The 115,343-nt window shown below is 69.3% G+C and carries 87 protein-coding genes and 5 pseudogenes (2 of these 92 only partly in view); 50 read left to right on the top strand and 42 right to left on the bottom strand.

Translation table 11 applies throughout. From position 1 onward, the window contains the following. The 4 genes from O7626_RS17865 to O7626_RS17850 all read left to right on the top strand — a co-directional run. On the top strand, positions 1–444 hold the 3' portion of the coding sequence (locus O7626_RS17865; protein ID WP_278062291.1) for a hypothetical protein. Its footprint begins 153 nt before the window's first position; 444 of the gene's 597 nt are visible here — the last part of the coding sequence; its start codon lies off the left edge, out of view; the stop codon is at positions 442–444. A gap of 88 nt (positions 445–532) precedes the next feature. Then, positions 533–1,477: an NAD(P)-dependent oxidoreductase gene (locus O7626_RS17860; RefSeq protein WP_278062290.1), complete on the top strand. Its 945-nt coding sequence runs from the start codon at positions 533–535 to the stop codon at positions 1,475–1,477. A 415-nt stretch (positions 1,478–1,892) separates the two neighbouring features. Further along, positions 1,893–3,323, top strand: a complete 1,431-nt coding sequence (locus tag O7626_RS17855; protein ID WP_278062289.1) for an extracellular solute-binding protein — start codon at positions 1,893–1,895, stop codon at positions 3,321–3,323. Beyond that, positions 3,320–5,338, top strand: a complete 2,019-nt coding sequence (locus O7626_RS17850) for an ABC transporter permease subunit (protein ID WP_278062288.1) — start codon at positions 3,320–3,322, stop codon at positions 5,336–5,338. The genes O7626_RS17855 and O7626_RS17850 overlap by 4 nt, the downstream gene beginning before the upstream one ends. 189 nt (positions 5,339–5,527) lie before the next feature. Here the strand turns inward: O7626_RS17850 and O7626_RS17845 are convergent, their stop codons facing one another. Next, positions 5,528–6,532, bottom strand: coding sequence for an ABC transporter substrate-binding protein (locus tag O7626_RS17845; protein ID WP_278062287.1), 1,005 nt, complete (start codon positions 6,530–6,532; stop codon positions 5,528–5,530). Positions 6,533–6,563: 31 nt separating this feature from the next. Beyond that, entirely contained in the window at positions 6,564–6,977 is a 414-nt protein-coding gene (locus O7626_RS17840) for an ABC transporter ATP-binding protein (RefSeq protein ID WP_278062286.1), read from the bottom strand. Positions 6,978–7,322: 345 nt separating this feature from the next. Here O7626_RS17840 and O7626_RS17835 point away from each other — a divergent pair. The 3 genes and pseudogenes from O7626_RS17835 to O7626_RS17825 all read left to right on the top strand — a co-directional run. Further along, positions 7,323–8,261: pseudogene (locus tag O7626_RS17835) on the top strand (permease); the annotation flags it as partial. Then, positions 8,250–9,038: a TIGR03943 family protein gene (locus O7626_RS17830; protein ID WP_347404866.1), complete on the top strand. Its 789-nt coding sequence runs from the start codon at positions 8,250–8,252 to the stop codon at positions 9,036–9,038. The pseudogene O7626_RS17835 and the gene O7626_RS17830, both read left to right, overlap by 12 nt. Positions 9,039–9,142: 104 nt before the next feature. Further along, complete coding sequence (locus O7626_RS17825) at positions 9,143–9,829, top strand: hypothetical protein (protein WP_278062285.1); 687 nt, start codon at positions 9,143–9,145, stop codon at positions 9,827–9,829. A gap of 27 nt (positions 9,830–9,856) precedes the next feature. On the opposite strand, the gene O7626_RS17820 is transcribed toward O7626_RS17825, so the two are convergent. The 4 genes from O7626_RS17820 to O7626_RS17805 form a co-directional block, all read right to left on the bottom strand. Beyond that, on the bottom strand, positions 9,857–10,447 hold the full coding sequence (locus tag O7626_RS17820) for a copper resistance CopC family protein (RefSeq protein WP_278062284.1): 591 nt from the start codon (positions 10,445–10,447) through the stop codon (positions 9,857–9,859). 216 nt (positions 10,448–10,663) lie between these two features. Further along, positions 10,664–14,131, bottom strand: coding sequence for a hypothetical protein (locus O7626_RS17815; RefSeq protein ID WP_278062283.1), 3,468 nt, complete (start codon positions 14,129–14,131; stop codon positions 10,664–10,666). 270 nt (positions 14,132–14,401) lie between these two features. Continuing rightward, the gene (locus O7626_RS17810) at positions 14,402–14,992 is read right to left on the bottom strand and encodes a maleylpyruvate isomerase N-terminal domain-containing protein (RefSeq protein WP_278062282.1); all 591 of its coding nucleotides are present in this window, start codon (positions 14,990–14,992) and stop codon (positions 14,402–14,404) included. A 325-nt stretch (positions 14,993–15,317) separates the two neighbouring features. Continuing rightward, entirely contained in the window at positions 15,318–15,974 is a 657-nt protein-coding gene (locus tag O7626_RS17805) for a helix-turn-helix domain-containing protein (protein WP_278062281.1), read from the bottom strand. Positions 15,975–16,117: 143 nt separating this feature from the next. On the opposite strand from O7626_RS17805, the gene O7626_RS17800 reads away from it, so the two are divergent. Both O7626_RS17800 and O7626_RS17795 read left to right on the top strand, forming a co-directional pair. Then, the gene (locus O7626_RS17800) at positions 16,118–16,642 is read left to right on the top strand and encodes a VOC family protein (protein ID WP_278062280.1); all 525 of its coding nucleotides are present in this window, start codon (positions 16,118–16,120) and stop codon (positions 16,640–16,642) included. A gap of 50 nt (positions 16,643–16,692) precedes the next feature. Next, entirely contained in the window at positions 16,693–19,623 is a 2,931-nt protein-coding gene (locus O7626_RS17795; protein WP_278062279.1) for an AfsR/SARP family transcriptional regulator, read from the top strand. Between the two features lie 99 nt (positions 19,624–19,722). On the opposite strand, the gene O7626_RS17790 is transcribed toward O7626_RS17795, so the two are convergent. Next, entirely contained in the window at positions 19,723–20,043 is a 321-nt protein-coding gene (locus O7626_RS17790; RefSeq protein WP_278062278.1) for a hypothetical protein, read from the bottom strand. Between the two features lie 232 nt (positions 20,044–20,275). On the opposite strand from O7626_RS17790, the pseudogene O7626_RS17785 reads away from it, so the two are divergent. After that, positions 20,276–20,710, top strand: a pseudogene (locus O7626_RS17785) (NAD(P)H-dependent oxidoreductase); the annotation flags it as partial. 236 nt (positions 20,711–20,946) lie between these two features. Here O7626_RS17785 and O7626_RS17780 read toward each other — a convergent pair. The 6 genes from O7626_RS17780 to O7626_RS17755 are packed head-to-tail and all read right to left on the bottom strand — an operon-like array spanning position 20,947 to position 26,076. Then, the gene (locus tag O7626_RS17780) at positions 20,947–21,483 is read right to left on the bottom strand and encodes a hypothetical protein (RefSeq protein ID WP_278062277.1); all 537 of its coding nucleotides are present in this window, start codon (positions 21,481–21,483) and stop codon (positions 20,947–20,949) included. Beyond that, the gene (locus O7626_RS17775) at positions 21,473–21,865 is read right to left on the bottom strand and encodes a carboxymuconolactone decarboxylase family protein (protein ID WP_278062276.1); all 393 of its coding nucleotides are present in this window, start codon (positions 21,863–21,865) and stop codon (positions 21,473–21,475) included. The genes O7626_RS17780 and O7626_RS17775 overlap by 11 nt, the downstream gene beginning before the upstream one ends. Positions 21,866–21,868: 3 nt before the next feature. Continuing rightward, positions 21,869–23,077, bottom strand: coding sequence for an MFS transporter (locus O7626_RS17770; RefSeq protein WP_278062275.1), 1,209 nt, complete (start codon positions 23,075–23,077; stop codon positions 21,869–21,871). Positions 23,078–23,084: 7 nt separating this feature from the next. Beyond that, positions 23,085–23,597: an aromatic-ring-hydroxylating dioxygenase subunit beta gene (locus O7626_RS17765; RefSeq protein ID WP_278062274.1), complete on the bottom strand. Its 513-nt coding sequence runs from the start codon at positions 23,595–23,597 to the stop codon at positions 23,085–23,087. Then, a complete protein-coding gene (locus O7626_RS17760; RefSeq protein ID WP_278062273.1) occupies positions 23,594–24,913 on the bottom strand; it encodes an aromatic ring-hydroxylating dioxygenase subunit alpha in 1,320 nt (439 codons plus the stop codon). Before O7626_RS17760 ends, O7626_RS17765 begins: the two co-directional genes overlap by 4 nt. Further along, positions 24,910–26,076 (bottom strand): glycosyltransferase, encoded by a 1,167-nt coding sequence (locus O7626_RS17755; RefSeq protein ID WP_278062272.1) that lies wholly within the window; start codon positions 26,074–26,076, stop codon positions 24,910–24,912. Before O7626_RS17755 ends, O7626_RS17760 begins: the two co-directional genes overlap by 4 nt. A 519-nt stretch (positions 26,077–26,595) precedes the next feature. Between O7626_RS17755 and O7626_RS17750 the strand changes: the two genes are divergently transcribed. From O7626_RS17750 to O7626_RS17735, 4 genes are all read left to right on the top strand, one after another. Next, the gene (locus tag O7626_RS17750; protein ID WP_278062271.1) at positions 26,596–27,696 is read left to right on the top strand and encodes a hypothetical protein; all 1,101 of its coding nucleotides are present in this window, start codon (positions 26,596–26,598) and stop codon (positions 27,694–27,696) included. Next, a complete protein-coding gene (locus O7626_RS17745; RefSeq protein WP_278062270.1) occupies positions 27,693–28,217 on the top strand; it encodes a hypothetical protein in 525 nt (174 codons plus the stop codon). Before O7626_RS17750 ends, O7626_RS17745 begins: the two co-directional genes overlap by 4 nt. Positions 28,218–28,364: 147 nt before the next feature. Continuing rightward, the gene (locus O7626_RS17740) at positions 28,365–29,558 is read left to right on the top strand and encodes an amidohydrolase family protein (protein ID WP_278062269.1); all 1,194 of its coding nucleotides are present in this window, start codon (positions 28,365–28,367) and stop codon (positions 29,556–29,558) included. A 104-nt stretch (positions 29,559–29,662) separates the two neighbouring features. Continuing rightward, positions 29,663–30,907 carry a PQQ-dependent sugar dehydrogenase gene (locus O7626_RS17735; RefSeq protein ID WP_278062268.1) on the top strand — a complete coding sequence of 415 codons (1,245 nt, stop codon included), beginning with the start codon at positions 29,663–29,665 and terminating at the stop codon, positions 30,905–30,907. Positions 30,908–31,071: 164 nt separating this feature from the next. Here O7626_RS17735 and O7626_RS17730 read toward each other — a convergent pair whose 3' ends face one another. From O7626_RS17730 to O7626_RS17715, 4 genes are all read right to left on the bottom strand, one after another. Then, positions 31,072–31,803, bottom strand: a complete 732-nt coding sequence (locus O7626_RS17730; protein ID WP_278062267.1) for a helical backbone metal receptor — start codon at positions 31,801–31,803, stop codon at positions 31,072–31,074. 216 nt (positions 31,804–32,019) lie between these two features. After that, entirely contained in the window at positions 32,020–33,627 is a 1,608-nt protein-coding gene (locus tag O7626_RS17725; protein ID WP_278062266.1) for a PQQ-dependent sugar dehydrogenase, read from the bottom strand. 158 nt (positions 33,628–33,785) lie between these two features. Continuing rightward, positions 33,786–34,559, bottom strand: coding sequence for an FAD-dependent oxidoreductase (locus O7626_RS17720; RefSeq protein ID WP_278062265.1), 774 nt, complete (start codon positions 34,557–34,559; stop codon positions 33,786–33,788). Positions 34,560–34,563: 4 nt separating this feature from the next. After that, a complete protein-coding gene (locus O7626_RS17715; RefSeq protein ID WP_278062264.1) occupies positions 34,564–35,118 on the bottom strand; it encodes a hypothetical protein in 555 nt (184 codons plus the stop codon). Positions 35,119–35,429: 311 nt separating this feature from the next. Between O7626_RS17715 and O7626_RS17710 the strand changes: the two genes are divergently transcribed. Beyond that, on the top strand, positions 35,430–36,026 hold the full coding sequence (locus O7626_RS17710) for a TetR/AcrR family transcriptional regulator (RefSeq protein WP_278062263.1): 597 nt from the start codon (positions 35,430–35,432) through the stop codon (positions 36,024–36,026). Positions 36,027–36,077: 51 nt separating this feature from the next. Here O7626_RS17710 and O7626_RS17705 read toward each other — a convergent pair whose 3' ends face one another. Further along, a complete protein-coding gene (locus O7626_RS17705) occupies positions 36,078–36,299 on the bottom strand; it encodes a hypothetical protein (protein WP_278062262.1) in 222 nt (73 codons plus the stop codon). A gap of 326 nt (positions 36,300–36,625) precedes the next feature. Between O7626_RS17705 and bla the strand changes: the two genes are divergently transcribed. After that, positions 36,626–37,564 carry a class A beta-lactamase gene (bla, locus tag O7626_RS17700; RefSeq protein WP_278062261.1) on the top strand — a complete coding sequence of 313 codons (939 nt, stop codon included), beginning with the start codon at positions 36,626–36,628 and terminating at the stop codon, positions 37,562–37,564. 184 nt (positions 37,565–37,748) lie between these two features. Here the strand turns inward: bla and O7626_RS17695 are convergent. Together O7626_RS17695 and O7626_RS17690 are read right to left on the bottom strand one after the other, a co-directional pair. Further along, positions 37,749–37,889 (bottom strand): annotated as a pseudogene (locus O7626_RS17695) (LysR family transcriptional regulator); the annotation flags it as partial. 92 nt (positions 37,890–37,981) lie between these two features. Further along, on the bottom strand, positions 37,982–38,350 hold the full coding sequence (locus tag O7626_RS17690; protein ID WP_278066203.1) for a MerR family transcriptional regulator: 369 nt from the start codon (positions 38,348–38,350) through the stop codon (positions 37,982–37,984). A 338-nt stretch (positions 38,351–38,688) separates the two neighbouring features. Here O7626_RS17690 and O7626_RS17685 point away from each other — a divergent pair, with 338 nt between their 5' ends. Then, a complete protein-coding gene (locus tag O7626_RS17685; RefSeq protein WP_278062260.1) occupies positions 38,689–40,077 on the top strand; it encodes a hypothetical protein in 1,389 nt (462 codons plus the stop codon). Continuing rightward, a complete protein-coding gene (locus O7626_RS17680) occupies positions 40,062–40,898 on the top strand; it encodes a hypothetical protein (protein WP_278062259.1) in 837 nt (278 codons plus the stop codon). Before O7626_RS17685 ends, O7626_RS17680 begins: the two co-directional genes overlap by 16 nt. 69 nt (positions 40,899–40,967) lie before the next feature. Here the strand turns inward: O7626_RS17680 and O7626_RS17675 are convergent, their stop codons facing one another. The 7 genes from O7626_RS17675 to O7626_RS17645 form a co-directional block, all read right to left on the bottom strand. Beyond that, positions 40,968–41,624, bottom strand: a complete 657-nt coding sequence (locus O7626_RS17675; RefSeq protein ID WP_278062258.1) for a response regulator transcription factor — start codon at positions 41,622–41,624, stop codon at positions 40,968–40,970. Continuing rightward, positions 41,621–42,775: a histidine kinase gene (locus O7626_RS17670; RefSeq protein ID WP_278062257.1), complete on the bottom strand. Its 1,155-nt coding sequence runs from the start codon at positions 42,773–42,775 to the stop codon at positions 41,621–41,623. Before O7626_RS17670 ends, O7626_RS17675 begins: the two co-directional genes overlap by 4 nt. Before the next feature lie 22 nt (positions 42,776–42,797). Next, positions 42,798–43,547 carry an ABC transporter permease gene (locus O7626_RS17665; RefSeq protein WP_278062256.1) on the bottom strand — a complete coding sequence of 250 codons (750 nt, stop codon included), beginning with the start codon at positions 43,545–43,547 and terminating at the stop codon, positions 42,798–42,800. Further along, a complete protein-coding gene (locus O7626_RS17660; RefSeq protein WP_278066202.1) occupies positions 43,544–44,440 on the bottom strand; it encodes an ABC transporter ATP-binding protein in 897 nt (298 codons plus the stop codon). The genes O7626_RS17665 and O7626_RS17660 overlap by 4 nt, the downstream gene beginning before the upstream one ends. 544 nt (positions 44,441–44,984) lie before the next feature. Next, positions 44,985–45,806 carry an alpha/beta hydrolase gene (locus O7626_RS17655; protein WP_278062255.1) on the bottom strand — a complete coding sequence of 274 codons (822 nt, stop codon included), beginning with the start codon at positions 45,804–45,806 and terminating at the stop codon, positions 44,985–44,987. 19 nt (positions 45,807–45,825) lie between these two features. Next, positions 45,826–46,395 (bottom strand): DJ-1/PfpI family protein, encoded by a 570-nt coding sequence (locus O7626_RS17650; RefSeq protein WP_278062254.1) that lies wholly within the window; start codon positions 46,393–46,395, stop codon positions 45,826–45,828. 88 nt (positions 46,396–46,483) lie between these two features. Further along, complete coding sequence (locus O7626_RS17645; protein WP_278062253.1) at positions 46,484–47,227, bottom strand: GntR family transcriptional regulator; 744 nt, start codon at positions 47,225–47,227, stop codon at positions 46,484–46,486. A gap of 300 nt (positions 47,228–47,527) precedes the next feature. Here O7626_RS17645 and O7626_RS17640 point away from each other — a divergent pair, with 300 nt between their 5' ends. From O7626_RS17640 to O7626_RS17605, 8 genes are all read left to right on the top strand, one after another. After that, on the top strand, positions 47,528–48,916 hold the full coding sequence (locus tag O7626_RS17640; RefSeq protein WP_278062252.1) for an extracellular solute-binding protein: 1,389 nt from the start codon (positions 47,528–47,530) through the stop codon (positions 48,914–48,916). Between the two features lie 101 nt (positions 48,917–49,017). After that, positions 49,018–49,863 carry a sugar ABC transporter permease gene (locus O7626_RS17635; protein WP_278062251.1) on the top strand — a complete coding sequence of 282 codons (846 nt, stop codon included), beginning with the start codon at positions 49,018–49,020 and terminating at the stop codon, positions 49,861–49,863. Then, entirely contained in the window at positions 49,863–50,774 is a 912-nt protein-coding gene (locus tag O7626_RS17630) for a carbohydrate ABC transporter permease (RefSeq protein ID WP_278062250.1), read from the top strand. Before O7626_RS17635 ends, O7626_RS17630 begins: the two co-directional genes overlap by 1 nt. Continuing rightward, positions 50,774–51,841, top strand: coding sequence for an ATP-binding cassette domain-containing protein (locus tag O7626_RS17625; RefSeq protein ID WP_278062249.1), 1,068 nt, complete (start codon positions 50,774–50,776; stop codon positions 51,839–51,841). The genes O7626_RS17630 and O7626_RS17625 overlap by 1 nt, the downstream gene beginning before the upstream one ends. Continuing rightward, positions 51,841–52,917 (top strand): ABC transporter ATP-binding protein, encoded by a 1,077-nt coding sequence (locus O7626_RS17620; RefSeq protein ID WP_278062248.1) that lies wholly within the window; start codon positions 51,841–51,843, stop codon positions 52,915–52,917. Before O7626_RS17625 ends, O7626_RS17620 begins: the two co-directional genes overlap by 1 nt. A gap of 277 nt (positions 52,918–53,194) precedes the next feature. Next, on the top strand, positions 53,195–54,655 hold the full coding sequence (locus O7626_RS17615) for an NAD-dependent succinate-semialdehyde dehydrogenase (RefSeq protein ID WP_278062247.1): 1,461 nt from the start codon (positions 53,195–53,197) through the stop codon (positions 54,653–54,655). After that, on the top strand, positions 54,652–54,801 hold the full coding sequence (locus tag O7626_RS17610) for a hypothetical protein (RefSeq protein WP_278062246.1): 150 nt from the start codon (positions 54,652–54,654) through the stop codon (positions 54,799–54,801). Before O7626_RS17615 ends, O7626_RS17610 begins: the two co-directional genes overlap by 4 nt. Further along, positions 54,794–56,044, top strand: a complete 1,251-nt coding sequence (locus O7626_RS17605) for an iron-containing alcohol dehydrogenase (RefSeq protein ID WP_278062245.1) — start codon at positions 54,794–54,796, stop codon at positions 56,042–56,044. The genes O7626_RS17610 and O7626_RS17605 overlap by 8 nt, the downstream gene beginning before the upstream one ends. A 53-nt stretch (positions 56,045–56,097) precedes the next feature. Here the strand turns inward: O7626_RS17605 and O7626_RS17600 are convergent, their stop codons facing one another. Continuing rightward, the gene (locus O7626_RS17600; protein WP_278062244.1) at positions 56,098–56,898 is read right to left on the bottom strand and encodes a helix-turn-helix transcriptional regulator; all 801 of its coding nucleotides are present in this window, start codon (positions 56,896–56,898) and stop codon (positions 56,098–56,100) included. A 102-nt stretch (positions 56,899–57,000) separates the two neighbouring features. On the opposite strand from O7626_RS17600, the gene O7626_RS17595 reads away from it, so the two are divergent. Both O7626_RS17595 and O7626_RS17590 read left to right on the top strand, forming a co-directional pair. Next, entirely contained in the window at positions 57,001–57,465 is a 465-nt protein-coding gene (locus tag O7626_RS17595) for a VOC family protein (protein ID WP_278062243.1), read from the top strand. 461 nt (positions 57,466–57,926) lie between these two features. After that, positions 57,927–60,623 (top strand): LuxR family transcriptional regulator, encoded by a 2,697-nt coding sequence (locus O7626_RS17590; RefSeq protein ID WP_278062242.1) that lies wholly within the window; start codon positions 57,927–57,929, stop codon positions 60,621–60,623. Positions 60,624–60,753: 130 nt separating this feature from the next. Here the strand turns inward: O7626_RS17590 and O7626_RS17585 are convergent, their stop codons facing one another. Continuing rightward, positions 60,754–61,866 carry an ISAs1 family transposase gene (locus O7626_RS17585; RefSeq protein WP_278060713.1) on the bottom strand — a complete coding sequence of 371 codons (1,113 nt, stop codon included), beginning with the start codon at positions 61,864–61,866 and terminating at the stop codon, positions 60,754–60,756. 299 nt (positions 61,867–62,165) lie between these two features. Beyond that, on the bottom strand, positions 62,166–62,651 hold the full coding sequence (locus O7626_RS17580; RefSeq protein ID WP_278062241.1) for an SRPBCC family protein: 486 nt from the start codon (positions 62,649–62,651) through the stop codon (positions 62,166–62,168). 784 nt (positions 62,652–63,435) lie between these two features. Between O7626_RS17580 and O7626_RS17575 the strand changes: the two genes are divergently transcribed. Continuing rightward, positions 63,436–64,677, top strand: coding sequence for a hypothetical protein (locus O7626_RS17575; protein ID WP_278062240.1), 1,242 nt, complete (start codon positions 63,436–63,438; stop codon positions 64,675–64,677). 1,318 nt (positions 64,678–65,995) lie between these two features. Here the strand turns inward: O7626_RS17575 and O7626_RS17570 are convergent. Together O7626_RS17570 and O7626_RS17565 are read right to left on the bottom strand one after the other, a co-directional pair. Beyond that, positions 65,996–66,640, bottom strand: a complete 645-nt coding sequence (locus O7626_RS17570) for an SRPBCC family protein (RefSeq protein ID WP_278062239.1) — start codon at positions 66,638–66,640, stop codon at positions 65,996–65,998. Between the two features lie 738 nt (positions 66,641–67,378). Beyond that, a complete protein-coding gene (locus O7626_RS17565) occupies positions 67,379–68,398 on the bottom strand; it encodes an aldo/keto reductase (RefSeq protein WP_278062238.1) in 1,020 nt (339 codons plus the stop codon). 332 nt (positions 68,399–68,730) lie between these two features. Here O7626_RS17565 and O7626_RS17560 point away from each other — a divergent pair, with 332 nt between their 5' ends. Then, on the top strand, positions 68,731–70,209 hold the full coding sequence (locus tag O7626_RS17560) for an alpha/beta hydrolase (protein ID WP_278062237.1): 1,479 nt from the start codon (positions 68,731–68,733) through the stop codon (positions 70,207–70,209). Between the two features lie 51 nt (positions 70,210–70,260). Here the strand turns inward: O7626_RS17560 and O7626_RS17555 are convergent. After that, a pseudogene (locus tag O7626_RS17555) lies at positions 70,261–70,968 on the bottom strand (MerR family transcriptional regulator); the annotation flags it as partial. 365 nt (positions 70,969–71,333) lie between these two features. On the opposite strand from O7626_RS17555, the gene O7626_RS17550 reads away from it, so the two are divergent. Further along, a complete protein-coding gene (locus O7626_RS17550) occupies positions 71,334–73,076 on the top strand; it encodes a glycoside hydrolase family 43 protein (RefSeq protein WP_278062236.1) in 1,743 nt (580 codons plus the stop codon). Positions 73,077–73,289: 213 nt separating this feature from the next. Next, the gene (locus O7626_RS17545) at positions 73,290–74,627 is read left to right on the top strand and encodes a cytochrome P450 (protein ID WP_278062235.1); all 1,338 of its coding nucleotides are present in this window, start codon (positions 73,290–73,292) and stop codon (positions 74,625–74,627) included. Positions 74,628–74,694: 67 nt separating this feature from the next. Here O7626_RS17545 and O7626_RS17540 read toward each other — a convergent pair whose 3' ends face one another. The 4 genes and pseudogenes from O7626_RS17540 to O7626_RS17525 all read right to left on the bottom strand — a co-directional run. Beyond that, positions 74,695–75,885: an acyltransferase gene (locus tag O7626_RS17540; protein ID WP_278062234.1), complete on the bottom strand. Its 1,191-nt coding sequence runs from the start codon at positions 75,883–75,885 to the stop codon at positions 74,695–74,697. Continuing rightward, positions 75,882–76,349 carry a nucleotide disphospho-sugar-binding domain-containing protein gene (locus O7626_RS17535; RefSeq protein WP_278062233.1) on the bottom strand — a complete coding sequence of 156 codons (468 nt, stop codon included), beginning with the start codon at positions 76,347–76,349 and terminating at the stop codon, positions 75,882–75,884. Before O7626_RS17535 ends, O7626_RS17540 begins: the two co-directional genes overlap by 4 nt. A 425-nt stretch (positions 76,350–76,774) precedes the next feature. After that, on the bottom strand, positions 76,775–77,173 hold the full coding sequence (locus O7626_RS17530) for a LysR substrate-binding domain-containing protein (RefSeq protein ID WP_278062232.1): 399 nt from the start codon (positions 77,171–77,173) through the stop codon (positions 76,775–76,777). Positions 77,174–77,270: 97 nt separating this feature from the next. Further along, positions 77,271–77,663 (bottom strand): annotated as a pseudogene (locus tag O7626_RS17525) (LysR family transcriptional regulator); the annotation flags it as partial. A gap of 84 nt (positions 77,664–77,747) precedes the next feature. Between O7626_RS17525 and O7626_RS17520 the strand changes: the two are divergent. The 6 genes from O7626_RS17520 to O7626_RS17495 all read left to right on the top strand — a co-directional run bounded on the left by O7626_RS17520 (position 77,748) and on the right by O7626_RS17495 (position 90,251). After that, positions 77,748–79,061 (top strand): aspartate aminotransferase family protein, encoded by a 1,314-nt coding sequence (locus O7626_RS17520; protein ID WP_278062231.1) that lies wholly within the window; start codon positions 77,748–77,750, stop codon positions 79,059–79,061. A gap of 133 nt (positions 79,062–79,194) precedes the next feature. Then, positions 79,195–79,506: a LysR family transcriptional regulator gene (locus O7626_RS17515; protein ID WP_278062230.1), complete on the top strand. Its 312-nt coding sequence runs from the start codon at positions 79,195–79,197 to the stop codon at positions 79,504–79,506. A gap of 470 nt (positions 79,507–79,976) precedes the next feature. Then, the gene (locus O7626_RS17510; RefSeq protein WP_347404796.1) at positions 79,977–82,319 is read left to right on the top strand and encodes a non-reducing end alpha-L-arabinofuranosidase family hydrolase; all 2,343 of its coding nucleotides are present in this window, start codon (positions 79,977–79,979) and stop codon (positions 82,317–82,319) included. 169 nt (positions 82,320–82,488) lie between these two features. Next, a complete protein-coding gene (locus O7626_RS17505; protein WP_278062229.1) occupies positions 82,489–83,865 on the top strand; it encodes a ricin-type beta-trefoil lectin domain protein in 1,377 nt (458 codons plus the stop codon). Positions 83,866–84,646: 781 nt separating this feature from the next. Beyond that, the gene (locus tag O7626_RS17500) at positions 84,647–87,139 is read left to right on the top strand and encodes a caspase family protein (protein WP_278062228.1); all 2,493 of its coding nucleotides are present in this window, start codon (positions 84,647–84,649) and stop codon (positions 87,137–87,139) included. Between the two features lie 1,870 nt (positions 87,140–89,009). Beyond that, positions 89,010–90,251 carry a hypothetical protein gene (locus O7626_RS17495; protein ID WP_278062227.1) on the top strand — a complete coding sequence of 414 codons (1,242 nt, stop codon included), beginning with the start codon at positions 89,010–89,012 and terminating at the stop codon, positions 90,249–90,251. Between the two features lie 90 nt (positions 90,252–90,341). Here the strand turns inward: O7626_RS17495 and O7626_RS17490 are convergent, their stop codons facing one another. Then, positions 90,342–91,547, bottom strand: a complete 1,206-nt coding sequence (locus O7626_RS17490) for an IS256 family transposase (RefSeq protein ID WP_278066200.1) — start codon at positions 91,545–91,547, stop codon at positions 90,342–90,344. A 71-nt stretch (positions 91,548–91,618) separates the two neighbouring features. Here O7626_RS17490 and O7626_RS17485 point away from each other — a divergent pair, with 71 nt between their 5' ends. Then, positions 91,619–92,647: a recombinase family protein gene (locus O7626_RS17485; protein ID WP_347404795.1), complete on the top strand. Its 1,029-nt coding sequence runs from the start codon at positions 91,619–91,621 to the stop codon at positions 92,645–92,647. A 364-nt stretch (positions 92,648–93,011) separates the two neighbouring features. Here the strand turns inward: O7626_RS17485 and O7626_RS17480 are convergent, their stop codons facing one another. After that, a complete protein-coding gene (locus O7626_RS17480; RefSeq protein WP_278062226.1) occupies positions 93,012–93,263 on the bottom strand; it encodes a hypothetical protein in 252 nt (83 codons plus the stop codon). Between the two features lie 552 nt (positions 93,264–93,815). Here O7626_RS17480 and O7626_RS17475 point away from each other — a divergent pair. From O7626_RS17475 to O7626_RS17455, 5 genes are all read left to right on the top strand, one after another. Further along, positions 93,816–95,090, top strand: a complete 1,275-nt coding sequence (locus tag O7626_RS17475) for a hypothetical protein (RefSeq protein WP_278062225.1) — start codon at positions 93,816–93,818, stop codon at positions 95,088–95,090. A 69-nt stretch (positions 95,091–95,159) separates the two neighbouring features. Next, positions 95,160–96,395 (top strand): hypothetical protein, encoded by a 1,236-nt coding sequence (locus O7626_RS17470; protein ID WP_278062224.1) that lies wholly within the window; start codon positions 95,160–95,162, stop codon positions 96,393–96,395. Beyond that, positions 96,386–98,992: a hypothetical protein gene (locus O7626_RS17465; protein ID WP_278062223.1), complete on the top strand. Its 2,607-nt coding sequence runs from the start codon at positions 96,386–96,388 to the stop codon at positions 98,990–98,992. The genes O7626_RS17470 and O7626_RS17465 overlap by 10 nt, the downstream gene beginning before the upstream one ends. After that, a complete protein-coding gene (locus tag O7626_RS17460; RefSeq protein WP_278062222.1) occupies positions 98,922–99,737 on the top strand; it encodes a hypothetical protein in 816 nt (271 codons plus the stop codon). The genes O7626_RS17465 and O7626_RS17460 overlap by 71 nt, the downstream gene beginning before the upstream one ends. Next, positions 99,734–101,956 carry a DUF3962 domain-containing protein gene (locus tag O7626_RS17455; protein WP_278062221.1) on the top strand — a complete coding sequence of 741 codons (2,223 nt, stop codon included), beginning with the start codon at positions 99,734–99,736 and terminating at the stop codon, positions 101,954–101,956. Before O7626_RS17460 ends, O7626_RS17455 begins: the two co-directional genes overlap by 4 nt. Here O7626_RS17455 and O7626_RS17450 read toward each other — a convergent pair. Continuing rightward, a complete protein-coding gene (locus O7626_RS17450) occupies positions 101,938–103,050 on the bottom strand; it encodes an ISAs1 family transposase (protein ID WP_278060713.1) in 1,113 nt (370 codons plus the stop codon). The two genes, O7626_RS17455 and O7626_RS17450, sit on opposite strands and share 19 nt — an antisense overlap. A gap of 145 nt (positions 103,051–103,195) precedes the next feature. Here O7626_RS17450 and O7626_RS17445 point away from each other — a divergent pair, with 145 nt between their 5' ends. The 6 genes from O7626_RS17445 (at position 103,196) to O7626_RS17420 (ending at position 113,725) form a co-directional block, all read left to right on the top strand. Beyond that, positions 103,196–103,915, top strand: a complete 720-nt coding sequence (locus O7626_RS17445) for an RNaseH domain-containing protein (RefSeq protein ID WP_278062220.1) — start codon at positions 103,196–103,198, stop codon at positions 103,913–103,915. A 571-nt stretch (positions 103,916–104,486) separates the two neighbouring features. Beyond that, the gene (locus O7626_RS17440) at positions 104,487–104,984 is read left to right on the top strand and encodes a hypothetical protein (protein WP_278062219.1); all 498 of its coding nucleotides are present in this window, start codon (positions 104,487–104,489) and stop codon (positions 104,982–104,984) included. Positions 104,985–105,418: 434 nt separating this feature from the next. Next, the gene (locus O7626_RS17435; RefSeq protein WP_278062218.1) at positions 105,419–106,990 is read left to right on the top strand and encodes a DUF2397 domain-containing protein; all 1,572 of its coding nucleotides are present in this window, start codon (positions 105,419–105,421) and stop codon (positions 106,988–106,990) included. Then, positions 106,987–108,150 (top strand): TIGR02678 family protein, encoded by a 1,164-nt coding sequence (locus O7626_RS17430; protein WP_278062217.1) that lies wholly within the window; start codon positions 106,987–106,989, stop codon positions 108,148–108,150. Before O7626_RS17435 ends, O7626_RS17430 begins: the two co-directional genes overlap by 4 nt. Beyond that, entirely contained in the window at positions 108,147–112,526 is a 4,380-nt protein-coding gene (locus O7626_RS17425; protein ID WP_278062216.1) for an SbcC/MukB-like Walker B domain-containing protein, read from the top strand. Before O7626_RS17430 ends, O7626_RS17425 begins: the two co-directional genes overlap by 4 nt. After that, positions 112,523–113,725, top strand: coding sequence for a TIGR02679 domain-containing protein (locus O7626_RS17420; RefSeq protein ID WP_278062215.1), 1,203 nt, complete (start codon positions 112,523–112,525; stop codon positions 113,723–113,725). Before O7626_RS17425 ends, O7626_RS17420 begins: the two co-directional genes overlap by 4 nt. Before the next feature lie 166 nt (positions 113,726–113,891). On the opposite strand, the gene O7626_RS17415 is transcribed toward O7626_RS17420, so the two are convergent. After that, complete coding sequence (locus tag O7626_RS17415) at positions 113,892–114,923, bottom strand: ThiF family adenylyltransferase (protein WP_278062214.1); 1,032 nt, start codon at positions 114,921–114,923, stop codon at positions 113,892–113,894. Next, positions 114,920–115,343: the 3' portion of a hypothetical protein gene (locus O7626_RS17410; protein ID WP_278062213.1), read on the bottom strand. The gene runs 107 nt beyond the window's last position; the window shows 424 of its 531 coding nt (coding positions 108–531); the start codon falls outside the window, past its right edge — the gene reads right to left on this strand; its stop codon occupies positions 114,920–114,922. The genes O7626_RS17415 and O7626_RS17410 overlap by 4 nt, the downstream gene beginning before the upstream one ends.

Genomic DNA, 115,343 nt, shown 5'->3' with positions numbered 1-115,343 from the left:
GCTGTCGCGGCGCCGACCGACCCGGCCGCAGTCGGCGCGGACCTGGCCCAGTTGGGGCGGCTCACCGGCGGCGCGACCGTCGTCGGTCTGGGCGAGGCGGCGCACGGCCTGGCGGAGGTGACCCGGGCGAAGAGCCGGGCGGTCCGATATCTCGTCGCCCAGCGCGGCTACCGCACGGTGGCCTGGGAGGACGACTGGACGCTCGGCATCCAGATAAACGACTACATCCGGGACAGCTACTTCGTCGACCTCACCGGGAACACCCCGCCAGCGGTGCGGAGCTGGCTGGACCGGCCCATGCTCACCCGCGGCGTTCCGGAGGCGGGCCCGGGGTCCACGATGTCCGGCGGCACGCCACGGCAGTGGTACGACGCACTGGTCCACGTCCAGCGCGTCACCGCCTCGGCGCCACTGACCGCGGCGCGTCCGCTACCGCCCGGCTGACCCCTGCGCGATTCGTTCAAGACCGGCCGCCGCGCAGCTCCTAGGTTCGTGGACTCGTAAAAGCCCCTTCGATCAGACAAGGAGATGCATGAGCAAGGTTTCCGGCGCCCGTACGGTCCTGGTCACCGGCGGACTGGGCATGATCGGTGCCCATACCGCCCGCGCGCTCGCCGATCTCGGTCACCAGGTGGTCGTGACCGCACACCACCGCACCGAGATTCCGTCCTTCCTCGCCGGCCGGGTCGGCGTGGAGTCTCTCGACGTGACCGACCGGGCCGCCTTCCTCGGCCTCGCCGACCGCCACGGCATCAGCGACATCGTCCACCTCGCCGGCAGCATTCCCGGCATCGATCCGCTGCCGTACCTCCGGACGGACACGGCCGGCCTGTTCACCGCGCTCGACGCGGCCCGTGCCTGGGGCGTACGCCGGTTCGCCGTCGCGAGCAGCCTCGGCGTGTACCTCGGCCGGCCGGAGATTCCGTGGCACGAGGAGCTGGCGTTGCCTCCGGCGGAGCTGCCCCATCTGATCGTCGCGTTCAAGAAGGCGGTCGAGCCACTGACCACGCACGCGCTGCGGGACAGCGGCGTCGAGCCGGTCGTGCTGCGCATCGGCAGCATCTGGGGTCCACTCATGGATCCGGAATCACCGTTCAACTACATCCCGCCCTACGTCAGCGCGGTGCTCCGCGGTGAACGGCCGCCGCCACTGCACGCCGACGACGGCGGCGACTGGTGTTACGCCCCCGATGCCGGCCGGGCAATCGCCCTGCTGACCACCGCGCAGACCCTGCGGCACACCACCTACAACGTGTCCGGCGGCCGACCGTTCACCAACCGGGAGTTCGCGGACGCGGTGCGGGCGGCCACGCCCGGCCAGCTGCTCGACCTGCTGCCCGGACGGCAGGCGGGCGCCGGCCGTAATCCGTATCTCGACATCGGCCGGCTCACCAGCGACACCGGATTCAGCCCGGCCTTCGACCTCGCCTCGGCAGTCGCCGACTACGTCGCCTGGCGAGCCGTCAACCCGCGCTGAACGGTGCGGGAGTGTGCCGGACCCGCTCACTCCCGCACCGCGGTGCTCGTCCGCACCGGAGCCCGTACGACTCCACAGGGTGGCTGGCAGGCCGGCAATCGATGATTACAAATGCCATGGATCCATAGATTTCCCTCCGCCTCTAGGCGCGACTTACCTTAATGGGTAAGGTGATCGCACCGCCGGGCAGGCCGACGTCCCGGGACCGGCGGTGCGCGTGTTCGGGAGAAGCCGGGGGAGAGGCCTGCCGCACGTCGGGGCAAGCTTCTGACGACTGCGCGCAGAGGCGGGCTGCGACCACCCGATCGGCGATCGTCCTCGTGTGGGCGGTTCGCAGGTGCCCCAGAGGAGGCAGCGGACCCCCGGCCTCGGTCGGCGGATAGCGGTGAGGCGAGACAGAGGAGGGGGAACGGCCATGGAGGACAACCTGTTCAGGTCCCGGCGCGGCTTTCTGGGGATGGGGGTGGGGCTGCTCGGCGCGGCCGGGCTGGCCGCGTGCGGCGACAGCTCGCCGTCGACCCCCCAGGTGCAGGCCGAGGTCCCGAAGGAGCTGATCGATGCCGCGGCGTCGTTGAAGGGCTCCACGATGGGGATGCTGTCGCAGAAGCTCTACTCGGAGGCGGCGAACGCGGCGCTCGACAGCTCGATCAAGAAGTTCGCCGACACCACCGGTACGAAGATCGACAACAGCCTGGTCCAGGCCGACGCCGGTGACGTGGTGGCCAAGATCCACGCGGAGGTCGAGGGCGGCGTCGCACGTGACCTGGCGTTCATGACCGACTCGCGCTTCGTCGCGCAGTTCCACGCGCTGGGCGACCTGGAGGACGTGACGGACGTCGTCCAGGCGCTGACGGCCAGATACGGCGAGCCCACCGCCGAGTCCAAGAACTTCTGCGTCTTCGACGGCAAGTGGTTCGCCATCCCTTACCACTTCATCGGGATCGGGTCGTTCCTGCGCAAGGACTGGATGCAGGACAAGGGCATCACCCCCAAGGACATCTACAGCTGGGAGGAGTTGCGCGACCTGTGCCTGGCCATCTCCGATCCGTCCAAGCGCCGGTTCGGCTGGGGCATGACCGTCAACCGGTCCGGTGACGCGAACGGCATGATCGAGGCGCTGATCAACTCCTACGGCGGGTCGATCGCCACCGACGACGGCCGGAAGGTCACGTTCAACTCGCCCGAGACGGTGCAGGCGGTGACCTTCCTCGCCGACATCTACACCAACCCCAAGTACAAGCCGATGCTGCCGCCGGGGGTGGCCGCCTGGACCGACTCCAGCAACAACGAGAACTGGCTCGCCGGGATCCTCGGCTACACCCGCAACCAGCTCAGCGTCTACGCGGACTCCAAGACCAAGAAGAACCCCGTCTACGACAAGACGCACGTCTTCGCCGACTGCATCGGACCGGCCACCGACAATCCTCTGCTGCTCGGCCAGTCCCAGGCCTTCGTCATCTTCAAGGGCGCCAAGAACGCCGCACTCGCCAAGCTCCTGGCGCAGTACCTGGTCACCGCGCCCGCGCTGCTCGGGGTGGCGAAGGAAGCGCCCGGCCTGGCGCTGCCCGCCTGGGAGAAGGTCTGGGACGCCGACCCGTTCTTCACCAGCGGCGACCCGGCGTTCCCCATCATGCGCAAGATCACCCAGCTGTCGCTGCCGCTGACCACCAAGAACGGGCTGAACTTCCCGCAGAAGGCGAGCGCCGGCCAGCAGGCCGCCGTCGGTGCCTACGTCCTCACCGACATGATGCAGCAGGTCATCCAGGGCACGCCCGCCGCGCAGGCCGTGCAGGCCGCCCACAACAAGATGGTGCAGATCTTCACCCAGCAGGGGCTGCCGCAGTGACGTCGGTCCGTCCAGCACCGCCCCCGGCGACGGGGACATCCCCGCCGCCGGGGGCCGGCTCCCTCACCCCGACCCAGCGGCGGCTCGGCCGTGACTGGCGGCTGGCGGCGCTGTTCCTGGCGCCCACCGCCCTGCTCGTCGGCGGGCTCGTGCTCCTGCCGATCGCCTGGTCGGTCGTCACCAGCACGACGGAACGGCACGGCCAGCAGAGCGTCTTCGTCGGCCTGGCCAACTACGCGGCCCTGTTCGGGGACGACCAGTTCCGCACGGGCGTGCTCAACTCGTTCGTCTTCACCGCGTACGCCGAGGTCTTCAAGGTGGTGCTGGGGCTGTCCGCGGCCCTGCTGCTGCACAACCTGCGCCGTGGCCGGGCGGTGCTGGCCGGGCTTCTCCTGCTGCCGTGGGTGGTGCCGACGGTGGTCACGGCGTTCAGCTGGCGCTCGCTGCTCGACCCGATCTTCGGCAGCGTCAACCTGCTGCTCACCGAGTCGGGGATCGGGCCGCTGCTGGCCAAGGCGCACCTGGTCGACACCTGGCCGGCCGGCTGGCTCTCCGAGGCGTCCCTGGCCATGCCGTCGGTGATCATGGTCAACGTCTGGAAGGGGGTGCCGTTCTTCACCGTCGCGTTCCTCGCGGGGCTGAAGGCCATCCCCGCAGACCTCTACGAGGCGGCGACCGTCGACGGCGCCTCGTCGTGGCAGCGGTTCGCCCACGTCACGCTGCCCGGACTGCGCCACGTGATCACCGTGACGGTGACCCTGTCGTCGATCTGGACGTTCAACAACTTCGACCTCATCTGGTTGCTGACCCAGGGCGGCCCGGGTGACGCGACAGCGCCGTACGTGCTGGTCGCCTACTCGAAGGCGATCCTGCAACTACAGTACGGCGCGGGCGCGGCGGTCACGCTGGTGATGATGCCGGTCGTCGGCGTACTGGTGTTCTTCCTGGTCCGGTTGCTGCGCCGGGACGTCGTCACCGCGTCGCCCCGACGGGCCCGCAGGGCCCAGCAGGCGCGGCAGGCGCGCAAGGCGTTGCCGTGGGCCGTCGCCCTGGTGCTCACCGGTCTGCTGGCCTGGGCGTCGCCACACATCGTCTGGAAGGCGGCGCTGGTCCTCGGGGTGATCCTGCTGGTCGCGGCGGCGGTCGGCCGGGTGGTCTCGGCGCTCCAGTCCTGGGGACGTCGCCGGGCGTCGTCGGTGACGTCGAAGCTGGCCTCCGGGATCGCGCTGGCCGCGCTGCTCGCCTTCGTCCTGGTTCCGCTGTACTGGATCGTCGTCACGGCGTTCAAGTCCGAGGGCCAGATCGTCATGCGGGACAACGACCTGTGGCCGACACCGTGGACCCTCCAGCAGTTCACCGACCTCTTCGCCACCAAGCCCTTCGGTCGCTGGTACCTCAACACCGTGCTGGTGTCCGCGGCCTCCACGGCGGTGGCACTGGTCTGCGCCGCCCTGGCCGGCTATGCGCTGGCCCGGCTGCGGTTCCGCGGGGCGCAGGGTTTCACCGTCACGGTGCTGGTCACCTACGTGATGCCGGGCGCGCTGCTGTTCATCCCGCTGTACCAGCTGCTCATCGGCGTACGGCTCACCGACTCGCTGTGGTCTCTGGTGGTCACGTACCCGACCTTCACGCTGCCGTTCGCCACCTGGCTGCTGGCGGGTTACTTCTCGTCGATCCCCATCGAGTTGGAGGAGGCCGCGCTGGTCGACGGCTGCACCCGCCTCCAGGCGTTCGGTCGGGTGGTGCTGCCCCTGGCCAAGCCGGGACTGCTGGCGGTCGCGCTGTTCACCCTGACGAACGCCTGGAACGAGTTCCTCTTCGCCTTCGTGTTCATCACCAAGGACGAGTACAAGACGCTCCCGGTGGGGATGCAGTCCATGATCGCCGGGGACGTCGTGCCGCAGGGACAGCTCGCCGCGGCCTCGCTGCTGGTCAGCATCCCCGTGGTGATCATGTACGCCTTCGGGCAGCGCTTCCTCACCGAGGGACTCACGGCGGGGGCGGTCAAGGGGTAGCCGTTCGGCGGGTACCCGACCGGCGCGGCTGCGGCCGGCGTCACGGCGGGGCGGGGCGGGGCGGGGCGGGGCGACCAGCGTCGGCGGAGTGGCCGATCGCCGCCCCGCCCGCCCGTGACCCCGGGCGCACGGCGGACGCGGTCACGGGCGGGCTCCTCCTGCGGTACCGGCTGCGATCGGTCGCCGGGCTCAGGGTCGGAGGCTCCGGAGGTATCCGGCGAACTTCTCCAGGCCGTCGACGTTGCGCGGTCCGCTGATTCCCTCGTTGTAGCCGAGGACGAAGAACCGGTTCTCGACCACGGCGGGCAGGTTGCGGGTGGTGGGGAAGGTCTTCAGGAAATCGATCTTCTCCTGGGCCGGCTTGTCCCCGTAGTCGAGGATGACGACGACCTCCGGCTGGCCCTGCACGACAGCCTCCCAGCTCACCTGGGTCCAGCGTGCGTCGAGCTGCTCGAAGATGTTCCGGGCGCCGGCGAACGAGATGATGTCGGTCGGCGGCACCTGGCGACCGGCGGTGAAGGGCTGGTCGGTGCCCGAGTCGTAGAGGAACACCGGGATCCGGTCCGGGCCGGTCGGCTGTGCCTGCACCGCCTCGACGCGCTGCCGCAGACCTTGGACCACCTCGGTCGCCCGTGCCTCGACCCCGAAGATCCGGCCGAGTCGTTCGAGGTCGGTGTAGAGGCCGTCGAACGGGGTCGTCCGCTGCGGGAAGCCCGGATAGTTGAAACAGGACTCGGTGTGCATGAAACTCTGGATGCCGAGGCCGTCGAGGATCTCCGGGGTGATGCCCCGCTTGTCGCTGAATCCGGAACCCCAGCCGGCGACCACGAAGTCGGCCTCGGCGTCCACCACCAGCTCCCGGTTGAGCAGGTCGTCGCTGAGGAACTCCACCTTCGCGTACTCCTGTGCCCAGGGCGACTCGCTCACCGGTGGATTGGCCGGTGGCATGACGTACCCGTGGACGTGGTCGGTGAGGCCGAGCGCGAACATCTTGTCCGCGCTGCCGCCCTCGTACACCACCGCCCGCCGGGGGGTGGTGTATTCGACCTCCTCGCCGCAGCGCTGTACGACCACCTGCGGGTCGGGGGTGGCGGACCCGTCGACGGTGGCTCCGCAGGCGGACAACAGCGCGACGACGACAAGGCCGGCGGCGGTGCCGCGGATCGTCGCGGTCCGGTGGTGCGGGATGGGCATCCCCGAATGCTCACTTTCCGATCGGTGTCGCTTAGGTGGTCTGGGCTGGCGTGAGGGCGTACAACAGTTGCGGGTCGCCGGTCAACGGGTGGGCGACGACGGTGGCGTCCACCCCGAAGACGTCCCGGACGAGTTCGGCGGTGAGCACCTCCGCGGGCGTGCCGGCGGCGACGAGTCGCCCGCCGGAGAGCACGCCGATCCGGTCACAGGTCGCGGCGGCGAGGTTCAGGTCGTGCAGGACCACCAGGACCGTCAGCGAGGCATCCCGGAGCAGGGAGAGCAGCTCGATCTGGTGTCGGATGTCCAGGTGGTTGGTCGGTTCGTCGAGGACCAGGACCTCCGGCTCCTGCACGAGTGCCCGAGCCACCAGCACCCGTTGCCGTTCGCCGCCGGAGAGGCTGAGCACGCCCCGGTCGGCGAGATGGACGATGTCGAGCCGCGCCATGGCCCCGGTCCTGGCGGGGCTGCGTCGGCACGGCGAACTCTCCTAGTCAAAATGAAATCGGTTATCGCTTTCGAATGGACGTTAGCACGAGAGTTCCGGGCGACCGTGGGCACCACCGCCGCCCTCGAACACCTCGTCGACCAACACCCCGGCGCTGCGCCTAGGATGGGTTGCCAGTTCGGCCTGCCGAAGGGACACCGGACCGTGCCAGACAGGGTGACCGCGACGAGTCCGTCAGGCGACGAGGTCGAGCCGGGGTCCAGCACCGCCGCCGAGCGGCCCGCCCGGTCGGCGGGTGACCCGGCACCGTCTGCCGCAACCGACGACGAGGGATCCCGGTGGCGCATCGGCTCACTCGAAGTGCTCGCCGCGCTGTTCCTGCTGCTGGTCGTCTTCCAGGGGCCGGTCGGGTCGTTCCTGTCGACGCCCCGGCTACAGACCTGGACGACGGTGTTCGTCTCGGTGATGGTCCAGTCGGTGCCGTTCCTGGTCTTCGGCGTGCTGCTCTCCGCCGCGATCGCGGTCTTCGTGCCCCGGTCGTTCTGGGCCCGGGCGCTGCCCCGCCATCCCGCGCTGGCCGTGCCGGTGGCCGGTGCGGCCGGTGTCGTCCTGCCCGGCTGTGAGTGCGGCTCGGTGCCGATCGCCGGGTCGCTGATCCGGCGCGGGGTGACCCCGGCCGCCGCGCTGGCGTTCCTGCTCGCCGCCCCGGCGATCAACCCGATCGTGCTGGCCGCAACGGCTGTCGCCTTTCCGGACAACCCGGAGATGGTGGTCGGCCGGGCGGCCGCCAGTCTGCTCGTGGCGGTGCTGATGGGCTGGCTCTGGCTGCGGCTCGGCCGGGCCGACTGGATCCGGTTGCCGCGCCGGCCCGAACTGGACGACCTGTCCCGGGGCCGGGCCTTCTGGGCGGCGGTACGGCACGACGTGGTGCACGCCGGCGGCTTCCTGGTGCTGGGCGCGATGGCTGCCGCCGCGATCAACGTACTGGTGCCGGAGCGCTGGCTGCGGACCCTGGCCGACAATCCGGTGCTGTCGGTCCTCGCGCTCGCGGTGCTGGCGGTGCTGCTGTCCATCTGCTCCGAGGCGGACGCGTTCGTGGCCGCGTCGCTGTCGCAGTTCTCGCTCTCGGCCCGGCTGACGTTCCTGGTCGTCGGTCCGATGGTCGACCTGAAACTGATCTCGATGCAGACCGGTGTCTTCGGGCGCCGGTTCATGGTCCGGTTCGCCCCGACGACCTTCGTCGTCGCCGTACTGGTGTCGTCCGTAGTGGGGATGGTGGTGCTGTGCAGCGGCCGGATCGCCCGTGCCGAGATGAACCGGCAGGCGCAGGCGGTGGTCCTGCTGCTGCTCGGCGGGTCGGTGCTCAGGGCCAGCGTCACCGACGTCTACCTGCGGTACGTCAAGGAGGGCCTCCGGCCGTTCCTGATCGCGGCGGGGGTGCTGCTGATCGTCGCGGCGGTGCTGACCCTCTGGTACGACCTGCGCGGGTCCGAGCACCGCTCCGGGACGCCGGCCGAGGACGGCCACGGGACGCCGGCCGAGGACGGCCACGACCACCACGGGCACGGCGGTCGGGTCGGCTGGCTGCTCATCCTGCCGGCGGTCGGGCTGCTGCTGGTCACGCCACCGGCGCTCGGCTCCTACGCGGTCAACCAGACCGGTACCGCGCTGACCGGTCAGGAGGTCGACCACTATCCGGCACTGCCGGCCGGAGACCCGGTGCGGCTGGGCATGCTCGACTACGCCGGACGGGCCATCGTCGACGACGGCCACACGCTCGGGGAGCGCAGGGTGCAGTTGGTCGGGTTCGTCGCGCCCGGCGCCGACGGAGAGCAGATCCTGGCCCGCATGGTCCTCTCCTGCTGTGCCGCCGACGGGCGCCCGATCAAGGTCGGGATGGCCGGCGACGTGCCGACCGGGCTGCCGCCAGACACCTGGGTCGAGGTGGTCGGCCGGTACACCGCCAAGCGCGGGACGGACCCGGTCAGCGAGGTGGACATCCCATACCTGGACATCGAGTCGTGGCAGCGGGTCGCCCCGCCGAAGCAGCCGTACGAGTAACCCGTCGGGCGGATCTTCCATCCAGGTCACCGTCTCGGCAGTATGGACAGAGTAGCCGGGGCGGTTGTGGCGGCGGCCCTCCCGGCAGGCCGCGAAGGAGACGGATGAGCAACCGTACGAAGCTGCGCCCGGGATCGCGGGTGTCCACACCGGCCACGACCAGGCCGGCCGGTCGTCGACTGGCAGCCCTTGCCCTGGCGTTCACGTTGGGGGCGCTGCTCGCCGGTCCGATCGGCGCGGTGACGGCCGGCGACGACCCGCCGATGGCCGACGAGGTGGCGCAGCTGCGCGCCGAGGAGGCGAAACGGGACGCCACCCAGATCGTCGACCTCACCAACCAGGCCCGACAGGTGCAGCAGAGTCTCGTACCCGTCCTGGACGGGCTGGCCGCGGCGGTGCCGGTGGGCTCGGGCTCCGGGCCGCTCGCCGCGCCCGCCGCCGTGACCGGTTGGCAGGCGAGCACCGACAAGGCGGTCGAGGGCTTCGCCGACCCACCGTCGGCGGGTACCGGCGTCAACATCGCCCGCTCGGGCCTGGCCGCCGCAGTACGGGCACTCGACGTCGCCGTCGACACGTACGCGGCCGCGCTGGCCGTACCGGCGGCCGACCGGCCGCAGTTGCTGGAACTGGTCGGCCGTCAACGGGACGTCGCCGTCGCCACCTGGTCGACCGCCGCCACCCAGCTCGACCTGCTCAACGTCGACGCGGGCAACGGACACACCCACGTCTTCCTGCCCGCCGTGCCGGGTCAGGGCGCACTCACCGCCGACGGCGCACCCGAGGGCAGGTGACACCTTCCGCGCCGGGGCGCGGCGACGTCAGGTGTCGGTCGGCCTCCTGCGACGCAGCAGCAGAGCCGCGCCGACAGCGACGGCGAGCACGGCGCCCAGGATCACCGCCCACCAGAGCGCGGGGGACGACCCGTCATCACCGGTACCGGCTGCTGCTGCGGGCGACGCGGCCGGCGGTGTCGTGGGATCCGCGGTCGGTGTCACCCCGACCGTCGGGGTGGGCTCGGCGGTCGGGGTGGGCGGCGCGAACCTGTTGGTGAAGGTGAAGGTGCCCTTGATCGTGTGGCCGTCGGCGGAGACGGTGCGCCAGGCGACGGTGATCGCGCCGACGGGCAGTGGCCTGACCTTCTGGGTGATGGTTTTGTCCAGGACCTGCGCGTCGGCGTCGCTGTAGGAGACCTTGTCCGGGCCGGTCACCACCACCGTGGTCCCAGGCTTCTTGATCAGCCCGCTGAAGGTCAGCGTCACTGCGGTCAGCGACTTGCTGACCGTGCTCTTCGCCGCCGGTGAGGTGCGGCTCAGCTCGGTGTGTGCGCTGGCCGGGCCCGCCGGCAGGACGACGACGAGGGCCCCGACGAGGAGAGCGGCGGCGGCGCAGAGCAGGCGGTTCCGGTTCACCGTGCCACGGTAGCGCCTCGGCTGACCCGGGGACGAGACCGCCCCGACCGGACCGGACGGGGGCGAGCCGGGCGGAGCGGCAGGGTGCCCGGCGCGGGTTGCACCGTCTCGGCGGCGTGGACCGGACTGGGATGGCCCACCGATGGTCGGATCTTGGGTTGGTGGGCTCGGTCGGCGGCGAACCGCGGCTCGGGGTGGCATGCCTCAGGACGACTGTCAGGGCAGGAGGAGCTCCTCGAAGTGTCGAACCCGGGTGCCGTGCCGGTTGTTGAAGCCCTCCAGGATGGCCGCCTTCAGGACCTCGGTCTGCACTGCGGCGACGGTGCGCGGGGAGGCTACCCCTCGGGTCCGCTCGTAGTTCCACACGATCACGTCCAGGCAGACCGGCGCCCTCAGCCGCCACCCTGACAACAGCAGCGCCTGAGAGATCGCCGGGTACGGCGTGTAGTGCGGATTGGCGAGCCAGTCGCGCAGGTCGGCCTCGGCGACGCTGAAGTCCACGCCGCGGTTGCCGAGCGCGCGGACGACGGCCGGTGCGAAGGGCGGCCCGTTCCGCGCCGGGTTCAGCCGGAGCATCTGGTCGTAGAGCCGTACCGCGTCGGCTAGGGCGAGCCGCGCGTCCCCGCGCCTCTCCTCCTGCTCGAACTTCTCCACGAGGGCGAAGAAGGACAGGCCGCGTTCGATCCACGGCAGCGGGATCGCGGCGCGGTTGTCCGACAACGCCGGCGTAGCCGCGTCGCGGAAGTCGAGCACCACCGGCGCCTGTTCGCCGCCCGGGTGCCGGATCTCGACCAGCCCGTCGTGGCCGCCCGGTGCCCGCAGGAACTCGCCGCTCACCAGCGGTAGCGTGCCGAGGTTGGTGAGCGGGTCGCTCCGGTCGACTATCCGGGCGTCGTACTTCTGCCCGACGAAGGAGAACCAGATCGTGAAGTCCCTGCCGTCCGGGGCGTGGAAGTCGTAGGTGCCGTCCAGGTCGAGCCTGGCCGGCAGGTGGGTGTTGCGGCTCTCGGTCAGAGCCTGGAAGGTGCCGAAGTCCATGCCGTCCGACTCCATGGCGTAGACCAGGGCGAGGTTGTCCGGTGGGACGTCGAGGTCGTCGGGCCGGGCGGGCGGCGTCCGGTAGACCGCGAGGTAGAGGCCGAGGCCGGTGGGCTGCTTGAACATCCAGGGGCCAACCGGCCCGAAGGTGCCGTCCATGGAGACCCGCAGGTTGAGGTTGTCGTCGCCCTCGCCCTTCCAGCCGAGGAAGAGCCGGCCGTCGTGGGTCGTCAGGGCCGGGGACCGGGTGCTGATCTCGCCGAGTACGACATTGCCCTCCAGCCCGTCGATGGCGAACCCGCCCGCGGTGTTGCCGACCAGCACCACCCTGGCCACGTTCAGCTGCTCGTCCCGGCCGGCCCAGCCGAAGCGCAGACGGCCCCCGTGCGACGCCAGGGTCGGGGCGTGCTGGCTGGTTTCCGGGAAGATGCGCGTGCCGTGGAAGGTCCTGCCGTCGTCGTCGGAGAAGTTCAGGTTCAGGTTGTCGTTGCCGGATCCCTTCCAGGCCAGGAACAGCCGTCCGCCGTGCGAGGCCAGCGCCGGGCCGTGGCTGCTGGTCTCGGCGAGTACGACCTTGTCCTCGATGCCGTCGATGCCGAACCCGCCCGCGGTGTTGCCGACCAGCACCACCCTGGCCACGTTCAGCTCCTCGCCACCCTGGCCGGTCCAGGCGAGGAAGAGCCGGCCCCCGTGGGACACCAGCGCCGGGCTGTGGTCGCTGGAGTCGCCGAGCGTCGTTGTTCCCACCAGGGTGTTCCCGCCGTCGTTCCAGCACGCGAGGTTGAGGTGGTCGTTCCCGGACCCGCGCCAGGCCAGGAAGAGCCGTCCCCCGTGCGACGCCAGCGCCGGTGACCTGTCGGTGGAGTCCCCGAGCGTGACCACGCCCTCGACACCCTCGACCCCGTCGATGTCGAACAGGGTCGTGTACTGCACCCTGCCGATGTTGAGCTGGTCGTTGCCCGACCCTTTCCAGGCCATCCACAGTCGACCGGCGTGCGAGGCCAGCGCGGGGTAGGTCGAGGTGGAGTGCTCGGCGATCGTCCGCTTCTCGGCGGGCCGGAGGTTCGCACCCGCGGCGATCCGCCGGTGTACGCCGATGTTCACCGCCTCGGCCCGGAACGCGTCGGGGTTCTCGGGATCGCCGCCGACGTACGGGTCGACGATCGGGTCCGGGTACGGCTCGAAGCGGACCAACTCGTGGAACCTGGTGTCCACCCGGGTGGGGATCAGGGTCGTCGCCTGGGCCCGCGAGGTCCCCCGCCAGGAGTTCTTGCCGAAGTCGTACTCGTCGTATCCGTAGCCACCGTTCTGGAACGCCCCACCGGCCGAGATCAGGAACGACGGGGACCGGAAGTAGATCTCGACACCGGCGTCGACGCTGTCGGTCGAGCCTCGTGGTCGCGGTCGTGTCCCGTGGTGGAAGCGGTGCAGATACTCCGGATGGTCGTGTTCCATCGCGAGGATGTAGGCGGCCGGCGGCGGACGGTACGCGGCCGTCGAGGAGATCAGCGCGGTCAGGGTCAGCGAGGCGGGGAACCTGACCGGATGGTCCTGGGCATCGAGCAGGCCGGTGTAGGACAGGAAGAAGCCGGCGACCTGGTCGCCGCTCTCGGCGTACAGGTCGTCGCGCTCGTTGGCGTGATGATTGATCCGGTCCTGGTGCCGTCGGTGTGGGCTCACCCGACGGCCGCGGACGCTCGACACGGCGAACTTGACCATGGTGTAGTCGAGCAGGATCTGCGCCGCGGTCCTGATCTTTTGCTCGCGGGCGAACTCGTGCAGGTTGTACAGCGCGTGCAGCGAGTACCGGGCGTACGGGCGGGCGTTGAACTCGTGGAAGTCGTGCCTGGCTATCGTCTGCAGGTATCCCAACAGCCAGCCGGTCAGCCCGTTCTTCTCGTTGTCGAACCTCGCGTCGCCGGTCCGGTCGTGCAGGAGCTGGTTCACCAGATATCGGGTGCTCTCGATCATCAGCAGATGGTTCTCCGACTCCGGAACATCGATCAGCGGGAAGACGTTGACGAGTTCGATCTCCCTGGGATGTCCGCCGGACATGTGGTCCGGCACCAGCTCGTCCAGGACGAAGTCGAAGATCTCGTCCGGCAGCAGGTGACGGTATCGGTAGAGGACGACGATCAGCCCCTTCAGGGCCGAGTCGTAGTCCTCGTTCGTACCCACCTTCCCGTCGTCCGCGGTGAGCCGTCGCAGCGCCAGCGGCAGCTCCGTGCGACTGGCCACACCGTCGACGGCGAAGTCCGGGTCGTCGGCGACGGCGTGCAGATGCGCGAGCAGCGCGAACGTCATGTCCTCGTCGGCCTGTACCGCACCGTGCACGGTGCTGAGTTTCCGGGTGCGCGCGACGTACCTGGCGATGCCGTTGGCCCTGGCCCGGTGGCTCGCGAACGCCTGGCCGGGCGAACCGTCGAGCGCCACCGGATCGAGGAACGCGGCGGGATCGGACGGGTCGGCCAGCAATCGTCGACGGACTGCGACGTCGTGGCGGGGTGGGCCGCCCACCGGGGCGACCGGGTCGGCGGCGGCCCCTGCCTCGCTGATCCCGGTGGGCAGGACGCCCCCGGCGCCCAGCAGTGCACCCAGGCGGAGAAACCACCGACGGCTGACCGGTATCTCCTCGGGCTGAGTCACGGCGGTCCCTCCTCGTCCCGTGCAGAGGATTGCGAACGATCCGAACGACGTCGGCGATGCGTCCGGGGCAAGGCCGTAGAACCAATTCGGAGATCGAGGCACTTCGATCAATCGTCCGGCACGCCGGCTCGGCTGTCGAGGATCATAAGTGACTTTGCGCCATCATTGTGTGACCATCCGCATGCGTGGAGCTCGGCAGCAAGCTCCGGAAACCGGGACACTTCCCGCCCCGGAACGCCCGTCCGGGGTCGGTGGACCGGACGGTGCCGGTCAGATGCCGTCGGCTGTCCAGTGCGGGTCGCGGCCGAGGTGTCGCAGCAGGGCGGCGACCGGGTCGTCGCCGGCCTGGGCGGCCAGTGCGGGGGCGTAGGCGAAGCCGCGCAACGGTTCGGCCGTCGCGTGTGCGGCCGGCGCCAGCCGCTCGGCCAGGGCGACGGTCAGTGGTGTCGGCTGGCCGGTCGACACCGCGACGTCCCAGGCGTGCACGGCGGCGTCGAGGGCGCATGCGGCGGCCGCGAGTGCCGGGGTCATCTCCGGTACGGGCGGCAGCGGTGTGTGCACCGACGGCGCCGTCGGGTCGACGCCGGCCCAGGCACCGCCGGCCGCCTCGATCGCCCTGGTTACCGCGTCCTGGACGCCGCCGTCGAGCTGGCGCGGCGGATCGAACGGGTCGTAGGACGGCGGCGGGCCGGCGCCGACCGTGGACGCCCAGACGTGCTGGTCGCCGGCGGCGTGGAGCAGCACCTGTGCCACCGTCCAGTCCGAGCACGGGGTCGGGCCGTCGAGCCGACCGGTGTGGACGGCCACGGCGGTGACCTGACGCAGGGCGTCGAGAGCGGTGCTGAGTACGGTGAAGGTCACGGATGGTTCCTTTCGACTGGTCGCGTTCGTGGCCGGACCTGCCGACGATCGCGTCGCCGGCATTCGTCGTGTTCGGACGGGGATACGGCGACGTCCGCGCGCGATACCGAGGCGGAGCGTACGTGCGCCCGCTTTCACCCCGCTGACGACTCACTGACGGCTAACTTCGATGTATTTCGATGAAATTCCGCCGGGATGCCGGACAGGTAGGTGGTGCCGGGCAGACCCGACCGGTTTCCACCCACCCGAAGGAGCTGCCTTGGCACGCGCATCCGACGGCACCCTTCCGGGCCGGCGTCACCGGTCGGGAATCGCTGACTCCCGATCAGGCGTCTCCGCCGGTTCGCCAGCGGGCGACCAGGTCGGCGTGGCGCGCGGGGCGGCCGGGCAGTGCTGCCTCGCTGGGGGCGTGCAGCGCCTGGAGGAGCAGGGCGAGGTAGCGACGACGCAGCGCGGCACCGCCGTCGGCGCCCGGAAGGTCGATGGAGGCGACCATCTCCAGCAGCAGCGTGACGTCGGCCTCGGAGACGTCGTCGCGGAGTTCGCCGGACCGGCGGACACGCTGGAAGAGGGTGTCGGCGAGCCCGCCGGCCTGCTTGGCGAGGGTCGAGAGTTCCGCTGTCGGGGTGAACGTTCCGGCCAGCCGCTGCGCCAGGGCCTGGCTCTGGCCGTCGACGACGCGCTCCAGGCAGCCGACGTAGGCGTCCCAGGGCGCGGCATCAGAGGCAAGTGCTGTCTCGAGATCGGCGATGTAACGGTTGAGACCGTCCTCTGCCAGGGCTCGCAGCAGGTGCTCCTTGCTGGGATAGCGCCGGTACAGGGCGCTGATCCCCACACCGGCGTGCACCGCGACCTTCGCGATCGGAGCTTCGGGGTCGGCGAGGAACACCACCCGCGCGGCGTCGAGGATTCGCGCGTTGTTGCGCTGTGCCTCCGCCCGGCGGCCGCTCAGCGAGCTGCGGTGTTGTTCTTCCTCGGCCATCAGCTGAGGCTAGCAGTGCGGCGAGTTGTACTTGTTGGCTAGCTTCGATAGAAGTAATGCGTTCCGTTCCGTTCCGATTCGCGCCCGGGTCGAGCCGGCGTGCGCGGCCCGCACCAGCAGGCTGCGGTCTGGAGGTTTTCGGCATGACGGTTCGCCAACTCCGCCTCGTGGTGCACGCGTCAGACTACGAACAGACGGTGGCGTTCTTCCGCGACGCGCTCGCGATGCCGGTCGCGGAGTCCTACTCCAGTGCGGGGGGCGCTGAAGTGACGATTCTCGACGCGGGCCGGGCGACACTGGAGCTGTCGAACACCGCGCAGATCGAGCTCATCGACCGCGTCGAAGTAGGGCGACGGGTCGCACCACGCTTCCGGCTGGCCCTCGAGGTCGAAGACTGCGAGCTGGCCAACCGGGACGCCCTCGCGGCCGGCGCCACGTCGGTCGCGCCACCCACGCGTACGCCATGGGACTCCCTCAACGCCAGGCTGGACGCACCCGGAACGATCCACCTGACCCTGTTCGAGGAACAGACAGCCCCAGGCCCGCCGGATGCCCCGGCCGGCGCCCCGGACCACGGCGGAGCGCCGCCGTCCCCGGATCCGCGACGTCCTGACGACCACCGCTCCGGGCAGCAGGACCGGACAGACCCGCCTCCCGCACCGCGGTGACGACCCGACGGGTGACCGCGTCGACAGTGCCCAGGGCAAGCCACCCGACCGTGCCTGCCGCACCCTCCGGGGAGCCGGCCCCGGCTGTCATCCACTTCCGCATCCTGGGAAATCTGGAGATACGCCGGAACGGCGCGCTCGTCGTGCTCTCCGCGGCGAAGCTCCGGATCATCCTGGCATCGCTGCTGCTCCGGGCCGGCCGTGTCGTGCCGGTAAGCGTCCTGGTCGACCGGTTGTGGGACCACGAACCACCGGCCGAGGCGCGAGCGGCCCTCCAGACGTACGTCGCGCGGCTGCGCCGGCTGCTGGGTGCCGACGCCGCCATCCACACGCGCAGCGGCGGGTACGTCATCGAACTGCCGACCGGCTGCTGCGATCTCCAGGAGTTCGACGAGCTCCTGGAGAGCGTGCGGATCGCCCTGGGCCGTGGCGACCGGGCGGCCGCGCTCGAGTCGTTGCGGGCGGCGACCGCGTTGTGGCGCGGCCCGATCCTGTTCGACGTGGACTCGGCGGCACTGCACCGCGAGGAGGTGCCGCAGGTGCAGGAGCGGTGCCTCGAAGCCGCCGCGCGCCGGTTCGCCCTGGAACTGGCGCTCGGGCACCACCGGGCGGTGGTCGAGGAGCTGGGCGCACTCGCCGCGGCGTACCCGTTCCAGGAGGAGCTGCGGGCACACCTGATGCGCGCCCTTTACCGGTCGGGGCGGCAGGCGGAGGCCCTGAAGGTCTACCGTGACGTCGCGGCGCTGCTGCGCACCGAGCTGGGCTTGGACCCGGGGCCCGAGTTGCGCGCGGTGCACCAGGCGATCCTGCTCGGTGAGGCGCTGGACGACGACGCCCGCGACGACCCGGCACCGGGCTCGACGGCGCTGTGCCAGCTGCCGCCGGCGATCGGTGACTTCGTCGGCCGGGCAGCGCAGGTGGCGGGGATCGCCAGCCTGCTGGCCACCGGGGGTGAGCCGGCCACGCCACCCATCGTGGTGGTGAGTGGGGTGGCCGGAGTGGGAAAGTCGGCGCTCGCCGTGCACGTCGCACACGGCCTGCGGGACCGTTTTCCGGACGGCCAGCTCTATGTCAACCTGGGCGGTGGCGGCCCGGCTCCGCGGGATGTCGCCGAAGTGCTCGGCGAGCTGTTGTACGCGCTGGGGCTGCTCCCCGACGCCCAGCCGCGCTCCGTGCAGGCGCGGGCGGCGACGTTCCGGGCGCGGGTGGCCGACCGCCGGATCCTGATCGTGCTCGACGACGCCGCCGACGCCAGACAGGTGGCACCGCTGCTGCCCGGTACGGCCAGCTGCGCGGTCCTCGTCACCAGCAGGCGGTCGCTCGACGAGATTCCCGCTGCCGATCGCCACCGCCTACAGCCGTTCTCGGTCACCGAGGGCGTGTCGCTGCTCGACCAGATCCTCGATCCGGACCGTGTCGCCGGGGAGCGGACGGCCGCGGAGAAACTGGTGGATCTGTGTGGCCGCCTCCCGCTCGCGGTGCGGATCATCGGCGCCCGGCTCCAGCCCCGGCCCACCCTGCAACTGCGCGTGTTGGCGGATCGGCTACAGGACGAGCACCGGCGGCTCGACGAGTTGGCCGTGGGCGACCTGGCGGTCCGCTCGGAGCTGGCGGTCGGCTACAGCGGGTTGGCCGGTCCGATCCAGCTGGCGCTGCGCCGGATGGGTCTGCTGCTCGCCGAATCCTTCGCCGCCTGGACTCTCGGCGCCATCACCGACGGTGGCGACGGGGAACGCGCCATCGAGCAGCTGATGGCCGCCGGCCTGCTGGAGCCGGTCGGCCTCGACCTGACCGGTCAGCTGCGTTACCGGCCGCACGACCTGGTCGCGCTGTACGCCCGTGAGCTGGCCGACGGCGAGGACGAGGAGGTGACCCGGGCCGCGTACGGACGACTGCTGGACACGTTCCTCGTCCTGGCGCACAGTGTGCACCTGCGGGTGGACCGCAAGGACGGGTTGCCGCCCGACCCGCTGCCGGACGGTATCGCCACCGGGCCGGTGGACATCGCCGGCCTCACCGCCGACCCGGGCGCGTGGCTGCAGACCGAGCGGAGCCAGCTGTTGTACGCCATCACGCAGGCGTGCCGGCTGGGCAGCTACGACAAGGCGGCGCTGCTGGCCGACATGATCATTCCGCCGCTCTCCATCCGTGGCGGGTACGAGCAGATCGCACGGGTCCGCGCGACCGTCCGGGACGCCGCCCGGGCGGCCGGGGACGAGCGGGTCGCCAGCCGGCAGGCGAGCAGCCGGGCGGACGTGCTGCTCTCCCTCTGCCTCGACGAGGCCGCCGGGGAGTTCGAGGGCTCGGTGGCCGTGTTCCGCCGCCTCGGACTGAGGCACGAACTCGTGCACAGCCTCACCGGTTTCGCGTTCGCCCGGATGTTCCAGGGTCGGCCGGCACTCCCGCACGCGGAGGAGGCGACCGCGATCGCGTACGGGACCGGCGATCCCGACGCCATCGTGCTGGCGCTGCGAACCCAGGCCGACACCCTGGTCCTGCAGGACCGACCGGCCGAGGCGCTGCCCCTGCTGGACCGGGCGCTGGCCCACGCACCGACGATCTGGAACACCGACAGCCACCGGGCCCTGCTGGTCCGCAAGTTGGACTGCGCGATCTCGCTCGGCGAGCTGGACCTGGCCGACTCGACGTACGCGCAGGCACGCGAGGTGACCGACGCGGTCAACAACGCCCACGGCCTCGGCTGGCTGCTCGTGCACCACAGCCGGTTGCGCCGTGCGCGCGGCGACTTCCCGGCCGCCATGACCGAGGCGCGGGAGGCGCTACGGCGAATGGTCGAGGTAGGCGACCCCCGGGGGGTGTTCATCGCGAACCTGCGCCTTGCCGAAGCGCTGCTGGCCGGCGGTGACTCCGCAGGCGCGGCGGCCCTGCTGCACACCCTGTTGTCCACCTCGGACGCCGCGTCCGTACCGCTGCTCAGGGCGAGGGCCGACGCCCTGCTCAAGCAGGCCGGCTCCGGTTGACCAGACCTACGTGCGGGTCAGGCCCGGTGCCACCCGGCCCCGGGCCTGACCTGGACTACCACGACTTCGAAAGGCCCTGCGCTGCTCAGGCCGGACCTGTCAGTTGTAGTAGTAGAAGTAGTAGACCAACTCAGGGCACCCGCCAGGGAGGGTGCAGCCCTCGTGGTACTGGTAGATCGGCGAGACCGCGTAGTACCGCGCGAAGTTGGACCGCGTGTGGACGCAGTCCCAGTAGGAGTAGCTGCACTGGACGTAGTTCTCGCCCGCGATGCTGACGTCGCCGTCCGAGGTCAGCACGGCACTCGCAACGGCCTCCGGCGCCTGGTACGCGGCGCTTGCCGGTGCTGCCGCGGCGGTGGCGATCCCCAACGTCGCCATGGCCGTGACAGCCACCCCTACCGCCACTCTCTTCAGGTGCATGAACATCCTCTCGATTCGCGGACAGGTCGTCCGGTTTCCCGAACCGACCCCTTACGGCATCGGGAAACCGGCCGGCCTGTCCCAGCCGGCTTGGCTGTTGGGAACACGGTAGAAGTCGACGCCCTCGTCGAACTGACACGATTCTTTCGCCCGCCTGTCGCCGGGTCGGCCGGACGGTTCCCGACCGGTCGCCGCGCTTTCGCGATTGTGGGTATGTTGTGGCTGCCCCGGTGTGCGGCCACTGACGGTTTTCGTCAGGTGGTCGGTCCTGGATGGTGCGGAGCGGACAGGGGAGGCCCGTCGGGTGAAGGTCGTTGCGTTGTCCTGCACACAGAAACGTCAACCGTCGCTTACGGACGCGCTGCTCGAGGCGGCGATCACCGGTGTCGTCCGGGAGGTCGCCGACGCGGAGATCCAGCGCATTCGGTTGATCGACCACCGCATCGAGATGTGCGAGGGGGAGGACACCTGCCTGGATCCCGAGGTGGGCCGGTGCACGCTCGACGACGACTTCGAGCATGTGGTCGACCTGGCCGAGGGCGCGCAGGCGATGCTGCTCGCCATGCCGGTGTACGCGGGAAACGTACCCGCGGTGTTGAAGATCTTTCAGGAACGTCTGAAAAGCTTCATGAACGCCCGGCAACGTCCGTTCGGCAACCTGCTGGTGGGGACGATCGTGCATTCCCGCACGATGCTGACCGAGCCCGCACTGGGCTCGTTGTTCCCGTGGTACCTGCGGTTACGGAACAAGAACGTGGCGTCGGCGTGTTTCAGCCAGAACGGTCACCAGGACCTGACCCGCACCGCGGCGATCGACCTGTGTGTGGCCGTGGGCCGGCAACTCGGCATGACGCTCGACAACAGCCGGTCACCGGCCGACGACCGCACGGCACTGCCGGTCGTTCAGTCTCCGGCCCGGCCGCGCTGCGGTGACCCGGCCGCCTCCTCTCCCGGGCCGTGTGGGGACTCCGCCCGCCAGGTGCACCCGTCGCCCGCCTGTTCGCACGACACCGCGACGTCCGGTTCCAGGTAGCGGGCGGCGATGGCGGTGTTGAGCTCCTGGCAGTACGGACACGGTGACGAGAACGTCAGCACCACGCCCGCGCGGGCGGCCCTTCTGCGGTAACGGAGGATTCCGCAGTCGGCGTTGCGCAGGACGGTGCCCGAGGGCTGGGGCTCACTGGTCACCGTCGAGTCGTACAGCAGCAGCTGACGTCGCAGCCGGGTCATGAAGTGATCGGTGGCGGACACCCCGGCGGGCCGTTGCGCCCGCAGCAGCGTCGCGGTGATCCGGGAGTTCGCCTGGATCCAGGCGGCCAGGCCCTCTTCGCCGTGCTCGCCCAGGATGAACTCCTCCGCCGCCGCCTGGGCCTCGAAGAACCGCTGGCGCCACAGGTCGACCTTCTCGGCGGGGTCGAGGGGAGGCGGTTCACCGGTCATGGTCCGCGTCCTTCCCGCTGGCGCCGTCCAGCTCGGCGAACACCTCCTGGGCGACCCGCAGCCCGTTGTTGGCGACCGGCCAGCCGCCGTAGTAGGCGAGCTGGATGATGACCTCGACGATCTTCTCCCGTGACATCCCGAGGTGCAGGGCGGCACCGATGTGGCCGCGCAACTCCCAGTCGGTCCGGGCCAGCGTGACAGCGGTCAGCGCGACCAGTTCGCGCTCCTCGACGCTCAGGTGCGGGCGGGTCCAGATCTCACCGAACAGGTGGTCGACGGTGATCCGCAGGAATTCCGGATAGGAGCCCGGGCGCGGTTCGCGGCCGAAGACCTGCTGGAACATGGCCGCACCCCGCTCGTGTCGGGCAGCCGGCTGGTTCATCGATCAACTCCTTGGTGTCGGTCGAACAGTTGGCAACGTCCACGACGCGACGAAGGCGACGGCCAGCAGCGCGGCGCCGCTGCCGAAGGCGGCCGGCACACCCACCCGCTCGGCGACGAGGCCGACGACCACCGGTCCGACCACGGCGCCGACGTCGGTGCACATCGAGAAGACGGCGACGCCGCTGCCGGCCCGGCCGGCGACGACGTCACCGACCAACGCCGCCGGTGCGGCGTTGAGCAGTGCCGATCCCGCCGCGTAGACGCCGAGCAGGACGACGAGCCAGACGTACCGGTCCACGAACATCAGGGCCGCGATCGCCGCCGCGGCCACACCGGTGCCGGCGATCATGGCCGGTCGGCGGCCGGCCCGGTCGACAACCCGACCGGCCGGCATGATCAGCAGCGCCTGGACGACGGCGGAGATCGTGAACGCCCAGCCGACCCACGTCACGTCGTGCCGCCACGCCACGACCACCGTGGGTACCAGCGCGCTGCGTAGCCCGAACAGGACCCATCCCTGCGCCAACGCCGCGAGACAGGCCACCAGGTAGCGGCGGTCCCGCAGCAGGACCGGCAGCCGGACCACGTCGCGGCCAGGCTCCGCGCCGGCAGTTCGGCCGGTGCGGAGCACCGCCAGGGTCAGCACCGCGGCGGCTAGCAACAGCACGGCGTACGCCACGAACGGCGCGGACAGGGCGAGTAGAGCGAGGAGCCCGCCGAGTGCTGGTCCGCAGATCCCGCCGAGCAGGAAGCCTGCTTCGAACACGGCGCTGGCCCGGCCCCGCTGTTCGGCCGGCGCGACCGCCAGCAGGGTGGCGAGTGCGGACACCGAGAACAGCACCGAGCCGACGCCGCCGAGGCCGCGGAAGACGAGCAGTTGCCCGTAGGACCCGGCGAACGCGGTGAGGGCCGAGGAGACCGCGCAGAGCAGCAGGCCGGCGACCAGGACCCGCCGCTCCCCGAACCGGACTCCGAGCCGCCCGCAGAACGGGCTGGTGGCCAGTCGCATCAACGCGAACAGGGCGACGAGTACGCCGATCTGGGTGGGCCCGGCCCCGAACGTCGCCGCGTAGACCGGGAGCACCGGGAGCACCAGTCCCAGGCCCAGCATGACGCAGCCACCGACGACACTGAGGACGTAGACCTCGGGCGGGAGACCCGGCTGGGCGGCGGCAACGGGCGCGGCGCTGCCAGGGCCGGCCGCCGTCACTGCCCGGTCACAGGATGATGCTGAGCTTGCCGTGTTCGTACAACGTCTCGTGGTCGAGCACCACGACCCGTCTCCGGATCCGCAACGACTCGCCCTCGGCGACGAGTTCGAGCCGGTACTTTCCCACGTAGGCGTCGGAGCGCCCGTGCCCGAACCGGTGCACGACGACATTCGCCGCCACCTCGAGGTCCGTGCCCCGATCGGTCAGGACCTCCACGTTGCTGATCATCCGATTCGTCCGCGACCGGGGGTTCTCACACCACACCTCGCCGCTCAGCAACTGCTCGATCCGCTGGCGTAGCCGGGCGGCATCGTCGTCGACGAGCCCGAGTGCGTCGGCCGGCCCGCCGCGCACGTCGGTGGCCGGTATCGAGTAGCGGACGTCGTCGGTGAGCATCTCGTCGTACCACTCGAGTAGCCGCCACTCGTCGAGCAGCCGCGCCTCCCGGAAGAGGAACTGGCTCACCCGGTGCCACAGCCGCACCTGGGCCGCTTCGTCGACCGTCAGCCCGGTGGTCATCGTGGTCCTGCCCCCTGCGTCTCGGCCAGGCGCGCGACCTCGAGGTGACCGTCGTCGCCGTGCATCAGCCGGTCCCACTGCCGCCAGAACTCGCGGGCGGGAAGCTCGTCGGTGGTCTCCGGGATCTCCTTGTGCATTCCGCGTGACAGGTCCGAGTAGCGGATGGTGCGGTTGAGATAGCCCCGCTGGCAGGACTCGATGATCTCGATGTCGTCGGGGGTGGCGAAGCCGGCGGGGCCGAGGAACGTCAGGTAGTGGCTCTTGCGGAGTTCCCGGATGTCCGGATCCTCGTCCCTGGGGGCCAGGGCGACCGAGGTGATGGCCATCTGGTCGGCGCCGACCGGGTCGATCTTGCGGATCGTGATCGCGATCGCGTCGATGATCATCAAGTTGGGGAAGATCAGCAACGCCCGGTTGGTGCCGGTGATCCGTTCGGCGCGTTCCGCACCGAACCGGTCGACGAACCGTGCCGCCGTCGCCTCGATCCGCGGCCGGACCTCGGCGCCGAACATCGGCGTCCAGTAGGCGAGCGGACGGGCCGCCGCCGGTGGCAGCTCGTTGGCTCCGTGCCCCAGTCCGAGAGCGCGACCGAAGCCGCCTCGTCGTCGTGGCGGCACCGACCCCAGCGACTCCATGTAGCCGACGTAACGCTTGTGCAGGGCCCGGAAGTGGTAGATGTCGACGCTGTTCTCCATCATGAGCTTCCAGTTGGCCCGAGCCCCGTGCAGCTGCGCACCCTGGATCACCTCCATCCCCACCTCGGACTGGTCGTCGATCAGGTCGAGGTACTCCGTCGCACCCGCGAGGTATTCGGGCAGGGTGCGCGGCTGCTCCGGATCGAAGGTGGCGAAGACGAAGCCGCGGTAACTGTCGCAACGGTGCTGCGCCAGGCCGAAGTCCGCCTTCCGGAAGCCCGGCCCGTAGCCGTCCGGGATCGGAACCCCGACCAGGTCGCCCCGGTTGGAGAACGTCCAGTCGTGGTAGGGGCACCGGAACGACCTGGCCTGCCCGGCCGGCTGCGAGCAGATCAGCGCCCCCCGGTGGGTGCAGCTGTTCGCGAACACCCGGATCACGCCGTCGGACCCGCGCGCCATCACCACCGGCCGCCCGCCGACGTCGCGTGCCACATAGGAGCCCGGCCCGGGGATCTCCGATTCGTGTCCGACGTACAGCCAGCAGCGATCGAAGATCCTGGCCAGCTCCAGTGCGGCCAAATCGTCGTCGGTGTAGGCACGGCGGTCGACCCGGAACGAGAGCCGTTCGAGATCGTCCAACACGATCCGGTCGCCCACCGGGCGCCGCAGTTCGACCGTCACAGCTCCCCCTTTCGCCGTAGCGTCTCGACGGTGCCGACGACCAGCTCGGCAGTGCGCGCGGCGGAATCGCCGCACTCCGGCTGCGCGGCCCGCAGCCGGGCCCGGTAGTCCCGGCTGGGATCGAGCAGCTCGGCGACGGCGTCGGCCACCGCCTGCCGGGTGACGCCGGCCGGCTCCAACGCCGTCCCGAAACCCGCCCTACCCACGAAGTACGCCTGGACCGGCTGATCCACCGCCAGCGGGATCACCAGCATCGGTGTCGCCGCCCGGATCGACTCCGCGACGGAGTTGTAGCCGCCGTGCGTGATGAACACGTCGGCGCGCTCGAGCACCTCACGCTGCGGCAGATACGGGGCGGTGAGCACCTCGTCGGGCAGCGCCAGCTCCCCGGCGAGATCTCCCACCGCCGCGACCACCTGTGCACCGGTCGCCGCCGCTCCGACGATCACGGTGCGCAGCAGGTCCGGCCGCCGGTAGAAGATCGTGCCGAAGGAGACGCACACCAGCGGGCGGTCGGGGTCGAGCCGATCCAGGGCCGCGAAGTCGACCTCGTCGCCGCGGGTCCCGGCCGCACCCGGCAACCCGACCAGCCGCACACCGTCGTCGGTGACCGCGTCCTCTCCGAGGAGAGCGGGAATCGTCGGCATCACATTGAGAATCGGCGAGCGTGCCGAATGCGTCCGCTTCGACCACAGCACCCCGTGTCCGGTCAGATAGTCGCCGACCTGCTCGTCGTACGGCCAGCGACCCCGGCGGTGCTCGCTCGGGCATACGCCACCCAGGTTGGCCCAGATCATCCCGTACGGCACGCCGGACGCCTCCGCGCCGACCATTGCCGAGGCGGTGACCGGCAGCGAGTCGACGAGCACGAAGTCCGGCGCCGTCGCGCGAATCGCGTCGGCCGTCTGGCCCGCCACCGGCGACGACCGGAGCATCGGGCCGATTCTCGCCGGGTCGCCGCTCCACGGCGCCATCTCGACCTGCCCGACCGGGTGGACCTGCGTCTTTCCCAGGGCCCGGCGACGTTGCTCGTCGAGCGTGCCACCGTCCGCGGACAACAGCAGCAGCGAAACCTCACTGCCGGCGGTTCTGAGTGCATTCACCACCGGGACATAGGGGTTCAGATGACCGTGCTGGGTCGTGGTGAGCAGGGCGACGTGCATCAAATCTCCGATTCATCGAGTGGGGACGACCAGGTCGACTCGGATCTGGCTGTGTGTGCACTCCCGGAGAGGCGAGAACGCCTGGCAGGCGAAAGGGATCGTCGACGTCCAGGTGTTGCCGGGAGGCGCTATGCAATCCCCGCCATACCGTACGGACACATCGGTCGATGCTACTCGGAACAATCTCGAAACAATCGGTTCATCACCTGCCCCGGACATTTCCGCAAAGCCTGCCGGGATGTGCGATCGATGTCAATGCCTTGCGAACCGCCAACCTTCCGGGTACGCCCAGTCGCAGACCGGCTCTGTCCACAATTGGAATGTGTCGGGCTGACCGGGCATACCAATGCCCGGCTGGCCCGACGGCAGTCCGGGACCGGGTCCGGAGAGCCGGCGGCTCCCCACCCAGCGGGAGGGCGTTCCCCTCCGCCGGGGATGAGGTGTTGTCGGTAGCCGCAGAGCATTGCCTCATGACGAGAGCCCGGTACGTCGGCGGGACACCCGCGGCAGGGAGTTGACATGTCGGATCGTTCCGTTCGTTCCGCCCGATCGGCTGCGGCTGCCGGGGCCTGGCCGTGGGCGGTGGCGTGCGTCGTGTTCGTCGTCGCCGAGGTGGCGCTGCGGGCGTACTGGATCGCGGGTGGCCGGTGGGGGTACACCGCCTGCGACCGCACCGATCTGGTCGACCCGGCGGATGGATGCGGCGCACACCGGGTCGAGGTGCTGCCGTTCTGGCCGGGATGGGGAGCGGTGGGAGCCGGTGTCGTCCTCGCGCTGGTGGTCGCGTACGCGGTCCGGTTCCCCGGTCGCTCCGCCGCTGCCGGGAGTTGGGCGGCGGCCGCGCTGCTCCTGGTCGTCGCGTTTCCGTTGCACCTGCTCTTCGAGATCCCGGCGGCATTGGCGGGGCGTCCCTCGGACTGGCGTGATCTCGGCGCCCGGCTGGCGCTGGTGACCGGGGGTGTCCTGTTCGCCGGGCTGGCGAACGCATGCGGTCCGCGGCGCGTACCGGTCACTGTCGACTACCAGCCGGTGCCGCGCTGGACGCGCCGGTGGGCGTACGCGGCGGTGGCTCTGCCGGTGATCGGTTGGGCGGTGCCGCACGGGTTCTGGGTGCTCGGTGTACCGCTCGGCATCTCCGCCCGGCAACTGGACGACATCCACCGGAGCCTCTCCACCTGGACCGGCGTGGCGATCACCCTCGTCCCACCGCTCGCTGGCCTGCTTGTTCTCGGGCTGGTGCAGCGCTGGGGGCAGCAGTTTCCGCGTTGGGTGCCGGGACTGCGCGGCCGACCGGTGCCCCGGCTCCTGGCGGTGATCCCGGCCGGAGTGGTGGCACTCGCACTGGTCAGCTACGGCGCGCTGAGCGTCGGGGTGGTCGTGCGGCAGTTGCTCGCGGGGGACACGCACCTGTCGGAGGTGCGGCAGGGGTGGGCGGTGACCGCCACGCTGCTGGTGTTCCTCGGTTGGGGTGTGTCGCTGGGCGCGACCGTCATCGGCTACGCGCTGGCCACCGGCCCCGTCCGGAACAGGCCACCGGCCCGCCGTCCTGAGCCGTCGGTCCGACCGGATCACGGCCCGAGCCCCATCGACGTCAACCTTCGAGGATCGGAGCACTCGTGACTTCCACCGACACTGCACCTACCTGGGCGGCGGCGCCGTCACGCTGGGCCGTCCGGGCCGCCTACGCCGTCCCGCTCTGCGTCCTGCCGTCCGCGGTCTGGCGGGTGTCCCTGGTGTTCACCGACGAGGCCGCCACCACCTGGTACATGATCTTCCTGTCCGTCCTGTCGATGGTGCTCGCCCTGTCGACACTCGGCCTGGTGCACCGGTGGGGAGAACGGGTCCCGCACCGGGTACCGCTGCTCGGCGGCCGGCCGATCCCGGCACGCCCGGTCGTGGTCCTCGCCGTGGCCGGCGGTGCACTGCTCGTCGCCATCACCGGGTACGTCGTGCTGAACCTGACCTTCCACTTCGTGCCGCGTGGATGGGTCGGAGTCGGTCGGGACGAACCCGCGCACCCGGCCCCCGGCTGGGATGTCCTCCGGTACTACGCCCCACTGATCGCCTGGGGTCCCCTGGTGATAGCCGTGGCCGCCGACTACCGTCGGCGCCTCACCCTGGCCCGGTCACCCGCGCGATAGCGTCTCGCCGGCCCGATCACCCGCGCGATAGCGTCTCGGGCTGCTGGTGGCTTCCGCGTCGGTCCCACTTGGACCGGAGCCCCGGGTTCGCAGCCGGGCCGTCGGCCGGAGTCCGACCGAAACAACGCAACAGACGGGGGAGGGGCGATGCCGAGGCATGCTGTCCGGGCGGCGCGGATGTTCGACGGCGAGCGGCTGGTGGACGGTGGGGTGTTGGTCCTGCTGGACGATGGCCGCATCACCGAGGTGCACCGGGGCCGGGCCGAGCCGCCGGGCGGCTGGCCGGTACGCGACGAGCCGGACGGCACCGTGCTGCCCGGCCTGATCGACGCGCACGTGCATCTGTGCGCGGATGCCGGGCCCGACGCGCTCGGTCGGCTCGCCGAGCGTCCCGAGCCCGACCTCGACGCGGTCGTCGAGGCGTCACTGCGCGCGCACCTGGCGGCCGGCGTCACGACGGTCCGGGACCTGGGCGACCGGCGGGGCGCCGTGCTCCGGTGGCGGGATCGGGGAGTGCACGACGAGCTGCCGACGGTGCTGGGATCGGGCGCGCCGGTCACCAGCGTCGGCGGGCACTGCTGGTCGTTGGGGGGCGAGGCGAGCGGCGTCGACGGGATCCGCGAGGCCGTGCGGCTGCGGGCGGAGGCCGGCGCCGACCTGGTGAAGGTGATGGCCAGCGGCGGAGTGTTCACGCCCGGCACCGACACCAGCCGGCCCCAGTTCACCGACCAGGAGCTGACCGCCGCGCTGACCCGGGCGCACGAGCTGGGCCTACCGGTGACCGCGCACGCGCACGCGCTCGGCGCGGTCGAGCAGGCGCTGCGCGTCGGTGTCGACGGCATCGAGCACTGCACCTGCGTGACCGCGACCGGCGCGCACGTCCCCGACGAACTCGCCGACCGGCTGGCCACCGCCGGGGTGGCGGTCTGTGCCACGCTCGGCACCGACCCGGCCGTGGTCACGCCGCCGGAGGTGGTGGCGATGGCGGCGCGGGCCGGGCTCAGCGAGGCCACGCTGCGCGGCGGCGTCACCACCCTGCACCGGGCCGGGGTCCGCCTGGTGCCCGGCTCGGACGCCGGCCTCGGTCCGGCGAAGCCGCACGGGATCCTGCCAGAGACGATCGTCGAGTACGTAGCGTGCGGCATCCCGGCCACCGCCGCCCTCGCCGCGGCCACCTCGGTCGGTGCCGAGGTGTGCGGCCTGGGGCGGAGCAAGGGCCGCCTCCGCCCCGGCTTCGACGCCGACCTGCTGCTCGTGGAGGGCGACCCGACGAGCGACGTCACGGTACTGCGCCGCCCGCTCGCCGTCTACCGGGCCGGAGCCCCGGCGAGACCGCGGTAGCGGCGGGGAGGCCGCGGTACGACGAGTTGGATATTGCCGGGAGTCGATGTATCGTCGGGGCGCTCCCAAGATTGCGTCCTCCACTCTGCTCGAGGAGCTCGACCATGTCGCGACGTCGTCGTCGGCCGGCCACCACCCTGGCCGCCCTGCTCGTGCTGGCCCTGTCCGCGCTCCTGTTGCCACCGGCGTCGGTGGCCGGCACCGCCACGGCCGGCACGACACCCAAGCGCGCGGTGCCACTCACCGAGCTGACCGTGGTGTCCGAACAGGTGGCTTTCGGCCTGCGGCGTCCGATCGCGCTCACCGGGCTGCCGGACGGCCGGATGCTGATCGCGGAGAAGGACGGCACCGTCCGCGCCTACCACCCCGACACCGGCCTGGCGGCCGAGCCGGCGCTCGACCTGACCGCCCGGATCGACACGTCGGGCAACGAGCGCGGCCTTCTCGGCATCACGCCGGCGCCGAACTTCGCGCGCACCGGGATCCTCTACGTGGCCTACACGAGCCTGCCGGCCGGCGCGCTGACCCTGGCGCGACTGCCCATCAGCGCCCCCGAGCGGCTGCAGGTGCTGCTCACCCAGGAGCACGCCGAGTACAACAACCACAACGGCGGCCAGGTGGCGTTCGGTCGCGACGGCTACCTCTACTGGTCCCTCGGCGACGGCGGCCACGCGAACGACCCGTTCAAGGCCGGTCAGGACCTCGGCACCCTGCTCGGCAAGATCCTGCGGATCGACGTCAACCGCAGCTGCGGCGCGAAGCCCTACTGCGTGCCCTCCGACAACCCGTTCGTCCGCACCCGCGGCGCGCGGCCGGAGATCTGGCTCTACGGGCTGCGCAACCCGTGGCGGTTCTCCGTCGACCCGGTCGACGGCTCGCTCTGGATCGGTGACGTCGGCCAGGGCCTGGTCGAGGAGATCAACCACATCCGCCCGTGGCAGGGAGGGGCGAACCTCGGCTGGTCGTGCCGGGAGGGCACTCCGGTCTTCGACGCCGAGCAGTGCCGGTCGGGCGTGCGGTACACCGACCCGGTCTTCGAGTACGAACACTTCATGACGGAGAGCTGCTCGGTGACCGGCGGCGTGGTGTACCGGGGATCCGCCACCCCGGAGGCGCGGGGCACCTACATCGCGAGCGACTACTGCTCGACCCTCGCCTTCGCCGTACGGCCCAAGCCCACGGGCGGCTACGAGACCGCGACGATCGGAAACTTCCCCATCCAGCCGACCGCGATCGACGCCGACGTGCACGGCGAGCTGTACGCGCTCAGTGACCTCCCGGGATGGCTGAGCCGGGTGCGGTTCGAGCGGGTCCAGCCCGCCGCCGACGGCACGGCGGCGAACCGCTGACTTCACCGGGGCCTTCGGCTTGATCCGGCCCACCGGCCGGATCAAGCCCCCGGACCAGCCGGCCGGCTACCCGGATGATCGGGCGCGACCGGAGGTGGCCTGGCCGTCACCGGACGGCAGTCAGCGGATCCGGCAGGCAGCCGATCCGGCAGGCAGCAAAGACGTCAGTCAGCGGATTCGGCTGCCGGCCGGGCGAGCTGGGCGGCCAGGAGCCGGGGTGCTTCCGCGAGTGAGGGACCGTACCAGGTCAGATGTCGGCCGGAGACCAGGGCGCAGGGAATGCCGGGGAATGCCTCGGGGCCGTCGGTGGGGGAGAACGGGTAGGGCTCGTCGGGTAGTACGACGAGGTCTGGCGCTGCGGCACGCAGGTCGTCGAGGGTGGGCCGGGGGTACCGGTCGGCGGCTTCGGTGTAGAGGTTGCGCAGGCCGAGCCGGCGGAGCACGTCGGAGGTGAAGGTGTCGCCGCCGGCCACGATCCACGGTCGCCGCCAGACGGGGACGACGACGCCGCGCGGCGGTGTGGTGGAACCGACGGCGGCCCAGGCGGTGCGGGCCTGGGCCAGCCATCCGGGTTCCCGGCTGCTGCCGAGCTCTCGTAGCAGGTCGGCGAGTTCGTCGAGGGCCTGGTCGACGGTGCGCGGATAGGTGAGCCGAACTCGTACCCCGGCCGCCTCGATCGCCTCGGCGTCGGAGCGCTGGTTCTCCTCGACGTTCATGAGTACGACGTCGGGGTGCAGGGCGAGTATCCGGTCGAGGTCCGGGTATTTGCTGCCGCCGACGCGCGGCACGTCCAGGTCGGCGGGGTGGGTGCAGTAGTCGGTGGCGCCGACGAGGAGTCCGGGCAGGGTTGCCGCGACGGCTTCGGTCAGCGACGGTACCAACGACACCACCCGCACAGCCGTTCCTCCTCCTCCGCGCTGGCCCGGGGTCCATTCTGGCTGGTGCCGCGCCCGTGTCTGGAGCGCGGCACGCCCGCGGCGTCGAGGGTCGGTGTCAGCCGTCATCGGTCTGCCCGGACATCGCCCGCCCCGGCCCGGCACCGGCCGCGCCGCGTGGGGCACCCGGCCATGGCCAGGTGTTCCCGCGCTGCCGGCACCGTACCGATCGGCCGTTCAGTCGCGCTGGTCGCCGAGGCTCACCTTGAGGATCTTCTCGTCGCTGTTGTTCGGGATGCTGTCCTTGTCCCCGCCGGTGCTCGTGGTCAACCACAGGTTTCCGTCGAGGGTCGGCTCGACCGTGCGCAGCCGGAGGTACGTGCCGACGAAGTACTGCTGGATGTCGGTGAGCGTGTCGCCGCTGATCACCGCGCGGTACATCCGGTTGCCACGCAGGCAGGCGGTGTACAGCACGTCCCGCACGATCGCGATGCCGCTGCACGACGCGTCGGCGACCGGGTACGTGTGGATCGGCGCCACGAAGTTCGGGTTCGCGCAGTCGCCGACCGTTCCCTCGCAGGCGGGCCAGCCGTAGTTGCCGCCCCGGACGATGATGTTCGTCTCGTCCAGGACGTTGTTGCCGAACTCCTGCTCGAAGAGCCGGCCCCGGGAGTCGAACGCCAGCCCCTGCGGGTTGCGGTGGCCGTAGCTCCACACGTGGTTGCCGAAGGGGTTGTCCGACGGGACGGCGCCGTCCGGACCGAGCCGCAGCACCTTGCCGGCCGGGTCGTCGACGTCCTGCGCCCGGTCCGGAGTCTGGCCGTCTCCGGTGGCGGCGTAGAGCATGCCGTCGGGGCCGAAGCGCAGCCGGCCGCCGTTGTGGTACTTGTTGCGCGGGATGCCGTTGACGAGCACCTGCACGGTGTCGGTGCGCAGTGTGGTGTCGTAGCGGATCCGGACGATCCGGTTGTCGGTCGTGGTGGTGTGGTAGACGTACAGCCACCGGTCGCTGGCGAAGTCGGGGGACACGGCCAGCCCGAGAACGCCACCCTCGCCGCTGGTGCCCGCGGTGCCCGGCACCGTGCCGATGCTGCGCTTCTCGGTGCCGTCCGGGTTCGTGGCGACGATGTCGAACAGGTCGCGCCGGCCGTAGAGCACGCTGCCGTCCGGCAGTTGCACCAGCCCCCAGGGCAGGTCCTCCTCGGTGGTGATCACGGCGGTGCCGCAGACCGCGCTCGTGCAGGCGGGTCCGGTGTGCACGGTGACCGCGCTGCTCGTCGCCGAGCTGTTGCCCTGGGCGTCGCGGGCGACGACGGTGTACCGGAAGTCCGTGTCGACGGCCAGCCCGGTGTCGGTGAACGAGGTGCCGGGTGGTTTGGCGGCCGTGCCCGCGATGGAACCGACCGCCGCGCCGTCGCGCAGGATGGTGTAGCCGGTGACCGCGACGTTGTCGCTCGACGCCGACCAGGTGAGGGTCACGTCCGTGCCGTTGACGCTGGCGGCGAGGTCGGTCGGCGTGCTGGGGCGCTCCCTGTCGCGCTCGCAGAACGGCGGCGTGATGGTGAGCGTGGCGCTGGCCTGGGACACGTTGCCGGCGGCGTCGCGGGCGTTGACGTACCAGCCCCAGGTGCTGCCCTGCACGGCGGTGAGGGTGGCGGTCAGGGTGGTGCCGTTGACCGCGGTGACGTGCTGACCGTCGTGGTAGATGTCGTAGAACGCGACGCCGACGTCGTCTCGGGAGGCGGACCAGGTAAGGGTGACGGATTGGCAGGTCGTCCGGGTACTGCGCAGGTTGCTCGGCGGGGTGGGCGGCGTGGTGTCGGCGGCGGCCCGGGCGGGCGGCACGGCCGTGGCGGCCGGCTCGTCGGCCGGGGCCGCCGCCGGCGGAACGGCAGCCTGCCCGGGCGCCCCGGCCAGGATGGTGCCGACGCAGGTCAGCAGGGCGAGCGAGGCAAGATCTCTGGGACGGCAGGGCCTGGTACCAGTACCTCGTCGGCCTCGACCTACCCGCCGTCGGCGAGCGTGAGGTGCACCTTGCCCTGGCCGTCCCGGGTCACCGACACCGCCTCGGCATCCGGTCGCACCGAGACACCGGACTCGCGCAGCGACCTGCTGACCAGTTCGCCGGCGAACGGCTCGGCCAGCGGCAGCACACCGTCCCGGGCCAGCACGGTGACCACGGATCCCAGACTCGCGTACGCCGTCGCCATCTCGGTGGCCACCACGCCTCCGCCGAGGATCGCCAGCCGGGCCGGCACCTCGGGTGCGGCGGCGGCCTCCCTGCTGGTCCAGGGCCGGGCCGCGGCCAGGCCGCTGATGTCGGGAACCAGCGCGCCGCTGCCGGTCGCGACGACCACCGCATGCCGCGCGGTCAGCGTCGTCGCGACACCGCCGGCACCGGTCACCTCGACGACCCGATCGGCATCGATCCGCCCCTGGCCACGGAACAGCGCGATTCCGGCCGAGTCGAGCCAGGACGACTGCGCGTCGTCCTTCCAATCCGAGGCGATCGCGTCCCGGCGCCGCAGCACGGCTGCCGGATCGAGGTCGCCGGTGACCGCCTCGCGGGCGCCGGGCAACCGGCGGGCGGCCCGCAACGCCGACGCGCTGCGCAGCAACGCCTTAATCGGCAAACACGCCCAGTACGAGCACTCACCACCGACCAGCTCCCGCTCCACGATCGCAACGGTCAGACCACCCCGGACGACCCGGTCGGCGACGTTCTCTCCGACCGGCCCGGCACCGATCACGACCACGTCGAACGTCGTGTCCGGCACGTCACTACCCCTTCGTCGCGCGGCCGAGCCGGATGGCCGAGACGAGGAAGAAGATCGCGCCGGGAATCGCGTAACCGACCGCGTTGGTCAGCGCCGGGTCGGTTGCCGAGGCGCTCGCGACGAACGACCCACCGGCCAGCACCGACAGGCCACCACTGAAGATCATCGGCCATTGACCACCCATCCTGCGCCGGGTGACTGCCACGATCAGCTGCACCGTTCCGGCCACCACCGCCCAGGCACCCCAGACCCGTAGGACCGCCGGAATGCCGGACGTGGCAGCCAGGGCCAGGCCGACCGCGGCCAGCGAACTGACCGCGATGTTCAGCTGGAGCAGGCGGTGCGCACCGGTGCTGCGGGACGCCCGGGCATCGACAACGGCGGCCGCCACGTCGAAGAGCGGATAGAGCACGAACAGGGCAGCAACCACGGGGTCGAGTTCGTCGGCGATCGCGAACATCACGGCCGCCCAGACGATGGCGAACGCGAAGCGTACGACGTACAGCCGCCGCAGGGCGGCCGCCGTCGTCGAGATGCCGGGGGCGGCAACGGTGGTCATGGTCATCCTCTCGTCGGTTCCCGGAGCCGCCGCGACGATGAGGCGCGGCGGCCGGAACGCCACTCGTGCAGAACGAACGTTCTGTCGCATCCAACGATGACAACTCCATTCCCCGTTGTCAACACCGAACGTTCTACCTCTCGGGCTGGCCCGGCGACTTGTGTCCCATTGCGGCCCAATGGCCGAATTTCGCCGTCCCTGATCGAGATATGATCATGGTTGCGCGGGCGTTGGCCCGAGAGGATCCTCCGTCTGGGACGGCGTGTGCTGGCTCGGTGCCGGACCGAACGTTCTATCGCTATACTGACCCCATGGCGCGTACCGAATCCGCACCCCGGCCCTCGGAGGCACGACGCCGGCTGCTCAGCACGGCGTCCAGGATCTTCTACGCGGAGGGTATCCACTCGGTCGGCGTCGACCGGATCATCGCCGAGGCGGAGGTCACCCGGGCCACCTTCTATCGGCACTTCCCCAGCAAGGAGGACCTCGTCCTCACCTACCTACAGGGCGTCGACGCGGCCATCCGCGCCCAGGTCAACGGGGCCGTGTCCGGCGACCTCCCGGCGGGTGACACCGTCCGGGCCGTCGCGGCGTCGATCGCCGAGGGCATCCGGTCGCCCGGCTTCCGCGGATGCGCCTTCCTGAACGCCGTGGCCGAATATCCGGACCCGGAAAGTCCCGTACGCCAACTGGTCCTCTCACACCGGCAGTGGTTCCACGACACGATGCACACCCTGCTGGCCCGCGTGCACAAGAGCGAGGCCGAGGCCGCCGCACAGCACTTCGTCATGCTGCGCGACGGGGCCATGGCGGCCGGCTGCCTGTTCGACCCGGTCCTGATCTGCGAAACCTTTCTCCGTGGTGTCGACGGGCTCGTCACGACGCACGACGCGCGCCGGCCCGCCTGACCGGCCATCCGCCAGCCGGGACGTCCGCCCGACGGGCACGGGTTCCGCCCGTCACCGAGAACCGGGGGTGAGCAACGCACTGGTCCCGGCCGGTGACGGGCGGAGTGCGACGGCTCGCAGGGCGACGTCCACGGAGGCTTGCAGTTCGGCACGGGTCGCGCCAGCCGCGGCGTGCACGGCGTGTCCCTCGCTGAGTGCCATCACGAACCGAGCCAGCGCCCGTGGGTCGACGCCGTCCGGAAGGTCGCCCTCCCGGGCCGCTGCCTTCGGCATAGGCGACCGGTGGCGGAAAGCGCCAGGACCGTGGTTCGGCTGGCCACGCTCGGCCCGGACGGCCCCACCGGAACCCTGACCGACAATTCGGCGAACTGCCCTGGTAGCCGCCTCGGGTTGGCCCGCAGTGCCGGAGACCGGATGTCAGGGGCAAAGCGTCTGTAGCCCGGCTCACACGCGTCGCGACCCACCCGCGTCAGGCGATGCCGGATCGGCATGAAGGCCGTCACTTCGGTCTTCGACCGCATAGCGGATTCCCGCCAGAGTCGAGTCCTGCCCGACCGGCGTCGTTCGCGCCGGGCTCACGGCATCGACAAGGAGCGATGATGGTTCTTACGACACACCGTCTGGTGGCCGCGGTGGCGGCGATGTCCCTGGCCGCGTGCGGCCCGGCTGACGCCGCCGAGCAGCCGACGCACGACCGCGGAATGACGCCCACGGCCACCGCGTCCACGCCCACGGCCACCGCGTCCACGTCCGCCGCCACCGACCGGGACCGCGAGTTCCGACGGCTGGAGCAGAGGTACGACGCGCGGCTGGGAATCTACGCGATCGACACCGGCACCGGCCGGACCGTGGGTCACCGGGCCGACGAGAGGTTCGGCTACGCCTCGACGTACAAGGCGTTGGCCGCCGCCGAGGTCCTCGACGAGACCACGGACGCCGAGCTGGACCGGGTGGTGCGGTACTCGGCAGACGACCTGGTGACCTACTCGCCGATCACCGAGCGGCATGTCGCGGAGGGCATGACGCTGCGGGCCATCGCCGACGCCGCGGTCCGACACAGCGACAACACCGCCGGCAACCTGCTGTTGCGCCATCTCGGCGGACCGCAACGGTTCGAGAGAAAGCTGCGCGGGATCGGCGACCGGGTCACGGACGCCGCACGCTACGAGACCGAACTCAACGAGGCCCGGCCCGGCGACCGGCGGGACACCAGCACACCCCGGGCGCTCGCCGAAGACCTGCGCCGGTACGCCGTCGGCGACGCCCTCGACCCGGCGGACCGCGACATCCTCAACAACTGGCTGCGGGGCAACACCACCGGCGCCGCGCTGATCCGCGCCGGCGTTCCCGAGGGCTGGGTCGTCGGTGACAAGACCGGGGCCGGCGGATACGGCACCCGCAACGACATCGCGGTGATCTGGCCACCGGACCGCGCGCCGATCGTCCTCGCGGTGCTGTCCAGCCGCGACGAACAGGACGCCAGCTACGACGACGCCCTCATCGCCCGGGCGGCGGAGATCGTGGTCTCCGGGTGGTGAGGGGCGACCGAGGACCGGGGGGTTCCGGATGCACGCACGTGCTGACAAGGTACTGACCGGAGCGGTGTCGCCGCTCGGCCGCCGCCGGTGGGACCTCGGCCGCCGCCGGTGGGACGGCGTGCCGGTCGGCTAACCCCACCAGGGCAGGGTGCCCGTCCGCAGGTGGTCGTGCAGGCTCCGGGCGCCGCGCCCCGAAGTGCTCCTCCAGGGCGGCGATGCGGCGGCTGGCGACCGACTGGGGAATTCCCGCCGCGGCGGCGCCGGAGGTGAAGCTGCCATGGCCGCTGACGGCGACGAACGCTCGACAGGCGGCGACCAGATCCATGCGGCGAACCTATACCCGGAGTGCATGGACGAGGCGGCACGGTACCTGATCGGCATAGTTGCGTCGGCCGCCGGAGACGAGTGCGGCGCGGGTCACGCGCTGGCGAGTTCGCTACGGTAGGCGCGGTTGGCGGCGATCAGTTCGTCGAGTACCGCACGGGTCTTGACCAGGTCTTCGATGTGCACGTCGAGCCGGTGCCGCTCCTGACGCATCCGCTCCAGCGCCGCCTCGGAGGCGTCCGCACTCGGGGCGTCGACGCAGGGCAGGAGATCGACGATTGTCCGGCTGCTCAGGCCGGCGGAGAACAGCCGCTGGATGAGGAGGATCCGCTCGACCTGGCCCTCGGAGTAGCGGCGGTGCCCGCTCGGGCTGCGCAGGCTGGTGAGCAGGCCCTGCTCCTCGTAGTAGCGCAGGGATCGCACGCTGACCCCGGTGCGGGCGGCGAGCTCACCGATCCGAATGGTGGTCATTCCTGCCTTCCGTCGAACCTCACACTTGTGTGAGGTCCAGGTTACCCAGGCGTCGAGACGCCGCGAAGGACACCACGGCACAGGGGCCCGTGACGTGGTGTCGTCGATGTCACCGGGCCGGCGAGGACAGCGGTGGCTTCGGTCTCCACGACGAAATCGGGAGCGAAGAGTGAGGTTGTTTCGCCCTTCGTGGGGTATGCCCACCTCGCCACACGGGCGGCGTCGGACGAAGCCGAGCGGGTCGGGGTGGCCAGCCGAGGCTGGGCCGGCCCTGCGTGTCGGCGGCCGCGAGCAGCAGGCTACGTAACACGCCGGGGGGCCGGTACCGGATGAATCACCGAGAGGCGGGCGGGCGCGCCGGGGACGACGGTGTGGTGGAGCTGCGGGTGCACGGGGTCTCCGGTACCGGCCCGGACGACCTGCTGGATCGCCCGCACGTGCAGCAGGTGGCGGGCGACCACAGGGGCGGCTTCTACCGACCGCGGCCGGACAACCACGAGGGCGGCAAGGCGGACGGAGTGACGCTGGAGGCCTACCGCTGGAACAATCTTCCTGCTGGCACCGCTGTGCGGACGTTGTCGATGGTGATCCTGCTGCCCTTCATGCTGATCAACCTGGCCATCTGGATGCGTCCGGCCGGCGCCGGCCCCGACCCAGTGATCAAGGCCCTGTGCCGGTTGTTGGCACTCACCCTGACCGGGATGTACGTGCTGAGCTTCGTCGGGGTCGCGCTGGACGTGATCGGGTGGAGGTGCATGTCCTCGCCGGTGTGCCTGGCCGGACGCAGTTGGCTCTCCTGGCTCGGGGGACGTCCGGCCGGGGTGCGCCTGGCGGTGCTCGCGCTGGCGCCGGCGGCGGCCATCGGCCTGGTGTGGGCGCTCAGCGCCCGCCCGGCACTCCCGTTCCACGTCTTCCGTGCGACCGACCAGCCCCTTCCGGCGCACCGGCGCACCGCGATCGGCCGGTGGGACACCGAGCCGCTGGTCGGTCGACTGCGCTCGATTCACGTCGCGGCGGCCTTTGCCACGCTGGACCTCAGTCTGCTCGGCGCCCGGACCGCACAGAATCTCGCGATCGGCACCGTCGTGCTGACGGTGGCTGCCGGGCTGCTGCTGATCGCGTGCGCGATCCTGCTCTGCACTCCACCCCTGACCGCGCCCACGGAACGGCAGCTCGACCGCTTGGTCGGCGTGCTGCGCACGACCGCCCTCGGCCTGACCGTGCTGGTCCTGATCCACCTCCTGACGAGTTCGGCCTCCTGGCCGGAGCGGAACGGGCTGCCCGGCTACAACCTGACGGTCGTCTGGCTGTTCATCGGCCAGGCGGTGCTGCTGGCCGTCCTCGGGGTGGTGCTGTTCTGGCACCGGGACCGACGGCCGGGTGTCGCACGCTCGCACGGGTTCGGCGCCATGGCAACCGCCGTCGCCGCGATCAGTCTGGCGCTCACGTTCTCCGCCGAACTCGCCTATCGGGTGTCCGACGTCCTGAACCGGGGCGCGCCGACCGCCGAGGCGCTGATCACCAGCCCTCCGCGTTCCTGCATCTGGGCCATCCTCGGCTTTTCGCTGGCGGTGCTGGTGACGCTGGCCGTCGCCGGCCTGGTGTCGCTGGCGTCCCGACCGGGACGGATCCGTGCCGCGTCGTCGATCGTCGCCCGTGACTTCCCGGACGCGCCGCCGATGCCACGCCCCGGCTGCGGCAGGTGGGCAGGACCATAGCCCGTGCCCGGTTCACCGAGACTCTGGTGCCGCTCGCGGTGCTCTATGCCTGCCTCGCCGGAGTCGGCATCGCGGCGGTCGCGCTCGGCCTGCTGCCGACGTCTCCCAGCGAACTGGTCCAGCGCTACGTGGGGCTGCCGGTCGGCTTCGTCAACTTCGCGATCGGCTTCGGCAGCTATCTGATCGCCGCCATCATCGTGGGTCTGATCGTCGGCGGGATCTTCGCCCACCGCACCCCTGGCTTCCGGCGGTACGTGGGCGTGCTGTGGGACCTGGGCACCTTCTGGCCCAGAGCCGCGCACCCGTTCGCGCCACCGTGCTACGCCGAACGGGCCGTTCCCGAACTGACCTGCCGGATCACCTACCTCGTCGACTCAGGAAACGCGGTGGTGCTCACCGGGCACAGCCACGGTTCCGTCCTGCTCGCCGCGAGCGTGCTGCAGCTGCCGCCGCGGATCACCGACCGGATCGCCCTGCTGACCCACGGCTCGCCACTTCGACGGATGTACGCCCGGCTCTTTCCCGCCTACGTCAACGACGACGTGATCCACGAGATCGCCGACCGGATCGGCTGGCGGTGGGTGAACCTGTGGCGGGACACCGACCCCCTCGGCGGCAGGGTCTTCCCGGCGCGGCGACCCGACGAGGCACCCGACGCGTCCGACCGGAAGCGGACGGTGGACCGGCGGATTCGCGACCCACGCGGCGTCACCGCTCCGGCCGGCGACATCTTCCCGCCACCGATCAGAGGACACAGCCCCTGCGAGGCCGAGGGGGCGTTCGACGAGGCGGTGCGCAACCTCGCCGGCCACCTCCGCTGAGCAGGCGGTCGCGGGCAGCCTCCTCCGCGTTGCCCGAAGCGGACGACGTGTAGTCGTGGCGGCAGCTGCTCAGGCGCGTGGTCGGACCAGGCCGTTGTCGTACGCGAAGATGACCGCCTGGATCCGGTCCCGCGCGCCGATCTTGGCCAGGACGCGTCCGACGTGCTTCTTCACCGTGGATTCGGTGAGGGTGAAACGTTCGGCGATCTCGGTGTTGGTGGCGCCCTGGCCGATCGCCTCCAGGACCTCTCGCTCTCGCTCGCTCAGGCTGCTCAGGCGGGGATCCGCACGTGCGGTCGGCGCCGGATCCTGGAGGTAGGCGTTCATCAGCTTGCGGGTCAGGCTGGGAGCCACCACCGAATCGCCGCTCGCGACGGCGCGGATGCCGGCGATCAGCTCCTCGGGGCGGGCGTCCTTGAGTAGGAAGCCGCTCGCGCCGGCTCGCAGTCCCGCGTAGACGTATTCGTCCAGGTCGAAGGTGGTCAGCATCAGTACGCGGGTGCGCGAGCCAGCCGAGGTGATCCGGCGGGTGGCCTCGATGCCGTCCATGCCGGGCATGCGGACGTCCATCAACACCACGTCAGGGCGGGTCTGTTCCGCCATCCGCACGGCGTCGGCGCCGCCCGAGGCTTCGCCGACCACTGTCATCTCGGGGGTGCCGTCGAGCAGCATCCTGAACCCCATGCGCTGCAACTGCTGGTCGTCGGCGATCAACACGGTGGTCATGAGGGCTCCTTGAGGACCACGTCGACGAGCCAGCCCCGCTCGGCCGGGCCGGTGACCGCCACCCCGTCGTACATGGCGGCGCGTTCCTGCATCCCGAGCAGGCCGTGGCTCGGGGCCGCCGGTACGCCGTGACCGTTGTCGCGGACCTGTACCCGTACCTCCCCGTCTGCGACAGCGAGGGTGACGTCCGCGGCCGCGCCGCGTCCCGCGTGTTTGAGGGTGTTGGTGAGCGCTTCCTGGACGATGCGGTAGACCGCGAGCTGCACGCCCTTGCCGAGGGTGTGTAGCTCGCCCGAGGTGGAGTAGGTGACCGGCAGCCCGGCCGCCCGGATGCTCGGCAGCAGCCGGTTGAGGTCGTCGATGCTGGGCTGTGGGCTGAGCTGCGGATCGGTGTCCCCCTCGCGCAGTACGCCCAGCACCCGGCGCAGTTCGGACAGCGCCTGCCGGCCGGTGTCACCGATCAACCGAAGCGGTTCGGCGGTCTGCTCGCCCCGCGTGGTCGCGAGCGCGGCGCCGCCGTCGGCCAGGCCCACGATCACCGACACGTGGTGGCCGACGATGTCGTGCATCTCGCGGGCCACCCGGGCCCGCTCCTCGGCGACGGCGAGGCGGGCCCGTTGATCCCGCTCGACTTCCAGGCGGGCGGCGCGGTCCTCGAGTGCGACGAGGTACGCCCGGCGGGTGCGCACCGCGACGCCGGACGCGACCGCGGCCGCCGACGTGCCGATCACCAGGAACAGCGTGACGATGCGGTTCTCCGTCACCGGGTTGAGCAGGTAGATCTCGGCGACCAGCAGCGCGACGGTGATCGTGGAGGACCAGGCCAGCGCCCGCCACGAAGCGCGGGAGGCCACCCCGAACAGCATCACGAGCAGGATCACCCCGGCGCCGACGCCGACGTCGAGCAATCCCTCGATCAACTCGATGGTCGCGGTGACCAGGAACGCCGGGAACGGGTACCGCCGCCGCCAGTACAGCGCTGGTAGCAGGACCAGGGTTGCGATGGTCGCCGACAGGGGATTTTCGATGATGTTGGGGATGCTGAAGAGCACGAGCGGAACGGCCACCAGGGTGTCCATGACCCACGGGCGGCGCCGGTCGAAGGCCCGCAGTCGTGCCTGCCGGTCCACCAGCCATCCCTGCCCGCTCATCTGCCGATTCTCCCTTACCCGCTCACGCGTCGGTCGCCCTGAGCCGGTACGCCGCCGCGCCGAGCGTCACGATCACGTACCCGGCGAAGACCGCGAGGCCGGCCCAGGGCGCCAGGGCGCCGTCCGCCTGGTTCAGCGCCATCACGGCGCTGCCGGCGTTGCTGGGCAGGTACGGGGTGATGGCCTCGGAGATCGAGCTCGGCAGTAGCGCGGCCAGACCGGGCACGATCAGCAGCAGACCGGCCAGGATCGCGATGGCGCCGGCGCTGGAGCGGACGAGCATGCCGAGCGCGACGCCGAGCACGGCGACCAGGCCGAGATAGAGGCCGGCACCGAGCAGGGCCCGCAGCACGCCGTCGTCGCCGAGGCCCACGCCGCCGACCTTGTCGTTGAGCACGGCCGACCCCGATGCGAAGGCGGCGAAGGCGCCGGCGGTCATCGTGACGAAGGCGGCAGACCCGGCCACGAGGATCTTCGACCACAGCACCGGCAACCGACGCGGCACCGCGGCGAGGGTCGCCCGGATCATGCCGGTGGTGTACTCGCCGGCGCCCAGCAGCGCGCCGAGCACGCCGACGGACAGCGCGGCCAGGCTGCTGCCGGACAGGGCCAGGTCGATCGAAGTCAGTTCGTCGCCCGAGAAGGAGGCCGAGGCGATCATGCCGAAGGCGATCAGGAGGAAGACGGAGATGCCGGTCGTGATCCAGGTGGAGCGCAGCGAGGAGAACTTGGTCCATTCGGCGGCGACAACGCCACCAGCGGTGATCTTCATCGGGCGGCCTCGTATTCGACAGCGTCGCGGGTCAGGTCCATGAATGCCTCTTCGAGCGAGGCGTTCTGCGGGGTGAGCTCGAACAGCGGGATGCCACGGGTAGCCGCGGCCAGCCCGATCTCGCGGGCGGAGGCGCCGGCGACGAGCAGTTCCTCGGCACCGGTCGAGGTGACCGTGACACCTGGGCGGGCGATCAACGTGCGCAGCGCGTCGGGGGCGGCGGTGACGACCCGCACACCCTCGGCGGCCACGAAGTCGGCCACGGTGGTGTCGGCCAGCAGTCTGCCTCGGCCGACGATGACCAGGTGGTCGGCGATCAGCGAGACCTCGCTCATCAGGTGCGAGGACAACATCACGGTACGGCCCTCGGCGGCCAGGCCGGTGAGCAGGTTGCGCACCCAGAGGACTCCCTCCGGATCGAGTCCGTTGACCGGCTCGTCGAGCATCACCACGGCCGGGTCGCCGAGCAGCGCGGCGGCGATGCCGAGCCGCTGGCCCATGCCGAGGGAGAAGGCGCCGACCCGCTTGTGGGCGACGGCCGAGAGGCCGGCCAGGTCGAGGACCTCGTCGACGCGGGAGCGCGGGATGCCGTGCGTGCGAGCCATCGCGAGAAGGTGGCTGACCGCCGTACGGCCGGGATGTACTGCCTTGGCCTCGAGCAGAACGCCGATCTCGCGCAGTGGTGCCTTCGACGACGCGTACGGCTTGCCGTTGACCAGCACATCGCCCGCGGTCGGCGCGTCGAGGCCGACGATCATCCGCATGGTCGTCGACTTGCCGGCGCCGTTGGGGCCCAGGAAACCGGTGACCTGTCCGGGCTGCGCGGTGAACGAGAGGCGGTCGACGACCGTCTTCGTACCGTACCGCTTGGTTACTTCGCGTACCTGAATCATGCTCACCACGCTAGGTTCGCGCAGCGCCACGACCCTGGTACCGCAGTCGACACTTCCCGGCCGTCCGTGGTACCCAGGTACCAATGGCGCCTCCTCCGCCCCGGAACGAGCGGCAACGTACCGACCACGACGACCGTCCCGTCGCCAGGACGCTCAGATCTGGTAGCTGTCGGAGCAGGGCACCTCTTCACGCGCGCGAGGATCGCTCAGGGACGAAGACGACGGACGGTACGGTGCCCGGGGGCGCGTCGGCATGACGAGCTCCTCTGAGGGGAAGCTGAACGTCCCCCTCAGAGAGGAGGAGAGATCGGGTTAGTTGGACCAGGTGAATCCGGCGACGTTCCAGAGAGTCTGGGCCTGGGTCACGATGGCGACGACTGCGATGGCGGCCAGGAGCACGGCGACGGTGACGATTCTGATTCGCAGGCTCATGAAATTCCCATCCGGTCAGGGGATTGGTGCGCCCATGATATCGAGACTCCATGGCAGCGAACGTCGGATGATCGGGCGGGTTCGGCAGCAAGCAGCGGACCTGCCGCAGCAATCAGTGACCGGGGTCCCGGCGGAGGAAGCACGACAGCAGTTGCCTGAACTCGTGCGGGTGCTCGATCGCCGGCACGTGCCCGCATCGGCCGAGCACGTGCAGACGGACATCGGCCAGCTGTTCGAGCAGGGGCTGGGCTGCCGTCCCGAGCGGGGTGACCCGGTCCTCGGCGCCGTGCACGAGCAGCACGGGCGCGCGGACCGCCGCCAGCGTCCGCGCCGAGAGGGTGAGCTCGTCGACCCATCGTGCCCTCGGTGGGGGGAACAACGACGCGAATGCGGCCGCCCCCGCTCGCATGGCAGCCGCCCGGGCATCGACGGCCGAGTCGGTCACGAGCGCCTGGTCGAGGACGAGGCGACTCAGCATGTCTCGTGCCCCGAGCGGGCCGGGTGGGGCGGCCCAGATCGCGTCGAGGTCGGCGGAGAGCGGCGCCCCGGGGGCGCCCATCGTCGAGACCGCCACGACCCGGGTGACCTGCTGCGGGCGCTCGGCCGCCAACGCCAGCGCCACGGCGCCGCCCATGGAGTGACCCACCACGGCGTAGTTCTCGACACCGAGCGCGTCCATCAGGCCGGCGGCCTGCTCCGTCCACAGCCGGAGGCCACCCCTGGAGCCCGCCGGGACAGGTGTACGGCCGAAACCTGCCTGGTCAGGAGCCACCAGGTGCCAGGACATGCCCAGCGCCCGCGCCGTCGTTGCCCAGGCGCCGGACCCGGTCGTGCCGGGTCCGGAGCCGTGCAGCATCAGCACCGCGGGCCCGGTGCCGCTCTCCAGAAAGTGGACGGGGGAGCCGTCGACCGTGACGGTCCGAAGTGTCGTCACCTGGGCAGGCCAGGTGTGCTCATGCCGATGCGGGGTTGACGGACTTCGAGAAGACCTCCATCATCGCCCGGCCGAATTGCGGCATGTCGGGCCACCCCCGGCAGGAGACGAGGTTGCCGTCCACGACGTCTGGAGCGTCGACGACCGTCGCGCCCGCGTTCTCCATGTCACCGGTGATGGGTGGGAAGCACGCCGTCTTCCGACCCTTCAGCAGCCCGTACACCGCTGGCACCTGCGCGCCGTGGCACACCAGGGCGATGGGGAGGTTGCGCGCGAAGAAGTGCTCGGTGATGCGCCTGACGTCGGCGTCGACCCGGATCCACTCGGGGGCACGCCCGCCGGGGATGATGAGGGCGTCATAGCGCTCGACGTCGACCTCGGCCCACGGCACGTCGACCGGCAGCTTCCGGCCGTTCTTCTCCACGTAGGCGTCCGAGTTGGGGTCGAACTCGTGGATGACCAGTTGCACGTCACGCATCGTCCGTGACGAGACGTCGACGTCCCAGCCGCCCTCCTGCACGCGATAGTAGGGATACATGGTGTCGAGCTCCTCGGCGGCATCGCCGGTCAGGAGCAGCGCTCTGGGCACCTGCTTCTCCTCGCATCTGGGGGCGGGTGAGCTAGATCCAATCCGATCCGATCCGGTTGAGTTAGCATTCCTCGGGCCAGTCCGCCCGTCAAGCCTGCACCGCCATTCCGTCCGCGCCCCTGGCCTCGTCGAACAATCGTCGGAAACGCTCGCCGGACCGCAAGATGTGCCGACGCATCGCGTAGGCGGCGGCCTCGGGGTCGCGCGCCGCGATTCCGGCCACGACATCCTCGTGCTCGGCCATGGCCAGGTGGGTGACCTGGGTGTCGTGGTGAAGCCGGAAGAGGTGCACGTGACTGTGCAGGCGAGCGAGCGCCTCGCGGATGACCTGGTTCTCCGCGCTCAGGGCGACGAGGTCGTGGAAAGCGGCGTCGCGTAGCCCGAAGGCGCCGTAGGCCATCGGCCCGTTGCCCCCCTCCAGTTCCGCCATCTCCGACAGCATCCGTCGCAGACCGGCCACCTGCGCCGGGGATGCGCGTTCGGCGGACCTGCGTGCCGCCGCCGGCTCGAGGAGCAGGCGGACCTCGAGCATGTCCTCGAATCGCTGACGGGTGATCTGCGGAGGGATGCGATAGCCGGCATGGGGCACACGCACGACCAGACCCTCCGCCTCCATGCGGTTCAGAGCGTCCCGGATCGGCGTCTGCGAGACCCCCAGCTCTCGGGCCAGGACGTCGATCGTGACGCGGGAGCCAGGCTCGATCCGGAGCGACATCAGCTGTCCGAGCAGCGTGTCGTACACCTCGTCGGCGAGCCGGCCGCCAGACCTTCCCGGCGGCGTTCCGCCCGGCACGGCCCTGCGGCCCCGCGCGGTCATCGCATCGTCGTCCATCGTGACGTGAGGGTCCTCTCTGGCGTCTTCGGGAACCTGTTGACATCAGTCACAACGCTGCGACATGCTGACGCCCCCACCAGATCGTATAGGAAAAGTGGCGGATGATCGCGATCTTGCATCGTCCCGGAACCGCAGCGATCGCAGTACGGCCCCTGTGACAGCCCGCAACACGCCTGAACAACCCGGCAACTGCTCGGCGAAGCACATAGCGAGGTTCTAGAAGTCCCCAGCCAGAAAGCAGGCAGGAAGATGCGGTATCAACAGCGAATAGGACGAATTTCCGGTACCGGGCGAAAGGTGCAACTGGCGACGGCGGCCATGCTGCTGGCGGCCGCCACGTCCGTGGCGGCCTGTGGTGACGGCCAGGACGACGGCGCGGAGGCGAGCGCCCCCAAGGCGCCGGCGACCGTCCCGGAGCTCACCAAGGACCCGCTGACACTCAGCTTCATCTGGTTCGAATGGCCTCCTGCCCAGGCACTGGAAGCCTTCGCGAACGCGGAGTACAAGAAGGAGCGGCCGAACGCGACCATCAAGGTCAACACGGTGCCGAACGCGAACTGGCACGACGCGATGTTCACCCAGTTCGCCGCGCGCAAGACCGACTTCGACATCGCGATCCTGGACTCGCAGCACATCGGCGAGGCCGTGACGAACGGCAACATCCTCGACATCACCGACTTCGTCAAGAACAACATCGACGTCACGGCCTACAACCCGTACCTCCTGGCGGCCTACGGCCAGTTCCCCCAGGCGGAGACCGGCAAGCGCGACGAAAACGCCAGCCTGTACGGACTCCCGCTGCTCGGCGACACCTGGACGATGATCTACCGCAAGGACCTGATCGGCGACAAGCCACCGCAGACCTGGGACGAGATGATTTCAGTCGCCGGGAAGTGCCAGGCGGACAACCCCGGCGTCAGCGGCCTGGCTTTCCACCAGGCCAACGGCTCCGACGCCGCGGCCGTAACCTACAACACGGTCAACGGCGTCTACGGCGGCAACCTCTGGGACCCCAAGACGCGCAAGATCGAGGGCGTCCTCAACGACGCCGCGGGCCAGGAGGCGATGGACGTCCTGGTCAACAAGATGAAGCCGCTGACCGCAAAGGGCTCCGGCAACTGGTTCATCGACGAGGTGAACGCGGCGGTCGCCCAGGGCAAGGCATGCATCGCGTTCAACTGGATCGCCGCGAGCGGCGGTCTGCTCGATCCGAAGCAGTCGACGCTCGGCACCACGCGGGAGCAGATTCTCGACAAGCTGGGTTTTGCCACCCTGCCGAGCCAGAAGACGAACCTGGTCCCGCTCGGCGGGATGGGGATGCACGTGTCGGCCTACGCCGCCGAGGCGAACCAGGCGGAGGCCCTGAACTTCATGAAGTGGTTCGAGCGGGCTGACATCCAGAAGAAGTGGGCGGCGGCTGGCGGTGTGCCATCGCGTACGGACGCCCTGTCCTCGCCCGAGTTCCTCAATGCCGGGCCGTTCAACCAGGTGTACGCCGACTCGGTTCCGCGGATGCGGGACATGTGGAACGTGCCCGAGTACGCGCGCCTCGTCGACATCGAGAACACCAACGTGAACGCGGCTCTCAACGGCGCGAAGAAGCCGAAGGACGCGCTCGACGACATCGCCAGGGAGCAGCAGGGCGTGCTCGACTCCGGCAGCCGCAAGGGCGGCGGCGGACTGTGAGTGACCCGGTACCTCCGACGACCGATCACCCCGGGCAGGTGGCGTCCGCGACGCCACCTGCACCGGGGCGGTCCCGCCGGCTGGGCGACCGCGGGATCGCCGTGGCCTTCATTTCCCCCGCGCTGCTGCTGTTGCTCGCGATGTCGGTGTTCCCGCTGCTCTGGGCGTTGTACCTGTCTTTCACCGACTACTCGGCCACCCGTGGCGGGCCGGCCCATTTCGTCGGGTTCGGGAACTACACCGCGATCCTGTCTTCGGCGCAGGTCCACCAGAGGGCCCTGACGACGTTGATCTACGTGGTCGGTGCGGTCGGCCTGCAGACCGTGCTCGGTTTCGCCATCGCCTACCTGATCTCACGGCGCACGCACGGGCGAGGACTGCTGACCACGCTGTTCCTGGTCCCGATGATGCTGTCGCCGGTCGTGGTCGGGCTGTTCTGGCGATTCATGCTCGACGCGCAGTTCGGCGTGGTCAACAGCATGCTCGGCTCGCTCGGCCTGGGGCAGGTGGAGTGGCTCACCCGGCAGCGAACGGCACTGGTCTCCCTGATCGTGGTCGACACCTGGCAGTGGACGCCGTTCATCATGCTCATCGCGCTTGCGGGCCTCACCGCGGTCCCCAAGTACCTGTACGAGGCCGCCTCGATCGACCGGGCGTCGGAGTGGTTCCGGTTCCGCCACATCACTCTTCCGCTGGTGTGGCCGCTGCTTCTCATCGCCGTGTTGTTCAGGTCCATCGAGGCCTTCCGGCTGTTCGACCTCGTCTACATCCTCACCAGCGGAGGTCCGGGTGTCTCCACCGAGACGTTGTCGTTCCACGTCTACAAGGTCGCGTTCCTGGGCTTCAACACCGGAACCGCCTCGGCGTACGGGATCCTCATGGTCCTCGTCGTCATCGTCCTCACGCAGTTCTACCTGCGCTACCTGAACAAGCTCAAGGAGGGCTGATGGCCGTCTCCGTCGACGAGGCCGTGTCCACAGGTCCTGCCCCGGATCACACTCCCCCCGCACGTCGTTTCGGTGGCCGCGGCCGGTCCGTGCTGGAGGTCGCGCTGCTGACCGTACTGGCCGTCGTGATGCTCTTCCCGGTGCTCTGGATGATCGAGACCTCCATCAAGGAGAACCGGGACGTCTACGCCATCCCGGCCGAGTTCTTCGGCTTCGAGGTCACTATGGACCACTTCAGGGACGTGTTCGTCGCCTCCGACGGCGGTCGCTCGACCCTGTCCGTCTCGTTCTTCAACTCGGTCGTGGTCGCCGGGGCCTCCACGGTGCTGGCCACCGTGCTGGGGGTCCCGGCAGCCTGGGCCTACTCACGCTTCGCCGTGAAGGCCAAGAAGGACCAACTGTTCTTCATCCTGTCCACCCGCTTCATGCCGCCCGTGGTGGTCGTGATCCCGATCTTCCTCATGTACCGCCAGGTCGGACTCATCGACAGCAAGCTCGGCCTGATCCTCATCTACGCCGCGTTCAACCTCCCGTTCACGATCTGGATGATGAAGGGATTCGTCGACGAGGTGCCCGCGGAGTACGAGGATGCCGCCATGCTCGACGGCTACACCCGTTTGCAGGCGTTCCGGCGGTTCACCCTTCCCCTGCTCGTGCCCGGCATCGCCGCGACGGCGGTCTTCGCACTCATCTTCTCGTGGAACGAGTTCGTGTTCGCCATCTTCCTCACCTCCAGCGACAGCGTGCGGACGGCGCCACCCGCCATCGCCGGCCTCATCGGCGGCACCACTGTCGACTGGGGTCTCGTGGCCGCCGCCTCCGTGGTCTTCGCGCTACCGGTGCTCGTCTTCGCCTACCTGGTGCGCAAGCACCTCGTCGCCGGTGTGACGCTCGGGGCGGTGCGACGCTGATGGCCGGCATCGAGGTGACCGGCCTGCACAAGCGCTACCCGGACGGGACGGTCGCAGTCGACCACGTGGACCTGTCCGTCGCCGACGGCGAGCTGTTCGTGATGCTCGGCCCCTCGGGTTGCGGCAAGACGACCACGCTGCGGGCCGTGGCCGGCCTGGAGAGGCAGACGGCGGGCGACATCCGCATCGGCAACACGCTCGTCAACGACCTGCCGCCCGCCGAGCGCGACATCGCCATGGTGTTCCAGTTCTACGCTCTCTACCCGCACCTGAGAACCCGCGACAACCTGGCGTTCCCACTGCGGGCCGAGGGACTGCCCAAGCCGGAGGTGCGCGAGCGGGTCGACGAGGCTGCCCGGCTGATGCGGCTCGGTCCGCTCCTGGACCGGCGACCGCGCCAGCTGTCCGGCGGGGAGCAGCAGCGCGTCGCGCTTGCCCGCGCCCTGGTGCGACGGCCGCGCGCATTCCTCATGGACGAGCCTCTCACCAACCTGGACGCGGAGCTGAGGGCGGACATGCGCACGGAAATCAAGCACCTGCAGGGGGAACTGGGGGCGACGATGGTCTACGTCACCCACGACCAGGTCGAGGCGATGTCGCTCGGTCACCGAATCGCCATCCTGAACAAGGGTCGCGTCGAGCAGATCGGCACGCCGCTGGAGGTCTACGACCGTCCGGCGAGTCTCTTCTGCGCTGCATTCATCGGCTCCCCGCCGATGAACCTGATCGAGGTGGAGGTGGCCGACGGGAAGCTGCGCGGTCGGGGCGGACTGGCCCTTACGCCCCCGTCAGGTCTGCCGCGCGACCGTGCCCTGGTCGCAGGCGTCCGGCCGGAGGCGCTGGAAGTCACAGCACCAGGGGCGGAAGGTTCGGTCCCGGCCCGGGTGGTTTCGGTGGAGTGGCTGGGCGACGAGATCATCTACGTGGTCGACCACGGCGGCCAGCCCGACGTACGGGTTCGGATGCCACCGACTGTCCGGTTCGCCGCCGACGCACCGGTCGGGCTGCGGCACACCGGCGGAACCCCGGCGGTCTACGACGTGCGTACGGAAGAGCTGGTGGCCTGATGGGAACCGTGGCAGCACACGGGCTGCGCAAGTCGTTCGGCAAGGTCCAGGCCCTGGACGGGGTGACGCTGGACGTGCCGGACGGCTCGTTCTTCGTCGTGCTCGGGCCCTCCGGGGCAGGTAAGACGACGACCCTGCGGGCGGTCGCCGGCCTCGAGAAGCTCGACGCCGGGTCGGTGCACCTGGACGGGAGGGACGCGACCGCTGACAGCCCGGCCGCACGTGACCTGGCCATGGTCTTCCAGAACTACGCCCTCTACCCGCGACACACGGCGTACGAGAACATCGCCTCGCCGCTGCGGGCACGCCGCTGTTCGTCGAGCGAGATCGCCGCTGCCGTCGAGCAGATGTCGAGCCTGCTGCACATCGAACGTCTGCTGCAGCGTCGTCCCGCGCAGTTGTCGGGCGGTGAGATGCAGCGGGTCGCCCTGGCCCGGGCGCTGGTCCGGCGCCCGCGCGCGTTTCTCATGGACGAGCCACTGACGAACCTCGACCTCAAACTCCGGGTCGAGATGCGCACCGAACTCACCCGCATCCACCGGAGCCTCGGAGCAACCTTCGTCTACGTGACAAACGACCAGGTCGAGGCCCTGTCCATGGCCGACCAGGTCGCGATCCTCAAGGAGGGGAGGGTGCAACAGGTCGGCACGCCGACCGAGGTGTACGAGCGTCCGGCCAACCGGTGGGTCGCGGGATTCGTCGGAAGCCCGCCGATCAGCCTGCTCGCCTGCCACGCCGAGGGAGACCGTCTGGTCGGTGCGGATGGCTGGACGCTGCCGCGGCCCCGCTGGACCACGGCTGAGGACGGTCGTGCGCTGCTGCTGGGCCTGCGCGCGGAGGACCTGTCCGTCGAGCGGCGTGGGGACGCGTCGCTCTCGGGGGAGCTGTACGGGCTTGAACCACTCGGTGACCGGACGGTGGTCGACGTCCGAGTGGGGGCGGAGATCCTCAAGGTCAAGGCACGACCCACCGTCACCGGTACGCCGGGCGAGCGGCTGCTTGTCACGGTCGACCTGGACCGTGCGCACCTGTTCGACGCGGGCACCGGACTGTCGCTTTCCGAGGCTGGGCGGTAACCGCGCCGGGCGGCGGTGGCACCCTGCGCCCGCACGTGGCAGTCGAGCATCGGCGGGCCGCCGCCAGTGGGCACGGCCTGACGACCTTGGCACGGCCGTGGCCCGCCGAGGCGATCGGTGGCGCGGGGCGTCGTCGTCGGACCGGGCCAGGGCCACATTCGACCCGCTCGGGAACCTCGCCCCCGACGAGGGCGAGTGACCCGTCCGTCCGGGCGCAGAGGGCGATCGCCGGGCAGGCACGCCGGACAGCACCGAGAAGATCACAGGAGGCGACGCGATGAGTGACCCGATGAACGTCCTGGCCCCCGAGCACCGGCGGCTCCGGGTCGGCGACGCCTGGCGCGACGCCGCAAGCGGAGCCACCTTCGCCGTCGAGGACCCGGCCACCGGCAAGAGCATCGCCGAGGTGGCGGACGCCGACGCCGTTGACGGGCTCGCCGCTCTGGACGCGGCGAGCGGGGCAATGGCGGAGTGGGCGGCGACCCCGCCGCGGAGACGGTCGGAGTTGTTGACCGCGACGTACCGGGCACTGACCGAGCGATCCGAGGAGGTCGCCCGGCTGATAACGCTCGAGATGGGCAAACCGCTCGCCGAGGCTCGGGCAGAGGTGGCCTACGGCGCCGAGTTCTTCCGTTGGTTCGCCGAGGAGGCGGTGCGCGTCGAGGGGCGCTACAGCACCGCTCCCGCAGGTGGATATCGCATCCTCACCGTGCCGAAGCCGGTCGGACCGTGCGTCTTCGTGACGCCGTGGAACTTTCCGTTGGCCATGGGTGCCCGCAAGATCGCTCCCGCGCTGGCTGCGGGCTGCACGACGATCACCAAGCCGGCGGCCCAGACGCCACTCACCATGCTGTTCCTGGCCCGCGTCATGGAGGAGGTCGGCGTCCCCCCGGGGGTCGTCAACGTGGTGACGACCAAGCGTGCCGGCGAGGTGGTCTCCGCACTGCTCGCCGACAGTCGGACCCGCAAGCTGTCGTTCACCGGGTCGACCGAGGTCGGGCGCGTGCTGCTCCGGCAGGCTGCGGACAACGTGCTGCGTACCTCCATGGAACTGGGCGGAAACGCGGCCCTGATCGTGTGTGCGGACGCTGACCTGGACGTCGCCGTCGACGGTGCAATGGTGGCCAAGATGCGCAACATCGGGGAGTCCTGCATCGCGGCCAACCGGATCTACGTCGAGGAGCCGGTGCGTGAGGAGTTCACGGCGCGCTTCGCCGAGCGGATGGCCGCACTTCCGGTGGGCCATGGTCTCGACGACGGCGTGCAGGTCGGGCCGTTGATCGACGAGGCCTCGGTCACCAGGATCGACGAGCTCGTCGCCGACGCGGTCGATCGCGGCGCCCGGGTCCTGGTGGGCGGCGGGCGTCCGGACGGGTCGGGCCACTTCTACCCGCCCACGGTCCTCGTCGACGTGCCCGAAGATGCGCGGATGCTGCGGGCGGAGATCTTCGGCCCGGTGGCGCCGATCATCCCGTTCACGTCCGACGACGAGGTGATGGCGAAGGCCAACGACACCGAGCACGGCCTGGTCGGATACGCCTTCACCCGTGACCTGCAGCGGGCGCTCCGGTTCGTCGAGGGGCTTCATACGGGAATGATCGGGATCAACCGTGGTCTGATCTCGGACCCGTCGGCCCCGTTCGGCGGCGTGAAGCAGTCCGGGATCGGCAGGGAGGGGTCGCACGAGGGCATCCTCGAGTACCTCGACCTCACCTACGCGGCGATCGACCTACCATGACCGGCCTGCTGCTCCGGGCGCCCGGAGCGCGCGCCCGCACCACCCGGGCGGCCAGCCCTGCCGACGCCGACCCGGTCTCGCAGGCGACCTGGACGTCCGCCCAGCACATCGCCGCCGACGTTCCGGAGAGGCACCGACATGCTTGAGACCGTCCGCGGACCACGTCAGCTGATAGTGGGCGAAGGGGTCGCGCAGAACATCCCACGAGTGGTGGCCGAAAGTGGCTCGCGGGTCCTCGTCGTGACCGACCAGGTTCTGCTGGGGCAGCCGGCCGTGGCGGAGATCGTGGCCGCCGTGCGGGAGAAGGTCGAGATCGTCGAGGTGTTCTCCGACGCGACTCCGGACGTGCCACTCGACGACGTCGCCCTGGCCGTCTCGGTCGCCGCCGAGGTGGACGCCGACGTGATCCTCGCCATCGGGGGCGGCACGGTGATCGACCTCGCCAAGATCGTCGGCGTCATCCGGCGCCACGGTGGGACGCCGCGCGACTTCTACGGCGAGTCGAAGGTGCCGGGGCCGACGATTCCGCTTGTCGCGGTGCCGACGACGTCAGGCACCGGCTCCGAACTCACCCCCGTCTCGGTGTTGACCGACCCGGACCGCGAGCTGAAGGTGGGGGTTTCCAGCGTCCACATCGTGCCCGACTTCGCCATCGTCGACCCCGAACTCACCTACTCCTGCCCGGCGACCGTCACCGCCCACTCCGGCATCGACGCGTTCTGTCACGCGGTGGAGAGCTACACCGCGCGACCCCGGGCCCACGGACCGCGCGACCCGGTGGAGCAGGTCTTCCTCGGCCGCAACCCGATCACCGACCACTACGCGCTGCTGGCCGCGGAACGGATCGCCCGCAGCCTGCGTCGTGCTGTCCGGGACGGAGGCGACACGGACGCGCGCGCGGACATGTCCTACGGAGCCATGCTCGCCGGGCTCGCATTTTCCCACGCGGGCAACGCGGCCCCGCACGCTCTCCAGTACCCCATCGGCGCAGCCACGCACACGCCGCACGGCCTGGGCGTCGGGCTGCTGCTGCCCTACGCGCTGGACGCGGCCAGGGATGCCGTCGCCGACCGGTTGGCCATCCTCGCCGGGGTGTGCGGGCTCGACGTGACCGACGCCTCGGATGCCGAGGCCGCAGACGCGTTCCTCAGCTGGCTCGACGGACTCCTCGCCGACATCGGCATCCCGCCCACCCTGGCGGACATCGGCGTGGCACGCGCCGACCTCCCGCGCTTCGCGGAGATGGCCGGTGGCGTCACCCGCCTGATCCAGAACCATCCCGGCCCGACCGACTCCGCCAGCCTGACCGCGATCCTCGAAGCCGCCTGGACCGGGGAGCGGATCCGGGCGAGCGGCCGGCGGCACGGGAAGGGCCGTACGCTGCCGTGATCCGTCCGGCGAACCGGACCACTGCCCGCGGTGCGTGCAACGATCCGGCCTCGTCAGCCCAGTCGATTCAGCTTCTCGCGAGCGGTGGTGTCAGCCCGGGGTGTAAGGACTACGACGCGGAGGTCGGTGTTCTGCGTGGTCAGGACGTTAGCGTCCAGTGGGATGGCGCCGACTTCCGGATGTACCGCGGTCTTGTGAGCGCTCTCGTGATTGGCCACCGCACGAAGGGCCCAGAGGCGGCAGAACCGGTCGTTCCCGGCCATGCGCGAGATCAACGCCGCCACCTCGGGGTCGTTCGGGTAGCGGGCGCTGGTGGCGCGCAGGTCGGCCACCAACGACTGCTCGAAGTAGGCACGCTCGATCTCGGTCTGGCGGACGCGGGGGTTTCGTGATTCGAATTGGACGATCAAGGCGTTGAGGTCGTCGGCGGTCGCGCCCACGGGATCGCCGAAGACGGCCGCGAACAGCCGGTTCCAGTGCAGAAGCCGCCACGCGGCGTTGTAGACGGCCACCGGGGTGTCGCCGAGATGGTCGATGACGCGGTGCAGGCTGCTGGGGATCACCCAAGGTATCCGGTCCGGGGCTGCGGCGAAGCCGGCGAGGTGCATCAGGTGCGCCTCCTCGTCGTCGGAGAGTCGTAACGCGCGGGCCAGGGAGGCGCATACCTGCACCGATGGCGTCGCGGCCCGGCCCTGCTCGAGGCGTGCCACGTATTCGGGGGAGATGCCGGCCAGTGTCGCCAGTTCGCTGCGCCGGAGCCCGACCACACGGCGAGGGGACGCGTTCGTGAGACCGACCGTGGCCGGGTCGGTACGATCCCGCCAGGCCCGCAGCGCAGCTCCGAGGTCACTCATAAGCACATGATCCGCCATCGGTCGTCGGAGCTGGGTAGTACCAGCGGTACGCGGAAGATCCGTGCCTTTCACCGTGCGACCCCGCCCGTCAGGATGGGGATCATGAGCAGAGTGACCAGGATGAACCACATCGGAGTGCCGGTCAGCGATCTGGCGCGGTCGGTGCGGTGGTACGAGGACGTCCTCGGCATCGCGCCGAACGGCGTGACGATCTCGGCCACCAACCCGGCGATCGGGGCCGTCGTCGAGGTCGAGAACGCGTCCATGCGGGCATCGTTCGCACTGGCCGGTGACAACGTCCTCCTGGAACTCATCCAGTACGACAGCCCGCCGCCGAGGCCCTTCACCGGGCGCAACTGCGACGTCGGGGTCATGCACCTGTGTTTCGAGGTCGATGACCTCGACGCTGCGCACCGCGACCTGGTGAAGCTCGGCGTGCACGTCAACGCGGATCCGGTCGTGCTCCAGGACGGCGACGGCGTCGAAGCCGGGGCGCTGGCCGGAACGAAAATCCTCTATCTGCGCGATCCCGACGGCATCCAGCTGGAACTGTTCGAGTTGCCCTGACAGGAGCGTCGACGCCCGGGCCCGCACGACGGGAGGGTCGACGGCCGGCCTCCACTTCAGAACCCGTCGCCGGTCGCGGCGACGCCGGAGAGGCCAGCGCCGCTCGCGACTGCCCGGTTGGCTGCACAGAAGTCCGCAGACAGGTGACCAGTAGACTGCCCTGGGCGGAGCCGCTGCCGCGGCACCGGCCGATCGCTGTCATCACGCTGTTCCTCGCGAACGCCTGACACAGCGGGCAACCAACTTGCCATCAGCGCCATGCCGTCGATCGACCTGATCGGTGAACTGCCATGGATGTCATCGGAGGGTCGAACACTGGAAGGGAGTCCTCCCTGTCACCCGCCATCTGCTCGACCTCGGTCACCGAACCGAACAGCCGGCACACGACCGGCACGAGACCCCGATCCGCGTGATGCTCACCGGCCCCCGACAACCGCTCGTCCGGCAACGAGCAAGAGCTGATGGCTGATATCAGGTCGGGGCGTTTTGTCGCTCGGGAGACCGAGCTGAGCAAGATAGCTTCGGTGACGGCAGCCGCGGCGCAAGGCCGTGGCGGCGCGATGCTCGTGCTCGGTGACGCGGGGATCGGCAAATCTGCGCTCGTCGACGAGGCCGCTTCGCTGCTCGATGGATGGCAGGTGCTACGCGCCGGCGGTATCGAGTTCGAGAGCGAGCTGCCCTACTCGGCCCTGCACCAGTTGTGCGCGCCCGTGCTCGACCAGCGCGCCGGGCTGCCCGCACCGCAGCGGCGCGCGCTCGACACGGTGTTCGGGCTCCACGCCGGGGTCACGCCGAACCCGATGCTTGTCGGCCTGTCCGTCCTGGGCCTGCTGAGTGCCGTAGGCCGAAACAGGCCGGTGTTCTGCATAGTCGACGACGTGCAGTGGATCGACGCCGGATCGCGGCAGGTACTGGCTTTCGTCGCGGCACGCGTGGCGGCGGAGCGGATCGCCATGGTGCTGGCCGCCCGCGACGCCGCCTCGGTGGCCGACCTCGGTCGGCTACCCGCCCTCACTCTTCCCGGGCTCACCGACTCGGAGGCGCTCACCCTGCTGCGCTCTCGGGCACCGTTCGGCCACGAGGTGCCGATCCTCCAACGGATCCTCGCCGAAGCGGCCGGCAACCCACTCGCCCTGGTGGAGTTCGCCGGCGACGCCGGACCGTTCGGACTTCCCGGCGACGCCGGGCACGGCGCTGTGGAGCACCGGTTCGTGGGGCGGTTCCTGCGGCTGCCGGCACCCGCGCGTTCGGTTCTGGCGCTTGCCGCAGCGGAGCCGACCGGCGACCTCGTCCTGCTGCGGCGTGCCATGGCGATCCAGGGGTTGAGCGCCGCGGATCTGGCCGCGGCCGAGGACAGCGGCCTGTTGGTGATCGAGTCCCGGGTGCACTTCCGGCATCCGTTGGCGCGATCCGCGGTGTACCGGTCGATTGGTGCCGGGGCGCGACGGCAGGCACACGCGACGTGTGCCGCCGCTACGGACGCCGACGTCGATCCCGACCGCCGCGCCTGGCACCGGGCGAACGCGATCACCGGCCCGGACGAGGAGACCGCAGCAGAACTGGAACGTTCGGCCGGACGGGCACAACGCCGGGGTGGATTCGCGGCCGTGGCCGCGTTTCTCGAGCGCGCGGCCCGACTGACACCGGACCGGTCGCGGCAGGCACGCCGGTTGTTGTCCGCGGCCCGCGCACGGTTGAGTTCGGGGGCACCCTCTACCGCCCGGGAATTGGTGTACGAGGCCGAGCGTCTCCAACTTGCCCCGGCCGACCGCTGCGCTGCGCGACTGCTGCGCGCGACCATCGACTATCACGTGGCGCGCAGCATCCCGGCGACGATCGCGCTCATCGACGCGGCCGACGGCATGGAGCCCGATCAAGTCCGCGAGACCTACCTGGAAGCCTTCGCGTCGCTCATGTTCAGCGTCGACGAGCCCGGACGGTTACGGCGGCTCGCCCTGCACATCCGGGACCGGGTACCCCAGCGTCAACCGCCACGTCCGGTCGATCTGCTGCTGCGGGCATTGGTCGAGCAGAACCTCAGTCCAGTGGACAGGGCGATGCCCATGATGCGCCACACGGTCGACGCCTTTCGGAGCTACGCCCGCATGCCCGACGCGGATCCGTGGTGGATGGAACGCGCCTGTGTGTTGAGTATCGACCTCGGCGACAGCGGCGCCATGGAGGAAATCGTCGATCGTCAGGTGGATCTCGCCCGGGCGCAGGGCGCCTACGCGATACTCCCTCATGCGCTGCGCTTCCAGGCGGTCGCCCGGACAATCGTGGGCCGCTTCGCCGACGCGCACGTCTGCATCACCGAGGCGCGCGCGGTCGACGAGGCCGCGGGGACGTCCAATCTCGTCGGGTCCGACCTGATGCTCGCCGCCTGGAGCGGAGACGTCGACCGGTTTCGCGATATCCGGAAGAAAATGGACGGCTGGGTCGGGGTGAACTTCACCGCGTTACATTACGCGAACGGCGTCCTGTGCAACGGGAGCGGCGACCACGAGGCCGCGCTCGACGCGTTGCTGCTCGTGCAGGACCAGCACCGACGTGGCTCGTACGCCGTCACCGCCTTCCACCACGAGCTGGTCGAATCCGCCGCGTACGTCGGACGTCCCGAAGAGGCCAAGGAATCGGCCGAATGGATCGAGAACGTAGCGCGGGTCAACCCGAACGCGTGGACGACGGGCGCGCATCTGTTGACGCGTGCGCTGCTCGACCCGGGGCTCGGCGCGCAGGACCACTACCGTGCGGCAATCAGCCGGTTCGCCGGAAGCACGATGCGGGTCCACTACGCGCGTGCCCGCCTACTCTACGGAGAGTGGCTGCGACGGGTCAGCCGCCGCACGGAGGCACGGGCGGAGCTGCGTGCCGCGCACCATCTGCTCTCCACCATCGGCGCGCGTGGGTTCGCCGCCCGCGCCGCCCGTGAACTGGATGCCATCGGTGCGCCGACCCTGGCCGATGACGCGGATCCGTTCGTGGCGCTGACCGCACGGGAGCTGCTCGTCGCCCGCAAGGTCGCCTCCGGCGCAGGCACCAAGGAGGTCGCCGCACTGCTGTTCGTCAGCCCGCGAACGATCGACGCCCACCTGCGCAACCTCTACCGCAAGCTGGGCATCACCTCACGCCGGCAGCTGCGCGAACTCTTCCGATGACGGAGTCGACCCGATCGAGCGACGAGCGGCCCCGCGGGTCGAAGACCAGCGGGGCCGCTGAGGCACGTCGATGCCAGGCGCCTGGCGCGCTTCACATTCCCGCGCAGCCCAGCGTCTCCGGACCCCAGGGTCATTGCGTTCTGGGGTAGCTGCTGGTCATTGCAGTGATGAGGTCGTGCGGGCGACGGTCGGCGCGTCTGGTGGCGCGGGCGATGTTGGTATCGCCGTTGGTGCGGTGGTAACTGGCCGCGGTGTTACGTAGCGTCGCCATGATTGCGGGGCCGGTGCCGGTTCTGGCTTGGTGGAGGTCTTCACGGAACGTGACGTCGCGGACATGATGGACCTGATTCTCGATCAGCCACTCGTTTCGGGCCCAGGACTGCAGGTCCGCGGGTTGGGCGTGCTCGGCGGGGAGGGAGATGGTGTAGTAGGCGGTTTCCCTGGTGGTCTTGCCCTTGAGGGTGCGGGTGCGGGTGATCCGGACGGCCTGCTCGGCGTGAGGGAACAGCAGACCGCCGGGGGTGGCTACGGTGAGCGCCTTGACCGTGCGGGTCTCCCGCCGGCCGTGACCGGTTTCGCGGCGTCGGTCACCCACCGGGACCTGGGCCCAGGGCAAGGCCTTGAGCTGGGCAAACACGGTCGGCTGGTTACCTTTGACCGGGATGAGCAGGTCGGCGCCGCGAGCGGCGACCTCGGTCGCGTGGCTGGTCTGTGTATGGAGGGCGTCGGCCACGAAGATGAGGCCGTCCAGGCTACCCAGAACCTGTTCGACCGCGTCCAGCAGTGGGGTGAACGCGGGGATTTCGTTGCTTTTCGCGGCCACGGTGACCTGAGCGAGCACGATGCCGGTGCTGGTGTCCAGCGCGGACAGCAGGTGGACCCGGCTGCCATCGGCGCGGCGGGCGCCGCGCATGGTCTTGCCGTCGATGGCGATGACGATCCGGTACCGCCGAGGTCGGGGCGTGACCGGAGGCGGGACGCGGGTACGCAGCCAGTCGGCGAGCACGGTGGCCAGCAGGTCAGCGTCCAACCTGGTCAGCAGCCGCCAGATCGTGGTCGCGGCCGGGACGGCGCGGATGAACCCGAGCCGGGCCCTGGCGAGGTCATCGAGGTCGTGCAGCCAGTCCGCGATGGCCGCGAACGATGATGCGCCGGCGGTCACGGCGCACACCGCGACGGTCAGTAGCCCGACGAGCGGGTAACGCGCCCCACGCGGGGACCGGGGGTCCGCGATGGTGGCCAACGAGTGCTGGAGCCCAGCTTCTTCACCCTCGGTGACAAGGCGCGGTGGCGAGTCGGTGGGGGTGCGAACTGCGGACAGTACCTGAATCGGGCATGCTGACATCGCGGGTGAGGTCCTCAAGGTGTCCGGGAGCGTCGAGAACTCCATGATCACCTACAGGCCTCACCCGCCTTCCTCAACCCCGCAAGGGTCCGCCCACCCCGGGAATCCCCAGTTCAACGGCCACTCGACCAAACACGCAATAGCCCTGCTCCGGACCCGCGCCGGAAGCTGCACCGCGACGGCAACCGCACTGCTCTTTATGAGGCGGTCGCCGCCTCGGCGGTGCGCTTGAGTCGTTCCAGCCACATGACGAGGGTCGCGTCGAGACCCTCCTGGAACGGCGCCGGGTCGGCATCGACAGGCGGGCCCGCAAAAGACTCCTCCGTGGCCACCACCACGCCATTGCCGGCCGGAGTGAGCGCCCAGGCGTGGACGCCGAGGACGCCCTCCGATCCGCCACCGTATCCCCGCCACACGAGGCGTTCCAGCGGCCGCACCTGGACAACTGTCGATTCGATTTCCATGCCCGCCGCGGACCAGCGGAACACGGAGCCCGGCGCGAGCGGACCGGTTGTCTCGACGTGTGCGTACGGAATCTCGGGAAGCCAGGTCGTCCATGCGTCGATGTCCGTGAGGATCCGCCACACGGTGCCCGCCGTCGCGTTCACCGTGGCGCTGTGACGGCTGACAACCGGGGCCGACACGTCGATGCCGGTTTCCCCAGCGTCCGTAACGTTCTCCATCGTGAAGCCCCTCCTGCGGTCGGTGACGGTTGGAGCGCCGGGCATGAGTGAACCGCCACATCCAGACTCGGCTGGTGCGATCGTTCCAGAACGGCACTTCCCGCACATCGGCAAGAATTACCTACCTTGCGGTACGTCGGCCGGGGCGCGGTGAGGTCGTCGGGTGAGCGCAGCCCAGTCCCTTCAGGCGAGCTCCTCCCACCTGCCGACCATAGTGGAGTGTTGGTAGGTACGTATGGTGGAGTCAGGGTCAGCGAACACGCACAATCGCTCGGTCGAACACCGAGCCACGTAGGAATTTCAGCTACGCGACACTAGGTAGTTACTACCGATGCGGGCACGGCGGCGCGTTGGCAGGATCGGCTCTGAAAGCGACGTGGCGAACGACAAGACGCAACGACTGTGCGCGTCGGTGCCTGTTGGCGCGGCGAAAGCGCAGATCGCGTAACGGTGGCTACGAGCGTGTGAACGATCGATTTCCAGAACGGTCTGGAAGCACCGAAGGGACGGATATGGCCGGCACCTCCGCGGCCGGTTCACGGACGATCTCGGCGCCTGCGGGCGGCACGTCGTGGCTGCCGACCGGCGCGCCTCGCCGACCGGCAAAGAGTGTGCCGCATCGACGGCATGGTTGGGGACGCCGCCAGTGGCGCGCCTCTGACGAGCATCGTCACCAGGCGATGCCTGACAGTTGGGAGTGAGTTTGAAAGTCAGCCAGAGAGACGTGACCCGGAGTTCGGCACCGGGCGCACCTCGGGCGTGGCGTCGGATACGCCGCCTGCTCGTGATTGTGCTCGCTGCGGCGTCGCTCGTGACGCCGCTGGTGGTGGCGCCGACGAGTCCCGCGCATGCGGCGCAGGCCGCCGACTGCGCGCTACCGGGACCGTCCGGCTGGGCCACAGCCGAGCACGAGGGAATGACCACGGACTACACAGGGCGCTGGCGCGACCCGATCGGGACGCATCGGGTGATCGCCCTGTTCGTCGACTTCGAGGATGCGGAGGGCGACGCCGGAGTGAGGGAAGCGCTGCGGAACAGTTTCGCGCCGGCCGTCGACTGGTTCGACACCTCGTCCCGAGGTCGTACCGCGCTCGACGTGACGTGGGGCCCCCAGTGGCACCGAATGCCACAGCCGAGCGGGTACTACCACGATTTCGACCCGGACAAGGCTGTCACCAGCACTTTCCCTCTGCACAAGAGGCTGATGCAGGACGCCGTCACCGCAGCCGATCCGCTCGTGGACTTCAGCGGATACGATTTCGTCCACGTCATCGTGCCGCCGCCGCTGTTGTACAGCCCCAACTACCGATCCGCCGCCTACATCGCCCTGGCTGGCAACCCCGCCGACCACCTGCGGTCGACGGAGGGTTCGATCCGGCTCGGTGCGACCCTGGGCTGGGGGATCGATCACGTACACCGGCTGTTCGTCCACGAGACCTCTCACCTGTTCGGCCTTCCTGATCTCTACAGCTACACCGTCGGGGGAGACGCCGGCCTCGCCTCGATCGGTGGTTGGGACCTGATGGGTGCCACTCGGGGAAGCGCTCCGGACCTTCTGGCCTGGCACAAGTGGAAGCTGGGCTGGCTCGACGACTCCCAGGTGTACTGTCTGCCCACCAACCTCCAGACGGCGACCAGGACGTTGACCCCGCTGCACACCACGGGCGGTGCGAAGATGGCGGTGCTGCGCACCGAGCCGAACCGGGCCGTCGTGGTGGAGTACCGCGCTGCCGGCGGACCTATCGACGGCGCCCCGGAGCAGGTGCAGTCTCCGGAATGCTTCCGGCCCGGGGTGCTCGTCTACACGGTCGATGCCGACAAGGTGGGCGGGCAGCAGCCGATCAGGGTGATCGACGCCCATCCCAATTCAGATACCGGGGCCGGATGTCATCCCGCGCTGCGACAACTCGACGACGCCACGTTGGTCAGCCTCAACCAGGAGGTCGTCGACCCGCAGAGCGGGACCAGAATCCGGTTGACCGGCACTGGTGACGGCACCCGGACTGTTCGGGTGACCCGGCCGTGACGTGAACGCCGACAGGTGCTCCCGGCACCCCCCGGTCCGCGCGGCTACGTTTCCCTGAAGCGGACCACGTCGTGCCCGACCCGGTAGCCGACTAGCGGTTCGGGCGACAGCTGGATCGTTCGGGCGGGGGCGGAAACCTGCCAGCACATGTCCCGGACCACCGTCGTCCGCTGTATTTTGCGGTGGCACCTCGCACCTCTGAGGTGCCACCGCAAAGTCATCTGGCGAACGGCGCTCCGTTACCGCGACGACTGGTCGACCACGTCCGGGACCGGCACCTCCAGCGCCGCCGGGAGCGATACCAGCGCCTCCTCGCTGAAACGCAGGAGTGGCCGGTCGCCGTGCTGGTCGAGTTACTGCTGGACCGACGTGGACAGCAAGGTGATGCCTGTCTCGGCGAGCAGCGCCGCCGTCATCGTGGGCACGCCTCTCGCGCGCAGGCGCCTCGGCCGGTCAGAAGCATCGGTGGACGGCCAGGTCGAATGGCGTGGACGGGCCAGCTGTGACAGCCCGAGAACGCCCACCGGTTCGAACAGAACCTCGGACAGCGGGCGGACGTAACAACTCCTGCCCTTGGCGGCAGGCTTGCGAGGTCAGGCGTTCGGGATGACGGAATCGCGAAGCCGCTCGGTGCGGTCGGGGTGAGCACCCCCTTCGTACGTCCGCGATCGGCTCGGACGCTGACCACCCCGGGGCGGCAGGGAGAATGCTTCCTTGCCAGAAGGGAGCCTGGCCGCGCCAACTCGACCGAGCGACGAGCGCTGCATCGGCAGAAGACGGCATCCGGGCGCACGAGATGACCTCAACCACCGGTCCGGTGGTGCGGCAGCGCCGAGCAGGTTGGTGTGACCGGACATGGACCCAACGATGCGGCTGTCCCGGATGCCGAGGTCGTTCACGGTATTGACCAGGTAACCGGCGACGCCTGCTCGGGATCGGCAGGAGTTACCTGGCAACCGTCCGACGCACCTGGTTGTCCGCCGCCGCACCGTCGTTGTCGTTGTCGTTGTCACGATCTTCCCGAACCGGCGGCGATCCTCAGCCTCGTCGGCGCCGTTCTGACCCCAACAGGTCGACGAATGGACCGGAGATCGCCGACGGCGGTACCCGGCGGGCGGGCACCGCCGTCCCCGAGCCGCCCGGCCCGGTCGTCGAGACCAGAGCCGGGCGGCCAGAGAACGGCGTCCGTCCGCACCATCACGCAGGCCGCGCGGTACGACACGGCGCGGATCCGGACCACCTCGGACCACCCCGCGCGAGGGACCCGGTGCGGCAGTCCGATCTGCCTCACCCGTCGGCAGGTGTCCGAAGGTTCAGGTCAGCCGTCGTGGCCGGCCCGGTGGCACGGCTCAGCGCCGGCCTCGGCGGTGGCCTTGAGGTCACGCAGCCACATCTCGAGACCGCCCGCGAGAGCAGCGGTGGCGAGCGCGACATCGGACTCGACCTGGTCGCCGGTCCAGGTCTCCTCGGTCTGGACCCGGATGCCGCCCGCGACCTTGCTGAACGTCCACACGTGGACGCCCTCGTCGATCCGCAGCCCGTCACCGCTGGCCGGGCCCCGCCAGCGGATGCACTTCTGGTTCTGGATCTGCTGCACCGTCGAGGTGACGGTGAGGGTGGTGGCGGGCGAGATCGGGGTTTCGATCACCGGGGTAGTCCAGCGGAACTGCGACCCCTTGCGCAGCGGACCGTGGTCGAGGCGGTCGTTGGTCAGCACGGGCGCGTGCCAGGACGGCCAACGCTCGACGTCGGTCTGCAGGCGCCAGACGGTGTGCAGCGGCGCGCCGATCACCGTCTCGGCCCGGTAGCGGATCTCGGCATCGGGGTCGACGCCCCGGCCCTGGCAGGTAACACCCCGAGGGCTGGCCGCCGCGGCGGGAGAGCCGACCGCACCGACCAGGGTGAAGCCGGTGGCGACGGCAGCCGCCAGAGCCAAAGGCCGGCGGATGCGGGAACGAATCACAGAGTCTGCTCCTTGTCGAAGGTGGGAACGAACGAGGTGCACGGACCGGCGGTGGAACTGGCGCGACGGGATCGGGTGACATCGCGAGCGGCACGCTGGCGGACATCGCGCGGCACCCCACCGGGTATCGCGCGCGGTACCCGGCGGGGTCGCCTGACTACGGCGACATCCGGAGCCCGGTGCCGGCTCCGATGGTCCCGGTTCCGGCCCATGGCGCAGCCTTCCCGGTCCGTTCGCCTCCAGGCTGGCATCCGTCGGTCGCTACCCGCCTCGGTGGAAATCGCCTATCTGCCGCCGTGAGGACAGGGTGGTACCGCTTACTCAACGACGAGCCAGCCGAGTGTGGTGATGAACGGCCGTCAGGTCAGCTTTCCGATCGATTCCGCCACGTACGGCACCGAGGAAGTCACCGGCGAGCAGGAGGATCGCACGTTGCAACGATGGCGCGACTTCCAGGTCAACGAGTCGGGCTACCAGCACGAGCAGATCCAGAGCCCTCAGACGATCGGGTACGCGCTCACCGACTCGCGATTCGTCCGTCGGCGCCGATGTCGACCACCGCGTCGCGCGACACCGTGCACGTGGCAGCGCACGGAATCACGATCAGGGCGCGGAGCCGCACCCGAAGACGTGTCGATTCCATCGGGCACGGCGGACCGTGTGCCCAGCACAAGATCAAGCTCGAGTTTGCCCGCCGGGGCCGCCAAGGCAGCCACGGCGGGATTGACCGGTCCGGCTTCAGCGGCGGCGCAGCGTCGCGTCGAGGAGGGCCGGTGGCGTGTCGTTCTTCTCGTGGGCGGCGAGGTCGACGCCGGGAGCGACGATGGTGTCGATGGCGTCGAGCACGTCGGCCGGCAGCACCGTGTCCGCCGCGGCGAGTTGCGCGTGCAGGTGGTCCATGGTGCGCGGGCCGATGAGCGCGGTCGTCACGGCGGGGTGCGCGTTGACGAAGCCCAGAGCGAGCTGGATCATCGTCAGACCGGCCTGATCGGCCACCTTCGCCAGCTGTTCGACGGCGTCGAGTTTGGCGCGGTTGGCGGGGATCGTGGTGTCGAAGCGCTGCTTCATGAACGCCGAGCGATTCGTGGCGACCTCCTGGCCCGCGCGGATCGCGCCGGAGAGCCAGCCCGAAGCCAGCGGGCTCCAGACCAGCACCCCCATGCCGTACTCCTCGGTCACGGGCAGCACGTGGCCTTCGACGCCGCGTTGCAGGATCGAGTAGTTCGGCTGCTCGGTGACGTAGCGGGCCAAGCCATGCTCGCGGGCGGCCCACTGGGCCTGGACGACCCGGTAGGCCGGGAAGGTCGACGAGCCGAAGTAGCGGATCCTGCCGGCCCGCTGCAAGTCGGTCAGGGCCGACAGGGTCTCGTCGTCGCTGGTGGCCGGATCCCACCTGTGGATCTGGTAGAGATCTACGTGGTCGACGCCCAGCCGGCGCAGACTGTCGTTCAGCGCGGTGAACAGCCAGCGCCGGGAGCCACCGCAGCGGTTGCGGTCCTCGCCCATGGGTAGGCCTGCTTTGGTGGCGAGCACGATGTCGTCACGGCGTCCGGCGACGGCCTTGCCGACCATCTCCTCGGACTGACCACCGCTGTAAACATCGGCCGTGTCGATGAGGTTGACTCCGGCGTCGAGAGCGGCCCCGACGATGGCGGTCGCCTCGTCCTGAGTGGTGTTGCCGATCTTGCCGAAGTTCATGGCGCCCAGCGCGAGGGTGCTGACCTGCACGCCGGTACGACCTAGGTTGCGGTACTGCATTTTCGTCTCCCGTGATGATCCACGCCCGTAAGCGGAACGGTGTTCCCCTCAGAGGATACGGAGCGATGTTCCGCTTGCGCACCTTGGTGACGGAGATTACCCCTGGGCATCGCGGATGAACGACTTCCGGTCGGGCGGGTGATCCGTGCCGACTGCTCCGCGCTGGGGAGATCATCGAGGCCGGCCTGCTCGGCCCGCCGACGGCGCTCTTCAAGCCCGGCGTGGCCCGGCGGGCGCTGTCCGGCGCGAGACGGCAAGTTCGGACACTCCCTTGACCGTGTGGCGGCGACAGGGTTTTCACTGGTGCGGCAAGTCTTGAGTAGGGGAGTCAGATGCGAAAAACCTTGTCGGTCGTACTCGTTTCCGCGGTCGCGGCGATGTCGCTGCTGTCGGTTCTGGGGGGCTCCCAGGCAACGGCGCAAAGCGGGTTGAAGTGGGGTCCGTGCCCCGCCGACAGTGCGCTGCCCGGACTGGAATGCACGACGGTCCAGGTCCCGCTGGACTATCGGAAGCCGCAGGGGCGGCAGCTCGACGTGGCGGTCTCCCGTCTGCCGAGCAAGGACCCGTCGCAGCGCCGGGGAGTGCTGGTGACCAACCCGGGCGGTCCCGGCGCCGGGGGACTGATCTACCCGGGCCTGCTCGCCGGGAATCTGTCGCCGCAGCCACTGCCGCGCAGCGTCCAGGACCAGTACGACGTGATCGGGTTCGACCCACGCGGTGTGGGTCACAGTTCGCCGGTTACCTGTGACGTGACGCCGGAGCAGATCGCGCGGCGCAACCTCTGGTACCCGGCTGACCCGGCCGGCGTACGGAAGGACGCCGAAATCGCGCAGGTGATCGCCCGGCAGTGTGCGACATCGGAGACGGCCGCGCTGCTGCCCCACATCACCACCGCGAACACCGCACGAGACATGGACCGCATCCGCGAAGCGCTGGGCGAGCCGAAGATCTCTTACCTCGGTACGTCGTACGGCACCTACCTCGGCGCGGTCTACACGACGATGTTCCCCCAGCGCAGTGACCGGTTCGTGCTCGACAGCAACCTCGGCCCCGGTGGTTACGACCTCACCGCCATGCGAAGGCTCGGCCGCGGCCTGGAGGACCGGTTCCCGGACTTCGCGAGGTTCGCCGCCGCCAATCCCCGGTACGGGCTGGGCACGACACCCAAGCAGGTGCGCGCGAAGTTCTTCGAACTCGCCACGCGGCTGGAGAAGTCACCGGTGCAGGGCGTGGACGGTTCGTTGTTCCGCGGGATCACGTTCGACCCCCTCTACAGCGACGTGAACATGCCCACCCTGGCCGCGGTGTGGCAGGCACTCGACAAGAACCAGCCGATGCCGCCCGAGCCACCGCCGGCGAACATCGACAACGCCGTCTCCGGCCGCCTGCATGTCATCTGCGGCGACTCGACGTGGCCGAGATCCGTCCGCGATTACCAGCGGGCCGTCGCGGTCCACCGGGTCAGGTACCCGTTGGTCGGTGCGGCCGCGGCCAATATCGGTCCGTGCGCGTTCTGGCCGTCCCCGGTCGAGCGGCCGGTGCGCATCGGTGACCGAGGGCCGTCGAACGTGCTCATGGTGCAGAACCTTCGCGACCCAGGGACCCCGCTGGTCGGCGCCCGCGAACTCAGGAACGCGTTCGGCGCCCGGGCGCGGATGGTGACCGTGGACCAGGGTGGTCACGGCGCCTACCTGCTCTTCGCCGAGAACATGTGCGCCAACAACACAGTGACGGCCTTCCTCGCCACCGGCCAGCGTCCGCGGCCACGACGTCACGTGTGCGGCGGAGGCCGGCTGAACGCTGACGCGTGACGAGTCAACCAGTCGTACGGGTTCGGGCGTGCGGTGGCGGACCGACGGCGGTCAGCCTTCCGTCCGCAACTGCTGGCGGGCCAGCTCTTTGGCGCGGTGGATGACGTCGACCTGGGCCTCGTTGTGGAGTTCCCGCAACGCGTCGACGAACGTCTGCCGCGTCACGGATTTCCCCGACGACACGTGCGCCATCGCGTCGTTGTCCATCCACGGATAGTCACGAAGGGTACGGACCAGCGACGGCGCGTACTTCTCGGCGAGGTTCTGCCGCGTCGCCTCGTCGGCGTCAGCGGGTAGCGCGTCGAAATCGGCGCTGACGGCGTCGTCGTTGTCGTTCTCCACCGCCTGCCGCACGTCGGCCAGGGCCTGGTCGTCGAAGAACTGCGTGTATATGTGGATAAGCGAGCGATCGGCCTCGGACAGGCGGGCAGCGACGGGCTCGAAGCCCGGCGGCGTGTCAGACGGCGCGTTCTCGCTCAGGATGGCCGCGATGCTCTGCCGGGCCTTCTCCAGCCGCTCGATGGCGGCCGCGTGGTCGACGTCGATCTGCCGCAGCGCATCGGGGGAGCCCGCGCTCGGCTCTTTGATCCGAGACAGCGGCACGCCCAGCTCGACCAGTCGGCGGATGCGCAACAAGCGTACGAGATCCAGTATTTCGTACTGCTTGTAACCGTTGTGTCGGCGATCGGGCTCCTCGAGCAGGCCCAGACGATGGTAATGCCGGATCGTGTTCACCGTGGTGCCCGCGAGTGTCGCGAGCTCGCTCGTGCTTCAAGCCACGTCGATCCCCTTCCCGGCCCACCGGGTGCAGACCTCGGCCGCAGCCGACAAGTACCGGGCGGTACTCGAGAGAGCTCGAGGTTAACAGCTAATCGCCGGCCGGCCTGGGCGTTCCCCGTCACTGTCGTGGGTCCTCGGCCGAGGCCGGTGCGTCGACCGCCTCCGTGGTCTCCGGGTCGGCGGTCTGCACCACGCGCGGGCGCTCGGGAGCGGCCGTACCGGATCCGGAGGTCAGGCCTCATTGCGGGGCAACCCAAGGGATTGTGAGGGAGAAGTATCGGAGAACTTCCGGAGACAAGGAGCGTTGAAAAGACGCGGCTGTACAGGACGCCGACATTGTCACTATGACGTTCCAACGGCTAATCTGTGCCGATCCGGCGAGCAAACTTCGCCGAAACTTTCGACGAGGCTACCGTTACGGGAGAACCGAAATGACGACCGCAACACAAAGCCCGGCAGCGGCCGGGCCGCACGGCGGCGAAGAGCCCGGCCGGCTGATCCGAAACCCGGTTCTTGCCGGCTTCAACCCCGACCCGTCGATCTTGCGCGTCGGCACCGATTACTACATCGCCACGTCGACCTTCGAGTGGTACCCCGGGGTCCGGCTGCACCACTCGACCGACCTGGTGCGCTGGCGTCCGCTCGGTGGCGTCCTCACCGAGCGGCGGCTTCTCGATCTCACCGGAGCGGGTGACTCCAATGGCGTGTGGGCGCCCGACCTGTCCTATGTGGATGGCGAGTTCCACCTCCTGTACACCGACGTGGCTAGCTTCGCCAGCGGGTACTGGGATCCGCAGAACTATCTGGTGACCGCCCGCGACATCGCCGGGCCCTGGTCGGACCCGGTGGTACTGCACGGGCGCGGGTTCGACCCGTCGCTGTTCCACGACGAGGACGGCACAACCTGGATGCTGTCGATGGCCGCGGACCCGCGGCCGGGCCGTGATCGGTTCGCGGGCATCGAGATTCAGCAGTACGACCGCGAGGCCCGTCTCCTCGTCGGCACCGGGCGGACAATCTTCCACGGAACCACCGCCGGCGCCACCGAGGCTCCGCATCTGTACCAGAAGGACGGCTGGTACTACCTGGTGACCGCGGAGGGCGGCACCTCCTGGACGCACCAGGTGACAGTGGCCCGCTCCCGTAGCCGGTTCGGGCCGTACGAGGTCCATCCGGCCGGCCCGATGCTCACCTCGGACGGCCGTCCCGAGCTGGAGCTGCAGAAGGCCGGTCACGGCAGCCTCGTGTCCACGCCGGACGGGCGTTGGTACCTCGCGCACCTGACGGCCCGGCCGTACACCCCCCTCGGCCGGTGCGTGCTCGGCCGGGAGACCGCAATCCAGGCGGTGCAATGGCCGGAGGGGGAGTGGCCGCGCATCGAGGACGGGATACCGGCGGTGCTCGTACCCGTGCCGGGCGAAGCCGAGCCGGCCGGGGATCTGGCGGAGGAGCGGGACGACTTCACCGATCCGGTGCTCGGCCCGGAGTGGTCGACGCTGCGCCGTCCCGCCGCCGCGGACTGGGTGGATCTCACTTCGCGGCCCTCGTTCCTGCGTATCCACGGCGGCCAGTCGCCGGTCGGCCGGCGGCGTCCGAGCCTGGTCGCGCGTCGCGTGACCTCGCAGCGGTGCGAGCTGACCGCCTACCTGCACTTCGAGCCGGCCAACTACCGCCAGCTCGCTGGCGTTACCGCCTACTACAACACCCGCAACTGGCACTACGCCTATGTGACCGCCGACGACGACGGCCAACCGGTACTCGAGGTGATGTCTTCCGACAACGGTCGGCGTGTCATGCACGACGCCTGCCGCGTCGATCTGCCGGGCGCGGACGACATCACGCTGCGGGTCACCTTCGACGGTCCGCGTGTCACGTTCGGCTATCAACTGGCCGGTGCGGCGGGCTGGGTCGACCTGCCGGCGGAGCTGGACGCCACCATCCTGTCCGACGAGTACGCCGCGACCCTCGTGGAGGGCGAGCCTGAGGGCTGGGGCTTCACCGGCGCGTTCGTCGGCCTGTGGGTTCAGGACCTGGGCGCCGAGGGCGGATATGCGGACTTCGACTGGGCCTCCTACCGCCACTGGTGAGCAGCCGCCGGGGGCGAGCGCAGCAGTCGCGCCTGCCCGCGCAGCCGGGCGTGCGCGCTGTCCAGCGATGCCACGCTCGGCTGCTGAACTCTTGACTGCTGGCAAAGCGACGGTGATGACCATCGCTGCGCACTGCCGGGCCAGGGACCGAGAAGGGGTACGGCGCGTGGAAATATAGTCGACGTAGGTCGATTAACTGAACGGGGGATCACCGTGACGACACAGTTGTCCAAGGCCATCGCCGTACCGGGTCCGGCTGGGCATCCGCTTCTCGGCATGCTGCCGGCGCTCCGCCACGACCTGCTGGGATCGATCCTGGACGGCTTCCACACGTACGGCGACGTGGTGGCCTACCACGTCGGACTGCCTCGGGGGCCACGTGCCGTCAGCGTCGACGTGGTGAACGTGCACCACCCCGACGGCATCCATCAGGTCCTCACCACGCCTCAGGTCTTCAGCCGCCGCGCGAGCGCGTACGAAATCCTTCGGGAGTTCATCGGTGAGGGCCTGCTTACCAGCGACGGAGACCGTTGGCTGCGACAGCGGCGGACGCTGCAACCGCTGTTCACACCGCGCCGGGTGGCCCGCTACACCGAGCTGATGGCCGACGAGGCGGCCCGCGTCGTCGACGACATGGCGGTCACCACCGGATCCGTCGTGGACCTGTACCAGGTCATGCAGCGCTACACGATGCGGGTGGTCGGCCGGGCACTGTTCGGCGACGACATCGACGAGGTCGTCCCCCGTCTGCAGGAGCTCATGCCCATTCTGGGCGACCTCGCGCTGGCGCGCGCCCTACAGGTTGTCAAGCTGCCGCTGAGCTGGCCGACGCCGCGGTCCCGCCGGATCATGCAGGTACGTGCGACCCAGTACGAGATCATCGACGGCATCATTGCCGTCCGCCAGCGATCGGGCGGCGAGGAGAACGAGGATATGCTCAGCCGGTTGTTCGCGGCCGAGGATCCGGAGACCGGGCAGGCGCTGTCCATGGAGGAGATCCGGGATCAGATGCTCGTGTTCCTGCTCGCCGGCCATGAGACGACCTCGGCCGGGCTGGCCTTCACCATGCACCTGCTGGGGAGGCATCCCGAGGTGCAGGAACGGGTCGTGGCCGGGATCGGCACAGGCGACGACGAACTGGTGCGCGCTGCGGCCATGGAGGGCATGCGGCTGTACCCGCCCGTGTACAGCATGGAGCGGATGACCGAAACTGACGTCGTCGTTTCCGGTCACCGAATTCCGGCCAATACCAAGGTGGTAGTTGCTCCCTGGGTCACGCACCGGCATCCGGAATTCTGGCCCGACCCGGAGCGCTTCGAGCCCGACCGGTTCCTCGGGCAGCAGGAGCGGCCGCGCTACGCCTACTTTCCATTCGGTGGTGGGCCGCGCAGTTGTATCGGGGAACACTTCGCGCTGCTGGAGATGACAGTACTGCTGAGCGCGTTGCTCGCCCGTTACCGGGTGGACACCAGCGACGAGCGGCTGGAGGTAGTACCGATGGTCACTCTGCGTCCGGCTGACGCGGTCCGGGTCACGCTGACCGTCCGGTGAACCGGTGCCCTGGCCGATCCGGACAGGATCAGCCAGGGCACCGGTTCGGCCCGGCGTGCGGCTGTCGCTACCTGACTGGCGTCCCGTCACCCGTCGCGACGGGCATCGGCTCGACGACAGGCGAAGCGGTGGCCACTGCGGCGGGCTGAGGGCCGGCGGCAGGTTTCCGGGATCTGGCGAACCGGCGCATCATCGGCCGTTCCACGCCGATGTGCAGCAACGATGCAAAGCCGAGCGTCACCAGGTAGGCGCCGACCATCACGCCCAGCGCAGCGGCGACACCGAAGCCGCTCGGCGACATGTTCCCGGCGCCATACAACACCAGGATGTGAATGAGGTAGAAGGCGAAGGACGTGTCGCCCAGCCAGCCGGCGACCCGCCCGCGCAGCGGTGAGCGGTGCCCCTCGACGTCCGCCCGCGCCGCGGCGGCCACCAGCAACGCGAGCGGGATGACCATCGCCGCGACCACCGAGTAGAGCAGCGGCACCACCTCGGAAACGCCGTAGAAGGCCAGCGTGACAAGTCCGGCGGCGGGCAGGCTCAGTCTGATCCACACCCCTCGCATGACGAGCTGGGCGATGACGATCCCGAGGACGAAGTCCAGCATCCGGATCAACGGGAACTGTTGTACGAACCAGAACTGCGGAAATGCCGCGTCCGCGTAGGTGTACGTCGGCTCGTCCGGAAGGAACGCCGTGGAGACGACGGGTGCGACAAGCGTCGCGGCGACGATGCCACCCGCGATCGACCAGAGCCAGGTAACGGAGAGCCTTCGGACGCCGGAGAGCAGCCACGGGAACGATGCGTAGAAGAAGATCTCACAGCTCAGCGACCAGCTCGGCGGATTGATCCCGTTGAAGATGAACTCGTCCGGAATCCAGCTCTGCACCAGCGTGACGTTCGCCAGCGTCGGCCACAGCGGCGCGCCCCCTCGTACCAGGATCAGAAGAACGATGAACACGGCACAGACGACCAGGTGGTTGGGCAGGATCCGGGCGGCCCGGCGGCGCCAGAACCGGCGATTCGGCTCGTGGTCGGGAGCCGACCAGGTCAGGACGAAACCGCTGAGGATGAAGAAGAAGCCGAGCGCAGCAGATCCGGTACGGCTGAGAGCGGTGTACCACCAGTCGTCGACCCGCTCGTCGGCGAAAAAGCCGAACAACGTCGTGTGGGAGAAGAAAACCGTTACCGCGGCGATCCCCCGCAAACCGTTAAGTGTCGGCAGCTGCCGGGCCATACGTCCCGCCTGCTGTGTCATCGGCGGCCACCCTCCGTTGTCTCGGACATTTCCTGTCTGCGTACCGGCCGGCGTGTCCGGAACGCCTCCTCCGCGATGTCGGCCACGCGCCGCACGCTGTCCAACTCCGCGATCCGGCGTTTGTAGTGCTGCGCTTTCGCGTGGTCGGTAGGGTCGTCGCTCACCTCGTCGATGGCCGCCCGCAGCCGCGCCGGACCCACCTTGTGCACCGGGATGAACTCGCCCGCGCCGAGGTAGCTGAGCGGGGCGGCCACGCCTGGTTGGTCGATCCCCACCGGCAGCGCGATCATCGGCACGCCATGGGCAAGCGCTTCCAGTGGTAGCCGGTTGGAGACACCGTTGCGGCCGGCATGCCGAGGAAGTCGGCCAGCTCGTCGTGTAGTGGCGTATTGCCGTTGAGCAGCCGCGAGCCCGTCCGCGACGTGCCGTACTCTTCGATCGTCGCCCGCGCCGTCGCTGGACATCAGGCCAATAAGCTCGCGAAGGCCGACGCTAGTCTTGCCGACTTGTTCTGTAACGCTCCTCGGGAACCAAGGTAAGAACCCAGGGATGCGGCGCTATAGGAGTGCAGGAAAAGTGGCGTTGCGGTGGCAGCGCATAGAACATTGATCCCCCGATCCGCTGTTCACATCCACCAGCGGCGATCGCTTGACGATCTCTCTGGAGCAGGATGCTACGCTGGATCCGCAGCGCGAGTCCAGTCCACTTTGTTACCGGATCCTCGCCGCCACTGCGCCCGTGCTGCCTTAACTTGCGCCAGCTGGCAAGCGAGAGCCGAAGATCCTCTACATTCGGGAGGACCACCTGCTGGACCGTTGCCCGGTCACCCGGCCGTGGTGATGCTCGACGAGCCGGTCAACGGCCCCGACCCGAAGGGGGTCCTCTGGGGTCAGTCGCCTGCTCTCAGGGCATTGAGCACGGCCGTCACCTCGGGGCGTGACGCGGCCGGTCGCCGGGTCCCCGCGGTGATGCGCCGGGTCAGCGGCGGGACCAGCGGTCGGGTCACCACCCGGTATCGCGGGTCCACCGCCAGTTTCGGCAGCATGGTGATCGATCGGCCGTTCTCCACGTGCTGGAGCGCCAGCATGTAGTTGTTGAACCGACAGATCACCACGGGCTCGAAGCCTGCCTCCCGGCACAGCCGGGTGGACAGGTCGGACATGTAGGAGCCGGCGACGTCGAACGTCCAGCGCTGCTGCGCGCACGCCTCCAGGGCGACCGACTCGGCGCTGGTCAGCGGATGCTCCGGGGGCAGCACGAGCACGATCGGGTCGGTGGCGAGCGGCACGAGGTGGATCTCCGGGGAGAGCTCGGCGCCCGGCGAAGTCGGCCGTCGTGATGATCAGGTCGACGTCGCCGCGGCGCAGCGCCGGCATGCTCTCGTGCGGCTCCAGCTCCAGCAACACCACGCTCACGTCCGGCTGCCGGGCCGCGAGACGGACAAGTGCCGGTTCGGCGAGGGCTTGCACCGCACTCTGGAACGCGGCCACTGTGACCGTGCCGGCCGGCTCGTCGGCGAGGCGGCGCAGCTCCGCCTCGGCCGTGTCCATGGCGGCGAGGATCTCCCGAGCGCGGCCGGCGAGCAACATTCCGGCCGCGGTGAGCCGCACCCGCCGCCCGGTGCGTTCCAGCAGCGCGGTCCGGGTCTCCCGTTCCAGCGTGGTCAGCTGCTGCGACACCGCCGACGGGCTCAGGTTGCCGCGCTGCGCAACGGCCCGGACGGTGCCGTAGGTCGCCAGGTCGGCGAGCAGGCGCAGCCGCCACGGATTCAGCGTCATGACTGCCTACTGTACGGCTTTGCTTAACAGCGACAGCGGAAATGTGCGCTGGACGTGCCTGTCCGGGCTGCCTAGCGTCGGTCCATGGTTGATTCGTTCTGGTCCGACGCCGATCGTCACCTGATCCGCTACATCGGCGCGGGCAGCTTCGTACGTGAGATCATCGACCGCGCCGAGGGCAGTTTCGTCTTCACCGCCGACGGCCGCCGCCTGCTCGACTTCACGTCGGGGCAGATGAGCGCGATCCTCGGCCACTCCCACCCGGCCGTCGTAGCCACCATCCAGCGGCAGGCAGCCACTCTCGACCACCTGTTCAGTGGCATGCTGAGCCGGCCCGTGGTCGAGCTGGCACGCCGCCTCGCCGGCTCGCTGCCCGCGCCGCTGGACAAGGTTCTGCTGCTCACCACCGGCGCGGAGTCCAACGAGGCGGCGATCCGGATGGCGAAGCTGGTCACCGGCCGGCACGAGATCATCTCGTTCGCCCGGTCCTGGCACGGGATGACGCAGGCTGCGGCGAGCGCCACCTACAGCGCGGGGCGCAAGGGGTACGGGCCCGCGGCGCCCGGCAACTTCGCGATCCCCACGCCGAACGCGTACCGGCCCGACTTCACCTTTCCCAGCGGCGAGCTGGACTGGCGGCATCAGTTGGAGTTCGCGTTCGAGCTGTTCGACGCCCAGTCGGTGGGCAGCCTGGCGGCGTGCCTCGTCGAACCGATCCTCAGCTCCGGAGGGGTGATCGACCTGCCGCCGGGATACCTCGTGGCGCTGCGCGACAAGGTGCACGAGCGGGGCGGGCTGTTGATCCTCGACGAGGCGCAGACCGGTCTGTGCCGCACCGGAGAGTGGTACGCGTTCCAGCGTGACGGCGTCGTGCCGGACATCCTGACCCTGTCCAAGACGCTCGGCGCCGGCCTGCCGCTGGCCGCTGTGGTGACCAGCCCGGAGATCGAGCAGACGGCGCACGAGCGCGGCTTCCTCTTCTTCACCACGCACGTCTCGGACCCGCTGGTGGCCGCGGTCGGCAACACGGTCCTGGACGTGCTGGAGGCCGACCGGCTCGACGAACAGGCGACGGAACTGGGCTCGTACCTGCGGAAAGGTCTTCAGGAGATCAGCCAACGGCACCCGGTGGTCGGCGACGTGCGCGGCCGCGGGATGCTGGTCGGGCTCGAGCTGGTCGGCGACCGGGAGTCGAAACGACCGGCCGACGCGCTGGGCGCCGCGGTGACAGGGCGTTGCCTGGAGCTGGGCCTGCACATGAACGTGGTGCAGCTTCCGGGCATGGGCGGCGTCTTCCGCATCGCGCCACCGCTCACCTCCAGCCACGCAGAGCTGGACCTGGGCCTGGAAATCCTCGACCGTGCACTCGCCGACGTGGTGCCCCGGTTCACACCTTGACACTCCAGCCGGGGATCGTGGTCCCGGTTGGATGAGGGCTTGTCGGGCGCAGTAGTTCAGAGCCGTATCTCCGCCGAGAGCCGCACGGGCCGCAGTCCGGGCGGCGTACGGCCCGCCATGTCATGCTTGTTCGGTGGATGTGGATCTACGGCAATTGCGTTACTTGGTGGCTGTCGCCGATCAGGGCAGATTCTCCACCGCCGCCGATTTGCTCACCATGAGCCAGCCCGCGCTGTCCCGCGCCGTCGTGGCGCTGGACCGTGCTGTGGGAGTTCGGCTGCTGGACCGGACGCAGCGAGGAGCGGTGCTTACCCCCCGCAGGAAGGTGCTGGTCGACCAGGCACGAGCAATCATCGGCCAGGTGGACAGCACGGTGAGCAGACGCGCATCGCGGGTCACGCGGCGCCGCCGCTGCGGATCACCTCACGCGGCTGCGACCTGGTGACTCTGCACGAGTTGGTCAGTGATGCCACCGAGTTGGCGCTCGCTCTGGCGCGGGGAGAGCGGACCGCACAGATCGGGCTCGAGCTGGCGACGGCTCTCACTGTCCGGGGAAGTACCGCACCACCAGCCGCCTGACCGGAAGCCGACGGGCAACCGCCGACCCCGCAGAGTCCCTGGCCGATGCGCTCGGCGAGGTCTGGTCGGCTGCTCTGTCTCCGAAAGTTCCAAGAAGGCGCTGAAACTACCGCTTGCCATGGCTGAAAGTTTTTGGAAATCTAGCTGCATCGATCAAGCCTGTTAGCGCTCACATCGATCGGTGACCGCCAGCTCACCCACCGATCGTCTCGTCCGCCGGTAGCAGGCGCCCCATCCATCGCAGGAGGACCAGTGATTCCCCGGACCCGTCCCGCCGGGCGTCGATTCAGAACGCTCGCCATATCCGGCGCGGCCGCGATCGTCGCGGCCCTCGTCGTGTCCCTGCTCCCCACCCTCGCCCAGGCCGCCGAAAGCACGCTCGGCGCCGCTGCCGCTCAGTCCGGCCGGTACTTCGGTACCGCCGTCGCCGTGGGCAGACTTGGCGACAGCGCTTACAGCACGATCCTGAACCGCGAGTTCAACCAGGTCACGGCCGAGAACGAGATGAAGCCCGACGCGCTTCAGCCGAACCGGGGTCAGTTCAACTACACCAACGGCGACCGGCTGGTCAGCCACGCCCAGTCGCGGGGTATGAAGGTCAAGGGGCACACCCTGGCCTGGCACGCCCAGCAGCCGGGCTGGATGCAGTCGATGTCCGGCAGCGCCCTGCGCCAGGCGATGATCGACCACATCACCAATGTGGTGACCCACTACCGGGGCAAGCTGGACTCCTGGGACGTGGTGAACGAGGCGTACGCCGACGGCAACAGTGGCGGCCGGCGTGACTCGAACCTGCAGCGCACCGGCAACGACTGGATCGAGGTGGCGTTCCGCACCGCCGACGCGGCCGACCCGAATGTCAAGCTCTGCTACAACGACTACAACATCGACAACTGGTCGGCGGCCAAGACCCAGGGCGTCTACAACATGGTCCGCGACTTCAAGCAGCGCGGCGTGCCGATCGACTGCGTGGGCTTGCAGACGCACTTCACCGGTGGCTCCAGCTACCCGAGCAACTACCGCACCACGCTGTCCAGCTTTGCCGCCCTCGGCGTGGACGTGCAGGTCACCGAGCTGGACGTCACCAACGCCGACGTGAACCAGTACCGCAACACCGTCAACGACTGCCTGGCGGTGGCCCGCTGCACCGGCATCACGGTGTGGGGTATCCGCGACTCGGACTCGTGGCGCTCCGGCGAGAGCCCGCTGCTCTTCAACGGCAGCGGCCAGAAAAAGCCGGCGTACGACGCGGTGCTCGCCGCGCTGAACAGCGCGACCCCGAACCCGACCACGCCGGGACCGAACCCGACCACGCCGGGACCCACCGCCCCACCCGGCTCCGCCGCTGAGATCGTCGGCGAGCAGTCGGGCCGGTGTATCGACGTGCCCAACTCGTCCACCAGCAATGGCACGCGGGTGACCTTGTACGACTGCAACCGGGGGTCGAACCAGTCCTGGACGTACACGTCGAACAAGCAGCTGCAGGTCTACGGCAACATGTGTCTGGACGCGGCGGGTTCCGGTAACGGTACCGCCGTGCAGATCTACAGCTGCCACGGTCAGACGAACCAGCAGTGGAACGTGAACTCCAACGGCACGATCAGTGGTGTGCAGTCCGGGCGGTGCCTGGACGTGTGGAGCACGGCCAACGGCGCTCAGGTGCAGTTGTACGACTGCCACGGGAACGCCAACCAGCGGTTCAGCCTCAGGTCGCTCGGCGGACCGACCGCCGCCCCGACGACTGGCGCGCCGACCACGCCGCCGGCCAGCAACTGCAACCTTCCGACGTCCTACCGGTGGTCGTCGACGGGTGCGCTGGCGCAGCCGAGGTCGGGCTGGGTCTCGTTGAAGGACTTCACCGTCGCGCCGTACAACGGCCAGCACCTGGTCTACGCCACCACCCACGACACCGGGACGAGCTGGGGTTCGATGAACTTCGGCCTCTTCTCGAACTTCAACCAGATGGGCTCGGCGAGCCAGAACGCGATGAACTCCGCCACCGTGGCGCCGACGCTGTTCTACTTCGCCCCGCGCAACATCTGGGTGCTGGCGTACCAGTGGGGCGGCACCGCCTTCTCCTACCGGACGTCGAGCGACCCGACCAACCCGAACGGCTGGTCGTCGGCGCAGACGCTCTCCACCGCCAGCATCTCCAACTCCAACACCGGCCCGATCGACCAGACCCTCATCGCCGACGACCAGAACATCTACCTGTTCTTCACCGGTGACAACGGTCGCGTCTACCGGTCGAGCATGCCGATCGGGAACTTCCCGGGCAGCTTCGGCTCGAACTACACCACGATCATGACCGACTCGACGAACAACCTCTTCGAGGGTGTGCAGGTCTACAAGCTGCAGGGCCAGCAGCGCTACCTCATGCTCGTCGAGGCGATCGGCTCGAACGGCCGTTACTTCCGGTCGTTCACCGCCACCAGCCTGGGCGGTACGTGGACGGCACAGGCCGCGACCGAGAGCAACCCGTTCGCGGGCAAGGCCAACAGCGGCGCGACCTGGACCAACGACATCAGCCACGGTGAGCTGATCCGGACCAGCGCCGACCAGACCTTCACGGTCGACCCGTGCAACCTGCAACTGCTCTACCAGGGCCGCTCGCCCAGCTCCGGCGGTGACTACGGTCTGCTGCCGTACCGGCCGGGTCTGCTGACCCTGCAGCGTTGATGGCGTGACACAGCTCCGGCTCAGGTGAAACGGGGACGGGCGGGCTCGGCGCACAGCCGAGCCCGCCCGGCCCCCGCAGCACCGGATCACCCTGCGGTCCGGGCGAGAGCATCCGCCTCGGGCCGTCCCCAGATCTCCGACCACGACGACCAGTGCAAGGAGCCAGGCAATGCCGAAACACAGATACCTCCTCCCGTCCATCGCGGCCGCGGCAGCCCTTGTCGTGGTTGCGGCTGGCGGCGCGCTCAGCGGCGGCTTCGGCGGAGCGGCGTCAGCCGCCACGAACGGCATCCTCGCGGCGACCGCCGGCTGCGGCAAAGCCCCCACCCTGACCAACGGCACCCGCACGATCTCCAGCGGCGGACAGAACCGCAGCTATATTTTGCGGCTCCCCGACGGCTACGACCGCAACCGCCAGTACCGGCTCATCTTCGGCTTCCACTGGCTCAACGGCTCAGCCCAGAACGTCTCCTCCGCCGGCTACTACGGCCTCCAACCGCTGTCGAACAACAGCACGATCTTCGTCGCCCCCCAAGGCCTCGACGCCGGCTGGGCCAACACCAACAACCGTGACCTCACCCTCTTCGACGACATCCGCACACAGGTCGAAAACGACCTCTGCGTCGACACCACCCAACGCTTCGCCCTCGGCTGGAGCTACGGCGGAGCCATGAGCTACGCCGTAGCCTGCGCCCGACCCACCATCATCCGCGCCGTAGCCGTCCTGTCCGGCGCCCAACTCAGCGGATGCAACGGCGGCACCACACCCGTGCCCTACTTCGGCATCCACGGCACCTACGACAGCGTCCTGAACATCTCCATGGGCCGACAACTACGCGACACCTTCGTCCGCAACAACGGCTGCACCGCCCAGAGCCCTCGCGAACCAACCCGCGGCAGCCTCACCCACATCACCACCGTCTACTCCGGTTGCCGCGCCGGCTACCCCGTGCAATGGGCCGCCTTCGACGGAGACCACACCCCCAGCCCCGTCGACGGATCCTCCAGCCCCAACGACTCCCGCACCTGGACCTCCGGAGAAATCTGGAGATTCTTCACCTCACTCGGCTCCACCAACCCCACCACCCCACCCAACAACCCCACCACCCCGCCCGGCAACCCGACCACTCCGCCGGTGAACCCGACGACGCCGCCGGCTGGTTCGGCGTCGCGGATTGTCGGGGTGCAGTCGAATCGGTGTGTCGACGTGTTGAACGGGTCGCGTACCAACGGGACTCGGGTGCAGTTGTATGACTGCAACGGGCAGGTGCAGCAGCAGTGGACGTACACGTCAAACAAGCAGCTGCAGGTGTACGGCAACATGTGTCTGGACGCGGCTGGTTCGGGTAACGGTACTGCCGTGCAGATCTACAGCTGTCATGGTCAGTCGAACCAGCAGTGGAACGTGAACTCCAACGGCACGATCAGTGGTGTGCAGTCCGGGCGGTGCCTGGACGTGTGGAGCACGGCCAACGGTGCGCAGATTCAGTTGTACGACTGCCATGGAAACACCAACCAGCGGTTCAACCTCGTCCCCCTCGCCTGACGACCGTGACCGGCTCGACGAAGGACGAGCCGGTCCAACCCACCGTTAGCACGCCGGCCCGGCCGCCTGGCCGGGCCGGCTATGGTGCGCCCGTGGACAACAGAGCCGGCGCTGTTGCGTTGCCGGTGGTCGTGAGCTGAGGCAGGCCTGACGGGTGAGGCCAGCGAGTGGTCGTCCTTGGTCGCCGCCGAAGTCGGCGTTCACCGGGTTCCGGTTCCCGGTCGTGTCCGAGACTTCAACCCCCCACGGTCCGTGCCGCTGACCTGGGGATAGGTCAATTCTACCTGGTCAGGATGTGTTTAGCCGTAGTCCTCTGTGGCGGGTAGTGGCTCCCTGTTGCCACTCGTGTTCCCGCCGGGAACATCGTTGATCTTGAGATCGTAGCGAAGGTCAACACGCGCCCGGCCTCCCGCGATTGTCCGTCCTTCCGTGCCAGCCAACGCGCGCCGCAGTACGAACATCGCCGTAGTCAACCAGCACCGCGCCCGCGGCAACGGCCGACCGGTGCCCCTGCGCGGAATCACCTCTCGACTTTTTTTAGGACCATGACCACATCCCGGGGTAACTCGCGAATATCATTCACAGGGCGTCCTTCCGGTCGGCTCCGCAGATACCCGGAACTGGACCGAACATCGCTCGCTTTCGGTCGCGGATCATCTGCTGCTCCGACCCAGTCGGTCGGCAACGTGTCAGCTATCCGCATACGTTCTTTCGCCATTCCCAATAAACTCCTACGATGACGGCCGCGCCGTCCTCGTGATGTCGGGAAGGGATGCTCAGAATGAACGAGCCGATGAGGATCACGGTTCGGGTCAGCGACGCCGAGGCCGACGGGCGGCAGCTTGAGGACCTGACCCAGGGGTTGCGAGACGAGTTGTCAAACCTTGACGTTGCCGTCAACGGGATGCCGGCCGGTGAAGCGCCGCCGGGGGCGAAGTCTGTGGAACTCGCCGCACTGGGCACCCTGGTCGTCACAGCCTCGCAGTCGGCGGTGCTTGCCGCGATCGTCAGCGCGACTGTGCACTGGTTGGGTCAACGTCGGCAAGGGTCGGTCAAGCTCGAGGTGGACGGCGACGTGCTTGAGTTGTCGGGGCTGCCGTCAGAGGAGCAGCGCCGGGTCACGGACACCTGGTTGCGGCGCCATGACACCGGTCGTCCGGAACCGGTGGCTGCCCGCCACGCGCTGGTCATCGCGAGCTACGACTATCAGGATCCGGGGCTGCGTCGGCTGCGCGCACCCGCGCACGACGCCGACCAACTGGCGCGGGTGCTGCGGGATCCGCAGATCGGCGGGTTCGAGGTACAGACCGTGCTCAACGAGTCTGCGCCGGTCATCAACGAGGCGGTAGAGGACTTCTTCGCCGACCGTAGCGCGAATGATGTGCTCCTGCTGTACTTCTCCGGTCACGGGGTCAAGGACGAGGGTGGCGACCTGTTTTTCGCCGCCGCCGCCACCAAACTGCGCCGGTTGGGGGCGACGGCGGTCGCAGCCGACTTCGTTAATCGGCGGATGAACCGCAGTCGTTCCAGACGCATCGTCTTACTGCTCGACTGCTGTTATGCCGGAGCATTCGGGCGTGGAATGGTCGCCCGGGCAGGTGGCGGGATCGGCGTGGAGGAGCAGTTCGGCGGCCGGGGCCGGGCCGTTATTACGGCCTCCAGCGCCATGGAGTACGCCTTCGAGGGGCAGGAACTCGCGGACGCGCGCGAGAGCGGTCCATCGGTCTTCACCGGCGCGCTGGTGGAAGGGCTGGATACCGGCGACGCGGATCGCGACCAGGACGGGTACATCGGCCTTGATGAGCTCTACGACTACGTGTACGAGCGGGTGCGGCTGTCCACGCCGAACCAGACGCCGGGGAAGTGGACCTTCGATCTGCAAGGCGACCTGCACATCGCTCGGCGCAGCAAACCCGTCACCATCCCCGCGCCCCTGCCGCCCGAACTGCGGGAGGCCATCGATCACCCGCTCAGTGGCATGCGGGCGGGCGCTGTCGGCGAACTCGTCCGGTTGCAGGCGAGCCGACACGAGGGACTCGCCCTCGCCGCCCGGCTCTCGCTGCGGCAACTCGCCGACGACGACAGCCGCATGGTCTCCTCCGCCGCGGCGGTGGCCCTCGGTGTTACCGCTGCCGCAACCGTTGATGGTGCCTCTGTCGCGCCTGCGCCGAGGTCCGGCGATGTCGACAGCCGTCAGGCGGTGACGGCGGCACCCACGCACGCATCAGCTGTCCGGCATCCAAAGAGTGAGGAGTCGGACCAGTCCACTGACCGACGCCGGCCGTTCCCGTCGGCCGTCGCCGCCCGCCTGGGGGTCAGCCCAGCGTTTCGTAAACTGGCCGTGCGGGTCCTCGCCATGCTCTCGGTAGCTCTGCTCGGCGCAGGCTTCTCGTCTAACATGCAGATACGTTACGTTGGTCCGCACGGAGGACTTCTTCGCGCTGAACAGAGCCTTGACTTTGCGGAGCTGCCGTACTCCGCCACGTTGTGCCTGTGGTTGCTGGCGGGCGTGGTGCTGATCGGCGCGTTCGCCCCGGCCGAACGTCGAGAGCGGACAATTGCTCAGGGAGTTGCTTTTGGCCTGGTCTCGGTCTTGGTGGGCATGCTCGCCACCATCAATAAAGTATGGATAGACCACGACAACGATGGCGGATTTGTCATGCTCGTCACCGCCGTATGCCTGATCGTGGGCACGCTGGTGCTGGGCCTGTTGCCCGGTCCCACCCTCCGGCACACCATCGTGAACGGGCTGGTCGGGGTGGCCGGTGCCATCGCTCTCGGTGTGTACATCGAGTGGGGGGCAGCAACGGTCGCTCACCCTGGGAAAAATTGGGCACACCTCCTGATCCCGGCCTTCGTGCTCGTGGTTGCCGCGGTCCGTACCGCGCAGCACTGGCGGGCTGTCGGCCCCGCACGGTGGGCCGTCGTGCAGGGCGCCGTGGCCACGGTCCTGCTGATCATCAATGCGGTTTGGGCAACTGCACGCTACCCGTATGTGGACGCCTGGGCCACGGGCTACCTGCCAACCCTGCTCGTCGTCCTCATGGTCAGCGCCCTGATCGGAGACGAGCGCCCGGCGGCGCTCACCGCAGCGCGGCTGTCGGCGATCGTCGGACCACTGCTATTGGCATCCCGCGTCGATGGACCATCTGGCAATCCAGAGATCGACGTCATTCCGCATGTGTGCCTCCAAGCGGTGGCGGCCGGATTCACCATCGCCGCCTGGTATACGCACAGCCAGGCTCGACAGCATCCGCCGGTGGTGCCTGGGTAGTCTCCCGGCGCCGCCGCGCCAGGATGGTCGACACCGACGGAGAATGCCGAAAGAGCCGGGGGAGGGCGGGCGTTGCGGCGGCCGTCCACGGATGGTCCTAGCTCGAAGCGGGAGACCGACGCGCCGCGCCGGCCCCCACCATTCTGGCTACGGTCAGCCGCGCCGTCCACCGTGTCCGCGGCGTCGAGCGGGACCTCTTCCCACACCCAGTTCCCGCCCATGACAACGTGTAACCCGCGGATGTTCGGCTCGAACCGCACGATGCCCTCCTCGACCGCTGTGCGGTCGAGGACGATCACGTCATTCTCCCACCGCATCGGACCTCGGCCTGGGCTGCTGCCCGTAGTCGCCGAGCGCACACCGGGCCAACGCCTTCTGCGCGCGATTTCGGCATCCGGAGCCGACGCCGGCAGGCCCGGCAGAGCTCCGCGGCGAGCTGGGTCAGCGAGATCGCGGAAGCATTCGACGAGGTCGATCAGGACGGCGCGCGCCGTATCGGGTTGACTCATGCCTTTCCCAGCCCGGGCCGTGGGTCACGCCCGTAGTAGAGCGGCGGCTACTTGCCGAGATCGGTGATTGGTGGCATGGCTGGGACGACGAGGCCGAAGGTGTCGGTGACGATGACCGTTTCCGGCCGTTGATTTTCTTGCCGGTGTCGTAGCCTCGGCCGGCTCGGCCGACGGTGTCGGCGGCCTTGACGCTCCGGGAGTCGATGATCCCGGCGGACGGCTGTGGGTTGCGGCCCCGCTTGAGGCGGAGCTGTTCGCGGAGGTGGTCAAGGATACGCTGGGTGACCTCGTCCTGTTCCCATCGGACGAAGTACCAGTAGACGGTCTGCCACGGTGGGAAGTCGGCCGGGGGTTGCCGCCACGAGCAGCCGGTACGCACGACGTAGGGGATCGCGTCCGCAACCGCCCGGCGAGAGTGTTTTCCGGCCGGCCGCCTGGGCGGGGTGGCGGGAGCAGCCCGGCGATGTGACGCCACTGGGCGGTGGTCAGATCTGAGGGATACCGACGCTTGCGGGGCACGTTAATGCCAACGAGGCATTCGCGAACATCAGCCGCACACGGAGTCCGACGTCTCCCTTCCAAACCCTCACTAAGGCCGTTGCCCTGGGTTCTGCCAGTTCAACGGCCTTACCGTGGGATCAAGATCGTGTCCGAGGATCGACACGAACCGATTCCCAACGGGAACCACGGCTTTCCGGCACTATCCCGCTCGGCTGATGGCCAGCCTACCTGGGCCATTGTGGTCGCACCGTCCCATGCAGAGGTGACACGAGGTCCTGGCGACGCCGCCGGGGCCAGAGCGACCAGGTGTCGCTTGCCACGAGGATGCTCGTGGCAAGCGACTACCAAGCGGGCCACGACGATGTCGCTGCGCTGTGATCGAGGGTCGGGGCACCAAGGCGGGGTGACGTGGCTCAAGCGAGACCGTGCGCTCGCCGTACTACTCACCGGGTTTCATGCGGTTGGCCGCCCGGCTCGCCTCGGGACAGGCCGGACCGATCGCTGTCGTGGTGGCGAGCATGCATGGCGACGGGCGGGTGCGGGAACGAGCGGTTAGGGGCGACGCTGAAGCGGCCGGCGGGGGAGTTGGTGCCGTTGCTGGTGCTGCGCACTGCCGGCTGGGTGGCCCCGGTACGTGACCGGGGGCGGGCCGGGCTGGCGTTGCTGTTGGCGGGTGATCCGGGCGGCTGTCTTCGGGCGGCGCTGCCCACCATTCTGGCGGGGGAGTCGCGGACCCGCGCCGGCTTCGCCGGGTGCCGGCGGGAGGGGTTGGTGAGTGTGCCGTCGCGGCGGCAGCGCGGCCCCGCGTTATGTCGCTTGGCTTGCCCGAGTTGTCGTGTGTGTTCTGCTGTGATGTAGCGGTGAGGGCGAAGGATACGAAAGAGCTGACCGTGCTGGTGGACCGGTTGCGACGGGATCGTCGCCGTGACCCGTACGCGGGCCGGGATGCCTACTCCCGGGCCGCGCGTGAGGTCGCGGACCGCTGCCAGAGATTGGTCGACGCGGGTCAGGCGGCGGTCGCGGTGCCCGTGCTGCGCAAGGCGGTCGACCGGATGACGAGCGCCCTGTTGTACATGGACAGTTCCTCCGGGGTGCTCGGCAACGATCTGACGAACCTGATGGAGGTGTACGCCCGGGCGTGCCGGGCCGCGCCGCCTCGGCCCGCTGGGCTGGCAGGGTGGCTGGTGAAGCTGGTGTGCGATGGTCCCGGCTGGCCGGACGTGGTGCTGCGCGAGTGGGCACCGGCGTTGGGGGCGAAGGGCCTGACCGAGATGGCACGGTTGGTCGACGAGCGTGCCGCCGCGGCCGACCCCGATAACTGGCATCAGCAGTGGGCGGTGCGGTACCTGCGGGAGCAGTTGGCCGAGGTCTCCGGCGACGTGGACCGCCACGTGCGGGTGCTGGCGGAGCACCTGGTCAGCGCCGACCAGTACGGGCGGATCGTACGGGTACTGGCGCAGGCGCACCGGCTCGCCGAGGCGATCAACTGGGCTCGACGCGGGCTTGTTGAGTATCCGTCCGGCTACCAGTCGGTGAAGCTACGCGACCTGCTGGTGCGGCTGCTGATCGAGACTGGTGAACCCGGGGCGGCGGTGGCCGAACGCCGGGCGGCGTTCGATGGCCAGCCGGCGATCGACAACTTCCGGTCGCTGCTGGCGACGGTGGCCGAGACCGACCGGGATGCCGCGCACACCGAGTGGGCGTTGGCGGTGGTGCGTGACCGCGCCGCACGGCAGGAGGGTTACCTGCCCGATCTGATCGACGTGCTGGTGCTGGCCGGTCGTGACGACGAGGCGTGGCACACCGGGCTGGCGCGCCTGGACGAGTTGCCCACCCGGCAACGCGTCGATCTGCTGGAGTTACGGCGACGGACCCACCCGGCCGAGGTGCGGGAACCCTATCGGGCGCTCATCGACGCCCAACTGCTGGACTCGTACGACAAACGCCGCTACGACAAGGCGATCACGCTGCTGCGCAGCCTACGGGAGGCGTACACGGCCACCAGCGAAACCGCGCAGTTCGACGCCTACCTGCGAGCGTTACGCGCAGAACACAAGCGTCGGCCGACGTTCCTGGCCAAGCTCGACGCCGCTCGGCTATAGCCCAATGCCGTCAACTTGCGTGTCTGGCCTGGTCAGGATCCAAACAGTCGGGAGTGTCAAGTGAACGGCTGATCTTGGTTGTTGAGGTGGTCAGTTGTTGGCCGGGGTGAGCCGGCCCTCGAAGGCGATCTGGAAGGCGTTCAGGGGTGCTTTCCAGCGCATGGTCCAGCGCCGGCGCCCGGTGCCGGTCGGGTCGAGGCTCATCAAGGCCATGTAGACACACTTCAAGGCGGCTTGCTCGTTGGGGAAGTGGCCGCGAGCTCGCACGGCCTTGCGGATGCGGGCGTTGACCGACTCGATCGCGTTGGTGGAGCAGATGACCTTGCGGATCTCGACGTCGAAGGCGAGGAAGGGCACGAACTCGGCCCAGGCGTTCTCCCACAGCTTCACGATCGCCGGATACTTGCGGCCCCACGCCTCGGCGAACTCGAGGAACCGTTCGGTCGCGGCGTCCTCCGTCGGCGCGGTGTAGACGGGCTTGAGCGCTTTGGCGATCTTGTCCCAGTCCTGCCTCGCCGCGTAGCGGAACGAGTTGCGCAGCAGATGCACCACGCACGTCTGCACGATTGTGCGCGGCCACACGGTCTCCACCGCCTCGGGCAGGCCCTCGAGCCCGTCACAGACAAGCATCAGCACGTCGGCGACGCCGCGGTTCTTCAGCTCCGTCAGCACGTGCAGCCAGTGCTTGGCGCCCTCGCCGCCGTCACCGGCCCAGATACCGAGGATGTCGCGGTGTCCGTCAACGGTGACCGCCATCGCGAGGTAGATCGGCCGGTTCGCGCCCTGCCCATCGCGGATCTTGACGTTGATGGCGTCGATGAACACGACCGGGTAGACCCTGTCGAGGGGCCGGTTCTGCCACTCGGCCATGCCGTCCATGACCTTGTCGGTGATGGTGGAGATGGTCTGCTTGGACACCTCAGCCCCGTAAACCTCGGCCAGGTGCGCGGCAATTTCGCCGTGGGTCAACCCCTTGGCCGACAACGACAGGACCATGTCGTCGACGCCGGTCAGGCGGCGTTGCCGTTTGCGCACGATCTGCGGCTCGAACGTGCCCGCCGCGTCTCGCGGAACGCGGACCTCGACCGGCCCGACGTCGGTGAGCACGGTCTTGGTCCGGCTACCGTTACGAGTGTTCCCACTGCCACGACCAGCAGGGTCGCGCTTGTCATAGCCGACGTGATCGGTGATCTCACCGTCCAACGCCGACTCCAAAACCCGCTTGGTGAGCTGCTGCAACAGCCCACCCTCACCGGTCAGCTTCAGCCCGTCACCACGAGCCCGATCGACCAGCATCGCGATCAACTACTCATCCGTGACCGCATCCGCCGGCCTCGCGGCCGGCTCCTGCCCCGAGGTGATCTCGGTTGTCATCTGGCGTCTCTCCCTTGATCGGTCGATCAGCCGTTATTTGTACAGTCCCCCACCGTGACGGGCTAGCATGGTCCAAGACCGCGATCCGGGTGATCTTGACGAACCCTCGGTACACCGGCCGGCAGGTCTGGAACAAACAGCGCACCGACGAGGTGCTGCTCGACGTTGACGATGTCGCCCTCGGTCACATCGCGGTCATGAGGTGGAACGGCCGCGATCAGTGGCTGGTCTCCAAGGACATCGTTCATGATCCGCTGGTCGACGAGGCGGACTTCGAGCGTGTCCAGCAGCTGATGACCAGGCGGGCTCGTACGGCTACCGCGCCGAAGCGGGCGCACCGATCCCGCCACCCGTACGTCTTCAAGAGCCTGGTCTCGTGCGGCGTTTGCGGGCGGAAGATTCAGGGTCAGCACTCCCACGGCGTCGCCTACTACCGCTGCCGATTCCCCCAGGAGTACGCACTTGTCAACAAGGTCGACCATCCGCGTAACGTGATCATGCGCGAGGAGGCGTTGATCACTCCGTTGGACACCTGGCTGGTTCAGGAGTTCGGACCGCTGCAGCGCCGCCACACCATCGCCAAACTCGTCGACCAACTCGCCCTCGGTGCACCCGCCACGGCTTCGGCAACGCCGGTTGGACCGACGGTGGCCGACTGCGACGCGAAGCTGGCCCGCTACCGGGCGGCCCTGGAAGCGGGCGCGGACCCAGCCGTGGTCGCCGGATGGATCGCCGAAACCCAGGCCGAACGGCAGCTCGCCGAGCAACAGGAGCGGGCAGTAACCGCATCCGGGGTTCCAGACACCACCGGACACCTCACCGAAGAGGAGATCACCACGATCGTCGAGGAACTCGGCGACCTCGTCACCGCCGTGCGAGACGCCGAACCCGAACACAAGATGGAGGTCTACCGCAGCCTCGGGCTGCGTCTGACCTACTACCCGAACGCGCAAACGGTGCGGGCAGATGTGGATCTTGCCACGCACCGTTGGGATTCGGTTCGTGTCCGAGGGGGGAGTTGAACCCCCACGATCAGCACCAGCGCGCACTTTAGAGTGCGCATGCGCTGATACTACAGGCTGTCGGTGGGACTGCGCAGATTTCCGTGTTGACCTGGGTGTGGTCCGTTGGACAGGACGTCGATCCTGTCCGAGAAGGACCACGTCTTGGCAGACAAGAAAGCGACTGCTGCTCAACTTCCGCAGCCGACGTCGGCGGAGCGGGAGTTCGCCCAGCAACTCGTGGAGCGGGCCAAGAGATCCCGGTGCCACCGAAGCACGGTCTCCGGGCGGACCAGCAGCCGCAGGCCGCGCAGGACGTTCCTCGGCAGCCGGTGTAGTAGAGATGTAGCGCCGCAGCGTGTCGGCCACAGCGCATAGCCGGCGTTCAAGCAGCATGGCGAACGGCGAGCCGGTCGAAGAAGGCGTCGAGGCGGCGTACCGTCTCCGGGCCGTCGACGAGGTCAGCGCCTCCGAATCGGTAGACCTCGTAACCGTTGAGCCGTAGCTCGCGGTCTTCAGTCATCATCTCGGCATAGCGGCGGGGGCTGGCCCGGCCGTCGTCGTCCGCGTAGTGCTGCTTGCCGTCGCACTCGATCACGACACGGACCCGGTGAGGCAGCAACAGTAGAAAGTCCATTCGCTGGCGAGTGAGGGCGGTAGACCCCTGGCGCTCGGTGTACGGGTCGTAGTGGAGGTAGACCTGCGGGATCAGCGCGGGGATGTCGGGGCTGAGCCGTACGTACCGCTCGGCGTAGGTGCGCAGGATTCGCCGTTCGGCGTCGTTCCCACCGAGGGACCGGTCCAGCCGTTGGTAGAGGCTACGGCGACATCACGCTCTGATGTTGCGGCGATGCCTTCCTGGTCCGCCCACCAGCTGCAAGGCCGCCGTATCCGGCTCTGTGCCGGTCCGATGTCGTTGAGATGGGTGTATGGATTGCAGTCGCGTGATCGGGGCGCCGGTCGTGCACCGTACTGCGGCTTGATGGAACCCGTGATCTGCGGCTACTCGACCCCACCGGCTCATCCGTGCAAAAATGAAACATGTGTTCGATAGCCTGTCGTGGTGGCGCAGCCGGTGATCCTGGGCCGGTCTTCTGCGCCGCGGCCAACGACGGGCTATCGTCGCTGCTGGTGACGTTGCGATGGCTTTGATGGTGGTGTCTGTTGATCTCGGGCTGACGTGGTCGCGATGACGGCCATTCTCAGCACCGACAGTGCCACTTCGTCAGCCCGCCAGCTGATCCCGGGCGCGCTGAGCGCGCGAAGGCTGACGGGTGGTCTGTCTCGGCGCGATGTGGCTGCGCTGGCAGCGATGTCCGCGCGGGAGGTCTTCCTCTACGAGGAGGGGTTGCGTGCCGCGGGCCCGGCTGGGGTGGAGCGCCTGGCGGGGGCTGTCGGCTGCCGCCCTGATGAGCTGATCGATATCGAACCGGGTCGTGAGACGTTGGCAGACCTACGATTCGCGGTGGGGTTGAGGCTGGCCGACGCGGCGGCGCTGGCCGGATCGTCTCCGGCTGGTCGAGAGCTGCGCGTATCGGCTGAGATGCTGTCCGCGCTGGAAAACGGCGAGTCGCTTCATGAGCCGGGGTGGGACACACCGGTGGTGGCCGGTCGTCTCGTGACTGTGCTGGCGCGGATCTACGCAGTGCCGGTACGGATGGTGTTGGACGCGTGGATGCGTACCCGGCCGCAGGAACCTGCGCCGCTGGTGGAGACGCCGGACAGCGGTGGCCCTTCGCGCGCTGCGGTCGCGGCGTGGGCATCGCTGAATGAACGCCAGCGGGTGTATCTGGGCGAGATCATGCGCGACGACCGCATGACGGCTACGGAGATGTGGATGCGCAGGCTGCAGCGGTTGCCGGTTCCGAGGAGTGCTGATTGGCGTCGTCTTCCGCTGGCGTTCAAAGGCGCGCCGGCGCAGACCGGGTACACCCGTTTGCAGGAGCGGTTGCGTCGGCGCGGCGTCCACGATCCGGGTACGGGTCCGACAGTGCATGCCCTGGCCCGGCGGGGTCTGGTGGTCGTGACCGAGGATGTCGTCGATGACCCGGTTGCCGGTGAGGTGGTCCGGGTCCTGGTCGAGATCACCCGGCGTGGCCGCGCCGCGGCCCGGGCCGGCTTGGACGAGCCGGTGGAAGTTGATCACGAGCCGCATCTGCTGTCCGAGTGGCTGTGGAGCGTTCTGGTCCGGGTTGCGGCGGCCGAGCCCGACGGTCTGCCGGAGGATCGGCTGGCGGGCCGGGCGCTGTTCTTTCTCGGCGTCGGCTACCGCAGCGCTGCCGGCGGGCCGCCGAGCCGAGGGCTGATCGAGTCGGTGGCGGTTCTCGCCGCCGGTGGGACGCATGTGGAGGAGTTCCGGTGGCGGTTGACCGACCTGGGCCGACAGCACCTCGCCGCGTTCGTTGATCTTTATCGTCGGCGGTATCCGCGAGTGGATTGCACCGGCATCGAGGGCATCGTCTGACTTCTGACACGGGGCCCAGTCGCTTCGCGCCCGGTTTTTTGTCGGAGGGTGGGTCTAGCATCCGCCCACGTGACTAATGCTGTCGATGACGACACCAGCACACTGAGCGATGACCATGCACGCTATCTCGTGACCAAGGCCGCCGTGCACGCCGCGAAGGCTTTGACCAGCCCCGGCCGGAAACCGGAGCAGCGGCTGGAGACGCTGATGGAGTGCCATGGCAGCGTCCTGGCCGCGCGTGGGCCCGGCAGCCCGCTGCCGTTCGGGCGATTCCGCGATGCACTTTCGGGTGACCTCGCGCAGCTGCTGCCTGCCGGGGTCGAACCGGTCGACCTCAAGGGACTGGCTGTCGTCGATCAGGACGGGCAGATCACCGAAAACGCGTTCGACCTGGACTTCGAGCAGCGGATGCTGCTGCACACCCTGCACAAACTCCACCGGGCTGCGGGCGTGGCGGGCGTGCGGGAATTCCGCGAGGAGGTCGAGCAGGAGACAGTCTACCAGGCGTTGAGCAAGCAAGGTGTCCAATCGGTCTACGAGAACGGGCGCGAGGATCTGATCCGAACCCCGGCCGGGCACACGGATGATCTGGCGGACTTGCGGTTGCCGCCGAGCGTGGCCGACTTCTACCAGGAGATCCCGTACGGCTCGACACACCAGGGCTGGTGGTATCCGTGCCCGATCTGCCGGTGGCCGATGCGGCTCGTGCTGCGCAAGAGTGCCAGCGTCCTGACAGGCTCGGCCCGTTGCTGGCACACCCCGCACGCCGAGATGGGCGCCTCGTATCTGTTCCGGCCGACCAGTGACGGATCAGCCGCGGCACTGCGTCCCGAGTCGCGCCCGGACCCGCCCACCGGTCCCGAGTCGGTGCTGTTCCCCGACCTTGACGCGATCCCGGAGCCGACGCCGGTGGACAAGCACAAGGCTCTGGTTCGCGGCGTGTGGCGTTACACCACGGTCCCGGGCATTCCCGAGTTGGCGCTGCGCGACCAACTGTATGAGCGTGGCCTGGCAGCGGAACTCTGGCCATCCCTTGACGCCTACGACCTGCGAGTGAAGGTTCCCGGCGTCGGCAAGCCCTTCAAAGTCGACGTCAAGGACTACACATCGGCGACAACGCTCGGCAGCCTCATCCACGCGCAGGAGGGCGACCGGGGCGGTGCCGAATGGCTCGTGGTCCCGGACTACCGGGCCGGGCAGATTCCTCTGCTGTCGGAGGTGTGCGCCCGCTACGGCATGAAGGCGGTCACCGCGTCGGCCTTCGGCGAGCTGGTCTGCACGAAGGCGGGGGTGAGGTGGGCGTGAGCGACCCGACCGTGCAGACCAGCGTGGTGAACGCCGCGCTGGCGCTGGCAGCGCACTACTTCCCCCGCCGTATCGCGGGTGATGCCCGTGACGCCGCCGGGTTTGCCGATGCCGCGTTCCTGCTGTCCGGCAAATACACGGTGTGGGACCGCTGGAACGGGCTCGCGCATGCCGAGAAGCAGCGCATCGCGTTGCTCGGATCGGTCGCCCCGGCCGACCTGGCCGAGCATCGTGCCTTCTCCGTCGCGGCCCGCACGATCCTCGCGCCGCCGGATCCCGGAACAGAGGGCAAGCCCGTGGCTTTGGCGGCGTTCGAGCTTGCCGGGAAGAACCCGTTCCAGGCCGACGCCGCGTACCCCCGTGTGGGAGGGGACCTGCTGGAGTACGCCGACCGGCAGACCGCCCGGTTCCGGCGCCCCAGCGCCCGCCCGAAACCGCCGGACTTCGCTGGCCCCGGGACGTGGACTACCCCGACGATCTACGTCAAGGACGGCGGTCAGATCTACGGCCGGGTACGTATTCCCCGCTATCCGCACTTCACCGAACCGTTCGGCCATGACCGGCTGCCGCGCGCGTCGACTGTCGCGTACGAGCCCGAGCTGCGCATTCCCGCGAACGAGCTGTTGAGCTTGGCTGCGCAGATCGACGAGCGGTTCCCGGCCGACAAGCGGTTTCTGCACATCACGCTGTCCGGGCTGTTCGAGGTCTTGCAGACCACCGACACTGTCTCGCCCTGCGACGTCATGACCATGTCGGCCGGCGGGCTGGAAATCTTCCATGCCCCGACCGGCACCGGCAAGAGCGTCCTGGTCCGGGTCATGGCCAGCTGGTTCGCCCTGAACAACCGGCGTCTGGCCATCGTGCAGCCCGACATCAAGTCCTGCCTGGCCATGACGTGGAACATCCGCGGTGACCTGGCCCACCTGCAAACGAAACACGCGCTGGAGCACATGCCGACCTGCGCACACCTGATGTCCACCAGCCGGATGCACGAGCGCGCCGTCAAGCACGCCTCGCTGATCGACGAGGATCCCGGCGCGCCCGGCGACTGGGGGCTGCGCGGAGAACGCGACATCGACCCGCTCGCCTACGGCTGCGCACAGCGGGAATTCACCGAGGCCACCGGCGATTATCCGCCTGGTCGCGAACCGTGCCTGTCGCTGGTCCGGCAGGGTGTCGGGATGTCGGCCTGCCCGTGGATCCCGACCTGCAGCAAGTTCGCCCCGGTCTACCAGGCGTGCGACGCCAACGTGGTCGTCATGAACCACTTCCTGTTCCTGCAGGGCTCCCTGCGCATCGGCGTCAACCTCGACGGCCGGCCCGTGTACACGCTAACGGCCGCCGAGTTTGCGCTGCGCACGTGCCACGCCGTGCTCATCGACGAGGTCGACCAGTTCCAGTCCCGGGCCATCGAACGCTGCGCCAGCGACGTGAAACTGCACTCGCGCCGCCACTGGACATCCGCTCCGCAGTCGATGGACACCGACGCGAAACGGCTGCCCATCCACGACGAGAACGAACTGCTGCCCTCGGTCAGCCACGTCCGGCTCATGGCCGAGTTCCTGCTGCTCAGCATCTGCCGCAACGCGCTGACATTGACCGTCGTGGAGGATAAACGCGCCGAGGAACGCATTCCCGACCAGACCAGCAGCCGCTGGCACATGGCCCGCGGCCGCGACCGGACGCTCGCCGCACTGCTGTGGCCCGACCTTGAGGTCGGTGAGGCCGGCATCCCTGCCGAGGTCATCGAACGGATCAACGCGCTGATGCCCGAGCGCTACCAGCAAGAGGACCGGCACGGACGGGCCAGCGGCACGCTCGAGCCGGTCTGGGCTGATGTCCAACGCGGCCTGAATGCACTGGTCGGGCCGCGCGGCGAGACCCTGCTCGACGCCGTCAAGATCGAACTGCACGAACTGCTGGAAGATTCGATCAGCGACGGGCATCGCCGTGCGCAGATCATCAACCTGCTGGCGACCCGCGCAGTGATGATCGAACTGGACGAGGCTCTGGCCGAGGTCCGCAAGACCGCTCAGCGGTACCGGTCGTCCGGGTTGCGGTCCGCTCAGAAGATCGTCGAACAGTTGCAGAACTCGGCGATCACCGCTGTGATGCCGATCGGGATGCTCGGCCGTTCTCTGACCGGCTATCGGGTAACCGGTCTCGACGACCGGGAACGCAGCGCCGAGCTGGTGGCGCAGACCATCGGTGGTGATCCGCACCTGTTCACCGCTGAACTCGGTGGGATCGTCTCGCTGAGCCTGGCCGGCACGCAGCGGCCGGTCATGGGGCTGTCGGCGACGGCGTTCTTCCCGCAGGCGGTCCGCGAGCACGTGCACGCACCGGTGCGCTGGTGGATGACCGACGCGCAAGCACGTTCCATCCGCGCCCGCAAACGCCGCGTCGAGTACGGCAAGGGCCACCCGCTGTTCGGCGAACCGATCAAGGTCTCCGGTCTGCACACCAGCCGCAAACGTGATGCGCTGATCGAACTCGGCGATCAGCTCTACGACCGCTACATCCGGAGTGAGCTGGAAAAAGCCGCCGTCAACGACCCTGATCGTGCCCACGTGCTGGTGGTGGCGAAATCCCTATGAGCAGTGCGCCTGGCTCGCCCGCGGCATCTCCCAGTCCGGCTCCTACCGGTCCGGGCTGTGTGTGGCAGTGCGCGCCGAGGACCGGCACAGCCTCAACCCGGACCTGCCCCGCGAGGACCGTGCCGTGCGGCTGACCGGTGAGGAGTTCGAGACCTTCCCTGACCGGGGCAACATCCTGGTCGTGCCGCTGCCGCTGATCGCGCGCGGGCTCAACATCGTCAAGGGCATCCGCTCTGCGGTGCGCTCGGTCTACCTGTGCGTACGGCCCCTGGCGCTGCTCAACGAGCCGTCGGAGATGTACGCCAGCATCAATGCCGCCGGCATGCGAGCCCTGCCGGCCAGCGGAAGCAGCGACCCGATCGCCGCGCTCGCCGGTGCTCGCGACGCCGCGTGGGAGCGGTTGCGGTTGCTGCTGCGCTCGGCCAACCAGTTCACCTCCATGCAGAAGTCGCTGCAGGAGGAAGTCGTCGCGGGCATGATCGTCGACCTCATCCAGCTCGCCGGACGGGCCCGCCGCGGCGGCACGGAAGCCGTCCTGCACATGGTCGACTTCGCGTTCCACGAGGACACCTGGAGCGCTGATCTCGACACGATTCTGCGCCGCATCCACGCCAAATGGCCGCCCGAGGTGCGGGCACAGATGAACGCCCTGTACGGCGAAGCGCTCAACGCGTTCCTGTCGTACGCCGGAATCGACCCGAACGAATACCCTCTGACAACTGCTCTCGGAGGAGAGGACGAGTGACCCCACAACGCCGTGCTCCCGGTCGCTATCTCGACACGCTCGCGTACCGCTGCACCCCTGACCTGGTCCGCGACGACGCCGTGTACCTTCGGCATCTGAGCCCCGAGACCCGCTCCCTCTGGGAGAACTTCGAACGCGCCTGCAAAGACCGGTACGGCAACGAATCAGCGCAGGCACCGTACTCGATCGCCACCACCGTGCTCAGCGTGCTCACCGGCGGATACGTCTACTTCGAGCCCGGCGGTCCCCAGCCGTTCCTGGCCTCGCGGGAGCCGATCGACGACAAGCTGCTTTGCCGGGTGTTCACCCTCACCTACGGCCTTGCCCACGGCGTGACGATCCACGAGATCGACCTGCGGCGGCCCCCGGAGGTGGCGCAGAGCATCGCCGATACGCCGGAGAAGAAGGAGTACCTTGCCCAGCACATCCGGACGCAGGACGGTGTTCAGCCGGTCGCCCCAAACTGGGTGTACCGCACCATCACCTGGGGGCTGGCGCAGAAATTGGCCGGCCCGTGGGCGGTTCGCGACGGGCTCAGCGTCACGTTGCGCCCGGACGTCACCGGCGGCCTCGTAGCCCTCGACAAGCCGTGGGAGAGCGACCAGGGCGGCCGGTACGCGCTGTCACGTACCGCACTGAGCCTGGAAACCGTGCCGAACATCGTCAACCCCGTACTCATGGTGACCTCCCGGGTGACCCGGATCTCGGATTCGCTGATCTTCAGCAGGACGGTCCTGGCGGTCCAGCCCGGAGAGAACCGGCCGATCCTCGAGGTCGCTCTGCACGGCGGTGGCGGAGCCCGCACGATCAGCCGATACGCGCTCGAAGCGCTCGGGCGCCTCGACATGGACTACTCCATCCTGCAAGCCATCGCGACCCGCTCGCAGGCCGAACAACGGATGCGCGCCGAAGCCATTGCCAAGGTCGGCCACGACGACAAACCCAAGCTGACGTTCTCCCGCGAGCGCCCGAGCCAAATCTGGCCGGTGCTGGCGAAGAACCGGCAGTTCCCCATTGGCGTCGGCACCGGCATGCACCACCTGCGGGTGCTCAACCAGCACATCGTGGACCGGCTCGGTGATCTGGCCCAACCGATCGTCGCGCGCGCCACTACCCTGACCTTGCCGCACCGGCCCACCGACCCGGAGAAGGTGTCCAAGGCGGAGTTGGATCGACGCAAGGCTGCCCGCGAAGCCGGCGCCGAGGTGCGGCTGCGCGGCAAAGGCACCGCATTCCCTGACCCCGCCTCCATCGCCGCCGCAGTGAAGGCGGCCGGCTTCACTAAACTGCGCCTGGTCTGTCTGTGGTACCGCGACGAGACCCGCCTGCGGATGATCGCGACCCTCGCCAAGACCTACGGCCTCGCCACCGAGGGCTTGGACCCACGCGACGGCCAGGAGATCGACCTTTACGGCGGAACGGTCACCGCGGTCTTCCGATTCATGGGTGATTTTCTCACCCATGGCAGCCCGCACGGCAGAACGAAGGCGCTGAAGCCGGCCGAGGCGGCGCTCGACTCCAGCGGCGGCGTGCTGGTCGGCACGTGGTGTGAAACTCACGTTCCCACTGCCGAGGACGCCCCCGGCCGCAAACCGGCCGAGCTGGAGGAACTGGACGCCAAGCCGCAAACCAAGATGATCCTGGCTGGCCGGGACATCGCGAGCCAGTACCTGCTCGGCAAGAACGCGCAGGGTGTCATCGCGCCGAAAACGCCCGACCACCCGAGTGAGATGGCGCTGCTCGACCTGTACCGCTCCCTCGGCATCATCGACGATCGCATCGCCAACGCTCTGCGTCCCGAAGCCCGGCACGCCGCATACGGCGCCGACCGCATCGCCCACGTCGGATTCCACATCCGCCAGCAGAACAACCGCAAACGCGAGAAAGGCGCCCCCAAGGCCGTCGTGACCGCAACCGCACTGGTTCCGCCGGCCGTCGCGGGCGACGTGTGGCAACTGCGCGGCTGGAGTTCGACCGCTGCTCGCTGGCAGCCCTACCGCTGCGCCCAGAACGAGTTCCACGCCACGAACTACCCGAGCGAGGCTGGCGGCAAGAAGTCCCACCGTCAGCGGTGGGACGACATCGGGGCCATCATCGAACGGGCGCTGGAAGACCTCGTTGAAGAACTCGACGGCCGCCCCTATGTCGTCACTGTCGACGAAGACAGCGCGCGGCGTATCTGGGATGGTCTGCAGCAGGGTCATTGCGTTCTGGGGTAGCTGCTGGTCATTGCAGTGATGAGGTCGTGCGGGCGACGGTCGGCGCGTCTGGTGGCGCGGGCGATGTTGGTATCGCCGTTGGTGCGGTGGTAACTGGCCGCGGTGTTACGTAGCGTCGCCATGATTGCGGGGCCGGTGCCGGTTCTGGCTTGGTGGAGGTCTTCACGGAACGTGACGTCGCGGACATGATGGACCTGATTCTCGATCAGCCACTCGTTTCGGGCCCAGGACTGCAGGTCCGCGGGTTGGGCGTGCTCGGCGGGGAGGGAGATGGTGTAGTAGGCGGTTTCCCTGGTGGTCTTGCCCTTGAGGGTGCGGGTGCGGGTGATCCGGACGGCCTGCTCGGCGTGAGGGAACAGCAGACCGCCGGGGGTGGCTACGGTGAGCGCCTTGACCGTGCGGGTCTCCCGCCGGCCGTGACCGGTTTCGCGGCGTCGGTCACCCACCGGGACCTGGGCCCAGGGCAAGGCCTTGAGCTGGGCAAACACGGTCGGCTGGTTACCTTTGACCGGGATGAGCAGGTCGGCGCCGCGAGCGGCGACCTCGGTCGCGTGGCTGGTCTGTGTATGGAGGGCGTCGGCCACGAAGATGAGGCCGTCCAGGCTACCCAGAACCTGTTCGACCGCGTCCAGCAGTGGGGTGAACGCGGGGATTTCGTTGCTTTTCGCGGCCACGGTGACCTGAGCGAGCACGATGCCGGTGCTGGTGTCCAGCGCGGACAGCAGGTGGACCCGGCTGCCATCGGCGCGGCGGGCGCCGCGCATGGTCTTGCCGTCGATGGCGATGACGATCCGGTACCGCCGAGGTCGGGGCGTGACCGGAGGCGGGACGCGGGTACGCAGCCAGTCGGCGAGCACGGTGGCCAGCAGGTCAGCGTCCAACCTGGTCAGCAGCCGCCAGATCGTGGTCGCGGCCGGGACGGCGCGGATGAACCCGAGCCGGGCCCTGGCGAGGTCATCGAGGTCGTGCAGCCAGTCCGCGATGGCCGCGAACGATGATGCGCCGGCGGTCACGGCGCACACCGCGACGGTCAGTAGCCCGACGAGCGGGTAACGCGCCCCACGCGGGGACCGGGGGTCCGCGATGGTGGCCAACGAGTGCTGGAGCCCAGCTTCTTCACCCTCGGTGACAAGGCGCGGTGGCGAGTCGGTGGGGGTGCGAACTGCGGACAGTACCTGAATCGGGCATGCTGACATCGCGGGTGAGGTCCTCAAGGTGTCCGGGAGCGTCGAGAACTCCATGATCACCTACAGGCCTCACCCGCCTTCCTCAACCCCGCAAGGGTCCGCCCACCCCGGGAATCCCCAGTTCAACGGCCACTCGACCAAACACGCAATAGCCCTGGGTCTGCAGAACAGCAAGCAGGGGCTGCATCCCGACACGCGCAAGAGCAAATACTGGCTGCCCGGCTTCACCCTCCCCGCCGACGAACAGCCCGACGCGGTCATCCGTATCAACATCGCCGACGACCGGGTGCCTCCGCCGGTTAGCTACACTCACGTGCTCAGCAGCCGAGAGGAGGAGAAAGAAGGCGAGACGACCAAGGCGCTGTACGAGATCGAGACGGACTTCAGCACCCCTGTATGGCTGCTTTGCAACGTTCCCCGCAACTACGACGGCGGCAACTCCGGCCGGCTCGGCGCGAAGTACACCCGCTGGGACGCGAAACATTCCGTCAATTCGGAGAACAAGGAAGAACGCCGGAAGAGCGAGATCCCCGAGCCGTGGTACTCGATGACCGCCACGGAAATCTTTCCCATCGCCCTCAACGACCGCGTCTCCCACGAAGCGCTCGCGTTCGCCACCGCCCAGCTCTGCCACCAAACCATGTACTGGTCCGATCGCGCCCGGTACCCGGTCGCCCTGCACGCGGCAATCCAGATGGACAAAGACCATCCGCAGTACCGCCGCACCGCGCAATCAGCCGATGAGGAAGCCAGCTCCGATGCAGAAGAATAGGCTCCGAAGCTCGAGCTGCGGCACGAGAACGACTGCCAGCTCCGCGCCCGGCACGGGCGCCGAGCTTTCGGCACATGGTCGCTCTCGCGCCGGCGCGTCATCCGCTTTACGACAGTGCGTGAGGTTGCCTCGCCGAGGTGCCAGACAACGCAGAGATGATGCTGGCAAAGCCCGCCGCCGCCAGCAGGTGACTGAAGTTCGGGTAGCGACTCGGTTGCTTACTGCCGAGATCGGCAGTCGCTCGCCAAGGATTGGGCTGTCGGCGCTGCGGATGCCCCTGTGCCGTCGGTCGCATCGACTCTGACACCCATAGGCGATGGCGACGTGCACGCCCCTGAACCGGATTCCGGCCCATTGAGGATGGTCGCGGAGCGCTAATCGCACATCGGCTTCAGCGCCTCGACGTACGCCGGGAACCGACCTATCTCGAGTCGTCGACCGACCGCAACGGTGCGCTGTACAAAAGGCACGAGTTCGTGCCAGGCCAGATCATTCGCGGCCGCCTTGGCGCTGCGAGCCCCGTCGTGATGTGGCGCCAACCGCAGCCGGTCGCCGGCTGAGCGCCTTTCGATTGAACTTCGTCGACATGGGTTGGCAGCCTGCGTCGTCCGTCAACCACGCCCGCCCCCGGTCGGCGCGGGTCACACGGTTCAGGGGCAAGCTTTCCGGGACCGGCGCAGCCATGGCTATCTGCCGGGCTCCGAGACCCTTCGAGCTGAGGCAGGCCTCCGGGCGGTGTTCGTTTCGGCAACCGTCAACCGACGGGCTTGGCCTGACGCAGGCGGAGAAGACTGACTTGGCGTCGATTCCGCCTGTCAGCGACGACATGCAGTCCCTGCTCGCGGGCCTCTTCGTCCGGGTCACCTGCGTTTCGCCGGACAAGCGATGGGGGCTGGGGAACTGGTGGTACGACCCGCTGGATCGCCCGGATCTGTCGGAGCCGGTGAGGGGTGATTCTCGGCGGCTGTGGGGTGCCGGCGACGACTGGCAGTTGCTCTGGGAGCAGTACCCTACCCGGGCGATGTCGTGGCTTCGCTCACGGATCCGTTCGCGGGGATGGCGGGCGTGACGGCCGATGGCGACGATTCCTTCTACAGCGTTGCGTTGGGAAGCGCATGTCTGGCGCTGGCTCCGTGGTCAGCGCGCCGGACGCGGCGCGGACGGCAGAGTGCGGCCTGATCGCGCTGTGGATCGACGACGGCGCGGGTCGCGTCGGTCCGATCGGGTGGAGCGGCCCCGGGCCGGGTCCTGTGGGCGAGTGGCCCGGTGCCGGGGAGGCCGAGTGTCAAGGAGCTGACAGTTGGCCCGTATCGAGTGGAATGGTGATGTTCAGTAGTGCCGTGCCTGCGCAACGCCACCAGTTGATCATGGTGCGAATCGTCACCTGGACGAGCTCGCCAAGCGGTACCTGTCGCATCCAGCTCCTATGCTCGCCGGACGGCAGCGCGCCCCGCCCGTACCCTGCGGGCAGCAGCGCGTTCCCAGGATGCGGCGGGGAAGGGGATGCGGGTGCGGCCGGACAGTTCTGAGGTTGATGACGACGAACGTCCCGCTGACGGTCTCGACCTGTGGCAGCTCGCCGGTCTCCCCGGCGGACTGCTGCAGGCCAGCTATCTGACCAGCCGGTTCGCGGCGCAGTACCGGCTGATCGTGGACGTGCTGCTTGCCGAACAGGAACACACGCTGACCGGCGTCGCCGCCACCGACCTGCCCGAGCTGTTACGCCGGCGCCTGCAGCACCTCGGCGCTGACCCAGCCCTGCTCGACGACCCCGGCTTCCGGCTCAAGGAGCGGATGACCCGGCTCGAACGTTGGGGTGTCGTCTATACGTTCCAGGACAAAGCTGTCCGTGACGCCGAATTCGTCCTCGACCGCGACCGGTACCAGCTGACCGAGACCGTCGCCCAGCTGCACCGGGCGATCACCTCCCTCGGTGACGACACCGCGGCCGAAGCCGCCGCCACCCTCGCCCCCGGCATCCTGACCGCTAACCTGAACCTGCTGCACGATTGCGCCCGCACCGACCCGGCCGCAGCCGCCGCCGCGTGGTCGGTGATCGCCACAACCCACCAGTCGATGGTGAAAGCCGCCGCCAGCTGGCAGGCGCGCCTCGCCGGAGCTCTGGCCGGCGCCCCGACACCGGAAAAGATCACCACCGTGCAGGAAACCCTGCGCCGCTACGTCGACATGTGGGGCGCCGGCATCGATACCCAGTCCGAGACGATCACCACCCGCGCCGGGAGACTCGCCCTGCTGCCTGCCGACGTGTGGCGGCGTATCGCCGTGCACACCCTCGGCGCCAACGCCGATGACCCGGCCATCGACGCCCTGGTCGACACCCACCAGCACACCCTGCAAACGCTGCGGCGTTGGTTCGACGGCCCGGACTGCCAGGCCCGTAAACTACGCCGGCAGATGCGCGACACGATCGGGCCGCTGCTGCGCGGGCAGCGCACTCTCGCGGCGGTCGGCGGCCACGTCTCCCGGCGCGCTGAACTGCTCGATTTGGCGGCACGCCTGGAATCGGCCGCCGACGATGACGCCGCGTGGCGACTGTGGTGCGCCGCGACCGGCCTGTTCGCCGCCCGGCACCTGCCCGGTGAAACGAGCCCGCCGGCCGGTAGCGCCGGCGCCGTGTCGTTCTGGGACGCCGACCCGGTCCCGATCGAAGCGCGGCTGCGGAAACAAGGCCCCAAAGCCGTGACCGGCACCGCCGCCCGGCTCACTGACCGCACCGGCGCCAAACGCGCCGCCCGGGAACGCGCCGCCCGCATGGCCGCGCAGGCCGCGCTCACCGAAAACGGAATCCTCGCCCGGTCCGGGCAGCGGCTGTCGCAATGGCGCAACGTGAGCGTCGACGAGCTGCAGATGCTGCTGGTCCTGCTCGGCACGATCGCCGCCGCCCGCCCCGACCAGGCCGGCACCAGGTCGGCGACCACCGGCGACGCCCGCTGGCAGCTGCACGCCGATCCACCGCCGGACGGCGCCCCCGCCGCGATAGTGCACACTCCTGACGGGCGCCTGGTCCATCCCGACATCGCCTTGCACATAACCCCGGCCGCGAGCCGCCCGTGAACACCGCGACCTCCGCCATCGAGAAGGAAGCCCAGCAGGCCTTCCTCGGCCTGCTCGCCCAACCGCTGATCACCCCGGCCACCAACCGAATCCTGCACCGGCACGTGCTACGCCACCAACGCCAGATCACCGACCATGCCCGCCGCGCCGGCTACCGCATCCAGCGCATCGGCCGCGCCGTCCGGCTGATCCGGGTACCCGTCGGCGGACAGGTCACCGCCCCACCACGCCCCACCGGCGCGCCCGGCCGACGGCTGCTGGCACTGGCCTGCTGCCTGGCCGGATGCTGCGAAGAAGTCTCGACCACCGTCACCCTGCAACAGCTGTCCGACATGGTCCGCGACCTGACCGGCGCCGCAGGCACCCCAGTGACCGGATACGACCCGGAACAGAAACCGCAACGGCGGCTGCTGCGCGACGCCGCGACCCTGCTCGCCGACTGGGGAGTGCTACGCCGCCGCACCAGCGACGAGATGCTGCTCGACTGGACCGAAGACGGCGCTGGACCCGGCGCCGGCTACGACGTCGACCGTGACGCCCTGCTGCTGATGACCAGCCCCGACGTCCTGGCAGCCGCCCTGCACTCACCCGAGGCTAATGCCGAGCAGCTCGCCGCGACCCGCACCGTGCGGCAACTACGGGCCTTGCTGGAAACCCCGGCCGTCGTCTACGCCGACCTCGACGAACACGACGCCGACGCGCTACGCAAAGCCCGCAGGCTGCGCACCGCAGATCTGACGCAGATGACCGGCGGCACCGTCGAAGCCCGCGCCGAAGGGCTCCTGCTCGCCCTACCCGACGACCCGGACCGGCAGCCGAGCGTCGCTGACTGGCCCCGCGCCCGCGCCGCGGACTGGGTTGCCCTGCTGATGGCCGACCTCGCCGGCCGCCACGGCACCCGCGCCCCCACCGGCACCGTCCGGCTGACCAGTACACAGGTCGATGAAGTCGTCGACGACCTCGTCGCATGGCGCGGTGACTACATGTCCAAAGACCAGAAGACCGTGCCCGGCACCGTCCGCAGCGACGCCGAAACGATCCTGACCGAACTCGGCCTGCTCCAGGTCGACCCGGACGGCTCGTGGACGTTGTCACCGGTCGCCGGCCGCTACCGCGACCCCGACATCACCCTGATCGATCCGACGGAGCCAACCCGATGACGACGCTCGACCTGCCCGCACCGGGGCCGGCCGCCACCGACGAGCAACTGGCCGCCTGGCGAGACGCCGTGACCACCGCCGGGCTGCCCGACCCGTCCCGCTCCCGCTGGCAGGTCCTGCGCGCCGGCGTGATCGGCCTGTGGGAATTCGACGTCGCCGAATACTGGTTCGCCGACGGCCGCGCCCAGTTCGTCGGCCAGAACCAGTCCGGCAAGTCCACCATGATGGCCTTGACCACGCTGCTCATGCTCGCCGGCAGCCTCGACCGCAAGTACGTCGACACGTTCGGCGACTCCGAGAAGGAATACCGGTACTACGTCGAACCCGTCACCGACGACCGAGACCGGCGCGACGCCTCCACCTCAACCAATCGCGGCTGGGCCTGGGTCGAATACGGCCGCATAGGCCCGCTCGGCAACCCCGAATTCGTCACCACCATGCTTTACACCCAGACCAAACGCGGCGTGAAGCAGATGACCCGCGCCTGGGTCGTCTGCCACGGCACCGCCCGCGTCCGCGACGGCCTGGACCTGGCCGTCGGACAGGCGGTTACCGAACCCAAGGAACTCGAGGGCATCGCCGGGGTCACCGTCTACCCGAAGGGCTCCGACTACACCGAGCGGCTCGCCACCGACCTGTTCGGCTTCGACGACACCGAACGCTACGCGACCGTGATCGAGATGCTGAAGGTGCTGCGCACCCCACACCTCGGACAGAAACTCGACCCGGCCTGGTTCACCTCCCAGATCCGCTCCGCGCTGCCCCCGGTCGCCAAAAGCGAGGTGACCGAACTCGCCAACGGCTGGCAGGAACTCGAACAACTCGCCCGCGACCGTGACCACGCCGACGAAGCCCGCAAAGCGATCACCGTCTACCTCAACCGGGCCTGGCGGCCCTGGGGCGACGCCGTCCTGCGCCTGCACGCCGACACACTGATCGCCGCCGACACCGCGTTCGTCAAAGCCGGCGACGACGCCACCGCAGCGGAAACGACGCTCAAGCAAGCCCGCGCCCGCCTAAACGACGAAGCCCAGAACACCATCGACCTGGAGAAGGCCCTCGGGCGCACCCGCGCCGAACTAATGCAACTGCTGCGCTCATCGGCGTACACCACCGCCGTCGAGCGCGCCAACGACGCCAAACGCCTGCGCGCTGAGGCCAACGCCGCGGCTGAGCGCGCCCGCAAGGCCACCGCCCAATTGGCCACCACCCGTGGCGACCTGGAGAAGGCCATCGGCCGCCGCGACAAGGCGGCGGACGAGCTCACGATCGCGCAACAGGAGGTCGAGACCGCCGGCGGGCACGCCGTCGAGGCCGCCACCGCCGCAGGGCTCGGCGAGCACGCACCGGCCTGGGCAGCCGCCGGAGACGTCGACCGGTTCGACGTCGCGATCACCAACCGCCGCGGGCAAGTCGCTGCACTGCGCAAACTCATCCGCGCCGCCAGCACCGCCGCTGCGACCTGGAACACCCTTGACGACCTGGCGCAGAAGGCGGAAACCGAACTCATCATCCGTACGGACGCCGCCACCGCCACCGAAAACGCCCTGCACCAAGCCGTACAGACGTTGTCGGACGACCTGGAACGCTGGGCATCGGCCCTCGACGAATGGGCACCACCGACCGAGACCCGCACCCAGTGGATCACTGCGGTCACCGACCAGACCCGCGGCGACCGGCCACGGGAACTACTCACCGCCCTGCTGACCCGCCAATGGCTGGACCCGGTCACCTCACCGCTGATCACCCGCGCCGCCGACCTGCGCGCCGCCGCGAAAACCGCCACCACACAAGCAACCGCGGCGGACGCCGAAGCCGACCACCTCGCCGCCGCCGGCGACCCCATCCCCGACCCGCCAGCGCGCTGGACCCGCCGGACACGTCCCGCCTTCCCGACAGCGGCAGGCGCCCCGCTGTGGCGACTGCTCGACCCGGTCGACGGTCTCGACCCCGCCGTCCTCGACCATGTCGAGGCGGCCCTGGCCGCCGCGGGCCTGCTCGACACATGGGTCACCACCGACGGCGCCTTCGGACCCGAGCACGGTGACGACGCCGTCATCACCACCGGCACCCTCCCTGTCGCGACAACCTCACTGGCCGCCGTGCTGCAGCCCGCCGAAGACGCCGCCACCCTCACCGACGCTGTCACGAAGATCCTCAACGGCATCGGCTACACCACCGACGGCCCGCTCACCGCGACCGTGTGCCTCGCCGCCGACGGACGCTGGCGAACCACCGCCGCAGCCGGCCGGGCAGCCCCCGCCGAACACGGCGCTGAACTGATCGGCACCGCCGCCCGCGCCGCGACCCGCCGCCGCAACATCGCCGACCTACGCGCGCAAGCCACCGCGTTCCGCGACGAAGCGCAGCGCCTCACCGGCGAAGCCGACACCGTCAGCACCCAGGTCACGAACCTGCGCACCAGCGCCAGGCAGGCACCCACCGACGCCGACGTCGTCGCAGCTGCCGCTGCTTACACCGCCGCGACCGGCGAAGCCGAGAAAGCCGGCACCGCCTACCGCGACGCTCGCGGCCGAGAAGAACAGGCCCGCACCCTCTCGGAGGAGAAGGCAGCAGAGGTCATCCGGTACGGCGTCGATAACCAGCTCCCCACCAGCGAGGAGCATCTCGACACCCTCGCCGCAGACCTCGACACAACCGCCGCCGCCGCCGGCTCCCTGCGGCTGGCACTGCGCGGGCTCAAAGCCGCCACTGCCGCGGCCACGGATGCTGCTGAACGGCTCACCACCGAAGAAGGCCGGGTCACCGCCGCCGTCACCCTCGCCGAAGGTGAAGCGGCAGCCGCCGAGCTGGCCGACACGAACGCGACCCTGGCCGAGCAGTCCGTGGACGCCGACGCGCAACAGCTGTTCGCCCAGGCCGAAGAACTCGAACGAAAAGTCGAGGAATACGGTCCGTCGATCTCGGCCAGTCGACGCGAAGGCCTGGCCCGCTCCAAAGAGGCGGGTGAAGCCGAGAACGCCTGGAAGGGCGCCTGCAAGGACCACACGGCGGCCGGTGAACACCGCGACGCCGCGGCTGCCGCCTGGTGGACACCTGTTGACGCCGGCCTCACTGCCGCTCGTAACCTGCCCGCCCCGGACAGCCGTGATTTGCCCGCCGCGCTCGCTCACGCCCGTACCGCCACCGAGCGGCTGCGCCCGCCGATGTGGCCCGACCGGCTCGACGACAAGGCCAAACGCGTTGAAGCCGCACTCTCGCGCATGCTCGGCAGCTCCCTGATCGAGCTGCGCACCGTCCTCGAAGCCCACGGCGGCCGCTCGATCATCATCACCGAAGCCGACGACCAGCACCCCCTGCCGTCGGTCACCTTGATCGTCGATGCCTCTGGCACCTCGCTCGACCCAGCTGAAGCCATCCTGCACCTGCAAAAGCTGGTCGACGACCTGTCGCGTACCCACGACGAGAAGCTCCACCAGATGTACACCGAACTTCTCTCCTCCACCTTCATCGACCACCTCGCCGACCGGATGAAGAAGGTCATCACGCTGCTTGCGGTTGTCAACGAGGTTCTGGAGAAACATCCGACCGGCGCCAACAAGATCACGCTGCGGCTACGCCGCGTCCCCGCCGAAGGACAAGCGCCCGGCTTCAAGATCCTCAAAGCACTCCTGGACGGCACCATAGAATCCGACGCCGCCCAGCAACAGATCCAACTGTTCCTCGGCGCCCGTCTGCGCGAGGCCCAGGAAGCCGGCCTCGTTGGCACCGAAGACTGGACCGACCGCCTTGCCGAACTGCTCGACTATCGTGCCTGGTTCGACGTCGTCGCCCAATACAAAGTCGGCGACAGCGACGACGACGAGACCCGGTGGAAAGACCTCACCAGGAAAGTCCACGGCGTCGATTCCGGCGGAGGCAAAGTCCTCACCCTGTTGCAGCCGCTGCTGGCGACCCTGGTCGCCCTGTATTCCGAATCTCCAGAAGCACCCCGGCCGCTCTGGCTCGACGAAGCCTTCGAAGGCGTCGACCCCGGCAACCGCGCCACGATGATGCGGATGCTCACGGACTTCGACCTCGACTTCCTGCTCGCCGGACCCGCACCGCTTGTCGCCGTCGCGCAAGTCCCCGCCGCCGCAGTCTGGGTCATCACCCGAGCACCCGCACCCATTCCCGGCGTCGACCTGTCCCTGATGCTGTGGGCCGGGCACACCCTTGAACAGATCCCCGTCGGGGACTACGCCACCCGGCTGCTCACCCCACGCCGCAGCGCCGAAGATCTCGGTCCTGACCTGTTCGCCACGATGCTCCCCGACCCGGCACCGGTCGAGCCACCGCACACCAACGGCGCCCACCACACCGGCACCGAGGAAACATCGGACGCGGCTGGCATCGACGAAAGTGAGCCCGCATGAGCGCGGCAACCGACCGGTGGGCCGCCCAGCCCGGCCCGCACAAGGTCCTTACCGCGGTCCGGGAACTGCTGCAGGAACGCCGCACCGGCAACGGCGTCACCGTCCGCGTCGAGCTCACCGCCACCGAACGAGCCCAAGTGGCCCGCTATCTTGGCGTGGCGTGGGACACATCCGGCCAGCCCGTAACCCTCGGCAAACTCCGCACTGCCCTCACCCGGACCGGCGACGACCTGCTCGACCTGCTGACCCGCACTGGCGGCGCCATCGACGACGTCCGCGGCCGCCGCGAACAAGCCGCCGCCCGCACCGCAGCCACCATCGACGCCGCCTACACCAGCCTCACCACCACAGGCCTTCCCGACCACGCCGTACAGCTTGCCCGCAAACGCCGCTGGCTCGGCACCGACCCCGACACCGCCACCCGCCGCTCCGACGACCTGCAACACCTGTGGCACGCCCTCCCCGGCACCGGCCGACCCCTCGCTGAAATCGCCAACGCCCTCTACGGCGACCCGCACCGCCTCGACCGCGACCACGACCTCGGCCGCACCGCCGCCCGCCTGCTCGCGGCCGCCTTTGCCACCGCGGACAACGCCGCCTCCGCCGCCGACACCGCGCTGACCGCCGATCGTTGGCGGCACGTGTGGGCCGAGCACGGGATCAGCTGCGACGAGGTCTCCGCCACCGTCCTGGTCCTCAACCTCACCCTGACCGGGAAAGCCCCAGCAACCCGGATCGCGGGCGCTGCAGCCGAACACGGCGAACCGGTATGGCTGACCAGCCGCAGCCTACGCGGAGGCTGGGCACCTGCACCCGCGCTGACCGTCGTGCGCGTCTGCGAGAACCCCGCCGTCGCCGAGGCCGCCGCCGAACAACTCGGCACCACCTGCCTGCCGCTGGTGTGCATCTACGGACGACCCTCATCGGCAGCATGGACACTGCTCCGCGGCCTCGCCGCCGCCGACGTCCAACTACGGGTCACCGCTGACCGCGACACTGCAGGCCGCGGATTCCTCGCCGAAATGCTCGTCCTGCCTGGCGCCACCGAATGGCTACCCGACGCCGACGGCCTGTATGAGGAAGCCCGACTCCGAGCCCTCATCACCGACCTCAGCCCGGCCAGCCATGCCGCATACGAAGATCCCGCCACCACCTATCCGAACAGTCCGCGATCACGGCTGGAGGGCTCGACGGGGTAGCTCCAGCACTGTCTCTCCACTGGTCGTCGTGAAGGAGTACAAGTATCAGGCCCAACACGAACCAAATTCCCATATCCGACCGTGGCTGATATGGATGTCGTGTTGGCGTAGCCACGCGCAAGCCGGCCGCCCCGAATACGCAGGTTGGTGCCCTGCCGGGGGCACGTCACAGATCTGCAAAATCGCATCGTGATCGGTCGACGACTGCGCGTTGAGGCACTGTTCCGCCTGAGGTAGCAGCCTGGGCCACATCTTGTCCCGGGGTGCGGAGCCGTTGGTGATCCGGTCTTGATTCTCCCGATAAGCCTGTTTGCGGCAGTCGCTCGTCTTCACCTACGCCGAGCTTGTTCTCGTACGCCGGTGCGAGAACAGGCTCAGGAGAGGCCCATCGTATGCAGTACGGGCATGCCGTCCGGGCCGGTGGGTCGAGATTGATACGGACGCCGCCGTGGTCGGCTCTGTAGGTGAGCTGTTTTTGGGGCTTTCGGAGCCCGGTAAGGTGGACCATCGCTTCGGTGGCGGCGAGCGAGGCGACCACGCCGTTGATGGTGACGACGGAGGGGCCGGCGTCGTCGAGAGCGTCGGCGGGCACGCCGTAGATCGCGGCGTCGGCAGCGCGTTCCTCGTCCGTCATGGCGACTCGGCGGATTTGCTGCTGGTCGAGAAGGTCGAGGCAGAACAGACAGCCGGGCCCGGTACCTGCGGTGACGACCCGGCCGCCGTACGCGAGCGGCCCGTTGTCGGCGTTGGTGTCGGTGGCCGCGTCGATGTAGACGATGCGGTGCTGGGAGGCCAGGTCGGCCAAGTGGAGCCGGGGCGCGTCATTGTCGAGGCCGCCGATGATGAGTTCGACGCCGGCCAGTGCGCCGATGGCGTCCGGGTGGGGAAGGTGGTGCCGGATGTTGACCACCTCGGCATCCGGGTTGATTGCCCGGATCAGGCGTTCGGCGAGGTCGGTCTTGTACTGACCGACGTCGTCGGGGTAGGCGGTGACCAGGCGGTTGAGGCTGTGGCTGCTCGCGCGGTCGCCGTCGGCCAGGACGTACCGGCGGACCCCGAGGTACGCCAACTGCTGGACAAGGTGGCAGCCGAGCCCGCCGAGGCCGGCGACGCCGACCCGGGCGGCCTTGATGCGCTTCTGGCCGTCGGCGCCGAACAGCATGGTGTTCCGGTCGTACCGGATCGAGTCGTCGATCATCGTGTCCTCCAAGACGGGACGGCGGCCAGACGGCCAAGGCTGATTCCAGTGGGAGCCTTGGGCTCGCCGCCTATGACGAGTGCGTCGATGCTGGTCACGGAGCCGTCGGGGTGCCATTGCAGGGCGTCGAAGCTTTCCCGGCCGAAGACCAGCGCGGTGTACGGCCTGCCGGGTAGCCGCCAGGTCATGTGTGGGCCGAGCTGTTGCAACCCGTCGAGGTCGGTCGGGCTGAACCGGGTCGATGGTCCGGGCCAGTCGTGCGCGTGTGCCTCGACGACCGCGTACCTGTGCTGGTGCGCGGTGCGGATCACGGCGGGGCGTACGTGCTCGGCCAGTTCGACGTAGTGCTGGTCGCGGTGGAGGTAGTCGCCGGGCTCGAGAAGCCGGACCTCACCGACGTGCGCATCTCCGCCGGGCGCA

The organism is Micromonospora sp. WMMD1102, assembly GCF_029626265.1.
GTDB lineage: Bacteria > Actinomycetota > Actinomycetes > Mycobacteriales > Micromonosporaceae > Plantactinospora.
This window is presented reverse-complemented; position numbering and strand designations above follow the sequence as displayed.

Bases quoted from the DNA above. Each gene is read 5' to 3' on its own strand.
- O7626_RS17715 (WP_278062264.1), bottom strand. From the start codon at position 35,118: ATGACCACCGTTGCCGCCCCCGGCATCTCGACGACGGCGGCCGCCCTG.
- O7626_RS17860 (WP_278062290.1), top strand. From the start codon at position 533: ATGAGCAAGGTTTCCGGCGCCCGTACGGTCCTGGTCACCGGCGGACTG.
- O7626_RS17780 (WP_278062277.1), bottom strand. From the start codon at position 21,483: ATGACCGGTGAACCGCCTCCCCTCGACCCCGCCGAGAAGGTCGACCTG.
- O7626_RS17705 (WP_278062262.1), bottom strand. From the start codon at position 36,299: ATGCCGAAGGCAGCGGCCCGGGAGGGCGACCTTCCGGACGGCGTCGAC.
- O7626_RS17755 (WP_278062272.1), bottom strand. From the start codon at position 26,076: ATGCACGTCGCCCTGCTCACCACGACCCAGCACGGTCATCTGAACCCC.
- O7626_RS17625 (WP_278062249.1), top strand. From the start codon at position 50,774: ATGGCCGGCATCGAGGTGACCGGCCTGCACAAGCGCTACCCGGACGGG.
- O7626_RS17750 (WP_278062271.1), top strand. From the start codon at position 26,596: ATGTCGGATCGTTCCGTTCGTTCCGCCCGATCGGCTGCGGCTGCCGGG.
- O7626_RS17415 (WP_278062214.1), bottom strand. From the start codon at position 114,923: ATGATCGACGACTCGATCCGGTACGACCGGAACACCATGCTGTTCGGC.
- O7626_RS17610 (WP_278062246.1), top strand. From the start codon at position 54,652: ATGACCGGCCTGCTGCTCCGGGCGCCCGGAGCGCGCGCCCGCACCACC.
- O7626_RS17600 (WP_278062244.1), bottom strand. From the start codon at position 56,898: ATGAGTGACCTCGGAGCTGCGCTGCGGGCCTGGCGGGATCGTACCGAC.
- O7626_RS17580 (WP_278062241.1), bottom strand. From the start codon at position 62,651: ATGGAGAACGTTACGGACGCTGGGGAAACCGGCATCGACGTGTCGGCC.
- O7626_RS17605 (WP_278062245.1), top strand. From the start codon at position 54,794: ATGCTTGAGACCGTCCGCGGACCACGTCAGCTGATAGTGGGCGAAGGG.
- O7626_RS17775 (WP_278062276.1), bottom strand. From the start codon at position 21,865: ATGAACCAGCCGGCTGCCCGACACGAGCGGGGTGCGGCCATGTTCCAG.
- O7626_RS17445 (WP_278062220.1), top strand. From the start codon at position 103,196: ATGATCACCTACAGGCCTCACCCGCCTTCCTCAACCCCGCAAGGGTCC.
- O7626_RS17805 (WP_278062281.1), bottom strand. From the start codon at position 15,974: ATGGCCGAGGAAGAACAACACCGCAGCTCGCTGAGCGGCCGCCGGGCG.
- O7626_RS17800 (WP_278062280.1), top strand. From the start codon at position 16,118: ATGACGGTTCGCCAACTCCGCCTCGTGGTGCACGCGTCAGACTACGAA.
- O7626_RS17660 (WP_278066202.1), bottom strand. From the start codon at position 44,440: ATGATTCAGGTACGCGAAGTAACCAAGCGGTACGGTACGAAGACGGTC.
- O7626_RS17765 (WP_278062274.1), bottom strand. From the start codon at position 23,597: ATGACCACCGGGCTGACGGTCGACGAAGCGGCCCAGGTGCGGCTGTGG.
- O7626_RS17845 (WP_278062287.1), bottom strand. From the start codon at position 6,532: ATGCCCATCCCGCACCACCGGACCGCGACGATCCGCGGCACCGCCGCC.
- O7626_RS17830 (WP_347404866.1), top strand. From the start codon at position 8,250: ATGGTGGTGCTGTGCAGCGGCCGGATCGCCCGTGCCGAGATGAACCGG.
- O7626_RS17615 (WP_278062247.1), top strand. From the start codon at position 53,195: ATGAGTGACCCGATGAACGTCCTGGCCCCCGAGCACCGGCGGCTCCGG.
- O7626_RS17685 (WP_278062260.1), top strand. From the start codon at position 38,689: ATGAATCACCGAGAGGCGGGCGGGCGCGCCGGGGACGACGGTGTGGTG.
- O7626_RS17735 (WP_278062268.1), top strand. From the start codon at position 29,663: ATGTCGCGACGTCGTCGTCGGCCGGCCACCACCCTGGCCGCCCTGCTC.
- O7626_RS17620 (WP_278062248.1), top strand. From the start codon at position 51,841: ATGGGAACCGTGGCAGCACACGGGCTGCGCAAGTCGTTCGGCAAGGTC.
- O7626_RS17560 (WP_278062237.1), top strand. From the start codon at position 68,731: ATGCGAAAAACCTTGTCGGTCGTACTCGTTTCCGCGGTCGCGGCGATG.
- O7626_RS17505 (WP_278062229.1), top strand. From the start codon at position 82,489: ATGCCGAAACACAGATACCTCCTCCCGTCCATCGCGGCCGCGGCAGCC.
- O7626_RS17590 (WP_278062242.1), top strand. From the start codon at position 57,927: ATGGCTGATATCAGGTCGGGGCGTTTTGTCGCTCGGGAGACCGAGCTG.
- O7626_RS17565 (WP_278062238.1), bottom strand. From the start codon at position 68,398: ATGCAGTACCGCAACCTAGGTCGTACCGGCGTGCAGGTCAGCACCCTC.
- O7626_RS17675 (WP_278062258.1), bottom strand. From the start codon at position 41,624: ATGACCACCGTGTTGATCGCCGACGACCAGCAGTTGCAGCGCATGGGG.
- O7626_RS17630 (WP_278062250.1), top strand. From the start codon at position 49,863: ATGGCCGTCTCCGTCGACGAGGCCGTGTCCACAGGTCCTGCCCCGGAT.
- O7626_RS17710 (WP_278062263.1), top strand. From the start codon at position 35,430: ATGGCGCGTACCGAATCCGCACCCCGGCCCTCGGAGGCACGACGCCGG.
- O7626_RS17475 (WP_278062225.1), top strand. From the start codon at position 93,816: ATGACGGCCATTCTCAGCACCGACAGTGCCACTTCGTCAGCCCGCCAG.
- O7626_RS17480 (WP_278062226.1), bottom strand. From the start codon at position 93,263: ATGGACTTTCTACTGTTGCTGCCTCACCGGGTCCGTGTCGTGATCGAG.
- O7626_RS17535 (WP_278062233.1), bottom strand. From the start codon at position 76,349: ATGTCCAGCGACGGCGCGGGCGACGATCGAAGAGTACGGCACGTCGCG.
- O7626_RS17540 (WP_278062234.1), bottom strand. From the start codon at position 75,885: ATGACACAGCAGGCGGGACGTATGGCCCGGCAGCTGCCGACACTTAAC.
- O7626_RS17670 (WP_278062257.1), bottom strand. From the start codon at position 42,775: ATGAGCGGGCAGGGATGGCTGGTGGACCGGCAGGCACGACTGCGGGCC.
- bla (WP_278062261.1), top strand. From the start codon at position 36,626: ATGGTTCTTACGACACACCGTCTGGTGGCCGCGGTGGCGGCGATGTCC.
- O7626_RS17520 (WP_278062231.1), top strand. From the start codon at position 77,748: ATGGTTGATTCGTTCTGGTCCGACGCCGATCGTCACCTGATCCGCTAC.
- O7626_RS17840 (WP_278062286.1), bottom strand. From the start codon at position 6,977: ATGGCGCGGCTCGACATCGTCCATCTCGCCGACCGGGGCGTGCTCAGC.
- O7626_RS17740 (WP_278062269.1), top strand. From the start codon at position 28,365: ATGCCGAGGCATGCTGTCCGGGCGGCGCGGATGTTCGACGGCGAGCGG.
- O7626_RS17790 (WP_278062278.1), bottom strand. From the start codon at position 20,043: ATGCACCTGAAGAGAGTGGCGGTAGGGGTGGCTGTCACGGCCATGGCG.
- O7626_RS17595 (WP_278062243.1), top strand. From the start codon at position 57,001: ATGAGCAGAGTGACCAGGATGAACCACATCGGAGTGCCGGTCAGCGAT.
- O7626_RS17500 (WP_278062228.1), top strand. From the start codon at position 84,647: ATGAACGAGCCGATGAGGATCACGGTTCGGGTCAGCGACGCCGAGGCC.
- O7626_RS17645 (WP_278062253.1), bottom strand. From the start codon at position 47,227: ATGGACGACGATGCGATGACCGCGCGGGGCCGCAGGGCCGTGCCGGGC.
- O7626_RS17420 (WP_278062215.1), top strand. From the start codon at position 112,523: ATGAGCGCGGCAACCGACCGGTGGGCCGCCCAGCCCGGCCCGCACAAG.
- O7626_RS17550 (WP_278062236.1), top strand. From the start codon at position 71,334: ATGACGTTCCAACGGCTAATCTGTGCCGATCCGGCGAGCAAACTTCGC.
- O7626_RS17490 (WP_278066200.1), bottom strand. From the start codon at position 91,547: ATGCTGGTCGATCGGGCTCGTGGTGACGGGCTGAAGCTGACCGGTGAG.
- O7626_RS17435 (WP_278062218.1), top strand. From the start codon at position 105,419: ATGCGGGTGCGGCCGGACAGTTCTGAGGTTGATGACGACGAACGTCCC.
- O7626_RS17665 (WP_278062256.1), bottom strand. From the start codon at position 43,547: ATGAAGATCACCGCTGGTGGCGTTGTCGCCGCCGAATGGACCAAGTTC.
- O7626_RS17425 (WP_278062216.1), top strand. From the start codon at position 108,147: ATGACGACGCTCGACCTGCCCGCACCGGGGCCGGCCGCCACCGACGAG.
- O7626_RS17855 (WP_278062289.1), top strand. From the start codon at position 1,893: ATGGAGGACAACCTGTTCAGGTCCCGGCGCGGCTTTCTGGGGATGGGG.
- O7626_RS17825 (WP_278062285.1), top strand. From the start codon at position 9,143: ATGAGCAACCGTACGAAGCTGCGCCCGGGATCGCGGGTGTCCACACCG.